90 protein-coding genes and 3 pseudogenes (2 of these 93 running past the window's edge) are annotated in these 115,343 nt (G+C 62.4%); 37 read left to right on the top strand and 56 right to left on the bottom strand.

The features are described 5' to 3' along the window. From M2336_RS06280 to M2336_RS06235, 10 genes and pseudogenes are all read left to right on the top strand, one after another. Window positions 1-298 carry the end of an ABC transporter substrate-binding protein gene (locus tag M2336_RS06280; protein ID WP_264592700.1) on the top strand. Its footprint begins 803 nt before the window's first position, so 298 of the gene's 1,101 nt are visible here — the last part of the coding sequence; its start codon lies off the left edge, out of view; its stop codon occupies window positions 296-298. Between the two features lie 12 nt (window positions 299-310). After that, window positions 311-1,054, top strand: coding sequence for a class II aldolase/adducin family protein (locus tag M2336_RS06275; protein WP_264592699.1), 744 nt, complete (start codon window positions 311-313; stop codon window positions 1,052-1,054). Window positions 1,055-1,119: 65 nt separating this feature from the next. Then, window positions 1,120-2,481, top strand: coding sequence for an LLM class flavin-dependent oxidoreductase (locus M2336_RS06270; RefSeq protein WP_264592698.1), 1,362 nt, complete (start codon window positions 1,120-1,122; stop codon window positions 2,479-2,481). A 14-nt stretch (window positions 2,482-2,495) separates the two neighbouring features. Further along, complete coding sequence (locus tag M2336_RS06265; protein ID WP_264592697.1) at window positions 2,496-3,554, top strand: ABC transporter substrate-binding protein; 1,059 nt, start codon at window positions 2,496-2,498, stop codon at window positions 3,552-3,554. An 8-nt stretch (window positions 3,555-3,562) separates the two neighbouring features. After that, entirely contained in the window at window positions 3,563-5,356 is a 1,794-nt protein-coding gene (locus tag M2336_RS06260) for an ABC transporter ATP-binding protein (RefSeq protein ID WP_264592696.1), read from the top strand. A gap of 4 nt (window positions 5,357-5,360) precedes the next feature. Then, window positions 5,361-7,247, top strand: a complete 1,887-nt coding sequence (locus M2336_RS06255; protein WP_264592695.1) for an ABC transporter ATP-binding protein — start codon at window positions 5,361-5,363, stop codon at window positions 7,245-7,247. Beyond that, entirely contained in the window at window positions 7,248-8,606 is a 1,359-nt protein-coding gene (locus M2336_RS06250) for an FAD/NAD(P)-binding protein (protein WP_264592694.1), read from the top strand. 414 nt (window positions 8,607-9,020) lie between these two features. After that, entirely contained in the window at window positions 9,021-9,590 is a 570-nt protein-coding gene (locus tag M2336_RS06245; protein ID WP_264592693.1) for a hypothetical protein, read from the top strand. 196 nt (window positions 9,591-9,786) lie between these two features. Further along, complete coding sequence (locus M2336_RS06240; RefSeq protein ID WP_264592692.1) at window positions 9,787-10,431, top strand: hypothetical protein; 645 nt, start codon at window positions 9,787-9,789, stop codon at window positions 10,429-10,431. Further along, window positions 10,427-11,263 (top strand): annotated as a pseudogene (locus tag M2336_RS06235) (glucose/galactose MFS transporter); the annotation flags it as partial. The gene M2336_RS06240 and the pseudogene M2336_RS06235, both read left to right, overlap by 5 nt. Before the next feature lie 990 nt (window positions 11,264-12,253). Here M2336_RS06235 and M2336_RS06230 read toward each other — a convergent pair. From M2336_RS06230 to M2336_RS06220, 3 genes are all read right to left on the bottom strand, one after another. Next, on the bottom strand, window positions 12,254-13,378 hold the full coding sequence (locus M2336_RS06230) for a GGDEF domain-containing protein (RefSeq protein WP_264592691.1): 1,125 nt from the start codon (window positions 13,376-13,378) through the stop codon (window positions 12,254-12,256). Window positions 13,379-13,560: 182 nt separating this feature from the next. Further along, a complete protein-coding gene (locus M2336_RS06225; protein WP_264592690.1) occupies window positions 13,561-13,761 on the bottom strand; it encodes a DUF5818 domain-containing protein in 201 nt (66 codons plus the stop codon). A 1,297-nt stretch (window positions 13,762-15,058) separates the two neighbouring features. After that, window positions 15,059-18,007: a PAS domain-containing protein gene (locus M2336_RS06220; protein WP_264592689.1), complete on the bottom strand. Its 2,949-nt coding sequence runs from the start codon at window positions 18,005-18,007 to the stop codon at window positions 15,059-15,061. Window positions 18,008-18,287: 280 nt separating this feature from the next. On the opposite strand from M2336_RS06220, the gene M2336_RS06215 reads away from it, so the two are divergent. Together M2336_RS06215 and M2336_RS06210 are read left to right on the top strand one after the other, a co-directional pair. Then, window positions 18,288-18,719 (top strand): DUF488 family protein, encoded by a 432-nt coding sequence (locus tag M2336_RS06215; protein WP_264592688.1) that lies wholly within the window; start codon window positions 18,288-18,290, stop codon window positions 18,717-18,719. A gap of 353 nt (window positions 18,720-19,072) precedes the next feature. Next, window positions 19,073-20,026 carry a sensor histidine kinase gene (locus tag M2336_RS06210; RefSeq protein WP_264592687.1) on the top strand — a complete coding sequence of 318 codons (954 nt, stop codon included), beginning with the start codon at window positions 19,073-19,075 and terminating at the stop codon, window positions 20,024-20,026. 57 nt (window positions 20,027-20,083) lie between these two features. On the opposite strand, the gene M2336_RS06205 is transcribed toward M2336_RS06210, so the two are convergent. From M2336_RS06205 to M2336_RS06175, 7 genes are all read right to left on the bottom strand, one after another. Further along, entirely contained in the window at window positions 20,084-20,242 is a 159-nt protein-coding gene (locus M2336_RS06205; protein ID WP_264592686.1) for a response regulator transcription factor, read from the bottom strand. Between the two features lie 5 nt (window positions 20,243-20,247). Further along, a complete protein-coding gene (locus M2336_RS06200) occupies window positions 20,248-20,601 on the bottom strand; it encodes a hypothetical protein (RefSeq protein ID WP_264592685.1) in 354 nt (117 codons plus the stop codon). Window positions 20,602-21,171: 570 nt separating this feature from the next. After that, window positions 21,172-21,405, bottom strand: coding sequence for a DUF1772 domain-containing protein (locus tag M2336_RS06195; RefSeq protein WP_264592684.1), 234 nt, complete (start codon window positions 21,403-21,405; stop codon window positions 21,172-21,174). 298 nt (window positions 21,406-21,703) lie between these two features. Next, complete coding sequence (locus M2336_RS06190) at window positions 21,704-22,264, bottom strand: enolase C-terminal domain-like protein (protein WP_264592683.1); 561 nt, start codon at window positions 22,262-22,264, stop codon at window positions 21,704-21,706. Next, entirely contained in the window at window positions 22,261-22,767 is a 507-nt protein-coding gene (locus M2336_RS06185; RefSeq protein ID WP_264592682.1) for a hypothetical protein, read from the bottom strand. The genes M2336_RS06190 and M2336_RS06185 overlap by 4 nt, the downstream gene beginning before the upstream one ends. 212 nt (window positions 22,768-22,979) lie before the next feature. Continuing rightward, on the bottom strand, window positions 22,980-23,597 hold the full coding sequence (fixJ, locus tag M2336_RS06180) for a response regulator FixJ (protein WP_264592681.1): 618 nt from the start codon (window positions 23,595-23,597) through the stop codon (window positions 22,980-22,982). Then, a complete protein-coding gene (locus M2336_RS06175; RefSeq protein ID WP_264592680.1) occupies window positions 23,587-25,038 on the bottom strand; it encodes a two-component system sensor histidine kinase NtrB in 1,452 nt (483 codons plus the stop codon). The genes fixJ and M2336_RS06175 overlap by 11 nt, the downstream gene beginning before the upstream one ends. Window positions 25,039-25,216: 178 nt before the next feature. On the opposite strand from M2336_RS06175, the gene M2336_RS06170 reads away from it, so the two are divergent. Genes M2336_RS06170 through M2336_RS06155 form a run of 4 tightly spaced genes read left to right on the top strand, consistent with a single transcriptional unit; the run spans window position 25,217 to window position 26,966 of the window. Then, the gene (locus M2336_RS06170) at window positions 25,217-25,909 is read left to right on the top strand and encodes an alternative oxidase (protein ID WP_264592679.1); all 693 of its coding nucleotides are present in this window, start codon (window positions 25,217-25,219) and stop codon (window positions 25,907-25,909) included. A 28-nt stretch (window positions 25,910-25,937) separates the two neighbouring features. After that, window positions 25,938-26,294, top strand: coding sequence for a histidine kinase (locus tag M2336_RS06165; RefSeq protein ID WP_264592678.1), 357 nt, complete (start codon window positions 25,938-25,940; stop codon window positions 26,292-26,294). Between the two features lies 1 nt (window position 26,295). Then, window positions 26,296-26,679, top strand: coding sequence for a group III truncated hemoglobin (locus M2336_RS06160; protein WP_264592677.1), 384 nt, complete (start codon window positions 26,296-26,298; stop codon window positions 26,677-26,679). Further along, complete coding sequence (locus M2336_RS06155; protein ID WP_264592676.1) at window positions 26,676-26,966, top strand: DUF1971 domain-containing protein; 291 nt, start codon at window positions 26,676-26,678, stop codon at window positions 26,964-26,966. Before M2336_RS06160 ends, M2336_RS06155 begins: the two co-directional genes overlap by 4 nt. Window positions 26,967-27,075: 109 nt before the next feature. On the opposite strand, the gene M2336_RS06150 is transcribed toward M2336_RS06155, so the two are convergent. Next, entirely contained in the window at window positions 27,076-29,961 is a 2,886-nt protein-coding gene (locus M2336_RS06150) for a TonB-dependent receptor domain-containing protein (protein ID WP_264592675.1), read from the bottom strand. 184 nt (window positions 29,962-30,145) lie between these two features. Here M2336_RS06150 and M2336_RS06145 point away from each other — a divergent pair, with 184 nt between their 5' ends. Both M2336_RS06145 and M2336_RS06140 read left to right on the top strand, forming a co-directional pair. Next, complete coding sequence (locus tag M2336_RS06145) at window positions 30,146-30,673, top strand: MarR family winged helix-turn-helix transcriptional regulator (RefSeq protein ID WP_264592674.1); 528 nt, start codon at window positions 30,146-30,148, stop codon at window positions 30,671-30,673. A gap of 275 nt (window positions 30,674-30,948) precedes the next feature. Beyond that, a complete protein-coding gene (locus tag M2336_RS06140; RefSeq protein ID WP_264592673.1) occupies window positions 30,949-31,518 on the top strand; it encodes a MarR family winged helix-turn-helix transcriptional regulator in 570 nt (189 codons plus the stop codon). Between the two features lie 55 nt (window positions 31,519-31,573). Here the strand turns inward: M2336_RS06140 and M2336_RS06135 are convergent, their stop codons facing one another. Genes M2336_RS06135 through M2336_RS06120 form a run of 4 tightly spaced genes read right to left on the bottom strand, consistent with a single transcriptional unit; the run spans window position 31,574 to window position 37,951 of the window. Then, window positions 31,574-32,785, bottom strand: a complete 1,212-nt coding sequence (locus tag M2336_RS06135) for a serine hydrolase domain-containing protein (protein WP_264592672.1) — start codon at window positions 32,783-32,785, stop codon at window positions 31,574-31,576. Between the two features lie 46 nt (window positions 32,786-32,831). Beyond that, complete coding sequence (locus tag M2336_RS06130; protein ID WP_264592671.1) at window positions 32,832-34,517, bottom strand: carboxylesterase/lipase family protein; 1,686 nt, start codon at window positions 34,515-34,517, stop codon at window positions 32,832-32,834. Window positions 34,518-34,569: 52 nt separating this feature from the next. Next, window positions 34,570-35,070, bottom strand: coding sequence for a nuclear transport factor 2 family protein (locus tag M2336_RS06125; protein WP_264592670.1), 501 nt, complete (start codon window positions 35,068-35,070; stop codon window positions 34,570-34,572). Between the two features lie 40 nt (window positions 35,071-35,110). Then, entirely contained in the window at window positions 35,111-37,951 is a 2,841-nt protein-coding gene (locus M2336_RS06120; RefSeq protein WP_264592669.1) for a TonB-dependent receptor domain-containing protein, read from the bottom strand. Between the two features lie 190 nt (window positions 37,952-38,141). Between M2336_RS06120 and M2336_RS06115 the strand changes: the two genes are divergently transcribed. After that, window positions 38,142-39,404, top strand: a complete 1,263-nt coding sequence (locus M2336_RS06115) for a serine hydrolase domain-containing protein (protein WP_264592668.1) — start codon at window positions 38,142-38,144, stop codon at window positions 39,402-39,404. Window positions 39,405-39,731: 327 nt separating this feature from the next. Here the strand turns inward: M2336_RS06115 and M2336_RS06110 are convergent, their stop codons facing one another. Continuing rightward, window positions 39,732-39,947 carry a hypothetical protein gene (locus tag M2336_RS06110; RefSeq protein WP_264592667.1) on the bottom strand — a complete coding sequence of 72 codons (216 nt, stop codon included), beginning with the start codon at window positions 39,945-39,947 and terminating at the stop codon, window positions 39,732-39,734. Between the two features lie 548 nt (window positions 39,948-40,495). Here M2336_RS06110 and M2336_RS06105 point away from each other — a divergent pair. From M2336_RS06105 to M2336_RS06080, 6 genes are all read left to right on the top strand, one after another. Continuing rightward, window positions 40,496-41,062, top strand: coding sequence for a hypothetical protein (locus M2336_RS06105; RefSeq protein WP_264592666.1), 567 nt, complete (start codon window positions 40,496-40,498; stop codon window positions 41,060-41,062). Further along, a complete protein-coding gene (locus tag M2336_RS06100) occupies window positions 41,059-41,703 on the top strand; it encodes a hypothetical protein (RefSeq protein WP_264592665.1) in 645 nt (214 codons plus the stop codon). Before M2336_RS06105 ends, M2336_RS06100 begins: the two co-directional genes overlap by 4 nt. A 186-nt stretch (window positions 41,704-41,889) precedes the next feature. After that, window positions 41,890-42,336, top strand: coding sequence for a hypothetical protein (locus tag M2336_RS06095; RefSeq protein WP_264592664.1), 447 nt, complete (start codon window positions 41,890-41,892; stop codon window positions 42,334-42,336). A gap of 40 nt (window positions 42,337-42,376) precedes the next feature. Beyond that, window positions 42,377-43,756 (top strand): site-specific DNA-methyltransferase, encoded by a 1,380-nt coding sequence (locus M2336_RS06090; RefSeq protein WP_264592663.1) that lies wholly within the window; start codon window positions 42,377-42,379, stop codon window positions 43,754-43,756. Beyond that, window positions 43,749-44,072: a DUF5681 domain-containing protein gene (locus M2336_RS06085; protein WP_264592662.1), complete on the top strand. Its 324-nt coding sequence runs from the start codon at window positions 43,749-43,751 to the stop codon at window positions 44,070-44,072. Before M2336_RS06090 ends, M2336_RS06085 begins: the two co-directional genes overlap by 8 nt. Continuing rightward, window positions 44,069-44,329 (top strand): hypothetical protein, encoded by a 261-nt coding sequence (locus M2336_RS06080; protein ID WP_264592661.1) that lies wholly within the window; start codon window positions 44,069-44,071, stop codon window positions 44,327-44,329. The genes M2336_RS06085 and M2336_RS06080 overlap by 4 nt, the downstream gene beginning before the upstream one ends. 549 nt (window positions 44,330-44,878) lie before the next feature. Here M2336_RS06080 and M2336_RS06075 read toward each other — a convergent pair. Continuing rightward, the gene (locus tag M2336_RS06075; RefSeq protein ID WP_264574359.1) at window positions 44,879-46,297 is read right to left on the bottom strand and encodes a recombinase family protein; all 1,419 of its coding nucleotides are present in this window, start codon (window positions 46,295-46,297) and stop codon (window positions 44,879-44,881) included. A gap of 342 nt (window positions 46,298-46,639) precedes the next feature. On the opposite strand from M2336_RS06075, the pseudogene M2336_RS18005 reads away from it, so the two are divergent. Next, window positions 46,640-46,915: pseudogene (locus M2336_RS18005) on the top strand (integrase); the annotation flags it as partial. Between the two features lie 28 nt (window positions 46,916-46,943). On the opposite strand, the gene M2336_RS06070 reads toward M2336_RS18005, so the two are convergent. The 20 genes and pseudogenes from M2336_RS06070 to M2336_RS05975 form a co-directional block, all read right to left on the bottom strand. Further along, window positions 46,944-48,251: a transporter gene (locus tag M2336_RS06070; protein WP_264592660.1), complete on the bottom strand. Its 1,308-nt coding sequence runs from the start codon at window positions 48,249-48,251 to the stop codon at window positions 46,944-46,946. A 49-nt stretch (window positions 48,252-48,300) separates the two neighbouring features. Then, window positions 48,301-49,041, bottom strand: coding sequence for a hypothetical protein (locus M2336_RS06065; RefSeq protein WP_264574357.1), 741 nt, complete (start codon window positions 49,039-49,041; stop codon window positions 48,301-48,303). A 2-nt stretch (window positions 49,042-49,043) separates the two neighbouring features. Next, the gene (locus tag M2336_RS06060; protein WP_264592659.1) at window positions 49,044-49,730 is read right to left on the bottom strand and encodes a C39 family peptidase; all 687 of its coding nucleotides are present in this window, start codon (window positions 49,728-49,730) and stop codon (window positions 49,044-49,046) included. Between the two features lie 8 nt (window positions 49,731-49,738). Beyond that, window positions 49,739-50,086: a hypothetical protein gene (locus tag M2336_RS06055; protein WP_264592658.1), complete on the bottom strand. Its 348-nt coding sequence runs from the start codon at window positions 50,084-50,086 to the stop codon at window positions 49,739-49,741. 67 nt (window positions 50,087-50,153) lie between these two features. Then, window positions 50,154-51,425, bottom strand: a complete 1,272-nt coding sequence (locus tag M2336_RS06050) for a hypothetical protein (RefSeq protein WP_264574354.1) — start codon at window positions 51,423-51,425, stop codon at window positions 50,154-50,156. A gap of 240 nt (window positions 51,426-51,665) precedes the next feature. Further along, a complete protein-coding gene (locus M2336_RS06045) occupies window positions 51,666-52,784 on the bottom strand; it encodes a helix-turn-helix transcriptional regulator (RefSeq protein ID WP_264574353.1) in 1,119 nt (372 codons plus the stop codon). 312 nt (window positions 52,785-53,096) lie between these two features. Beyond that, a pseudogene (locus M2336_RS06040) lies at window positions 53,097-53,360 on the bottom strand (DksA/TraR family C4-type zinc finger protein). A 603-nt stretch (window positions 53,361-53,963) separates the two neighbouring features. Beyond that, on the bottom strand, window positions 53,964-55,124 hold the full coding sequence (locus M2336_RS06035; protein ID WP_264574352.1) for an alpha/beta hydrolase family protein: 1,161 nt from the start codon (window positions 55,122-55,124) through the stop codon (window positions 53,964-53,966). 3 nt (window positions 55,125-55,127) lie between these two features. Next, window positions 55,128-56,030, bottom strand: a complete 903-nt coding sequence (locus M2336_RS06030) for a VOC family protein (RefSeq protein WP_264574351.1) — start codon at window positions 56,028-56,030, stop codon at window positions 55,128-55,130. 12 nt (window positions 56,031-56,042) lie between these two features. Continuing rightward, window positions 56,043-57,158 carry an FAD-dependent oxidoreductase gene (locus tag M2336_RS06025; RefSeq protein WP_264592657.1) on the bottom strand — a complete coding sequence of 372 codons (1,116 nt, stop codon included), beginning with the start codon at window positions 57,156-57,158 and terminating at the stop codon, window positions 56,043-56,045. A 198-nt stretch (window positions 57,159-57,356) separates the two neighbouring features. Then, window positions 57,357-58,262, bottom strand: a complete 906-nt coding sequence (locus tag M2336_RS06020; RefSeq protein ID WP_264574349.1) for a LysR family transcriptional regulator — start codon at window positions 58,260-58,262, stop codon at window positions 57,357-57,359. A 123-nt stretch (window positions 58,263-58,385) separates the two neighbouring features. Then, window positions 58,386-59,369, bottom strand: a complete 984-nt coding sequence (locus M2336_RS06015; RefSeq protein ID WP_264574348.1) for a creatininase family protein — start codon at window positions 59,367-59,369, stop codon at window positions 58,386-58,388. Between the two features lie 27 nt (window positions 59,370-59,396). After that, a complete protein-coding gene (locus M2336_RS06010; protein WP_264574347.1) occupies window positions 59,397-60,959 on the bottom strand; it encodes a carboxylesterase/lipase family protein in 1,563 nt (520 codons plus the stop codon). Window positions 60,960-60,993: 34 nt separating this feature from the next. Further along, window positions 60,994-63,918, bottom strand: coding sequence for a TonB-dependent receptor plug domain-containing protein (locus M2336_RS06005; RefSeq protein ID WP_264574346.1), 2,925 nt, complete (start codon window positions 63,916-63,918; stop codon window positions 60,994-60,996). A 260-nt stretch (window positions 63,919-64,178) separates the two neighbouring features. After that, window positions 64,179-65,189, bottom strand: a complete 1,011-nt coding sequence (locus M2336_RS06000; protein ID WP_264574345.1) for a hypothetical protein — start codon at window positions 65,187-65,189, stop codon at window positions 64,179-64,181. Window positions 65,190-65,191: 2 nt separating this feature from the next. Then, window positions 65,192-65,590 carry a hypothetical protein gene (locus M2336_RS05995; protein WP_264592656.1) on the bottom strand — a complete coding sequence of 133 codons (399 nt, stop codon included), beginning with the start codon at window positions 65,588-65,590 and terminating at the stop codon, window positions 65,192-65,194. 30 nt (window positions 65,591-65,620) lie between these two features. Further along, complete coding sequence (locus M2336_RS05990) at window positions 65,621-66,481, bottom strand: sugar phosphate isomerase/epimerase family protein (RefSeq protein WP_264574343.1); 861 nt, start codon at window positions 66,479-66,481, stop codon at window positions 65,621-65,623. 43 nt (window positions 66,482-66,524) lie between these two features. Further along, window positions 66,525-69,230 (bottom strand): glycoside hydrolase family 2 TIM barrel-domain containing protein, encoded by a 2,706-nt coding sequence (locus tag M2336_RS05985; protein WP_264592655.1) that lies wholly within the window; start codon window positions 69,228-69,230, stop codon window positions 66,525-66,527. Window positions 69,231-69,285: 55 nt separating this feature from the next. Next, a complete protein-coding gene (locus tag M2336_RS05980; RefSeq protein ID WP_264592654.1) occupies window positions 69,286-70,935 on the bottom strand; it encodes a carboxylesterase/lipase family protein in 1,650 nt (549 codons plus the stop codon). Between the two features lie 50 nt (window positions 70,936-70,985). Then, the gene (locus M2336_RS05975; protein WP_264574340.1) at window positions 70,986-73,247 is read right to left on the bottom strand and encodes a TonB-dependent receptor; all 2,262 of its coding nucleotides are present in this window, start codon (window positions 73,245-73,247) and stop codon (window positions 70,986-70,988) included. A 265-nt stretch (window positions 73,248-73,512) separates the two neighbouring features. On the opposite strand from M2336_RS05975, the gene M2336_RS05970 reads away from it, so the two are divergent. Next, window positions 73,513-74,271, top strand: a complete 759-nt coding sequence (locus M2336_RS05970) for a FadR/GntR family transcriptional regulator (RefSeq protein ID WP_181558593.1) — start codon at window positions 73,513-73,515, stop codon at window positions 74,269-74,271. Window positions 74,272-74,302: 31 nt separating this feature from the next. On the opposite strand, the gene M2336_RS05965 is transcribed toward M2336_RS05970, so the two are convergent. From M2336_RS05965 to manD, 3 genes are all read right to left on the bottom strand, one after another. Further along, window positions 74,303-76,570: a glycoside hydrolase family 3 protein gene (locus M2336_RS05965; RefSeq protein ID WP_264574339.1), complete on the bottom strand. Its 2,268-nt coding sequence runs from the start codon at window positions 76,568-76,570 to the stop codon at window positions 74,303-74,305. Window positions 76,571-76,733: 163 nt separating this feature from the next. Next, the gene (locus tag M2336_RS05960; RefSeq protein WP_264574338.1) at window positions 76,734-77,666 is read right to left on the bottom strand and encodes a sugar kinase; all 933 of its coding nucleotides are present in this window, start codon (window positions 77,664-77,666) and stop codon (window positions 76,734-76,736) included. Further along, window positions 77,666-78,874, bottom strand: coding sequence for a D-mannonate dehydratase ManD (gene manD, locus M2336_RS05955; protein WP_181558590.1), 1,209 nt, complete (start codon window positions 78,872-78,874; stop codon window positions 77,666-77,668). The genes M2336_RS05960 and manD overlap by 1 nt, the downstream gene beginning before the upstream one ends. Before the next feature lie 110 nt (window positions 78,875-78,984). Between manD and uxaC the strand changes: the two genes are divergently transcribed. From uxaC to M2336_RS05935, 4 genes are read left to right on the top strand one after another with little or no spacing between them, the layout of a single operon-like run. After that, window positions 78,985-80,394, top strand: coding sequence for a glucuronate isomerase (gene uxaC, locus M2336_RS05950; protein WP_264574337.1), 1,410 nt, complete (start codon window positions 78,985-78,987; stop codon window positions 80,392-80,394). Beyond that, entirely contained in the window at window positions 80,391-81,797 is a 1,407-nt protein-coding gene (locus tag M2336_RS05945) for a mannitol dehydrogenase family protein (RefSeq protein ID WP_264574336.1), read from the top strand. Before uxaC ends, M2336_RS05945 begins: the two co-directional genes overlap by 4 nt. A gap of 55 nt (window positions 81,798-81,852) precedes the next feature. Continuing rightward, complete coding sequence (locus tag M2336_RS05940; RefSeq protein ID WP_264574335.1) at window positions 81,853-83,112, top strand: MFS transporter; 1,260 nt, start codon at window positions 81,853-81,855, stop codon at window positions 83,110-83,112. Window positions 83,113-83,129: 17 nt separating this feature from the next. Then, complete coding sequence (locus tag M2336_RS05935) at window positions 83,130-85,001, top strand: sulfatase-like hydrolase/transferase (protein ID WP_264574334.1); 1,872 nt, start codon at window positions 83,130-83,132, stop codon at window positions 84,999-85,001. Window positions 85,002-85,253: 252 nt separating this feature from the next. Here M2336_RS05935 and M2336_RS05930 read toward each other — a convergent pair whose 3' ends face one another. The 6 genes from M2336_RS05930 to M2336_RS05905 all read right to left on the bottom strand — a co-directional run bounded on the left by M2336_RS05930 (window position 85,254) and on the right by M2336_RS05905 (window position 94,778). Next, entirely contained in the window at window positions 85,254-86,822 is a 1,569-nt protein-coding gene (locus M2336_RS05930) for a DUF1593 domain-containing protein (RefSeq protein ID WP_264592653.1), read from the bottom strand. A gap of 253 nt (window positions 86,823-87,075) precedes the next feature. Further along, a complete protein-coding gene (locus M2336_RS05925) occupies window positions 87,076-87,612 on the bottom strand; it encodes an ester cyclase (RefSeq protein WP_264574332.1) in 537 nt (178 codons plus the stop codon). Window positions 87,613-87,878: 266 nt separating this feature from the next. After that, a complete protein-coding gene (locus M2336_RS05920; protein ID WP_264574331.1) occupies window positions 87,879-89,426 on the bottom strand; it encodes a carboxylesterase/lipase family protein in 1,548 nt (515 codons plus the stop codon). A 218-nt stretch (window positions 89,427-89,644) separates the two neighbouring features. Continuing rightward, window positions 89,645-92,158, bottom strand: coding sequence for a TonB-dependent receptor (locus tag M2336_RS05915; protein WP_264574330.1), 2,514 nt, complete (start codon window positions 92,156-92,158; stop codon window positions 89,645-89,647). A gap of 116 nt (window positions 92,159-92,274) precedes the next feature. Further along, the gene (locus M2336_RS05910; RefSeq protein ID WP_264574329.1) at window positions 92,275-93,738 is read right to left on the bottom strand and encodes a carotenoid oxygenase family protein; all 1,464 of its coding nucleotides are present in this window, start codon (window positions 93,736-93,738) and stop codon (window positions 92,275-92,277) included. Between the two features lie 326 nt (window positions 93,739-94,064). Beyond that, a complete protein-coding gene (locus tag M2336_RS05905) occupies window positions 94,065-94,778 on the bottom strand; it encodes a FadR/GntR family transcriptional regulator (protein ID WP_264574328.1) in 714 nt (237 codons plus the stop codon). Between the two features lie 465 nt (window positions 94,779-95,243). On the opposite strand from M2336_RS05905, the gene M2336_RS05900 reads away from it, so the two are divergent. Beyond that, entirely contained in the window at window positions 95,244-95,858 is a 615-nt protein-coding gene (locus tag M2336_RS05900; protein ID WP_264574327.1) for a DUF3237 family protein, read from the top strand. 206 nt (window positions 95,859-96,064) lie between these two features. On the opposite strand, the gene M2336_RS05895 is transcribed toward M2336_RS05900, so the two are convergent. The 9 genes from M2336_RS05895 to M2336_RS05855 all read right to left on the bottom strand — a co-directional run bounded on the left by M2336_RS05895 (window position 96,065) and on the right by M2336_RS05855 (window position 108,644). Then, complete coding sequence (locus tag M2336_RS05895) at window positions 96,065-96,880, bottom strand: dienelactone hydrolase family protein (RefSeq protein ID WP_264574326.1); 816 nt, start codon at window positions 96,878-96,880, stop codon at window positions 96,065-96,067. A 496-nt stretch (window positions 96,881-97,376) separates the two neighbouring features. Beyond that, window positions 97,377-98,168 (bottom strand): uroporphyrinogen-III C-methyltransferase, encoded by a 792-nt coding sequence (gene cobA, locus M2336_RS05890; RefSeq protein ID WP_264574325.1) that lies wholly within the window; start codon window positions 98,166-98,168, stop codon window positions 97,377-97,379. Beyond that, complete coding sequence (locus tag M2336_RS05885; protein WP_264574966.1) at window positions 98,161-100,758, bottom strand: nitrate reductase; 2,598 nt, start codon at window positions 100,756-100,758, stop codon at window positions 98,161-98,163. The genes cobA and M2336_RS05885 overlap by 8 nt, the downstream gene beginning before the upstream one ends. A 127-nt stretch (window positions 100,759-100,885) precedes the next feature. After that, complete coding sequence (gene nirD, locus M2336_RS05880) at window positions 100,886-101,224, bottom strand: nitrite reductase small subunit NirD (protein WP_264574324.1); 339 nt, start codon at window positions 101,222-101,224, stop codon at window positions 100,886-100,888. Continuing rightward, the gene (nirB, locus tag M2336_RS05875) at window positions 101,221-103,770 is read right to left on the bottom strand and encodes a nitrite reductase large subunit NirB (RefSeq protein WP_264574323.1); all 2,550 of its coding nucleotides are present in this window, start codon (window positions 103,768-103,770) and stop codon (window positions 101,221-101,223) included. The genes nirD and nirB overlap by 4 nt, the downstream gene beginning before the upstream one ends. 206 nt (window positions 103,771-103,976) lie before the next feature. Beyond that, a complete protein-coding gene (locus M2336_RS05870) occupies window positions 103,977-105,167 on the bottom strand; it encodes an alginate export family protein (RefSeq protein WP_264592652.1) in 1,191 nt (396 codons plus the stop codon). A gap of 56 nt (window positions 105,168-105,223) precedes the next feature. Further along, window positions 105,224-106,474: a nitrate/nitrite transporter gene (locus tag M2336_RS05865; RefSeq protein WP_264574321.1), complete on the bottom strand. Its 1,251-nt coding sequence runs from the start codon at window positions 106,472-106,474 to the stop codon at window positions 105,224-105,226. A gap of 383 nt (window positions 106,475-106,857) precedes the next feature. Then, the gene (locus tag M2336_RS05860) at window positions 106,858-108,066 is read right to left on the bottom strand and encodes a CmpA/NrtA family ABC transporter substrate-binding protein (RefSeq protein ID WP_264574320.1); all 1,209 of its coding nucleotides are present in this window, start codon (window positions 108,064-108,066) and stop codon (window positions 106,858-106,860) included. Then, on the bottom strand, window positions 108,063-108,644 hold the full coding sequence (locus M2336_RS05855; protein WP_264574319.1) for an ANTAR domain-containing response regulator: 582 nt from the start codon (window positions 108,642-108,644) through the stop codon (window positions 108,063-108,065). The genes M2336_RS05860 and M2336_RS05855 overlap by 4 nt, the downstream gene beginning before the upstream one ends. Window positions 108,645-108,867: 223 nt before the next feature. Between M2336_RS05855 and M2336_RS05850 the strand changes: the two genes are divergently transcribed. The 5 genes from M2336_RS05850 to M2336_RS05830 all read left to right on the top strand — a co-directional run bounded on the left by M2336_RS05850 (window position 108,868) and on the right by M2336_RS05830 (window position 115,037). After that, entirely contained in the window at window positions 108,868-109,758 is an 891-nt protein-coding gene (locus M2336_RS05850) for a TauD/TfdA dioxygenase family protein (protein WP_264574318.1), read from the top strand. Between the two features lie 203 nt (window positions 109,759-109,961). Further along, complete coding sequence (locus M2336_RS05845) at window positions 109,962-112,283, top strand: TonB-dependent receptor (protein WP_264574317.1); 2,322 nt, start codon at window positions 109,962-109,964, stop codon at window positions 112,281-112,283. Between the two features lie 117 nt (window positions 112,284-112,400). After that, on the top strand, window positions 112,401-113,273 hold the full coding sequence (gene sseA / locus M2336_RS05840; RefSeq protein WP_264574965.1) for a 3-mercaptopyruvate sulfurtransferase: 873 nt from the start codon (window positions 112,401-112,403) through the stop codon (window positions 113,271-113,273). 66 nt (window positions 113,274-113,339) lie between these two features. Next, complete coding sequence (locus M2336_RS05835; RefSeq protein ID WP_264574316.1) at window positions 113,340-114,089, top strand: glutathione S-transferase family protein; 750 nt, start codon at window positions 113,340-113,342, stop codon at window positions 114,087-114,089. A gap of 63 nt (window positions 114,090-114,152) precedes the next feature. Further along, on the top strand, window positions 114,153-115,037 hold the full coding sequence (locus M2336_RS05830; RefSeq protein ID WP_264592651.1) for an MBL fold metallo-hydrolase: 885 nt from the start codon (window positions 114,153-114,155) through the stop codon (window positions 115,035-115,037). An 18-nt stretch (window positions 115,038-115,055) separates the two neighbouring features. Here M2336_RS05830 and M2336_RS05825 read toward each other — a convergent pair whose 3' ends face one another. Beyond that, a protein-coding gene (locus M2336_RS05825; protein ID WP_264574314.1) for a pyrroloquinoline quinone-dependent dehydrogenase crosses the window boundary here: on the bottom strand, window positions 115,056-115,343 show its 3' portion. It continues 1,476 nt past the right edge of the window; only the last 288 of its 1,764 coding nucleotides appear in the window; the start codon falls outside the window, past its right edge — the gene reads right to left on this strand; it ends in the stop codon at window positions 115,056-115,058.

Genomic DNA, 115,343 nt, shown 5'->3' with positions numbered 1-115,343 from the left:
CCTCGCGGTCACGCTGCGCGCGGCCGACTGGGTGAAAGACCAACCCAACAGGCTGGGCGAGATCCTGGAATATGAGACGGAGGGCAGCGCTCAGGCCGTGGATCAGGCCTACGCCCGCCTGCACGAGGGCCTGCACCCCACGCTGGACGAAGAGCGGCTAGCCCTCTTCGACCTTCAGAAGAAATTTCTCTTCACCCATGGCTTTCTCGATGCGGATTTCGCGCTGGCCGACTGGATCGACCCGCGTCCGCTGGAGGCAGCCCGCGCCCTCAACGCCAAAACCCCGGCATTTGCCTGAAAGGAACGCATCATGACTGAACGATCCGCCCTGTCCCCCGAAGCGACCGACTTCATTGCCAAGACCGAGCAAGACGCACGCCGCGCCTTCCGTCTGCTGCGTGAAACCCGCACTATCTCACCGAGCGGCACGCTGTTCTTCGGCGTCCGCATTCCGGGCGAAGAGAAAATCATCACGCTGAACTATCAGGGCCTGTGGGAGGACGATCCCGACCAGCCACTGACGGCGGTGATCGGCTTCGACGGCACCGTCTATCAGGGCAAGCCGGGCGGCACCGCGCGCTATCTCAAGCTGTTCCGCACCCATGAGGGCGTGCAGGCAATCAGCCATGTTCATACCCCGCATCTGGGCGCCTACTCGCAGGCGCATGCGGCCCTGCCGCTGCTGTACGTGCCCAACCGCCGCTTCCGCTTCACGGCCGAACTGCCTGTCTACATCAACCGTCGACAGCCCGAGGTCGATTTCATCATCGATTCGATCGCGCAGGATCGCGAAGTGCCGGGCATTGTCGAAGCCAATGGCGGCGCGACCATCTGGAGCTGGAAGGGACTGCGCGACCTCGTCAACAATATCGTGCTGCTGGAGGAGGGCGCGCAGTTCCAGATCCTCGGGCAAGCGCTCGGCGGCTCCAGGCCGTTCGGTCCGGGCGTGCTGGAGCAGCAGTGGAAGATGGGCAAGCTGGTCCCGCCCGATGCTCGCGTCGACGACGACGGCACGATTCATTTGCCCGAGCCCTCAGCAGAAGCCGCTGAATAATCACAGCCCGGTGCTTCTCACGAGGCACCGGGCTGTTCGCCACCGCATGATCGGAGCAAACCCCCATGAGTGACCACAAGCGCCAGCTCGCACTCGCCGTGTTTTTGACGCGTCACGGCCATCATCCCGGCGCATGGCGCCAGCCCAGCACGGCCAGCACCGGCAAGCCTGATTTTCGGTACTGGGCCGACCTCGTGCGCACGGCCGAGCGCGGCAAGCTGGACGCCGCCTTTTTCGCGGACTTCGTCGGCCAGAGCGGCGACAGCACCCGAGGGATCGCCCGCCGTCACGCCTTTCTCGATTTCGAGCCGCTGACCGCCACCGCCGCGCTCGCCAGCATCACCAGCTACATTGGTCTGGTGGCGACGGTGAACACCAATTTCGAGCAACCTTACGCGCTCGCCCGTCGGTTTGCCTCGCTCGATCATATCAGCGGGGGTCGGATTGGCTGGAACATCGTGTCCTCGCTCGCCGATGGCGCAGCGAAGAGCTTCGGCATCGACCAGCCCGCCAGCCATGCCGAACGCTATGCTCGCGCCCATGATTTCGTCGAAACAACCAAGGCGCTTTGGAATAGCTGGGAAGACGACGCCTTCGACAGCGCGGACAAGGAAAGCGGCATTTATCTGAACGCGGACGCAGTGCATCCAGTTCACTATCGCGGCCGTTATTATCGCATCGACTCCGTGCTCGACATGCCCCGCCCGATCCAGGGCTATCCTGTCTTTGCGCAGGCTGGGAATTCAGAAGTCGGGCGCGATTTCGCCGCGCGCCACGCCGAGATGATCTACGCCGCCGCTCAGTTCATCGAGGATGCGCAGGCCTTCTACAAGGACGTGAAGGACCGTGTCGCAGGCCATGGCCGCGATCCCGATACGCTCAAGGTTATGCCCGGCCTCTCCTTCACCATCGGCTCCAGCCTACAGGAAGCACAGGACAAGTTCGGGGCGCTTGAGGAAAAAGTCGACTTTGGCGGCGACCTCAATCTCATGGGCCATGACGTGAGCGCCTATCCGCTCGATGGGCCGCTCCCCGACCTGCCTGAGCCCGAGAACGGGAAGGGTCGCTGGCGGCAGCTCACCGCGCTGGCCCGCCGGGAGAACCTGACGATCCGCCAGCTCTTCCTGCGCTTCAACGCGGTCCGCGGCCATCGTGTGGTTCTGGGCACGCCGGTCGACATCGCCGATCAGATCCAGGACTGGTTCGAGCGTGACGCGGCCGATGGCTTCAACCTCATCCCCCCGCTCCTGCCGAGTTCGCTCGAAGACTTCGTCGATCTGGTGGTCCCAGAGCTTCAACGGCGCGGTCTGTTCCGCAGGGAATATGAAGGGACGACCCTGCGCGAGCATCTTCATCTGCCTCGCCCCAAAAATCCGAACGCCCGGGTTTCGCGTGCCGACGCGCCCATCCTTGAACCAGCAAGCTGAAGGAGCTTACCGCCATGAGTCAGAAACTCGACACGCTCTGGTACACCCGCTGCCCAGTGCCGACCGGCCTTGGCATCGCCATCCAGCAGGGGTGGCTCGAAGAGGCATTTGGGGCTCAAGGAACGAGCCTGTCCTCGCTGCTCGAATCCAACGACTTCTCCAAGCGAGAGTCGCATTTCTCGCATACTGTCCAGAACAGCGTACGGCATGGCGGCAACATCCCAGCAATCAGCGCCAAGGCGCGAGGCCGGGACACCCGGGTGCTCGGTCTCTCATGGGCGGACGAAACCCAACTCATCCTAGCCAGTCCGGAATCCAGCATTACGTCGGTTCGCGACCTCAAGGGCAGGCGCTTTGCCCTGCCCAACTGGAAGACGGTCGAGATTGATTTCACCCGCGCCCAGGCCGTTCGCGGGCTGGAAAACGCGCTGCGGCTTGAAGGGCTGGAAGTCGCTGACGTCGAGATCGTCGATCAGGACATCGAGACACATTATAGCGACGGCCAGGCACAGACCGTGGGCGGCACGCTTGCCTGGAACGGGCGCAGCACCAGCCGGGCGCGCGCGAACAATCTTGAACTGATTGCCCTGCTGCGCGGTGAGGTGGACGCGATATTCCTGAAGGGCGCCCATGGCGCACAGGTCGCACACCAGTTTGGCCTGACGACCGTGATCGACACCGGCATTCACCCCGATCCGCTGGTTCGCGCCAATAACGGTACGCCGCGCACGCTGGCGGTGGACGGGCACCTTGTCGACAATCATTTCGATGCTGCCGTCACCATCGTCGAGCAGGTGCTGCGGGCCGAACATTGGGCGCAATCCCACGCCTCGGACGTGCGCCGATATCTCGCGCGCGAGACGAACAGCAGCGAATATTGGGTCAGCACCGCCTATGGCTCGGATGCCCAGACGAAACTGAAGACCGACCTTGCCGAGCAGTCGATCGTCGCAATCCAGGATTTCACCGACTTCCTCCATCGCTGGAATTTCATCCCGCAGAGCTTTGACGTACGGCAGTGGATTGATCCCCGGCCGCTGGAAGCGGCGCGGTCGCTCGCCCTCGCCAGTTGAACGAGGCGATGAGGGGGAAGGATTATCTGCGGCGCAGTCCGCTGCTGCGCTGCCTCGCCATTTACCGTGAGATGCCGGCCAAGTTCCTGTTGACCGCCGTGCTGCTGGCGGTGGTCAACATTGCTCTTGTCGGACAGCAAGTGATGATGGGCCATGCGGTGCAGGATGCGCAGCACGGCCTGCTGGTTGTCGCGAAGCCAGACGGCGCGCTCGACTACAGCCGAGTCTGGTTCTGGATCGGCCTGCTCCTGTCCCTTTCTCTGGCGCGGGCAATGGTGCAATATGGCGCGGGCCTGCTTTCCCTTTCGATAGGACAGCGCCTGCTCACCATTTTGCGCGGTCGCCTTTTCACGCAGATCCAGCGGCTGGATCTTGCCTATCACTGGCGGCACGGCGTCGGCGAAATGGTGACTCGCATGACCCGCGACGCCGACAAGGTGCGCGATGCGCTTATCAATTTCTGGCGACAGATTTTCGAGACAGGCCTTATCGTCGTCATCTCCCTCGGGCTGCTTGCGCTTTATTCTCCCTGGCTGGCGATCGTACCGCTTGCGTTGCTGGTCACAGGCATCGGCCTGCTCTGGCGGGAAGCCGACGCGCTGGTCGCGCTCGATCGTCGGATTGGTTCCGCCTATGATGCCGTGACGCAGGATCTGTCCGAAGGCGTCAATGGCGTCCGCGTCATCAAGGCGTTTTCGCTCGACGGCGCCCGCGCAGCGCGTTTCCGCCATCATGTCGATCTGTTTCGTACCGAAGCCCGCGCCGCTATCCGCCATGCTGCCCGCCGCGTTCCCCTGCCCCAGACGATCATCGCGCTGTCTCACGCTTGGGTGCTGGGCTTCGGCGCATGGCTGGTCGCGCAGGGCGCGCTTGGACTGGGCGCGCTGGTTGCCGCGATGCTGGTGGTGAATACGCTGGTATTGCGGATCGAGGGGATCGGCAGGCTTCTCCAGGTCGTGACTGATGCCCGCGCCTCGGCAGGCCGCATCTGGGAGGTGCTCGACGCCGAGCCGGGCATCCGCACGATAAACGCGCCACTGCCGCTCCCGCCGGGGCCGCTGGGCGTGCGCCTGCGGGGCGTTTCCGCCTCGCCGCTGGGCGACGGGGCCACGGTACTGCGCGATCTCACCCTGGAGGTCCGACCGGGCGAGATCGTCGCGCTGGTGGGCGCGACCGGATCGGGCAAGAGCATCCTCACCGCGTTGTTGCCGCGTCTGGTCGACACGGACGAAGGACGCATAGAATTCGGGTCGGACGAGGCTGGCTGGGTGGATATTCGCGATGCCAATCCCAGTGAGCTTCGCCGCCGCGTGCACGTGCTGCCTCAGGAGAGCTTCCTCTTCTCGGATAGCCTTGCCGCCAATCTAAAGCTCTGTGCGCCGGACGCGAATGAGGCCCGGTTGCACGAGGCACTGGACAAGGCCGCAGCCGGCGAACTGCTCGCGCGGCTGAGCGACGGACTGGAGACCCGCGTTGGCGACCGGGGGGCCACCCTTTCGGGCGGACAGCGTCAGCGTGTCTGCCTCGCGCGGGCCTTGCTTGCAGATGCCGACATCTTGGTGCTCGACGATGCAACGAGCGCGCTCGACGCGCAGACCGAGCGGCGCGCGATCGACGGAATCCGCAACCTGCAATCGGGGCGGGCACGCCCGGTCACGATGCTGATCGTGGCGAGCCGTCTCTCGACCGCGCTCATTGCAGACCGGGTTGCGCTGCTCTCTGATGGCCGGATCGCGGCGGAAGGCACACATGACGAACTCGCGCAGAGCAATCCCGCCTATCGCGCGCTGATGGGGTTGTAAGGGCATGAACGCATTGCGCGGCGACAGCGCCCTCTCCGACATCGAGCTTGAAGAGCAATTCTCGCAGCGCAAGCTAGGGCAGAGCGTGACCAGCCGCCTGCTGCCACTGGTGACGCCGGTGCGGGGGCTCATCGCGGCCGTCATCGGCATCGAAATCGTGCAGGTGTTGGCGATCTTCGCCCGTCCGCTGCTGATCGGCCTGGTGATCGATCAAGGCCTGCGCCAATCGGGCATCGATGCACCGCTCATTGCCTGGGCGTGCCTCGGTCTCGCGGCCACATGGGGCGTGCGCTTCATCCTCGGCGGCTTCTCCCAGTATTTTGCGGGCCTGGCCGCGATCCGGGTGCTTAACGATCTGAGGACGCGGGTCTTTGCGCATGTCCAGACACTCAGTGTCGGCTATTTCGATCGCACCAAAGCCGGGCGGATCATCGCGCGCGCAGACCGTGACGTCGACACGCTGGAACCGCTGCTGATCCAGGGGCCACCCGAATTCCTGTCCGCCATATTACGACTTGTCCTTTCCGCAGTTCTGCTGTGGCTGGTTGCGCCCGTGCTGCTGGCCGGCCTGGCGGCGGTGGTGCCGATCCTCATTCTCGCCACACTCCTTTTCAAACGGGTTTCGCAGCGGAGCTGGGCCCGCGTGGCGGAAAACCGCAGCCGTTTCACTGCGCACCTGGTTGAAACGGTCGCGGCCGTGCGGCTCATCAAGCAGTCGGGGCGCGAGCGGGATAATCTGGGCAAATATCAGGGGCTGCTGGAAGAGTTCAACAGCTCCCTCATCTTCGGCACCGTGCGCTCTGGCTGGTTCGCCCCTTTCACCGGTCTGCTCACTACCGCAGGTCTGGCGCTCACTTTGGCGATAGGTGGACGCGGCATTGCGCTTAGCACGCTCACATTGGGGGAGCTAACCCAGAGCCTGTTCTACGTCTTTCTCTTCCTCGCCCCCTTGCAGGAATTCAGCGATCTCTTCGAGCGCTTCGCCAACGGCACGGCCTGTGCGCAGCGCATCTTCCTGTTGCTCGATACAGTGCCGGACATCGCCGATGAGGCCGAGGCGGAACCGCTCGACGCAGTTGATGGCGCCATCGCGTTCCAGAATGTGTCATTCGGATACCTTCCCGGCCGACCTGTGATCCGCTTGCTGGATCTGCGCATCATGCCAGGTGAAGTCATCGCTATTGTGGGCCCGACCGGGCACGGCAAGAGCACGCTCGTGCAGTTGCTGACCCGCTTCTACGATGTCGACGATGGCGCTGTACTGCTTGACGGGCGGGACATTCGCACGATCCCGGAGCAAAGCCTGCGGCGCCATATTGGTGTCGTTCTGCAGGATAATGTACTTTTTGGCGGCACCGTGCTGGACAATCTGCGGCTGGCAAAGCCCGACGCGACCGATGACGAGCTTGTCGCGGCATCGCAGCGTATTGGTGCCGACGAGGTACTGCGTGCGCTGCCCCATGGCTACGAGACGCAGGTCGGCCCTCTTGGCAGTCAGCTCAGTCAGGGACAGCGCCAGCTCGTCTGCTTGGTGCGCGCCTATCTTGCCGATCCGTCCGTGCTTGTGCTCGATGAGGCCACCTCGGCTGTGGATGTCGCCACGGAGCGGCGTATCCAGCAGGCCCTGCGCATTCTGTGCGTCGGCCGCACGGCAATCATCATTGCGCATCGACTGGAAACGATCCGCTCGGCTCATCGCATCGTGGTGATTGAAAACGGGCAAGTCGCGGAGATCGGCACTCATGATACCCTGCTGGCCGCGGGCAGACGCTATGCAGCCCTTAATCGCAACTATGAAATGTCGGTCGGCGGTATGCCGCACGCAGATGTCAATCACGACCGAGCGGGCGATGCTGATATCGTGATGACAGGACAGCGGGTTCACATCTGAATGCTGATCGCCAACCATATCGTCATTGTCGGCGGCGGCTTCAGCGGGACGCTTCTGGCTGTCAATCTTGTCCGCCATGGCATGGCTCAGGTTTCATTGATCGAGCGCGATCCGACCCGCATGGGGCGCGGGCTTGCCTACGGCGCGGCGCAACAGGACCATGTCCTCAACGTGCGCGCCGCGAACATGAGCGCATTCCCGGACGAACCCAATCATTTTTCGACATGGTTGGAAGCGCGCGGCCTTGGCGGGCGTCAATGCTTCGCAACGAGACAGACCTACGGCGCTTATATGAGAGACCTGCTTCAGGACGCTAAGCAGCGCTTCGGAGACCGGCTCCGCCTCATTATGGGCAATGCGGTCGATCTGGCGCTTAGAGAACCGGACGGCGCAGCACTGCTGACCCTGGCCGACGGCACCCTGATCGAAGCTGACACTGCGGTGCTGACACCGGGCAATCTGCCGCCACACGATCTTCCGCCTTTAGCCAGCTTCCGCGCACCGACCTACGTCCGCGACCCTTGGTCCTGCGACATAGCGGAGGGTCTGGCCAGCCAAGACACGGTGCTGCTGATCGGCAGCGGTCTGACAGCGATCGATTGTGCGCTCACATTGCGCGCGCGTGGTTTTGGAGGCCGCGTCATCGCCTTGTCCCGGCGGGGACTGATGCCCCACGGTCATGCGGAAACAGGGCACCATCCTCCACTGAAGACTCGTCCGCAAGCAACGGGCTCAGCCCTCATCGGCCTGATACGCAAGCGCGCGCGGCATGTCGGCTGGCGCCACGCTGTTGACGAACTGCGGCCGTTTACACAGGATATCTGGCGCTCCGCCGACGACAAGGTGCGACGTCGGTTTCTTCGCCATTTGCGGCCATTTTGGGATATTCATCGGCATCGCCTCGCACCGGAGGTCATGGCGCGCATCCACGAGATGCAGGCAAATGGATCGCTCCTCACGCTTGCGGGCAAGATCAGCGATGCCCAAGCACATGACGCGGGGATCGCCGTTCAATGGCGTCCACGCGGGCAGCAGGATGTGGAGAGGTTGATTGTCCGCCGCGCCATCAATTGCACCGGACCGCTCGGCGATCTCACTCGCACGTGCAATCCCCTGCTCCGCCAACTCCACGACGATGGGCTGATCCGGCCGGACGCACTTGCCATCGGTATCGACGTCGACCGGGAGGGGCGTACGATCAACGCCCAGGACCAGCCGAACAAACGACTTTTCGTGGCCGGTCCCATGACGCGCGGCGCACATTGGGAGATCGTCGCAGTGCCGGATATTCGTCGGCAAACCTGGTCTCTGGCACGATATCTAACCGCGAGCCACTGGGTTTCGGGCGAGGGTTTGTAGCCGAACGACATGGTCGGGAACGACTGAGCGTCTAATCGGCAATGATCGTACGGCAAACTGACATCTAGAGCGGTGCTGCGCAGTTCTCGGAATTTCGCCGGATCGAACGCCTCCGCAGGGCGCCGAAATCAATTCGAGCACATTCCACTTGATCCCTTTCGCCACGCGAGCAATGTGGCATTGCTCCTCGTGAAAGCCGGGGAGCGGGGCGTGGAAACCCCAACGTACGAACTCGGTCGATATCATCGGCCGGGTGGCATGCGCGCATGTCCAGCCGGCAACGGTAAAGGCGCATGCGCCTGTACGTACGTCAGGTTTCCAACATCCGGCTTTGGCCGTCGCCCCGAGTGGACATAGGCGCGACGAAGAAGCCGAGAGCCAAGTCGTCGCTCCTGAGCAGGAGTGCGGGGCAAAGTGGATGCATTTGAAGAGCTGGTTGCTGAGGTGCTGCGCGCCGAAGGCTATTGGGTGCACCAGGGTTACAAGATCTATCTGACCAGGGAGGAGAAGCAGGCACTGGGCGACCCCTCGATGCCGCGCCCGGAGATTGATCTGGTTGCTTACAAGGCCGGCACAGGCGAGTTGCTTTCGCTGGAGTGCAAGAGCTACTTCGACAGCGGTGGCGTTCATGCGCGCGATCTGCTGCCGGGCGGGAAGAACGCGCAGCGCTACAAGATGTTCGTGAACGCTGACCTGCGCAGGATGGTCCTCAAGAAGCTGGTCGAGCAACTCGTCGACAATGGTAGCGTTGCGGGCATACCCACCCCACGGCTGGGCATGATCTACGGCTTTGCAACGCGTGCCAACACGCAGGTTCTCGAGACCCATTTTGCGCAAAGTGGCTGGGACCTTTATGGACCCGACTGGTTGCGCGCTCATCTTCAGAAGATGGCGCTGCGCTCCTATGACAATCAGGTGGCCAGTGTCGTAGCCAAGCTGCTCCTTCCGCGAACAACGGGCTCGCGTCTGGAAGTGGCCGCATGACGGGGCTGCTCCTTGGCCTTGCGGCACCTGGCATCCCATGTAGCGTCAGGGCCCAGCAGAAGAGCGCGCCAGTCACTGGCGAGTGGAAGGATGCCACCAACAGTGCACCGCTGACCGGTGTCCGCACCATGGCAGCCTCCTTGATATCCACGTTGGAGGCCAAGACATTCTCATCCGCTTGCGTGGAGGTGATGGCATGACGCGCGCTGGCCTCCTCGTGCTGAGCCTGGCTCTGCTCGCAATGCCTGCCCTCGCCAAGGACAAGGTTCCAAAAACATGGCAGGCGACGCGCACGACGGATCCGATCACAGGCGCAACAAGCTGTGTGGTCTCCGCCCTCGATTATGTCGGTAAGCTTCGCTACTCGCGCACCGGCTATCTTTATCCCGTGATCGAGATGAACAGCAGGCATGGCCTGCTGGTCGGCGTGAGCAGTGGCGGACGCTTTCGCTTGCCCACCGGAACGATCGTCTGGCGCGTGGATGACCAACCGTTTCGTGAGCTGAAGGCTGAAGATAATCCGCAAGGCGCATCTGTCTCCCCCTCCCCAGCAGCCAATGATGCCACCAAGGCCATGGCAGATGCCATGGCGCTGTCGAACAAGCTGATCATGTCCGCAACCGCGACCAGCACGCTCGCCAGCGGCGAGGTCGCAAAAGCAATGCTGAGCGAACTGCGCGCCGGTCAGGGTCTTGTTTTTCGTGCGGCGGCGATCTCAAGCCCCTATGGCCTGCCCGATCCGAACATGATGCGGGTTGGCCAGTTTCAAAAGGATGGCCTCAAGCCCATCCCTGTCGATGCCTCACTCGCCACTGCGTTGGCAGAGTGCGGCATCGAATAGCCGCCTCACTTTTGCGCAGGCGTTCAATTCGCTTGGCGCGGCTGTCTTTCCCTATCTCGGCGCGATCTTGATCCTCGGTAGCCTTGCCGAGGTGAGCGCAAGCCAGCTTCAGGGAGAGGCGCTGGTCGCGTATTAGCGCGCGGAGAGCCAGGCGATCGTGCATGGTTATGTCGGACTCGCTATGGCCGTCGCCATCGTGGCCCTGGCGGTGTGGCTGTTTCGCAATCGCCTCAAGGGCGAAACGCACTCGCCCATCAGCTTCCCGTTCGGGTTCGACCTGCTGCGTCGTCCGCGCTTTGGCTTTGGTGCCCTTTCGATCTTCCTTTACGTCGGCGCCGAAGTTTCGATCGGCTCGCTCATCGTGAGCTATCTCATGCAGCCCCATGTGATGGGTCTTGCAGAGCAGTCCGCGGGCAAGCTGATCAGCCTTTACTGGCTCGGCGCCATGGTGGGTCGCTTCCTTGGCTCCATCGCGCTTCGTATGGTCAGCCCCGGCAAGTTGCTCGCCGCGGTTGCGTGCGGCGCAATCCTCCTGATTACGCTCTCGATCTCCAGTACGGGCTCGTTGGCGGGATACAGCCTGCTCGCGGTCGGACTCATGAACGCAATCATGTTCCCGACGATCTTCAGCCTGGCCAGCGAGAAACTCGGGGTTCGCGCCGCCGATGGATCCGGCGTGATCAACGTCGCGATCTTTGGTGGCGCCGTCGTCCCGCTGACGACCGGCGCGCTGGCCGACCTGAGCGGCAGCCTCCAGGTTGCGCTGCTCCTGCCGGCAATGTGCTATGCTGTCATCGCTGGCTTCGGGGTCTTTGCAAGAAGGGCAGCATAGCTGACCTCGGACCGGCAGGTTACCCCCTGGACGAGGCGCTGACTTCGACAGATGCGTGATCTGACCTTCCCCGGCTCCCAAGCATTCTAGGGAGCAGGTGGACTGCATGAATGACCAGCAGCGTTTGAGAGCGCCATTATTGCGGCACGACCGATTTGGAGGCGGCCCCGACCAGAGCCAGTGGTTCAGCGCCCCCTAGTGAACGTCAGCTTGCGACGGAAGCTGCCGTTCGCACCGATTGAAACGGGCGGTCGGCAAGCGCCTTAAAATCATATCTTCCGCGACTTAGGCGCTACTGCCAGAACCTGCCGAGCGTGAGAGTGCGCGTTTGATAGGTGCAGCCGAATAGATGCCGCAACGACTAAGCTTAACCACGTCGCATGCAGGGTCATCACGCCGGCATCGCCGTTCACCAGCATCCATGCAGATAACAGGACGTTTAGACGTCGATTGTCCTGCGCCTCATCAACGGCGTCGGACCGCTCGGCGACCTCGCTCGCACGCGGAATCCCTTGCTCCGGGCGGCCAGAATATCTGGCCGCCTGCGCGAGATTGAATGAGATCGGGTGGGTCAGAAACGGAAGCCGAGCGATGCTCCGAAGTTGCGATCGGCGTTCTTGGGCCGAAACGCGTAAACATCGACCAGATTGAGATTGCTGCCGATCAATGCCGATGATGCGGTGGTAGTGTAAAAGTTTTTGATCGAATAGGTTTTTCACGAACAGCGTGAGCGTGTATTTCGAGTCCGGCTCTGGATGCCGATGCTTGCATCAACAAGGGCGTAGGCCCTTTGCACCTGCAGTGGATCCTGCTCGATCGCAAACTGCTGCGAGCTCTGGTAATTAAAGTCCACTTGCACGAACGCTTCCAGCGACGAGGAAACCGCACCTTCCCAACGCGGGCTGAGGTTTACGCGCTAACGCGGCGAGGCTGGGAGAGCGCCGTCACGAATGTCTCGCACAGCAGCCTGGTGCCGATGGAGTGATGTGATCATCCTGCTCGGCGGAAGTTAAGGACGACCCCGTCCCGGTATGCGGCAACGCCTACTCCCGAAGTTTTAGCTTCGAGTAATGCGGTATCGGCGCAAGCCATCAGGTGATCCAGGACAAAACCCTGATAGGAGGTCAACGTGTAGCCAACACTTGCCCCCACCCGCAGCGATCGACCGTCTAACATATATGGCTCCCCGAGTGTGAGCCTGATGCGTTGCGCTAGCGCTTCCGCCTCAGACGGGTCCGTCAAATTGGACTGAATCACGACGAATTCGTCGCCACCAGTTCGCGCAACGTGATCGCCTTTCCGCAACAACCCCGATAGTCGCTCGGATACAGCCTTCAGCAATGCGTCACCGGTTGGATGCCCGTAACGATCGTTGATCGGCTTGAAGCAATCGAGATCGAGGCAATGCACCGCAGTCAACGACCGCTGGACTTCGACCTCACTGAACCATTCCCGCAGGGCTAGACGGTTGCCCAGACCGGTCAGCGCGTCACTGCGCGATAGTCGCTCGTACAGGAGGCGCATGCTGATCCCTTCAGCCGCGTAGCAATAGCGGGCGACCATGCTGTGAACGCCGCCGCCGAGGAAAATCGCCAGCAGGGCGGCGACAGCCCAGTTCCCTGGGTTTCCCACCAGGAGCGCCGTGACGATCGTGGGTATGACGGCGACCAGAACTGCGGTCAGGCTGATCCTGAGGCGGTAAGATACCCCCGCTGCCACGCCCGCGCAGTAACCCACAAGCAGCCCGACGATCAGCGTTTGGGCCTCGGGCGTGGCCACCACGAATGCTCTGGCGCTAAAGGCCCCCAGGATCGCCGCGAACAGCATATAGGGGACTGCAAATATTCGCTCCAGTTCCTTTGCCCTGCCAAAGCTAAGGTCTTTGCCTTGAGATTGCCGACGATAGGCCAACAGCACGCAATATCGCCAGATCACCGTAGCGCCGCCCGCTAAGAAGAGCACTTCGATCAACCAATCGTGCGTTTGAGCGGACACCACCCCCCCGATCGCTACGAACGAAAGGGCCATTACCAAGGTGGTGAAACGCGTCGAGAACAAGCTTCTGACGAGCTCGAGATACGTCCTCTCAGGTAGCGGTTTCGGAATCCTGTCCATATTGGGTTGGATGGCAGGGAGTGGTTAATTCTTTTCGAAAACTGCGACGAGTGCGTGGGCGGCGCCCCTGTAACGCAGGTCTGAATCGCGGACCCAAGCGTCCGCTGAAACCGCGTCATATGTCGAGCGGCAACAGATCAGCGCGGCGCAATCTCCCCTAGAGATTTGAACATTTTTGCACGTCAGATCGGCTCGATGCTGATTACCGATAGCAGGTCGAATCCTTCGCGCGTTCCTGACACCCGTACACGCCGGCCAAGATAATAAGAGAATGAGCGCTCGGGAGCGAGGCACCACTCGCCCCCGTCATCCACTCGGAGTATGACTTTCACGCCATCTTGCAGGACGAGGCCGGCCAGAGCGTACTTTGAATTTCGAGACATTTGCGATCCCCAAGGTCACGGACCTTCAATTAGCTCCAGCAGCGTGTCGAAATGGCTACTTCAAACTACCTTGTTTGTATGGTTGCCGAGCTGCCGTTAGCTAGGAACATGCTGCGTTGCCTTCCGGATGTTTTGGTAGGGATCAAATCGTCAGCGTTGTCGGCGCACGCGCAGTGGGCGCCATAACAGCAGCCCGCAGACTAGGGCGGGAGGTCGAAACTCGAAGGTTTAAGGTCGCACAAGTCACCGCCTTGGATACGGCGAGATTGCGGTCGATATCGAGCGCATCAGTTCGATCGATTGTCCGAACGCGGACGTTCTTGCAACCTTCACACCTCTTAGCGCGTCACCTTTCTTTGCGCCTATGAATCGGGGCGTTGAAATAGCTGACGCGAGCAAGGAAGCGAACCCGCCCCCAGCTACCGTGCTGCCGCCGGGGATTGAAGGACTCACTAGGCGCGTCGGTAACGGCTCTGGCAAGCGTCCCACTCGCTCGCCCGAGCCGTTACCGGCCTGTGTTCAAACGCTATCCGCAGCACCATCTAGCGAGGTGCGAATATGCCGGCATCAGGCTGCGCCCTATACTAATTATGTGCGGGGCCGCCGCAACGCCCAGATGAGAGATGCAAAGCTAGAAACCAGCGCAGCAAGTCCAGTTATTAATGATGCATCAAATGTCATCGTCGCGACTCCTTTCTGCGCCGTTGTTCCTGAAATGTTCCAAATAGGACAGCGCTTTTCGCCCACCTCGCTCCGCGTGCCGAAACTAGAGATCGTCGGCGCGGGATCGAAGAGGCGCTTGTCGAAGCCAAACTCCAAGCGGAAGCCATCGCGCGGACCTCGGGCGTCAGGCGGGGCAGCGGATCCTCAGTGTTTCCAATCTCAGCTTCAACGGCCCTGGCCCGTACGACGAAATCGTTGCTACAGCGCAGCGTATGAGCGCGCCACCACCACCTCCACCCCCGCCGATTGCTGTCGGATTGAAGCCCCGAGCGATAGAAACGCAGGTGAATGTGCAGGTGGTCCACGCGATCCAGCCCTAACCATCCGATTCCTCACTGGGCCAGATGAATCGCAGAGGGCGCAATACGCACCTTCACCGGAAACCTTGTCGATCACAACCGCTTCTGCGCTCCCGCCAAATGCAGGTCGTTGAGATCGGTCAACGAGAACGTCCGCTCTGGGCGAATGCAGTCATTGCGCCGTCATGCTTCAACTCCGCTATACTTATTCAGCGCCCAAAATCGGAATGTCCGGACGCCCCAATGCCACAGGACTGGCAACGCCCGGAACGATGCTATTGCGAGCTAGCATTCAGCCCACCAGCGTTAGGAAACCCGTCTTGTAACGCCGCAAACAGCAAGCGCTCCAGTTCACCGATCTGGAAGGGCTTCCTCAAGACAAGCGCATTTCGGTCGGCGACCTCCGCAAGGGCGGCACTTTCAGCAAATCCGGTTACGAAGATGATCGGCAAATTTGGACGCAAGGATTGTACCCGCTTGGCGACTTCGGCCCCATTCATCCCCGGCATGGCAAAGTCTAAGACAATGAGGTCCGGTTCTGATCGCTGCAGTTCTGCCAAACCTGCCTGCCCATCTTCAGCCTGCATGACGGCGAAGCCGAGCCCGCTAAGGCACTCGACAAGAAAGTGCCGCACATCGGGATCGTCATCGATAACAAGGATTCGCGCGGAGAACTCTGTCGCGTCCGCTGATCCGCCCGATGCGCTCTCTGGCGTTTCAAGGTCGTTCGTCCGCCGGAAGAACAGTTTCACCGTGGTGCCTTTGCCCGGTTGGCTGTCAATACGAACCGTTCCCCCGCCCTGGCGCATTGCGCCATAGACCTGGCTTAGTCCTAACCCCGTGCCCTTGCCCAAGCCCTTCGTCGTAAAGAAGGGGTCGAAGACACGTGGAACAACCTCGGACGGTATGCCGGCTCCTATGTCGCGAACTGCCAGTTCGATATATTCACCGTCATCAAGTTCTTGGTCGTGCTCCATCCGGATCGGACGCGTGCTGATGATCATCTCGCCGCCCTCAGGCATCGCGTCTCGCGCAATAAGGGCGAGGTTCAATACTGCCATTTCGATCTGGATCTCGTCGCCTAACACCCGCATCCCGTCGGTGTTGAGGTCAAGACGGACCGTGATGTGCGCACCTATGGTCCGATCGAGCATATCACGAAAGCCTGTGATCAGATTGGACAGGGCGACGGGCTTTGGCTGGATTTTCTGTGCCCTGCTAAACGCTAGGAGCTGGCCGGTCAGCCTAGCGCCGCGCTCAGCCGCTTTGAGTCCGGCCTCGGCCCAGCGCTGCACCTTCTCTTGATGGTCCGACCTGCGACGAATGAGATCGAGGCTCCCCGAAACGCCCTGAAGCAGGTTGTTAAAATCGTGCGCGATTCCGCCCGTAAGCTGGCCAACAGCCTCCATCTTTTGGGCCTGCGCAAGCGCCGTCTCCGCTTCTAGCAGACGTTGCTGTTCGTGGAGGCGCTCGGTCACGTCCGAGACAAACTGGTACGCCCCCACCACGCGCCCTTCAGGGTCACGAAGGCTCCGGAAGCGCATCTCATAATAGCGACGCTCATGCACCAGATCCCCGAAAGCGTCAGTCTCGACGAATTCCTCCCCGCGGAGGGCGCGCGACCAGATCTCCTGCACTGCCGCCTGCTGCTCAGAGTGTCCTTCTAGCATCGCTAGCATATTGTCGCCGGCCTTCGGTGTCTGACCTCCAAAGATGCGGGCGAACTCAGCCGCAGCGGCTTGATTGATAGCGAGCCAGTTAAAGTCGCGGTCTACAACCTGGACGAAAATATCCGTGCCATCCACCACCTCGGCGAGAAGCTTACGCTCTGCTAGTGCCTCAGCAACGCGCAGTTCCAGTGTCTCATTGAGCTCGCGCAGCTGAGCTTCCACACGTTTCCGCGGCGTGATGCCGATCGCAGTCCCAATCACCCTGAGGCATCTGTCGGTTGTGAACAAGCCGCGTCCTTTGGCCGCGACCCAGCGCTCGACTCCGTCTTCTTTGCCGATCGTCCGGTACTCGACGTCATAAACTGCCCGACGCTTCGGATCGGCAGCCGCTGCATACGCTGCCACGGTCACCTCGAAATCGTCGGGGTGAAGACCGGCATAATAGTCTGCCATAGAGACCGAGACATCTGCCGAGATGCCGAACATGGCCTTGACGCGCGGCGGCCAATACATGGTGCCGGCGACTTCATCGACATCCCAAAGTCCGATCTCGGCAGCGTCAGTTGCCAGTCTGAGCTGCTCCTCGCTGGCGCGAAGGTTGGCCTCGGCCCCGACCCGCTCCACGTGCGCCCAAGAGCGATCCGTCACTTCGCGAATGACTGTTAGCTCATAATCGCTCCAGCGATGCGGGACCTTGTCGTGAATCGCCATCAGCGCCCGCAACCGGCCATTTTTAACGAGAGGCATGCAGATCGTGGCGGCGATGCCGATATCTCGGAAGGTCTTTGCTTCTTCCGGCGCGATCTCGGCGAGATTGTCGTTGATGATCAGCGGCCGACCAGCCGAAAGCTCCTGAATGGCTAAGCGACCGAAATCGGCCAGGCGGTAGTGACCGACAATCGAGGGTGAGCCAGGTGCGTGCCAATTCCCCCTGATCGTGAAACCGTTTTCATCCACGTCCATGTCGGCATAGGCGCAGTTAGAAAGGTTTAGGTGCGCAGCTACCATCCGGGTGGTCACCGAGAGTACCTCATCGGCGTCTTGCAATCTCGCTACGGCCTGTCCGAGCGCGTCGAGGAAGCGATAGAGTTCCTCACTCTGAGCAAGCCGACGCTCGGCACGTACGCGCTCGGTAATGTCGAACACCATAGCTAGCGACCCGATCGGTCGGCCATGACAGTCGCGGATCGGCAGATATTCGAGATTCATCCAGACTTGCTCCGGTGCGCCATGCCGCCAGAGTTCCAGCTCCTGCGCGTGGAACCTGAGTGCTTCTCCCGATAAGCCCGCGGCGATCACGCGCGCGTTGAAATCGCGGGCTTCAGGCCAAGTCTCAAGAAGCCCCGCGCCCAAGGCGCCGGGATGCCGCGGACCACACACCCCTGCATAGCCGTCATTGTAAATGAGGACGCCCTCAGCGCCCCACAGCACGACCATGGGTATGGGAGAGGACAAGATAGTCTGAACGTTCGAAAGCAGCTCGATTGGCCAATCATCGATTGGCCCGAGCGGCGTCGCGCTCCAATCCTTGTTTCGTATAAGCTCGCCCGCCACGCCTCCGCCTACTAAACGTGATCCGCCTGATAGATGCGCATCGCTACCCATAAAGTCCGTCGCCGATCACTATCTAGTTAAGCTTCAGGCCTATCACATGCTTGGGGATTGAGAAAACTCCAAGGGCGGGCTCGCCTGCATCAGCTTGCCGCGTCGGCGCTCTACAAACGGCGGGCTTCAACGAGCAGCTTCGGGCCGTCCAATGTCACCTTTTGGGGCGGGAGGCGACCACCCCAAGTCTTACCATAGCTATAACCGCCGCGCTTCCTATCTACAGGGAATGAGGATATTTTCGATTGGATATGAAGGTGCGACCCAGGCGGAATTTGTATCCGCTTTGCTTCGTGCCGGCGTGAAATGCGTCGCTGACGTTCGCGCAGTCCCGCTTTCCCGCCGACCGGGCTTTTCGAAGAATATTTTGGCGGCCGGGTTACGAGAGGCGGATATTGCCTATGTCGGATTGAAGGCTCTTGGCACGCCCCCTGCAGGCCGCGAAGCTGCGAGAAAAGGCGATCATGCTCGCTTGGCCGAGGTTTATGCTGGTCAGCTCGAGCTGCCCGAAGCAATCGCGCAAGGAGCGCAGTTATGCGACCTCGTGAACGAGATGCCTACCGCCTTGCTTTGTTTTGAGCGCAACCCAGAAAGTTGTCACCGTTCTCTACTGATTGGGGCTCTCATGCCTGACGCAGAGGTCACGCATTTATTCGCATGAGCGTCAGATATGTTCGCAAATCCAGCTAGGGCCCTCCCCACTAACGAATGACCGGCTTCGACGCTCGAGCGAAGCGTGCTGAACAACGCTATGTTGGCGGAATATGACCGTGGCAGCTTAAACGCTACCATGGGTCCGCGGCATGCCCGATGACGCGGAGATACCCCGCTGCCAAAGACCTGATGCGCATCGCCAAGAAATGTCGATAGCTCCTTGCCTAACCGGTATGGCGTATTGACAATCTGTGCTGGTTGCGCGGGACAGATAAAAACGCGTTTGAATGATAAGGCGAAATTCGTTGTTGTTAACCACATTTTCGCATGGCAGTCTCGACGACAGGGGAGTGATCGCCCGTGGTACGATTATCATCGATCAAGAAAGCTATCCTGACCGAGCGCTCCGTCGGAGCCAAACTGATCTGGACGATCTTTTCCGTTGTCGCACCGACGGCGCTCAGATTGGCAATTGATCGTGGTGAAGCGGGTGTCCCGTTTGTTACCTATTTTCCCGCGGTCGTCCTGGCATCCCTCTTTCTTGGATGGAAGTGGGCTACGGCGACGGCTTTTTTTTCGGCCGTCGTGGCAAATCGAATGTTCCGGCCTGGCTTCACGATACTTGATTTTGAAGCTGCCGATTTCATCATGGCTGGGCTGTTTGTCTTTTCCTGCGTCATCCTCATCAACATCGGCGAGGCCATCCGGCGCTTGCTCCTCGACCTCGAGCTGTCCCACCAGCGCGAAACCATGCTCAATGCCGAACTGAGGCATCGGGCAAAGAACATGCTGGCGATCGTACAATCAATGGCGGTTCTTACGCATCGCAGATCTGATCCTTCCAGCTTTCTGGAGGATTTCTCTGCTCGTATCCAGGCGATGGCACGCGTTACCGACATGGCTAATGCGGACAAGGCATCGAAACGCGAAATCGGAACGCTGGTCGATGTTGCTGTCGCCCCATTCAAGGATGGCGCGAATTTCACCATAGCGGGTCCTGATTGGAGATTGCCGCAAGTCAGTTGCATCCCGCTGGGACTTGCACTCCACGAGCTGTGCACAAACGCGGTCAAATATGGAGCGCTCTCTGCGAATACCGGTCGCGTGGAAATCCAATGGCACACGGAGGAGGATCAGAAAAATCTCGTCATTTCCTGGAAGGAACGGGGCGGTCCATGCGTGCAGGAACCAGCGCGCCGCGGTATGGGCTCAGCATTGCTTCACGCCCAATATGGCATCGCGAAGGTGGAGCATCTGTTTGCTCCTGAGGGCGTGGAATGCAAAATCACCATTCATAGTGAGGGTCAAACCTGACGGCGCAGATCAACGCAACAGCTAAGGATCGCAGCACTGTCTGGAGGAAGATCGATGCTAGGCCTGAATGAGCCCCATACCTACACCTTTTACCGCGGCGGTCGTCCGGTCGGCCACGCCGAGCTTATTAAAGACACGCCGCAAGTAAGTGTCGACAGTGCCCGGCGCGACAGAAAGAATTTTGGCAATGACATTGTTGCTTTTGCCTTTTGCCACCCAGCTTAAACCTCCACCTCACGAGGTGAGAGGTTGTGAGACGCGACTGCACTTTCCGGCTGTAAATTAAGTCCTCTGATATGGGCGCATTGGGCTGCCCACTGTAACTCAGTCCAGTTCGACCGCTCAAAAGTAACAGCGCTGGCAAGGCCGACCGCCACGATGCCAACATAGCTATTTGGACCAAAAACTGGCAGAGCCAAGGTATCAGAATGGTTCAGCCCCCTGAGCGCAGCGACGAGTTTCTTTTCCTCCTCCTTGAGCTGGATAAAATCCCCAACTCGGCTACGCAGGCCGGGGCGCCCTGTCTCCAAAACATAGCGAAAATTGGGATCATCTTTGCCGTATCCCAACTCCATAAAGCATCGGTTATGGCTGGGGGGTATCCATGTGGGAGGAGTATCGCAACCTCCCCGCGCCGACCTCGACTGAATACGATGTAAACAATTCCGCCAAAGCCTGCTGCACTGTAGAATTTCACCATTGTTGACCAAAGCTGCTCGAGATCCTCGACCCGACCAACTTGCTCTGTAAAGGCAGAAAGATCGTACGACCCCCGCATAGTCGTTCTCCAGTTAACAGCCTTGCAGGAGTGGCTTACCAGATCTCGGGCTATTTGGCCCGCCCAACATTGGAACCGCAGGCAGCCACGACAACCGTTCTTTAGCGGCTGCTTCCCACACCATTGCGGTCATCCGCATCCCGACAGCCCGCCTGAACGCGGTCGATGGGTCAGGCTGAGCCAACGTCGGCTTGTAGGGGGCACATCAAGATCGGCGAGTGACCGCTTTTGGGGCGGATCCCATCGCGGAACCTCCATCAACCCGAACGCCCCCTATTGCTAGGGTGAGACGTTCCCGAGACAGATGTGTACTTCTTCACCTGGTCGACGCCGCCGAGAACAAAGGCGTTTGGGAGGTTAGCGTGCGTCAGGCTGCGCCTGCCAACGCCCATGCAAACAGTAATGTCGTCGCCGCGCCCAGTGCGCTTCTTACGTCGTGTAGTTTTCCCCACTTCACCAGCATCGCTCGGCTATCGGCGCACGCCTCGATACCGGGCATTGCCATCAGCGGTTTGTTGATTGGCATGATGACAGTCAGCGTGAACGGCCAGTTAGCTAGCAACAAGGTGCTAACCGGGACCATCGCCAATCCGAGGCGCACGGGATGCTCGACAAGGCTTACGTAGAGTGCGGCGCAACGTTTCTTCAGAATATATAGATGGCCCGAATTAGCGGACCATACAAGGTCGTTTCGGATCGAATTGCCAGCCTTGGATCAGCGATTGCATTCCCGCAGCATCGTCACGGCCGCCTAGAGCGTGTTCAATGTAGAGGCGATGGGCTCAGTCCAGTGCGTCCTCATCTAGATTGACGCCGAGCCCCGGGCCCTTGGGTATGTCAATGAACACATCCGAAATGCGTGGGGGATTGGTTGTCAGAAACGCACCGTCTTGCCAGATCTAGTGCGTGTCGATCTCCGTCACGCGGCCCGGGACCGCCCCGGCGACGTGCGTGAACATGGCCAGCGAGATGTTGGTGTGGTTGTTCGAGTGCGAACCCCAGGTGAGGCCCCAATTCTCACAGAGCTGCCCAACGCGAACCGAGCCTTGCATCGTCCAGAAATGGGGATCCGCCAGAGGAATGTCGACCGATTGCAAGGCGAGGGCATGCGTCAATTGGCGCCAGTCCGTGGCGATCATGTTGGTTGCGGTCGGCAGGCCGGTGGCGCGAGGGAACTCAGCCATCAACTCGCGGCCGGAGAATCCCGCCTCTGCGCCGCACGGGTCCTCGACATAAGCCAGAATATCGCCGCGGCCCTCGCACAACCGGATAGCCTCATCGAGAAGCCAGGCGCCATTGGGATCGAGCGTGATCCGCGCCTCGGGGAAGCGTGCCTTCAACGCCTCGGTCGCCTGTATTTCTTCGTCGCCAGCGAAGACGCCCCCTTTGAGCTTGAAGTTCCGGAAACCGTAACGGCGCGCGGCCGCTTCGGCTTGGGCGACGATGGCGTCGAGCGTCAACGCTGTCTCATTGCGTCGTCGAAACCAAGGTCGAGGCTATCGCCCTCATCACGATAGGACCGGTCTGCCAGCGCCTTATCGGCGACATAGAAAAGGTAGCCCAAAACCTCGACGCGATCGCGCTGTTGCCCGCTGCCCAGGAGGGCGGCAACCGGCAGTTCCAGAAATTGCCCGAGGAGATCGAGCATCGCACTTTCGATCGCCGTCACAACATGGACGGTGATCCGCAAATCGAAGGTCTGGAGACCGCGGCCCGCGGTGTCTCGCCCGGAGAAGCGTTGTTCGACCTGCATGAGGATCGCGTTGTGATTGCCCACCTGAGCGCCCTCGACAACATGTCGCGCTTCTTCAAGCGTGGCGCGGATTGCCTCACCGCCGGGCACTTCCCCCAAGCCCGTCCGACCGTCCTCATCCCGAAGAACGACGATGTTACGGGTGAAGAACGGTGCATGTGCGCCGCTCAGATTGAGCAACATGCTATCGTCAACAGGCACGACTTGCATGGACACGATCCGAGGCGCGCGAGATACATTAGCCAGCAAACTCCTTACGCAGCGATCGCCTGCTGTGAGACCATGAGGGCGGCTCAGCCGCAGCGCCTGCATCGTTCACGATCCGGAGCGGGCGGAGCGGCTCCCCGGTAACGCGATTGCTGCTGCTCTGACGCGAAGTGTCCAATATCGGATACTCCGGTACACCATTGTCACCGAAGCTGTCACTGAACGGTAATCCGCGTGATCGTCACCATCCGTACGAGGTCGGACAAAGTTTTGGCCTGCATCTTCATCATAACGTTAGCTCTGTAGACCTCTACGGTGCGCGCGCTGATCTCCAGATCATAGGCGATCGCCTTGTTGGCGTGACCCGCGACCAGACCGTCCATCACCTCGTGCTCACGGGGGCTCAGCGTAGCAATGCGATCGAGCACCGTCAGCCGCTCGGCCTGCGCACCCTCGTCGCCGATCTGACGTGCCAAGGCCTGCCGAATGGCGCCAAGGATCGCCTCATCATCGAACGGCTTCTCGATAAAGTCGGTTACCCCGGCTTTCATGGCCTGGATCGCCAAGGGGACATCGGCGTGTCCTGTCACCACGATCGCCGGCACCGAATTGCCTCTGCGGCGCAACTCCTCGACCAGTTCCACGCCGCCCAAACCTGGCATCCGCACATCGGTTACCACGCAGGCTCCGGCAAGAGGCGGTGACGATTTGAGGAAGGCGTCGGCCGAAGAGAAGGAACGGACCCGGATGCCGGCGACATCAAGGAGGAATTCCAGCGAATGTCTCGCGCTCTCGTCATCGTCAATCACGTAAACGATCGGATCACTCGCCATCGTATAGCCCGTCCTTTTCCACGCGCGGCAGGGTAAAGCTGAACATCGCCCCGCCTTCTTCGGTGGGTTGCGCCCAAATGCGCCCACCATGCGCCTCAATGATGGTGCGCGAGATGGACAGGCCGACGCCCATACCAGTGCGCTTGGTCGTGATGAAGGGCTGAAACAGTCGGTCGGCAACATCCGGCGCAATGCCTGCGCCCGTGTCCGACACCGAGACGCGCGCCAGATCGTCTTCGAGCGGCTCGATTGCGACAATGAGCTCTCGTCGGAAGATCGCCGGGTTGGCCATCGCATCGACCGCATTACGAACGAGATTGAACACGACCTGCTGGACCTGCACCTTATCTGCGAGCACGAGTTCGACTTCAGAGCTAAATTCATATTGAACCCGAATGTCATGTTCTTTGGCTCCGACGAGAGCCAGCGCACTGGCTTCCTCCACCAGCTTGGGCAGGTTTTCCAGCGCCCGCTCGGTTTCCCCGCGAGCCACAAAATCCCTCAGCCGGCGGATAATATCGCCCGCGCGAAGCGCCTCAGTCGCAGCGCGCTGCACGGCATCTACAACCCGCGGGTTTGCGGCCTGCTCCCGCTCAAGGAGCATCTTGCTGCCCTTAAGATAGTTCGCGATGGCAGAAAGTGGTTGATTCAGCTCATGCGCCAGCGCCGAAGCCATTTCTCCGAGTGCAGTCAGTCGGGACACATGGACGAGCTCATTCTGCAACTCCTGCAAGCGAGCTTCGGCATGTTGACGTTCGGTCAAATCCCGGACGAAGCCGGTGAACTGCCGCTGCCCGTCGGCGCGGACCTCGCCCACAGCGAGCTCGATGGGGAACGTTGAGCCGTCGCGGCGCTGACCCACGACGATCCGACCTTTTCCTATAATGCGTTTTTCGCCCGTCTGATAATAGCGATCGAGGTAGCCGTCATGCGCGCTGCGATATGGCTCGGGCATGAGCATCCGAACGTTTTGGCCAATGATTTCCTCCGCGCTCCAGCCGAATGTCCGCTCGGCCGCTGGACTGAAGTCACGGATCGATCCGCGCGCATCGATCACCACCATAGCGTCGGGTACGGTGTCCAGGATGGAGCGCAGATGCGCTTCGCGGCTTGCCAATCCAGCTGCAGCCGTCTCAGTATCAATTCGGGCCCGCTGGAACCATTCGCCGCCAACGGCGATGGCAAGGCCGATCACCACAAATGCGACTGCTGCAATCAAGCTGCCGTTCTCGATCGGTGCTGTGACCCGGTCGCACCACAGCCCGCCGGCTGCGCCCGCCAACGCCGCCAGTGCGCCAGCGCGGATGCCCGAGAGCGCGCTGGCTACCACGACTCCGGGTACAAAGAAGATGAAGGTTGCGCGCGCTCCGAGTTCTTCGGCAAAGCATAGCCTTACGGCGGCGCCCACAGCGATAGCCAGCAAGGCTAGGCTGAGCGCCATAGGAAGTGATAGCCGCGGCAGAAAGTGGCTGGCGAAGCTCGCCCGTCGACTGACCTCCGGGAAAGCCCTTAGGGGCGGAACAGTAGGGAGATCATCCAAATTCCAGCGCTCCGTTTACTCGCCTAGTTACGGCCTATCGGCGGCGCGCAGTCAATCGCGCCGCAACCGGAGAAGTTTCATGAACCCACCCTTCATCGATCTCGGCGTCCATCACAAGGCCCACGGCCTGTCGGATAAGGTCGCTCTCGGCTTCACCAAAGTTCTGCGCTGGTGCGCCGACACCTTCTTCGCGCAGCGGTACGGTCATCGGGCCGTCGTGCTGGAAACCGTAGCGGCCGTGCCCGGCATGGTCGGCGCAACGATCAACCACCTCGCCTGCCTGCGCCGCATGTGCGACGATAAGGGTTGGATCAAGACGCTCATGGATGAGGCCGAGAATGAGCGCATGCACCTTATGACGTTCATTGAGGTTTCCAAGCCGACCTGGTTCGAAAGGGCGGTCATCATCGGAGTGCAGTGGGTGTTTTACCTGTTTTTCTTTGGTCTCTATCTAGTGAGCGCCAAGACGGCGCACCGTGTGGTCGGCTATTTCGAGGAAGAGGCGGTGATCAGCTACACCCATTACCTCGCCGAGATCGACGAAGGCCGCAGTCCAAACATTCCAGCGCCGGCGATCGCCAAGCACTATTGGGGCCTTGCCGACGATGCCACCCTGCGGGACGTGATCCTGGTAGTCCGGGCTGACGAAGCGCACCATCGCGACGTCAACCACAGCTTTGCCAATGAACTCGGCGAGCTGCCAGTTTCGGCAACCGTCGCGGAGTGCCCGCCCCATGCCGAGCTGGTTCCGAACTGGAAGAAGGCCGCCTGAAGTCGCAACAGGGCAAGGAGGAGAGGCAATGCAAAAGGACCTTGTCATGCTTTTCGAAAATGACCAGCCGGTCCTCGCCTCCTTGCAGTTCGCGCTTGCGCTTGAAGGTTACATCATAGCCGATGGTGCGGCGCAGGGGGCAATCTATGGGAACGCGCGCTGTCTCGTCATAGACCAAGGCTACCGCGGGCACGGCTTGGCATTTCTCCAGGAACTGCGCGCGAGCGGAATAGCTGCGCCGGCAATCCTCCTTGCGACGAATCCCACGCGGAAGTTGCATGAACACGCCACCTCAAAAGGGGTGGTCGTTATCGAAAAGCCGCTTTTGGGAGACGAGCTTGCCGAAACCCTCCGCACCCTCTGTCAAACCAGCGACGCCGCCTGAAATGAGCGACGTTGAGATCACCGAACAGGACATCGCCCGCCTCGTGCCGGCATTTTACGAGCGTGTCCGGCAGGACCCAATGCTGGGACCGATTTTCGAAACCGCCATTGATGACTGGCCTCATCACTTGGCCAAGCTGCAGGATTTCTGGTCTTCGGTGATGCTGACCACCGGGCGCTATAAGGGCCAGCCAATGGCAGTCCATGTCCGCTATGCAGACAAGCTCACGAAGGAAGCGTTCATCGGCTGGCTCAACCTTTGGAAGCAAACCACGGACGACATTCTCACCCCCGCCGCTGCGGCCAGGTTTCAGGACAAGGCCGACCGGATCGCCGAAAGCCTTCAGCTTGGCATCGACTTCCACCACGCCAGGAGAGCCGAATGACTGCGGAACTACCATTCAATGTGGCCTCATACCAACGAACCCCGACCTTCAGCGAAGAAACGATTCCGGACGGCCTTCGCAAAGATCATTCGACGAAGGACGGCACCTGGGGGCTCGTTCATGTTGAGGAAGGTGAGCTCCTCTTCGTAGTGACCGACCCGCGTCGGCCCTCCATCCGGCGTGTACTAACTGCCGCAAAGGGACCCGGATTAGTCGAGCCAACCTTACTGCACCACATCGAACTCCTCGGGCCGGTCCGGTTTTACGTCGAATTTTTCAAGGCGTAGTGATACCGACGTTCGAACTCTCACCATTTTAAAGATGCCAAAGCTATCAATTTGATCGCCTCACTGGAGCGAGATTGGCGGAGGTGAAGATCGCCTCCGCAAGGGTGCATCAACCGCCGAAGTGGAACCGCGCGCCGACCTTGAATGCGCGGCCGACAGGATCGAACAGGATCTGGTTGGTGCCGCCGGACGGTCCTGGCAACGAGGGCGGATCACGATCCAACACGTTGTTCACCGTGGCGAAGAGCTGGAACGTCCTGCCAATGCCAGCGTCGACATTCACGCGCGCCGTGAGGTCGAGATAGAAGCGCGCCGGCACCCGATTGTTGTCCACGCTGTTGGGCAAGGTGATCGAGTAACCATCCTGATCGGGGCCGATGAAGTTCGTCCAGTAAATGCCCGACGGGATGTAGCGGCCATGTCCGGTAAGCTGGACCTTGCCGGCCGTCAGCGTCACGACGCCATCCAGCACATAATCCGGCACGCCAGGGATCGTGCCGGTGCGCACGCCGGTCTGCCCCGCGCGATCCACCGCGCCGAGCGAGTCGACGGTGGTGAGTTCCTGCGTCACATTGGCTATGAGCTGCGCGTTGAGATCGCCCCAGCCACCGAGCGGCTGGCGATATTGCAGCTCGATGTCGAAGCCGCTGGTTTTCAACGCATTCGAATTGAGGATCACGTCCCGCACCTGCAGGATTTGATTGTTCGCATCCCGCGTGATCTGATTGCAGAAGGTGGTGGCACCCTGCGCACAACGGTTGACCAACGTCTGCGCGCCAAGCGCCCCGATCGCCCCGGCGACCTTGATATTATAGTAGTCCACCGACAACTTCATGCGCTGCAAAGCGCCGCCGCGCGGTGTGATGACCACGCCGCCCGTCCAGCTGTCCGCCGTCTCAACGGAGAGGTCGGGATTGGATCCGGTGAGCACGAACGGATTGGTTTGCAGGCCATTGTTCAATGGATCGGACAAGCCAATGGAGCGCAGCGTCTGCGGCCCGAACAGTTCGAAGATGTTGGGCGCGCGAATGTCTCGCGAGCGTGTGCCGCGCAGGCGCAGGCCATCGATCGGCTCATAGACGAGGCCGGCCTTCCAGGTCGTCACCGCGCCCGTCGTACTGTAGTCCGTCCGCCGGATCGCGCCATTGAGGTCTAGCGCGGCGCCGAGCGCGCTGTCCCGAAGAACAGGCACCGCGATTTCGCCGAACACTTCCTTGACCGTGACGGCACCGCTCAACGCGGACCCGTTCAATGCATAAAAGCCGTTCGCTGCTGAAACCGGATCAGCCGTGCCATCGACCTTGTCGCGGCGATATTCGCCGCCCACCGCGACACTTACCGGGCCCGCCGGCAAATCAAACAGCTCACCACGCACGTCGAGCCCAACGACGTGTTGGTCGTTCACGGTGCGCTGGAAGCCATCGTCGGTGATATAAGCGGCGGCCGCAGCGCTATACCGCCCCTCGCCAAAGGGGTTGAAAGCGACGCATGCGGGATCGTCGTTGGTTGTGCTTGCGTCCGCATTCACACGGCAAATGGCGTTTCCGCCGGACTGAACCGCATCGACCGCCCGGCCCAGCTTGGCAAGATTGACGAGGTTCGTCGCGCTCTGGGTGAAGTTGGTGCGGCCATATTGATAGAAGCCATTCAGCGTCCATCGGTCGCTCAGCCGCGCTTCGAGACCCAGCACCCCACGATAGGTTTCGGTTGTGGATGTCGCCACGCCCGGTCCCAGATCGAAGGAGGCCTTGCCGAGAATGAAGGAAGCGACGCCGTTGGCATCCATCGCTGTCTGGACAGACTGCGGGATGAAGGGGTTGTCCCGCTTGATGCGTCCCAGGAGCGTCCCGTTGAAATCCCGGAAAATTGCGCCCTCGACCGTGCCCTTGACCCGCCCGTAGGAAACGTCGGCGCTCAGCGTCACATCGTCGCTCAGGTCAGCGGTCAGAGCACCGTAAGTGGACACACGCTCCAGCGGCACCTTCAGGCGCAAACTCGACACAAAGCCGTTCCGGCCCTGCCCCTCGCCACCGAGCATGAACAGCGGCCCAACGAGCGTGCCATATTGGAAGCGTCCGGGCGTGCCATCCGCCAGGAACTTGGTGCCGCGCAGTGGATCGCTCGCGGTTGTGCCGATCACCGCACCGGCAGCGTTGTAGGACCGGTTGATGAGCCCGCCGGGCGACATGGTGGACGTATTGACACCAGGCACGATCAGATTGGCAGGCTGGCCACCCGCGCCCGGGGTATTGCCGAGGATCAAGGTCTGACTGTTGCACCAGCTGCGCGTGGTGCAGTCACCCAAACCCTCAAGCTTTTCATATTCGACGGCCGCAATGACGTGAATGCGGTCGCCCAGGCTCATGCCGCCGGACAGGCTGGCGAACAGATTGCCATCGTCGCCACGCTGCGACACGCCGGCAGAAAATTCTCCGTCGAGCCCGGTTTTCCGGCGATCAAGGATGAAGTTCACCACGCCGGCAACCGCATCAGACCCGTAGGCCGCCGATGCGCCGCCCGTGACCACGTCCACGGTCTTCAGCAGGGACGACGGAATCAGGTTGGTGTCGACCGATCCTTGAACCGTGCTGGGCACGAAGCGCTTGCCGTCCACCAGGACGAGGGTACGCTGGGGTTCAAGACCACGCAGGTCGAGCAGCCGGGCACCGATATATCCGCCGAGATTGGCCTGCGCCGCCGGCCCGCTCGAGGCGCGAAAACTCGGCAACTGATTGAGCGCCTCGCCGACATTGTTGATGCCGAGGGCTTCGAGGCGCTCGGAGCCGATGCTGGTCACGGGCGTGGGAGCGTTGAAACCACCGCCAAGGCGCGTACCGGTGACCACGATGGCCTGCTCAGGCGCGCTTTCAGCTGAGCCTTCAGCGTCGTCCTGAGCGGCGACCTGCGCACTGGCCGGTTGAGCGGCCGTCATTGCGATCAAGCTCATGATCGCCAGCACGCTCGCGCCTGCGCGCACATGGATGATCGTTCGCATCTTCCAGATCTCCTGTCCCTCGAGCTTCTCGGTCGGCTCTCGACGCCTTTGTGTATCAGGGTACATAAAAAGTCAAAACGATTGAGCCGGATCGTGAGGCGATCCACGGGCACCTTTTACAGAAGGTGGCCGACCGCTAATTGGAGGTTGCCCTTTCCGGGGCATAGAGAGGCAAGGAAACGGAATGGCGCCTGAAAAATTCGATCGTTCCGATCCATCGGACGGCCAGCCCTCGCATCATGGAGGCTATTCTTCCGGAGATGTACGTGATGAGATGGAGTTCGAACTGACCCGCTTATTGTCGCTGGCAGCACGCCGCTGGGGGACATATGTCGAAAGCCGGATGATGCCGACAACAGGGCAGTCGCGCTCGCGGTGGCAAACCTTGTTCGTGCTCAGCGTCGCCCCGCCCCCGGTCACGACATCTGACCTTTCGGCACGCCTCGCCATTCAGTGGCCGCCGCTAATCAGGACGCTGAACTCCCTTGAGGAGGACGGCCTCATCCGGCGCATCGATAACCCCAACGACAAGAGATCCCGCTACATCGAGATCACGCCGGCCGGACTCGATGTTATCGCGCAGGTGCAGCCCGCGCTCTCCCGGTTTCGAGGCAAAGCCTTCGCCGGCCTCACCTTGGAAGAAATGGATGTCGCCAGCCACATTCTGGAGAAGATTATTCAGGGCGTATCGGACGCGCAAAGCGAGCCCTGATACCAAGCGGACTGGAGCGACGCCTCCTGCGCCAGAACGTCGGCCAGCGCGGCATTAATAGGGATGACAGCCTTGGCTAGTGCGTAACACGGGTTCGGCAGTCCCCGAGAAACAAGCTGATTACTTCGACCTGATTCAGTAGGCGGTATATCGAGGGCCCCGTGACCCTTTGCGTGGCACCGACGAGGCCGCCGCCAGATTGGCGGCTGTCGAGATTCCGTCCCATTTGCACGTGTTCATTCCCACGTAGGAAGAGCCATGCTAGGCGCTAGTCTATGAAAAACTGCCCGCCCAACGGAACTGTTTCAGAGCAACGCATAAGGCAGGAACCCGCGATATACCCGGACTCCCGCGAAGTCGAACGGATGATGGCCATATTGGAGCAGCAGTGGAGCACAGCGGGGGCGTGGAACATCCCTTACCTCGTGCTGCTGGTCGCCAAGCTGGTGGATCGCATCACGGCTCATCATGTCAAGCAAGTGGCAAGCCTGTCCTTGGCCGAGTGGCGAGCCATGGCCCAGATCGTGGAGCTTCAGCCCTGCAATGCCACCCAAATTGCGCAACGTTCTCTGGTTGACCCGGCCGAGGTTAGTCGCGCCCTTCGGTCGCTTGAAAAACGTGGCTTCATCCAGCGCTACCGCAATCCGAAGAACCTCAAGAGCCGCGTCGTCATGCTGACCGCCGAAGGTGAACGCGTACGGTCCGCCATTCGCGGTGAACGCGACGAATTCTATGAGCAGTGGATGGAGAATCTTTCGTCTGCGGACCTGACGACCATGGATGCGGGGCTCCGCTCGATCGCCAAGAAAATCGTCGCGATCGCGCCCCATGTCGTGGAGGGCTAGCCGCGCGTTCGGGTCGGGCTATCGCCAGACTGGGCGACAACCCGGCCCGCCTACCTCATTTCGGGTTCCACCGTGCAGCGGCTTTCAGAAACTCCATCGTCTCGGCCATGACTGGAACTGCATCCGGCCCCACCGGGCCGTGGCTGAGTTTTACGACCACCGTCTTATGTTCCGGATCGACATAGATGAACTGGCCCTCTCCACCGATGGCTGAAAAGGCCTGCGTGCCCGGTTGGGTCCACCAGAAGTAACCATAGCCCAGGCCCTCACCCGTATCGACAGTAATGCTCTGGCGGAGCGTTCGCACATAGTCGGCAGGAATCAGTTGCTTTCCGTTGAGCGCGCCTTCGTTCAACATGAGCTGTCCGATCCGCCCGTAGTCCCTCAACCGCGCGTTGAACCCGCCCGCTGTGAATTCGCGACCCACGCCAGCAGGTCCATCGATGACATAGAAGCCATCAGCCTCCATGCCGCCGGGCTTCCACAGGCGCTCGCTGAGATAGCGACTAACCGGCATCCCGGCCGCGCGCTCGACCACCAGCCCGACAAGCGCTGCATCCATGCTGTTGTAAACGAAATGGGTCCCCGGCTTGTGGGCAGGCTTGGTCAGCGCCGCTGCATCCGTGTAACGCGCCTTTTCCTGAACCCACGACGCCACATGGGCATCGTAAGCCAGGTTGCCGGGCGTCATGAAGTTATCGACCCAATCCACGCCCGACCGCATCTCCAGAAGATCGCGCACGGTCGTTCCTTCATATCCGGATCCCTTCAATTCCGGGATGTAGGTGATGATCGGTGTGGTCAGCGATGCGATTTTTCCCTCACGCAGCGCGAGGCCGACCATGATCGCGTTGAAGGATTTCGCAACCGAGTAGGAATTGAAGAGGGTCCCTTCGCTGGAGTGATTGTAATATCCTTCGTAGACGATCTCACCGTTCTTCATGATCAGCAATGCGTCGGTCTGCGTCCGCTCGACGATATCTGATGCATTCCGGCGCTGTTTGTTGAACTCGTAGGTGAAGTCGAGCGGGCGCTGCCGCTGACGCAACGCGAGGACGTCCGGGCTGGCGGCGACCGGCGCGGTGTTGAACATCTCGGCCAGCGTGCGGTTCGCGAGCATCCGGAGCGGCGGATCGAACATTTGCATACGATATGTCTTCACCTCTTCGGAGGGTTGGGCGAATGCAGCTGTGCCGCCCAGAGCAGTGCCGAAACCGCTCGCCACCAGTATCGCAGCCATGACCCTGCGCCCCACATTCACGTTCATTCGCGCTCTCCTTTGCGGCTTATCAACAGATTCGAGGTGGCACTCGTCACAATGCCTGTCCGATACGAAGCTGGTCCAGCAGCCGGCGTGCTTCACCGTCCGGATCATCCGCGATGCGGCATTCGCGATCGAAGAGCATCGTGGCTCTGCGCGTCCGCTCATAGGCCGGCCATTCGAGGGCCGGGGTGCTCGGCGCACCGCTTCGTGCGAAGGCGACCCAAGCCGAACTCAATCGCTCGGACAATGCCTCTGCATCCTCGCCGCCCCCGTTGACGCCGGATCCTTCCTGCACATTGCGGAAGACCAAGGGCACTTCGAGACCATGCGGGGCCTTCATCTGCCCGTTGAAACCCGGCGTCTGCCAATCGACCCGGTACATGAAGACAGGCGCGGCCCGTGCCGCGTTCCGTCGTTGCGCTATTCTGATCGAGTTGATCCGCGTCGGGATGTCGGCCGTCATGATCGCATAGAGGTCCCAGGGGGTCATCGCAGGATAGATGTCGCGGTATCCTGCTATGACAGCCGTCGGATCCTTGCCAACATAACCGGCCAGTCGCGTCGGAAGGTCCTCGAAGCGCATATGATGCGCCTGCGGATTGCCACTCAGGGTGACCGCCGCCATTTCCTGCCGTGCGCTGCCAATCATCAGCGGCACGTGCGCGGAGAGCGCCAGGACCGAGAGCTCCAGCGGTTGCCCCGCGATGACCTGACCATCCACGACCGGCGAGAAGCGGGACGGAAAGCCCCAAAGCTGGCTAGGCGGTTGCGAGATCACAGCGCGATACGCCGAAAGCAGCCTGTCGACGGGCAGCGCCTGCAGCGCGGCCGTGTCGCCGGGCGCGACAGCGAGCGCGGCACAAAGCCGGTGCGTCACATCCTCGCCTTGCTCTGCGGTAAGCAGGGCTGGCGTTTGCCCGCTCTGGACGATGGCCTTGTGGAAGAGGCCACGTGCCTGCGGCATTGCCATGAGGGCCGACACTTTCTGGCCCCCCCCCGAATAGCCGAAGATCGTCACGTTCTTCGGATCGCCGCCAAAGCGACTAATGTTGCTTTGTATCCACTGGAGAACCAGGAGGATGTCGAGCATCCCGGCATTGCCGGAGCCTTCGAAGCCAGCGGCATCGACAGGCGTAAACCCCAGGACGTTCAGCCGATGGTTGCAACTGACGACCACCACGTCACCGAAGCGCGAGAGCCTTTCACCATCGTGGACGGCGGTCGATGCGGAGCCTGACCAGAAGCCGCCGCCATGCAGCCACAGCATGACCGGTCGACCGGCGTCGTCGTTTACAGACGGTGTCCAGACATTGAGAACCAGACAGTCCTCGCTCTCGTAGGTCTGCAGACCCACATCACCTTCAGCCAGCGCATAGGGGTTGTCGGCGAAGCTGCGATCGGTGGTCGAATCGCCTTGCGGGGCGGTGGCGCCCCAACCCAATGCATTGAGCACGCCATGCCATGCCCGCGGAGTTTCCGGGGGGCGAAAACGGTTTCGGCCCGCCGTCGAGGCACCGTAGGGAACCCCGCGAAAGCTGTGGATCCCCTCTGACAGAAAGCCGCGGATAGCGCCATGAGCAGTCTCCACGACCGGCCCGAAGGAACGCTGCGCGCCTTTTCCCCACGCTGTTCCGGCCAAGAGCAGCGTCCCTGCCACTGAGGAGGCACTTCCCTTCAAGAAGGTCCGGCGCCCTACCGAGCCTGCTGCCGACTGCTGATGTTCAATGCCAGGCATGGCCTCTCCTCGTGCCGTGTTAAGAGTTGTTTTTCGACCCTGCTGAACCTCCTCAGCGCGCAGCGGAGCCAGCCGGAACTTTCTGCGCGCCCGACCGGCTCCCCCTGATGGTGGAGATAAGCCCGTTTTCCAGCGTGTAATAAACCGTCCCTTCGGTCATGATCATGTCGCCTCTTTTGAGATTACCGGACGGCATTGCCACGCCATCCCTGAGGGCGACGAGCCGCGTGCTGAGCTCGGCCGCCATCAGCCCCTGCCGATTGTCCACCACCACCACATGGGGCGTCACCTCCTCGCTGACCTGCAAGCGAATGTTCTTGTAGAAGTCGACGATCGCCTGGCGCCCCTTCAACACCCCGAACATCGGCGCGTGATGGAAGACAACATCATTGGCATAGAATTGAGCAAAGCGCTCATCCCCCGCATTGAAGAGCCGGAGATACTCCTCGAATCTCTGCCGGGTCATCTCGTGAGCCGCGGCCTCCTGCGCCAATGTGGCCCCAGGGCTCATGACAGCCATCAGGCCGATCGCCAAAAGTGCTATCAGTTTCATAACCTGCCTCCCATGTCTCCGCGCACAGCGCCGATCCTGCTCAGTAATTCAAGCGAACGCCGGCAAGGAACGTCCGGCCGATCTGGTCAAACAAAATGCCGTTCGTCGCGGAAGAGGCACCAGGCGCAATCGGCGGATCCCGGTCGAAAAGGTTGTTCACCACAGCGTAGACCTCAAAGGACCCGCGCTCGAAAACAGGAATGGTCTGGGAAATAGACAGATTGGTATACAGGCGTGACGAGACGCTGTTATCGTTATTGCTATTGTTCCGGGCAGGCGGTCCACTGATGGCTTCCTGATAACCGGCTTCATCCGGGCCCACCTGCAGGACATCGTAACGCCCTTTCCCGATGTAGCGGTTCTGCACCGTGATGCTCGTGCCGCCAGCACTCTTCCAGGTGAGATAAGATGTCGCCTGGAAATGCGGGACGCCCGGCCCCGCCCCGAAGTTGGAATTACCAGTCTGCCCAGCAAGATCGACACTGGTTCCGGTTGCATTGTAGAACGTCACCAGCCGGTCGACATAGGTCGCAAGGCCACGGAAGCTCAGCGACCCACTGCCGATCTGACGGCGATAGTTGAGCTCGAAATCCACACCTCGCGTCGAGAGGCCATTGAGGTTCGCCTGCGTGTCCGTGATCAGCGTGATGGCACCCGCACCGTTTCGCGTCACGCGCCCGCAATCGGACGCGGAACCTGCCTGGCAAAGCTGCAGGATATTCGTCGCGCCAGTTGAGGTGATTACATCGGTCACCTTGATGTCGTAATAATCCACTGACAAAGTCAGCGTGTCAGCGCTGTTCCGAAGCGGCGTGATGACCACGCCGACGGTGGTCGTGTTAGCGGTTTCGGGTTGCAGGCTCTGATTGCCGCCGGTCAGCAGGGGGACGAGCACCTGCGCGTTGGTCTGGGGATCCACAACGGAGACCTGCCCACTTACAAGCGGTGAGAAAAGTTCCGAGATGTTGGGAGCTCGGATATCCTGAGAGCGAGTGACTCGAAAGCGCAAGAAGTCAGACGGCTCCCAGACGCCGCCGACTTTCCATGTTGTGACAGCGCCCGACGTGGAATAATCGGTACGCCTGACAGCCCCATTGAGCGCAAATGACTTCGCGAACGGGACATCGGCCAGCAGCGGCGCATTGACCTCCAAATACCCCTCGGTCACGTCGAACGCGCCAGAGATATTGGCAGCATTAAAGGTGTAGAAGCCATTGGCCTGCGAGATCGGATCGGCGACCGTCACGAGTGAATCCCGGCGATACTCTGCACCGGCGGCCACGGCGAGGGGGCCACCGGGAAGAGGCGCGAGTTCGCCACTGATGTTGGCGCTGACGACGTCCTGCTTGATCTTGGTATCCAGCGCCGCAGTGCCGGTAACGAAGGTCGCAGCACCGGGCGTGAAATTACCTATACCGAGTGGGTTGAATGGCTGACACCCATTGCTTTGATCCCGGCAGACAATGGCGCCGCCAGGCCCTTCGATCGCGTCGATGGCTTGGCGTAGACGAGCGGGTATCAGATTATTCGACAGACGCTGTGCATAGTCTGTCCGACCTTGCTGATAATAAGCCTCATAGTGCCACTGCGCTCCCAATTCGCCGGTCACGCCGGCCACTGCCCGCAAAGTGGATGTTTTGGAGCGGCCGAGCGCATTCCCGAGATCATTCATGGCCTTGCCGACCGAGATCGTGCCGGTTGGGCCAATGGCATTGCGGATCACCTCCGGCACGAAGGGGTTTTCGCCTGTCAGCACAAGACCGCCCCCGGTGAAGCGGCTGAAGCGACCCTGCGCGCCGACATTCTTCCCTAGAACGGACCCGTACGAGACGTTCACGAAGGGCTTGAAGGCCGGGCTAACCTCAAAATCGGTATATCCGTAGAGACTGTAGCGCTCGTAAGCCGGCACCATGACCGGGCCGCGAAAGAAGGCATTTTCACCCTTGCCCGTGCCCCCCGACTGGAAGAAGCCGCGATACTGGCCCGGGACGAACGGAACCAACGACCCGCCATCGGCACTGAACTGCTGGTCTGCAAAGGGACCGCCATCGATAAGCCCTGGCCCGGTAAGAAATCCCGTTCGACAGTTGTCCACAATCAAATTGGCGGGCTGGGAAGGATCTACGAAATTCCCCAACTGACAGGTTTCACGACGCGACCATTCGCGCGAATAGTAGTCACCCTGCCCCTTGTTCTTCTCGTATTCTCCCGCAAGGACGATGTGTCCCCGGCCGCTAGCAAAGCCTGTGCCGCCTGCCAGAGAGGCCTGCACCGTTTCGTTATCTCCCTGTTGTGCAACACCTGATTGCGTTTGGGCGCGCAGTCCCTCGAGGCGGGTGTCCGTTACAAGGTTGATCACGCCTGCCACGGCATCCGAGCCATAGGCGGCAGAAGCGCCACCCGTCACGATGTCGGAACGATTGACAATGGCGCTCGGGATCAGCGCCATATCCACTGTGCCATTTGCCGTGCTGGGCGCAAAGCGACGCCCATCCACCAGGATCAAGGTTCGCTCTGCTCCTAGGCCGCGGAGATTTGCAATCCGCGAACCGATATTTTGGGGGCTTAGGGCGACCGTCTGCCCAGGAGCTGCACTGTTGAGTAGCGATGGCAATTGCAACAGTGCGTCACCGACGTTCGCGATACCGAGCGACCTCGTCGTCGAGGAATCAAGTATAGTCGTCGGGGATGGCAAGCTTGCACCGGAGACTGCTTGAATGCGCGAACCGGTGACGATGATGTCCTGCATCGGCGGCGCGCCGTCTTCAACGGTTTGGGCATGTAAGAGCGGAAGGGGCGCCGCCGTCAGCGCAAGCCATGTTGCAGCATAGGTCGCTGCGAATACCCTGCGCCGACGCGCCGGATAGCCACCATCCTTCATGACATCCTCCCTGTTTCCGATGCGCCATTTTGGCTGCACCACCGAGACCGCTAATGAGCCCCTCACTCGACCCATCACCTCTTGGCGATCTCAAGACCTATCCATGTCTTTTGAGTTGTCAATATCTTTATTGATTTTTCAAGTTTACCGAGCCATGCTGCTCACAACATAAAAGCATAGGGAGGAAGCTATGATGAAGAATCGCCTGCGTAAGGTGGCTCAGGTTGCGTCGTTCGGGCTGCTCGCCGCAGGGTCAGCCTTGAGCGGACAGGCGGCTTACGCCCAGGATAATCCCGTTCCCACTTCCTGCGAACCGGATTCGCGAGCCACGCCAGCGATCCGCGAACTGCGCCGCACCTTCATCGACGCCAAGATCAACGCGCTGACGTTCCACAGCATCGATTCCATCTTCAACACGGTGCCGGTCAAGGCGGGCGGACAGGCCGTCCCGCTTAGAAGCAGTCAGCACCCGCTTGATTTCGCGTATAAATACAAGGGAGAGCTGGTCCCCGCGCAAGACGCTCTGGAAAGGACGTTCACGAATGCGCTCGTCATTCTCAAGGACGGTAAGATCGTCCACGAGACTTATCGCAATTTCACAGGGTTGCAGACACGGTTCCTCTCCATGTCGACAGCGAAATCCATCACGTCGATCCTGGTGGGCGCGGCGCTAGCCGATGGACACATCAAATCCGTCGATGAGCAAATCGTCGCTTATGTGCCGGAACTCAAAAACACCGCCTTCGATGGCGCCACGATTCGTGACCTCCTCCTCATGCGGTCGGGCGCGGACCGGGAGGATAATTATCAGCCGGATAGCGCGAGTGATGCAGCCCGCCTGCGTGAAGAGATCATGGTACTCAACTGTCGCCGCAGCGTCGACGAGGCGCTCCTCGCAAAGCGCGCCGATAAACCTGGCAAAACCTTCCGTTATTCAACTTTGAACACGAACATTCTTGGTTGGGTTCTGGAGAAGGCGACCGGCAAGCCGATCAACGAATATATGAGCGAGCGCCTCTGGAGGCCCCTGGGCGCTGAGGCCGACGGATTCTTCCTAACCGATGGGCCGCCCTCCCGCGGGCGAGCCACGAATGGGATGGGCTTCAATGCCGTAGCTCGTGACTATGCTCGGCTGGGGCAGATGATGCTGGACGAAGGACGGGTTGGCAGCCGCCAGATCATTCCAGCCGACTGGGTCCGGGCGTCAACTATTCCGACCTATCCTGAACCTGTGGCTCAGGGACAGGATCAGGGCTATCAGTACCAATGGTGGACCCTCGTAAACTCAAACGCCTATATGGCGATCGGCCTGCAAGGGCAGTTCATATACGTTGATCCGGACACGCGCACAGTTGTTGTAAAACTTAGTTATTTCCCGATTTCCGACAATGAGGCTTATCGGGAAAGCGAAGCCTTTTTTCGAGCGATATCGGGTTGGAACCCCGAAAAGTGAGTCAGCGTCGTGACATTAAGGCCGCTTAGTTCGGTGGTGCAATGCCGACACGTCTCGTTAGGTTTGGGATGCCTAGGCCTCCCCGAGGCTCTGAATTGCAAGGCAAGTTCATCCGTGTCTGCCATGCGGCAACGCCTGGGGGGAAACATAAGGCCAAAGCGCCGCCATCACGTGGGTGCGCGCTGCGTGTGGGGTGGGGTCGCGCCGTTGATGGGCTACGGCCGTTTAGACAGGATAGCTGACGCTCCACGACCAGAGTTCGTAAAGACGGCTTCTTCACCATCTGCGGCTATTTTGGGACATTCATCGGCATCGCCACCTCCGAGGTCATGGCGCGCATCCACGATTTGCCGGCAAATGGATCACCGCACTCTTGCGGCCAAGATCAGCGGCATGCAGACCCATCACGCCGGCATCGTCGTTTAATAGCGTCCATGCAGATAACAGGACGTTGCGACGTCGATTGTCCTGCGTCCCATCAACGGCTTCGGACCGCTCGGCGACCTCGCTCGCACGCGGAATCCCCTGCTGCGCGCGCTCCACGAGGATGGGCTAGTCAGGCCGGACGCACTTGCCATCGGTATCGACGTCGACCGGGAGGGGCGTTGCGATCAACACCCAGGGTCTGGGGCGCGCTAACTGACCGCGAGCTGTTGGGAGTCGGGCGCAGGTTTGTAGACGAACGACGTGGTTGGGAACGGCTGAGCGTTCTCCTCGGCAATGATCTTGCAGAAAGCTGGCATCCAAAGCTTTGCCCCGCGGTCCTCGGGATTTCGCCGGATCGAACGCCTCCGCAGGACGCTGAAATCGATTTGCACACATTCCACTTGATCCCTTTTGCCACGCGAGCGATGTGGCGTTGCTCCTCGTGAAAGCCGGGGAGCGGGGCGTGGAAACCCCTCACACAGCAGCTCGGTCGAGATTATCGGCCGGGTGGCATGCGCGCATGTCCAGCCGGCAACGGTAAAGGCGCATGCGCCTGACTGTGTGCAGGTTTCCAACATCCGGCTTTGGCCGTCGCCCCGAGTGGACATAGGCGCGACGAGGAAGCCCAGGCCAGAACGTCGCTGCTTCATGGGAGTAAGAGCGACGTGACCTGCCAATCTGCTATCGAACCGCCCCATCACAACGGACAGCTATCGCTGGACTCAACGCTGATCGAGAAAGCGCTGGAGTATCAGCTGGTCGGCGAACTTATCGCCAAGCTGCTGGCGCGCGGGCAGCGCTGTGAAGTCCTGCACGGCATCTGCGATCGCGATGGCTATGATGTCGTGATCGAGGCAGCCGGGATCGTGCGGCATATCCAGCTTAAGTCGCGGGTGCAGGGTGGCAAGAATGGCAAGTTCGACATCGCGACCAGACTGGCTGACAAACCATCCGGTTGCGCGATCCTGATCAGTTGGGACCGCCGCACGATCCGGCCGACAGGCTTTCGGTTCTTGGGATGCGCGCCGGGCCAACCACTTGATGAGCTTGGCGACAAGGTCACGACACACAGCCGCTATAATGGGCAGCTTACTAAAGGCCGACGCCCCGCCTATCGCAGCGTTCCCATCGGCCAATTCGACAAGACGGCGACGCTCGACGTGCTGGTAGACCAACTGTTTGGTCCGGCACCTGTGCCAGCGTCTCTCGATGGCGTGGAGGTGATGGCATGACGCGCGCTGGCGTCCTCGCGCTGAGCTTCGCCCTGCTCGCAACGCCGACACTCGCCAAGGACAAGGTTCCAAAAACATGGCAGGCGACGCGCGCGACGGATCCAATCACGGGCGCAACAAGCTGTGTCGTCTCCGCCCTCGATTATGTCGGCAAGCTTCGCTACTCGCGCACTGGCTATCTTTATCCCGTGATCGAGATGAACAGCAGGCATGGCCTGCTGGTCGGCGTGAGCAGTGGCGGACGCTTTCGCTTGCCCACCGGAACGATCGTCTGGCGCGTGGATGACCAACCGTTTCGTGAGCTGAAGCCTGAGGATAATCCGCAAGGCGCATCTGTCTCCCCCTCCCCAGCAGCCAATGATGCCACCAAGGCCATGGCAGATGCCATGGCGCTGTCGAACAAGCTGATCATGTCCGCAACCGCGACCAGCACGCTCGCCAGCGGCGAGGTCGCAAAAGCAATGCTGAGCGAACTGCGCGCCGGTCAGGGTCTTATCTTTCGCGCAGCGGCAATCTCAAGCCCCTATGGTCTGCCCGATCCGAACATGATGCGGGTTGGCCAGTTTCAAAAGGATGGCCTCAAGCCCATCCCTGTCGATGCCTCACTCGCCATCGCGTTGGCAGAGTGCGGCATCGAATAAGGAGGCTGAGATTGTCGCTACTGACGCAGGATGCTCGCAGCACGAGGTTTGTTGAAAAAATGATGACGCAATTTCAGCGCATTGGCTATAGGGAGTTCCTATAGCTACTAACTCAATATCGCACATGTGTTGACATCCTGATTTGGTTGACTGATATCACCATCAGTTAATCAGGATTCGTGCGATATGACCAATGAAGAAATGGACTCCCTCACACAGGGCCTCGACAGCAAGGCGGCGAAGGTCCGCGCGCTGTACGGTGCTGGGGTGAGTGCAGGCGACATCGGCCGTTACATCGGCATTCGCTATCAGCATGTCTATAACGTGCTCCTGCGTGCTGGCCTGATAGCCAAAGCCTCCTCACCGCCAACCCAAGCGCCCCTCCTCGACCAAGATAGCGAAATCATCGTGGCCAGCATCGGCAAAGGCGGCGGGATCGAACTACCAGACTCCGTCATGGACCGTTATGGCCTGAAGGCCGGCGAAGCCGTTTACTGCCAGGCCTTGCCCGAGGGATTGATGATCCTCAGTCAGGACGCCGCGCTTGCCCACGTCACCCGCGTGGCTCGCGAGAAAATGCCTGAACAAGCTGCCCTCATCGAAGCCCTGCTGAAGGGGCGAAGTCCCACCTAACTTGCATCGTTTCATGAACATCTAGCAAGGAACATCACTCATGAATGCGAACAACCCCATCAGGGGGGACGGTCTGATCCGTTCCCTCAAGGTCGAACTGCGCCCGGTTGCGGCAGTGCGCCCTGCGCCACGTAATGCCCGCACCCATAGCGAGAAACAGATCTCGCAGATCGCCTCGTCCATTCGCCAGTTCGGCTTCACCAATCCGATCATCGTCGATGATGAGGGTGTCATCGTTGCCGGACATGGCCGCTATGCTGCAGCAAAGTTGCTTGCGCTCCCCGATGTGCCGGTGGTTCCAATCTCTGACCTCAGTGCGGCAGAGCTGCGTGCTTACGCCTTGGCCGACAACCGCATCGCCCAGAACGCGGGATGGGACGAGGACGTTCTGCGGATCGAGTTCGACGAACTCAACGCACTGGAGCTGAGCTTCGATCTTGAGATCACCGGCTTTTCAACCACCGAGATCGACCAGCTCATGGTCATGACGCCGCAGGATGCAAAGCTGGAGAAGATGCCGCAGATCGACAAGCGGCAGACTTGTGGCGTGGAGCGCGGTGATCTCTGGGTCCTTGGCAACCATCGCCTGCTGTGTGGTGACACGCGCAGCCCTGAGAGCTTTGCTCTCTTGATGGGCGATGAGCGGGCGCGGCTGGTGTTCTCCGATCCGCCCTTCAACGTGAAGATCGATGGCCATGTCGGGGGCCTTGGCCAGAAGAAGCATGCCGAGTTCGCCATGGCATCGGGAGAGATGAGCGAGAGTGAGTTTACCGGCTTTCTCCAGACCGCGTTTCGCAACGCGGCTGACGTGAGCATCGATGGCGCCATCCATTATCAGTGCATGGACTGGCGGCATGTCGAGGAGATGATGAACGCAGGTCGGGCAGTCTATTCCGAACTCAAAAACATCTGTGTCTGGAGCAAGGGCAGTGCCGGCATGGGCAGCTTCTATCGCTCCCAGCACGAGCTAGTGTTCGTCTGGAAGGTCGGTACTGCGCCTCATCTCAACACGGTCGAACTGGGCAAGAATGGCAGGTATCGTACCAACATCTGGAACTATCGCGGGGCCATCAAAACCGGTGCCGATGCTGAACTCGCGATGCATCCGACAGTCAAGCCGGTGCCGATGATCATGGATGCGATCAAGGACACCTCCAAGGTGGGCGAGGTCGTGCTCGATCCCTTCGGTGGCTCAGGCTCCACACTTCTGGCGGCAGAGAAGACGAAGCGTCGTGCGCGGCTAATCGAATATGAGCCGGGCTATTGCGAGGTGACCATCCGTCGTTGGCAGGCACTGACGCGCAAGGCGGCCGTGCTGCTGGCAACCGGCGAGAGTTTTGCTGAGGTGGCAGCGCGGCGGATCGCAGACATGGAAGCGCTCGCCGATGCAGCACTGGCGACAGGAGGGGACCATGGCTGAGCGAGACAACAAGGGCCGTTTTCCGAAAGGTACCTCTGGCAATCGTAGGGGCCGCCCCAGGACCACTCATCGTCGCATCGAAACGATCGAGGATTTTGACGAGATGATCATCGACGTCATGAATATGCCGACGACAATTCGCACGGCAAAAGGAGAAGAGACAGTGCCCCTGATCCGAGCCACCATGCTCCGCCTGGCCACGGGGCAGGCGGAGAACAGGCTTGCGGCATCCCACGCATTATCCCTGACGCGTAGCGCACTCTTCCAATCCGTCCATCGTGCGCGGCGGCAACCTCGTGATGACGGCGAGGCATGATGGATCAAGTGAGAACTGGCGACGCAGCTTCCTCTCTGACCGATAGCTGGCGCGCCATCCTCGATCTGGCCAACAGCAGGGTCAGAATCACCTGTCCCGACGGCAAGCGCAGAACTGTCTCCCGGATCGAGGCGCGGCTGATCGAGCTGACATCGCTCAACTGCAAGCGGCGGATCATGTGTCAGGATTTTATCGCTTTGGTTCGCCAGGCTCTGGAAATGACGCAGACCATACAAGAAGGACCGGAGTCATCGTAAATGCGCCGTACGCGCCGCTACTGCGCGTGGTTACAAGGCCGGGCCGACAAAAGCGGGATCAGGTGGAAACTGCCTGATCCTATTCATGTATTTACACAATTTGGCCCGTTTACGCGCCTGTTTTACCTGTTATTCGGCCGGACGAAATTCCGGACCTCGAGAACCCGAAAGCTCCATAATTCAGACGTTTATATAGTCGTGGAAGCAAGGTTTGGGGCGGTATGGCCTCCTATTTTATTTCGCAACGCTCAGGATACAGAGACTGGTTCGCTCACGGCTGCGCCCCGCACCAGATAGTCCGTGTTTCTCCGAGATTCGTCAGCCATGGTGTGGCCGCGGCATAACTCGCGCGAAACTGCGCCGTTTTGGCGCCGACGCTTCGCGAACTGGGGTCTACAGACCAAGCACGCGGGCACCGTCGGCCATTTCTATCCCATTATGTCAGTGGCCATTTTCCAAACCTCATGACAGGTCGGCGCTGCGCGGCGTCGAACAAGAAAACGGCCGGAGGACATCCGGCCGACGCTTTCCCTAGATGGGTGACTGAATTTACCTGCAGCCAAGCAAAGCCCGCTGCTCACTCCAGTTGATCGGCAGATCGATGTTGAGCAGTCCTTTGGTCGTAATCGAAACCGGTTGAACACCTTCGATGCACTGCGCCACGATATCTGGCGCAAGCATTGCGATGCGCAGCAGCTGCGCAGAACGCTTGCGGCACTTGCCCTGCGCGTCAGCAAGTGATGCCAGACTATGCTCGGGGGCGCCAAGCAGCGCTAGATGCAGCGCTCGGGCTTCTGCGATCAGCGCGACCAGCGGCTTATTGATCGTATCAGCTGACCGATCCCGCGAGTCGCCAATGATCATGCGAACATCCTTGCCTTGCCGGATGCGGATCGCGCGGCTGGTCAGCTGCACCGGACGGTCATGGGCCAGCTGATCCAGACCCAGGAGGGACTGCAGCTTGTCACGGTGGAGTGTGAGAGTGATGCTCTCCTCTGCCATGTCGATCCGACCGAGGAGCATCGTCAGCATCGCCGGACGCTTTGATGCCTTGTGCAGATCGGCTGCAACCTGGGATGCTCTGGTCAGCGCACCTATGGCACGTTGGGCGCCGACGAACTCGACGAGAGCCCGATGATCCGTGAGCCAGCCCTTCGGGCGATCCGTGCCGATGCGCTCGATCTCCGGCGCGCTGACCCGCCATCGTTTTTCGCTGCTGCCGATGAGCGTATTGGGATGGGTTACATAATAACGATAGCGCTTGCCCGCCTTGGCCGTGTGGCTGGGCGACATCTTTCGGCCTTCCCCATCGTGGATCAGGCCGGTGAGCAAGCTGCGCCTGGGAGACCGCTTGGCCGGGGGGTTGTTGCGTCCTTCTTCCAGCTGACGCTGTACCGCATCCCAAAGTGCCTCATTGATGATCGCGTCGTGCTGGCCGTCATAGACCGCCCCCTTGTGCACGACCTTGCCGCGATAGATAGCGTTGCCCAACAGGTGTGAGAGCGCGCCGCGGCTGAACGCAATGCCGCCCCGACCATGAAGCTGCCTGGTGCGATAGCCATCGCGCAACAGTTCTTCGACCAGGGCCTGCAGGGAGCCCAGCGCGATATAGCGGTTCATGATGTGGCGGACCTGGCTCGCTTCGGCCTGGTTGATCACCAGCGCCCTGCCCTTCACATCATAGCCAAGCGGGGGGTTACCGCCCATCCACATGCCCTTCTTCTTCGACGCGGCGATCTTGTCGCGAATTCGCTCGCCGGTGACCTCGCGCTCGAACTGGGCAAAGGAGAGCAGCACATTGAGTGTGAGCCGCCCCATGCTGCTGGTGGTGTTGAACGCCTGCGTGACCGAGACGAAGCTGGCGCCCCGGGCATCGAGGATCTCGACGATGCGGGCAAAGTCCGAGAGGGCTCTGGTCAAGCGGTCAACCTTGTAGACCACGACCACGTCGATCTTCCCGGCTTCCACATCTGCCAGCAGCCCGACATCATCATTCCAAATGATCCGGAGCTGCCCCTCACAGCCTAGCGTGTCACCTCGATCTTACTGTTGGCCGAGGCGGTGGGCTCCCCTGTTTCAGCAAATAAATGGCTGGTCTTAGGAAGCGCGGTCTGGTGTCTTAACTGCCGGTATAAGGGCGAATCTTGCTTGGCCTCTGAGACTCACACTAACGGCAGGTTTTGCCGCGAGCGGCCATTCATCCTGGCTGATGGGAACGACCGACACTGGTCGCCAGGTGCCCTGCTGAATTCATCCCCTCAACAGGTCGAGCATTCTCCAGATGGCCATTCCGGCCATTGGAGAATGATCATGGAGATGCCTGAAACAGAACCCAACACCAAGCATCGGACCTAGAATGCCCGAAGGACAGTCGGCGTGAAAGCGTGCCCTGAAGCCGAAACAAATTTGGGAGATTCACTTCTATCTCGATCAGCGACGCCGGTTATGAGATCGAACGTTGTTCGATCTAGCGATCGAACAGCAAACTGCGGGGCCGTGACCAGGTGCAAATGAAGATTTGGCGACCTAGTCAGCAGCGGGCAGATCCGAACGCGGGCCATTGTAAGGCAGCAGAAACAGGCCCGGCGCGCTGGAACAACTACGTTCCGCGGCGTCACCTGCCCCTCGACAACACGAACGGGATGCGCAGCACCGTGCGCAGATCGGTGGCGTCTTCGGTCGCCCCCACCTCGACCGACCAGTTCAGCGTCGTGCGGTCCGTCGCGCGGTAGCTTACGCCGAACAGCAGGCGGCCGATCTGGAGATCGCGCGCCGTCTGCACCTGCGGGTCGCCCCAGTCCATCGTGGGCATCAGCAGGCGCTGCGTGGTGCGCGTGCCGAAGGACCAGCTGTGCGCATAACCCAGGTTGAACGAGGTGCGTTGGTTCAATGATACGCCGATCCCCATGCTGACGGATATCGCGTCTCCCGGCTTCACATAGGTGATACGCACCGGCGGGATGACCGTATCGACCCCGTGACCGAAATTGCGGGTGTAGCCAATGGAGCCGAACAGGACGGCTGGGTCACTGGGCAGAATTGCGGTCAGGCTCGGCGTCACACCCCAGAAGCCGGACCCCGTGGCCGCACGGGTCGCGCGGCCCAGCGTATCCCGAGAGATGTCGAACGGGTCGGTGCCGGTGGGCACCACAACCTGCAAATTGCCGATCAGGAACGGCCAGCCGCCACGCGCAGAGCTCAGCTGATAGCGCGCCGACAGCTCAAGGTCGCCAATCCCCCGGCCGCTGGTACTGCTATCGATGGTCGCCGCATCGGGATCGCCCGTCGTGCCCTGAATCGGGGCCAGCACCGACTTGTCATTGCGATAGACGAACGGAAGACGGGCGCCGATCTCGACATTGCCGAGGAGCCCATAACGCAGGCCGGCGGATGCCGTGAGCACGTCCTGCCGGCTCTCGTTGATGTCGAACACGCCAACGAGCACGGACTCCACCACTTCGATGCCGCGGAAAAGCGCACGGTTGCGGTCGGCCCGCGCATAATCGAGCTGAAGCTCGGCGGTGAGCTGACCGCGCCGGGTCACGACGCTGCCTTGCTCTCCCAGCACCGCGACCTCGGGGGGGCGATCGATATCCGGTGGCGCTTCCCCCACGGGGCCAGCCGGGGCCTGGGGCGCACCATTGGGCGCGCGCGGCGGCGGGACAGCGTTGCTGGCGGACTGAACAGTTTGCGGCGGATTTGCTGCCGATGGCGCCGCCGTTGCGCCACTTGGTTGCGCATCCATGGCAAGGCGCTGCTCCAGCGCACGAATGCGCGCCTCCTGCGCTTCCAACTGCTGTTGCTGCCGGGCGATGAGGCTGAGCGCCTGCTTCAGTTCGGGGCTGGCATTGCTCGACTGTGGCAGCGCGGTGCCCGTTGGCTGGGCCCATGCCGGTGATGCAGCCAGTGCGCCGCCAAGCATTGCCACTCCCCCCAGGAGCCGACCTATTCTGGTCATTTGTGTCCTTCCTTCAACGAATAAGATCCCGCGTCGCGTCAAGCGCCATGCTGTCGATCCTCGGCATGGCCGAGCCGACGGTCGCGGGCGTGGCGTTCATCAGATCGAGGTTGATCGTCGTGCTGGTCTCGATCGCACGGTTGTTACCGCTGTTGAGGAGCACACTGCCCAAGGCCTGCCCAAACACGTGGCTGACCTCCAGATCCTGCTGCGACAAGGTCACCTTGAAACCGCTGCCTAGCCGGTCGAGCCCGACCGTGCCGTTCTGGGTCTGCGCGCGATCGCCCGGGCCTAGCGGGAGTGGTGTCGATCCATCGGGGCTGAGGCCGATCTCCGCCTGCTCGCCCGTACTCACGGTGACGGCGCCGACGCTCGGACGATAGCTCCGCTCGACGAGCGAGACACCGCTCTCGCGGTCGAAACTGACCCAGACATCACCCGGGTTGCCCGCGTGTTGCGAGGGGCCGCTGGTGCCTGGCGCATCGGGCTGCCTTGTCGACTGTGGCGCGTAGATGGCAAGGCGCGGCGCGCCCTGATCGACGGTGAAGACACTGCGCAGGAGCAATTGCCCGTTGACGCTCGTATCGGTCTGTACGGCCATGGCGACTTCCACACCGTTGGGGAGGAGGAATTTGCCGCGGCTTTCGGCAAGAACATCCTCCGGAACCGGCTCATGTCCCTCGACCGGCGGTTGCGCGAAGACGGGGTTGCAGAGGACAACTGCTGCAACGGCCGAGATGAGATGGCGGTTCATGGCTAGAAGTCCCTCATGAAGGGCGCAGTCAAAGCCAGTGCTTGCTGGCTGAGCGGCTGAACGAATGCGGCGCCGACCGGTGCGCGGGAGAAGGCCGCCCACTGCCGGTCCCCATTGAAGGCGCTGCGGCCCACTGCAGTATCCTCGCCGATTACGAAATAGATGCCGTTCCATGCGCGCTGGAACGCAGGTCGCGACATGGTGCGCAGACCGAGCGCGGGGTCTCCGATCAGCAACTCCTCCGCGCTGATGCCTTTGACCACGACGAAATGGCGATAGCCGTTCGCCTCGATCAACGCGATGCCGGGCACGCCTGCCGCAGCGACTTGGTCGAGCGAGACCTTGTATCCGTCCGCGCTGAGGCCGGCATTGGCAAGGTAGCGCTTCATGTCGAGCAACGAAAAGCCGAGCCGGGTAATCTGCGCACGGTCTCCCACGCGCCACATGCCGTTGAACACGTCGGCTTCCGCCCTGCTCCGGCGATAATGATAAGTCAGCAACGTGGCGAGGGCAGCCGAACCGCAACTGAAATCATATTGCTGCCGAACAACCGTTAAAAATCGCCGGTCCTCGAACGATGTGACAGGCGGCGCGACATCGCCAAGACCCGCCGCTCCGAGCTGGAACGTCGGCCCTCCGCTCACCTGCGCACTGCAGCCGGAGAGCAGCATGAGTGCGGCAAGGAGCATGCGCGCCATTATTGTGCGGGCAGCAGGGCGATGTTGACGTTCATCGAAGCATTGATCGCGACGTTGTTGCCGGAATTGGCATTGATGATCGACAGGCCGGAAAGGTTCTGGAATGCGTTCCCATCGATGGCCACCGCCCCGGTCACGGAATTGCCGCTCACGCTGCTGTCCGATACGGCGGCAACATGCTCGGACTGGGCGATCTGGTTGAGATCCGCGCGGCCTGTCACCTGCTCGAGCGTGGCGACGTCGACGGGCGGCGCCGCGCCCTCAAATGGCGGTTGCGCAAGGGCAGCCGAGGCAAAACTGCACGGCAAGGTCACAAGCCATGCCCGGCGGAATAGAAATCGGTTCATGCATCCTCTCCCTTTATGATGTGAAAAGACTGGCCGGCGGTGGAGATCGCCGGCCAGTTGGAGAGGCTTAGCGAAGCGTGATGTCGCCCGCGGAGACCGCCACGCTCACCGACGCGTTCTGCGATGCGCCAACGCCGGTGTTCTGGTTGACCGCCTGCATGCCAGCAAAGTTCTGGAATGCGCTGCCACCCGTGCGGATGCTGTTATCAGCCACCGGGGACTCGCCGCCACGACCGTCGAAGCTGACGCTCACGCCCGTGACATAGCTTGAGAGGTTGGCGCTGGCGACCAGGGCGCTGTCACCGAAGACGGAATCCGACTTGGCGGAACCGGCTGCGGTATCACCGCCGCTGAAGGCCCAGCTGTGATCGGAATTGTCCGAATTGTCTTCCCAGCTGTTGTTGCTGGCCACGGTGTTGGTCGAGCTGTCATCCTGAGAGGACATGTCGCGGCTGTCGGTTGCCGTGCCGCCATTGTTGGCCGCAACCTGCGCGCCCGAAGCGGAGCTGTTGTCCGACATGTCGTGCGTGGACGAGTCATTGCCGCTGTCGGCCGTGTTCACCGAATTATTGGACATGTCGTTGCCGCTATCGGCGACGCTGTTGTCCGTGGACGTGTTCGTGGTGGTGTTCGACGTCCAGGCGCTGTTGCCGCTGTCGCTCGTGCTGGTGTTACCGCTGTCGGCGGTGTTCACCGAGTTGTTCGACATATCATTGCCGCTGTCGGAGACAGTGAGGCTGTTGTCGGACATGTCATTGCCACTGTCGGCAATATCGACGCTATTGTCGGTGTTGGTCGTGGCGTTGGACGTCCAGGCCGAGTTGCCGCTGTCGCTCGTCGTGGTTGTGGTGTTACCACTGTCAGCGGTGTTCACCGAGTTATTCGACATGTCGTTGCCGCTGTCCGCCACATCGACGCTGTTGTCGGTGTTGGTGGTGGCATTGGAGGTCCAAGCCGAATTGCCGCTGTCGCTGGTGGTGGTTGTGGTGGCGCTATTGCCGCTGTCCGCCACGCTGTTGTCCGTGTTCGTGGTGGTGTTGGCCGTCCAGGCAGAATTGCCGCTGTCGGACGTCATCGTGTTGCCGCTGTCGGCGGTGTTGACCGAGTTGTTCGACATATCGTTACCACTGTCGGCAACGCTGTTATCCGTGTTGGTGGCCACGTTCGTGGACGTGTTTGCGGTCCAGGCGCTGTTGCCGCTGTCGCTGGTGGTGGTGGTGGTGGATTCGGCCATCCAGCTGTTGTTGCCGCTATCGCTGACGGTGTTGCCGTCCTGCGCCAGCGCGGGCGATGCCGCGATAAGCGCGGCGGCCGAGGCCGTGATAAGTAGAGTTTTCATCGATTGTCGTCCTTTCAGGGTTCCCACGCCGCCCTCGGGGCTTTCCCCGATCGACGCATCGACTCCGCCTCCGCGGAGACCCACCCTGAATAGGTTAACGACGAATTAACCTTCACCCCCACCGAACTATCTCTTCCCCCCTCATAGCGCTGTATGAGTAACCCTCATTTGGGGGTGAGTGTGATAATTGTGAAGACGAACGAAAGTCTCAGAATAATAAGAGGGAATCGGGCTTCTGAATCAGAGGGCGGAAAAATGACCCAATGATGTTCGAGCAATGCTCGATAACATCACCCTGATAAGATCAGATTGCCGATGGGTGGCCGTTTTTCCGAAGATTTGTTTCAAATAACTTCGCGCGGTGGCCTCCGCGATTTTCATCCGGGCGGCAGCATCATTCAGTGCGAGGCCGCAAACCAGATGGTGGACCAGCTGACCCTCGGTCTTGGTGAGCCGATAGGCGTCGCAACAGCGCTGGAGCGCCAGGGTTACGTCCGTGTCCGAATCATAAATGCACAGGACGAAAGAAGGATCCGCGGAAATTTCCGGGCGCGTGAATGTCGGCGATAAAAGGGCCATGAGAGGCCGGCGATAATTCTTCCGGCTCAGGCTGATCAGCACCGCTTCGCCATCGTGCGACGCATGGTCCATGGCCGCGTGCAGCTTGGTGGTCTCGCCGCGATTGACGGCAACAAGCGAATAGCGCGACTTGTGCACCACATCCCGCTTCTGGAACATCAGCGTGGCGACGGCATTCTCGCCGATCACCGCGCCGTGGCCGTCAAGAATGATAATCGCCACGTCGCTCAGGTCGAGCGCCGACTTATAGGCGATCAAGGCCCGCTGCTGGCTTCGCGCATGCAGCCAGAGGCGAAAATAGCCCGCAAGCACGGGCTGCAGCTTCTTGGCCATCTGCTCGGCGGCCAGCCGCTGGACCATGTTGGCATGACGGTAAAGCGCCGTGAGGATCAGGCGCAGCCCACCATGTTGTGCCACGGCCAAGGTCATCGCACGCTTTGCTTCCTCGACCTGCGTCAGTTCGTGCCAAGCAACACGCGCACCTTGACCGGTATAATGAAGCGCGTCGGTATCTTGACATGCGATCGCAACCGCCAAGTGCGGATCGGAGAGCAAGGCGCGGTTGGGGCTCACTCGCGCAAGCAGCTCTGGGCTGTTATCGTCGCGATGAAGGGAAAGAACCGCCTCGTCCGCAAAGACGCGACCGGCGAACTTGCTCAGTATCCAGTCCAGATCGTCTGCAACCCGGTCAGATTGTCCGTCCTGATCGATCGGGCGCCCACCGTCCGGCTCTGCAAATATGTGGTCTGCGGCCACCTCGGTCTTCGATATCGTGACCATTCCTCCCCCTCAGCCCACCATTGTATGGCATGCGCGTTAACCACAATGCGTGGGGGGCTGATTTGGCTCCGCTATCGCGGGATTGAGACTGCCCCGATTTGGTACATATCTGAAATTTGACGATTTCATGCCGGCAATGCCCATCAATAACCGACCATCCGGTAATGGCGACGCTACAATCCCGGCGAAACGACATTTAGGTTATTAATGAACGGCCGCTTCTGAACTCCAGCATTTGTACGCTAAATGTTTGCTAAGTTGGCGACTGCGGCTAGCAGTGCCCCGATGGCGTGAGATTTTGACCGCTCACCATCAGCGCAGTTGGCTATCCTTACTGCCGCGCCGGTTGATGCAGGAAAAAGCCCGGTGCTTGTCGCGGCCAGACTGGCAGGCCACGCATGTCCGGGCACCGGGCAGAGCTTCGCGGCGTGCCTGCGGGATTAGCTATCCACATTCCTCACAATCGGCGCGACCAGAACCTGCCGGCATACGAGCACGCTCTGGTGCCAGCGCATCTTTCACGCTGTCTTCGATTTGGTCCTCAACAGCGCCCTCGAGTGCCCAGCCATTGGCCATGCGTACTCGTTCCTGCGCAATTGGAGGTTGAGGGACCGTTATTGGAATGCAGCGGCCTCATTTCATCCTCGCAGCGTCTTCGAACAGACCTCCCCTGGTGCTCAGCTGTCTCACAATGCCATTATAGGCAGCGTGCAATCCCTGATTGCGCGCAATCTCATGGTCGGATCCTCCCACTTCAGAACGCGACCAGCCATCCGTCCGGGCAGCGCTCGCGCAGCACCCACAGCGCGAGCGCGACCCCCACGGGTCTCCACCTTGCCCTTCGCGGCCGTTGCGTCACGCAAAACATTCAGCGCGCGCTCGATAGTCCTCATATTGTGGGGTGCATCCTCAATGGAAACCATGGATAAAATGCGTACGATGTCTTCCTGACTCTCGGCCGTGCCGAAAGGAGGCGAGCCTGCGCCGGTCCGCTCTCGAACCTTAAACGATTTGCACCGACAATAGACCGACCCGCCGTACCTCGCAGAACTTAGTCCCCTTATCGCGCTCCCAACCTGCTGGATGCGGAAACAAGACATTCTAATAAGAGGTATGCCGACTTGCGAAAACGACGGGCGGCGGGAAGCGACGTCAGCACCCGACGAATTTCTTTTTCGATCAATCGGTATGGCCACCCAGCGTCTCGGCGAACCAGTCAGCAATATAATCGCGCCCGTAAGACATATTGTCGGCGCCGACATGCTCCACCCCGCCTTCGCGCTCGGTGAAGATCTTGAGTTCGCGCCGGGGGCTGTTGACCAGTTGCGCGTAGCAGTCATGGGCATATTCCACGCTGATTTGGCGGTCATGTGCGCCGTGGGTGACCAGGAAGGGCACGCGCACGCCATCCATGCGGCCATTGAGGTTCATGTCCTCGGATTTAGCGAGGAAATCCTCCATGTCTTTCGCGCCGAATGCCCAGAACACATGCGCCCAGTAGTGCGGTACGGGGTTCTCGCCTTCGCGGCGGATGCGCTTGTCCTGCACTTCCCGCCAATTGTGGTTGGCGCCCCAGCAGGCACCGCTGGCGAAGCGCGGCTCGAAGGCGACGGCGCGCGGCGCGAAGTGGCCGCCGAGCGAGATGCCCGTCATGCCGATGCGCTTGGGGTCGGCATCCGGCTGGGTCTCCAGCCAGTCGACGGCTTTCGATGCCCAGTTTTCGCTATGCGGATCGACCGGCAGATTGTGCAACCGCAGCGCCTCGCCGGTGCCGGGCTGATCGACGCAGAGCGTCGAGACACCGCGTCGGGCCAGCGCCTCGGGCAGGCGTGACCAGTAGAGCAGTTCCTTGCAGCTATCGAGGCCATTGCAGTAGACGACCACCGGCCGCGGCCCCTCGCCGGGCGCCCGCGTGTAGAGCGCCGACATCATGCTGCCATCGCCGAGCGGGATCTCCACCCGTTCGCGGTTGATCTTGCCGAGATCGGTCGACTGGGCGAAGATCGACAGCGCCCGGGCGTAGGTTTCCTCGCGGCCCGGGGAACCATGGCCCTGCATCCGCTCCGCCACGAAGAGGTAGAGCGCAGCTCGCTCCAGCTTCTCGGATGCCGAGATGGCCCGGCCCTTTGCGATGTCCTCATCGGCAAGGCTGACCAGCGTATCCGCCACCCGCACCCATTGCGCCATGAACTGCGGTGTGCCGGCGTCAGCGCCGCTGGCGGCGGCATCCTTGATCGGCTGGCACATATCGACGATCTCGCCGATGCGCCCGCCGCTCTCCAGCGCGATGGCGACCGAGAGGTTCCAGATGTAGTTAGGGAAATATTCGAACAACGCCACGGATCAGGCCTCCACTGCCACGAACAAGCCGGGATTGGCCTCCGGATGGGGCATGGTCTGCGGACCGCCGACGCCGATTCCCCACTGATCCATCACGCGCGGCGCGGGCACATGGACCTTGGGCTCATGCGTTTCGAAGTCCACGTCTTCCAGTTCAGCCGTATATTCAACCGCGAAGCCCGAGGGCGTGACAAAGTAGGAGAAGGTATTGTCGCCGGCCGTATGGCGCCCCGGCCCCCAGCGAATATCGGTCTTGTTCTGCTTGAGGCGGCTGATACCCGCCATCATGCCGTCGACATCGGTCATGTCATAAGCAACGTGATTGAGGCACGGCGGCCCGGGCAGCAGCGCGATGCGGTGATGCGCGCTGTTGCAGCGCAGGAAGCACATGAAATCGCCCAGCCAGTCGGAAACCTTGAAGCCCAGCACATCGCAGAAGAAGCGCACGGCGGCCTGATGATCCGGCGAATGCAGCACGATGTGGCTGATCTTGACCGGCAGGCCTTCCCAGCGCGTGATCTCGCGCGCCTCGCCACGTGCGACATCCGACGAGACCTCTATCAGCAGGCCATCGGGCGTGAAGAAGCGAAAGCCATAGCCGCCGCCGGGCGTGGTCAAATCCTGCGGCTCGCTCACCAGCTTGGCCGCCGAGGCCCGCACCCTCTCGCACAGCGCATCGACATCGGCGCGGCTATCGGCAGCCAGGGCGATCACATCGACACGGTTCTCGTCGCTGGGCCGCAGGCGGACGACATGATGCTCGTCATGCCCCTGCGTCTTGAACCACGCCATGCCATCGTCGCTGGGCACGCGCTCAAGGCCCCATTGGCCCTCATAGAAGCTGGACTCGGTGGCAAAATCGGTGACGGCATAGCCGACATAGCGAATTTCGGTGACGCGGCTCATCTTCAGTTCCTTTCAAATCGGCTCGGCCGTGCGCGCGAACATTTCGGCGGTGGCCTTGGCGTTGTCGACGGGCGGGCCTTTTCCGATCTGGCCCATGCAAATGGCTAGGCTGGCGCGCACGATGTAGGCGCAGCGCTCGAAGCGGCGATCATGATAAGCCGCGAACGCTTCTTCGACGGAGGCGTGACGGGCCAGTTCCTCGGCGAGCACGATACTGTCTTCGATCGCCATGCCGGCGCCCTGCCCCAAATGCGGCGTGGTGGCGTGGACGGCATCGCCGATCAGCACCACCCGCCCCTTGCTCCACGGGCCTTCGACCAGCATGCCTTCCAGCGGACGATAGACGACCTCCTCGTCATCGACGATCTGCTCGGCCAGCGCCTGCAAGGCCGGGGCGCAGCCGGCGAGCTTGGCGCGCATCGCTGCAGCCAGGCCCTCGCGCGGATACCAGGGATTGCCCGGCTCCGGTGTGGTGACATACAGATACATGAGGTCCGGGCTGATCGGCACGAGACCGGCGCCAATCGGCCCGTTATAGACCTGCAGCGCATCGAGATCGGCCGGGCGCGGGAGATTATAGCGCCACACGGCCTGCCCTGTGAACTGCGGTTTTTCCGCGTCCGGCAGGATCATCTCACGCGTCTTGGAAAAGACGCCATCCGCGCCGATCACCAGATCGAAACGACCTGCGCTGCCATCCGAGAACGCCACCTCGACGGCGTCATCCCCGTCGCTGATCGCTTGCGCCGTCACGCCCAGGCGGATCTCGGCGCCGGCGCCTTGTGCCGCATCGCCCAGCACCTTCTGGAGCTGCCTGCGGCCGACACCGAGATTGGCGGGATAATCCGGCAGCAGGCGCGGCGATGGCACCCGCGCCACCTGGACGCCATTGGGCGCGAACACCTCGACGGCATCGAAACCGACGCCGGCCGCGGCATAGTCGTCCAATATGCCCAGCATGTGCGCCGCGCGCAGGACATTGCCCTGCTGGATGATGCCGACCCCATAGACGCTCCAGCTGGGATCACGCTCGATCACCGTTACGGAGAACCCCTGCTTGCGCAGCGCGATGGCCGAGGTCAGGCCACCAATGCCGCCGCCGATGACGAGAATGTTCAGGCTCTGCATGGTCTATGTCCGATGATTCTGTTGATGAGAGGGGCGAGGGGCGAAGCGCGGATGCAGGCACAGCATGTGCGGCAGCTTTCGACCTCCCTCTCCGCGCGCATGGCAGCCCTGAAGCGGGCCTTGGGCCTGTTCTATCGTCGCGTAGAAAATCTGAAAAATGAATTGTTCAGATACAGTTCCATCAAGATTATGGATAGGTCATTCGGTGTGGAGGATATGGTGCATTTGCCGCACCAGCCAGAGGATCCCGGCGTCATTCGCACGGGCGGCATGGTACTGGACCATTTCCCGAAGCGGCGGCAGGCCAAGGGGGTCCGGGCGCACGACGATGGGCAATTGATCGATAAAGGCATCCGCGAGCCGCTTCTGCAGGAAGGACACGCGCATCGTCCCCACGATCAGGCTGGGTACGCTCGAAAAGCTGTTCGTCGTGAGTTCCGTGCGCTGCTTGTCCTGCTGCGGAAAAACCTGCTGCTCGGCAAAAGTGCTCTCGCGCGACTGGCCGAAGCGAACGGCGACATGGCCCAGCGAGAAGAGCGTCTCGCGATCCAGCGGCCCCGCCAGCGCCGGATTGCCCGCCCAGCCGATGACGACATGCTCATCTTCCAGCAGCATCTCGCTGGGGTGCGCGGGGGATAGATATTGCTCGGGGCAGATGACCAGATCGACCTCGCCCTTCTCGAGAAAGCTCGTCGCATCAGGCCCTGTCGGATAGACATCGATGCGGATGCCCGGCGCGATCGTCCCGAGGCTGCGCATCAGCGGGCCGATCAGCACAGTCATCATATAATCCGACACGCTGATGCGGAACCGACGGTTGGAGATCGCCGGATCGAACGTGCTGGATGTCGACAGGATCTGGTCCGCTTGCTCGATCAACTGGGAGACCAGCGGCTGGAGGCTCTCGGCATAAGCGGTCGGGACCATGCGCCGGCCGACCTGGACCAGCAAGTCATCCGCAAAATGTTCGCGCAGACGGGTCAATGCCGCGCTCATGGCCGGCTGGCTGATATTGACCCGCGCCGCGGCACGCGAGACGCTGCGTTCATCGAGCAATACGCTGAGCGCGTAGAGCAGGTTGAGATCAAGGCCCTTGAACCGCATGGCCGGACCCATCTCATGTCGGCAGCGCGCTGGCCAGCGCAATCCCTGCCACTTTGTTGAACAGCGCGCATTTGATTGTGGCGATCGCCCCGCCGTTCCCGGGCGGGGCGGTGCCGTCCGCCTTTAGCGACCTCTGCCGGGCAAAAGATCGCCATATTTCTTCTCGAGCTTCTTGGTGAACTCGTCGCGCTTGCGCAATTCGGTGAGCAGGCCGTTCACGTCGAAGGAGGCGACCTGGGAGCGAATAAGGTCGGCCCCCTCTCGCCCCCACTGCGCCCGCTCCTGTTCGGTCACCGGCTTGACGAAGCCCCCGTGCAGCACCGCATCGGGATAGAAACTGCCGGCAGGCGTGCCGCTGAACGGAGGGACATAGCGCGACACGGCACTGGGATCGCGCTCGATCTCATGCTCAGGTTGGCTGAGGCCGACCGGCATATCGTTGAGACGGCCGACCAGCTGATAGGCGCCATAGCTCACCAGATTGCGGCCATTGGGCGGACCGTCACCGAAGCCGGGGCGCGGCTGACCCGGCTCCGACTTGCGGACCATGTCCGTCCCCATCCACAGCACCGGAACATGCTCTTCATCGAAAATTTCGCGGACCAGCGGCAGCATGGTCTGCTGGGACGGGCCGTGCGAGGTAAGGAAAATGATGCGGCGGAACCCCTGACGAATGAGCGAGCGGGTCAACGCTTTGAGGTAGGGCAGACTGTCGGATGTCGAGACATACACCGTGCCCCGGCTGGTCGTCGTCCCGCCGGGATAGAAATAAGCGAGGTAGGGCATCACGAGCCCGTCCGCTTTCTCGGCCAGTTCCTGCGCATAAGCGAGGGGGATGACATATTCGACATCCGTCGGATTGCCGCCATTCTGCTCAACCGGGCCAACTGGCACGAAAATGACATCGTTGCGCTTGAGATAGTCTTCCACTTCCCACCCGGTCAGCGTCGTCATCAAACGCGAGCGCATCTTGGGTGCCGGCTTTGCTGCTGTCTGCTGCGCGCCGGCCTGGCTCTGGGCCAGCGCAGGCGCGGCTCCCGAGAAAAGCAGCGCGGCCAGACCGGCCAGGGACAGCGCTCTTACGGCAGGCTCAAATGGTCTCTTCATAACATCCTTGCTCCTCGTTGATATCGATCAGGGGAAAAGCCGGCAGATCTCGCCGCGCAGATCCGTCCCGAGTTCCACCGCGCCGGGGTGATCCGAGGAGAACCGCGCATAGGCGCGGCGATCCTTCTGGTAGGCCGGCCAAACGGGCAGCTTTGCGCCATTTGGATTTCCGGTCTTGGCGAAATTGGTCCAATATTCGACCATCAGATCAGAGAGACGGCGGTCGGCCGCCTTGTAATCGGCAGCCGAAAACCCCGTGGTCAGCAGATTGCCGAACACATAGGGCACCTCGAACGAATGCGCAGCGCCCCGCGCCTCACGGCCGGGCACGAACTGCTCGAACTGATAGTGCCAGACCGGCCCTCCCGCTCTTGCCGATGCTGCTGCGATCTGCACGGCGCCGCAGCGAAAGCTGCTGTCGGTCGAGAATTGCTCCGCCACCGTTCCCATCAGGCGATCGGGCGCCGGCGGCATCGCGGCGGACAAGCCATAAGCCGCGCGGGCCGCAGCCGCATTCGCACCGAACGCGCTGGCCATCGCAGCATCGAGCTTGTCCGGCGGCAGAACCGCCAGCCCTTCCCGCGCGTTGCTGCCGATCAGCAGCGGGATGGGCTTGCGCCGCTGGTCAGAGATGGCGTCCGTGGCGGCGCGGGTGATGATGTAGCCATCCTGCACTGGCGAGAAGCGCGCGCCGGATTGGCCAGCCGCCTGCGCCATCTCGATGACCGCCGCCGTATCCAGGCCACGCAAGGCCGATAGCGGGAGGCCGTTGGCGAAGCTCTCGCCCTCCCGCTCCGCATCGGCCATATTGAGGGGCGCAATGCTGCTACGCGCCGCGCCGCTCTGGATGATGGCGTGCGCGAACAGCCCGTCCGTCACATCGGAGGTCACCAGATCAAGAACGCTGGCGCCGCCGGCCGACTGACCAAACAGAGTGACATTGGCCGGATCACCGCCGAATTGCGCGATGTTCGCCGCAACCCATCGCAGCGCGGCGATCTGGTCTTCCAATCCGAAATTGCCGGAGGATTTATGGAGCGATTCTGCTGTCAGCTGTGGATGCGCGAAGAAGCCGAACGCGCCGAGCCGATAGTTGAGCGTGACCACGATGACCCCGTGCCGGGAGAGGGCAACGCCATCATAGGTCGGACTGCTGCCCATGCCGTTCTGAAAACCGCCGCCATGGACCCAGACCATGACCGGCAGCTTTGGCTCCGCCGACGCACGTGGCACCCAGATATTGAGGGTCAGGCAATCTTCGCTGCTGATGCTGGATACCGCGGTTTGCCCGCGCAGCGGCGCCTGAGCACAGGGTGGACCATAATGGTCGGCCTGCTTCACGCCGGCCCAGGCGCGCGGCGGGGCCGGTGATCGCCACCGCAGCTCTCCGACCGGCGGCGCCGCATAGGGCACGCCCAGATAGGCTGCCCCGGTTTCGGTGGCGACGCCCTGAATTTGCCCCTGTGCCGTCGCGACATGCAGTGCCGCCAGCCCGGGCACCTGAGCGTGAAGGAGGGAGGCAGATGAGAGCTCCAGACCCAGAATTGTCAGGCTCGTGCCGAGCCGTTTCATCCCTGCCAATGCGCGCATCTGCCCCTCCCACTGCAGTCAGTTTTCAGAACCTCTAGAGATCGAAGCGGACCCCGACCCTGAAGCTCTGGCCCAGCAGATCGTACCAGGCGTTGTTATTGACGGCGGGGAGCGGCGGCTCCTGGTTCAACAGGTTGTTGACCGTGCCATAGATCTGCACCTTCCGGTCTTGCGAACCCACATTGTAGGCCACGCTCAGGTTTACATAGCCGCGCGCTGGGACGATGTTGTTGTTGATGCTGTTGATCAGCGTCGGGCTGTAGCCCGGCTCGTCCGGCCCGATGAAGGCGTTGTTGAACTTGCTCCGGCTGATCCAGCGGAAGTTGACGCTCGTTTCCAACCGCGTGCCGCGATAGGCGAGAGAAGTGTTCACCACCCACTTCGGCACGCCAGCTGTCCCGCCGAAGATCGCACCGGTCTGCCCCGCACGGTTCACACCATTGGGGTAGGCCAGCGAAACGTCGAAGGTCGAGCGATATTCCAGCGTGCGGGTGGCTTGTGCGCTGAGCGTGATGCGTCCTTGCGCACCGGCGAATATCTCATCGACCGGCTGCATGTAGGACAACGCCATGTCGATGCCGCGGGTCTTGAATTCGGCAAAGTTGGCGTTCTGCGCCAACACCGAGAGCACAGCGCCGTTCGCAGGATCGTTATTGGCGAAGGTGATCAGCGAGCAATAGGGGCTGCTCAGATCCGCCGTGCCCGTGCCCAGACAGTTGGTCAGCGACGTGCCCGCTCCGGTTGCGCCGATGGCGTCCTGGATCTTGATCTGGAAATAATCCGCCGAGATGTTCAGCCGCGACAGGAATTGCGGGTTGAACACAGCGCCTACACTAAACGTCTTGGCGATTTCCGGGGTCAGGCCGGCATTGCCGCCCGTGACGACGTCATACGCATAAGAGGGCTGCCCGGCGAACCCGGCGCGGGGATCGGCATAGATCGGGCGGGGCACAGTCGCCACGGCCGCTGTGAACAGTTCCGTCAGGCTGGGTGCGCGAATATCCCGCGAGAGCGTGCCCCGGAACAGAATGTCGGGGATCGGTTTCCAGACCAGACCCGCTTTCCACGTCGTCACCTCGCCGGAGACGCTATAGTCCGTCAGGCGGATGGCACCGTTGAATTCAAGCGAGCCCGTGACCCAGTCCGCACTCAACAGCGGAACGATCGTCTCGAGATAGGCCTCCTTGACCGACTGGCTTGCCTTCGGAAAATCGCGGGGTGCGCGTGCCATGAAGGCACCGGCCTGGCTCAGATCGTCTGCGTCGGTGACGAAGGTTTCACGCCGGTAAGAGGCGCCGACGCCTGCCGAAACTGGTCCCGCCCACAGAGAAAACAGATCCCCGTTAAGGTTGGCATTCGCCTCGAACAAGGTTGTTTCCGCCACTGCGTGGGTCGTGCCGAACGCGTAATTGTAGGCTGCCGGCGAATAGCTGGCACGCCCGAGAATGTTGATCGGCTGACAGCCGGCCGCGCGCGCCGCGGCATTTGCGCAGACGATCTGCCCGTTCAACGTGACGGCATTGACCGCGTTCAGGAAATTCGCGGTGATGGGCGTATTGGCCTGGTCCAGCGAGCTTCTGTTACGGCCATATTGAACGGCCGCATCCCACCGCCAGGAACCACCCAGTTCGCCGCGCAAGCCGCTGGACAGGCTGTAGGTCTTGCTGGCGTTGCGCAGGATCGGCGGACCGAAATCATTGCCGAGATAGCCGACCGTCAGCGACCCGTTGGCGGGGATGAGCGCGAGCTGGGCTGGCGTCAGCGCCTGCTGCAGATAGGGATTGTTGCGGCTGATCGAAAGGAAACCGGTCGTCCCGCCCGTCGCCGCTCTAATCTGGGCGCTGATATTCTGCGCCTCGGTGTTGGAGTAGAGTCCGCGCGCCCATAACGTCAGGCTGTCGGAGAGATCATATTCGGCATGTGCCGCGAGATTGTAGCGCTGCGTGTTGGCGCGGAGCACCTGATAGGGCGACACATTGGTTCCGCCGACCATGTTGGTGCCGATCTGGCCCTGATAGAGCCCGGCTTTGAAGGGCGCAGTCGTCACGGTTCCGTTCGGCCCGACGACGAACTGCAGATTACGCAGCGCCGCTGGATTGCCGGCAGCGGTCGGGCTGATCAGGCCGCCCGTCGTCAGCATGCCGAAAATCACATCGTCGGTAATCAGGTTGGCCGGCAGTCCGGCGGCCCGATTGTTCGGCAGCGTGACGCTGCTGACGTTGCGCCTTCCCCAGGGCCGCTTGTCATTGAAAAGATCGGTGCCGTCATTGCTGCCATATTCGCCGCCAATGACGAAACGCCCGCGACCGCCCGCGAACTGCGTTCCGAATGCAAGCGAGGCGAACATGTCATCGGCGTCGCCATATTTGGTCTGCCCCCATTGCACCGAACCCTTGATGCCATCCAGCCGGGTATTGAGCTGCAGGTTGAGCACGCCAGCAACGGCATCCGAGCCATAAGCCGCAGACGCGCCGCCCGTCACCACGTCGATGCGCTGGATCAGGGCCGAGGGAATGAGATTGAGATCGGTCGCGCCGGCCACCGCCGAGCCGGGCACATTGACGGCTGGCAAGCGCATCCGGTCCAGGAGGACAAGCGTGCGCACCGCGCCCAGGCCACGCAAATCGGCATTGTTCGCGCCGGAATTGCCGATGCCGCCGCTTTCCGGAGCCTGACTGCGCCGGAAGGACGGAACCTCGTTGATGACGTCGGCGACGTTAACCGCCGCCCTGTCCTGCAACAGCTCTGCGCCGATGACGACGGTCGGACTGGGCGCAATAAATCCTGCACGATCGATGCGCGAAGCGCTGACGATGATCTGCTCGACGCCACCTTCTTGCGACGATGCCGAAGACTGCGGCGCAGCCGTAGATGATGTTTGAGACTGAGCTATTGCCCCCATGGGCGTGGCGATGATTATCGCGCTGCCACCGGCAAGCATCCATGCTTTCAGGCGCACATTCCCTCTCCCTGTTTGCCCTTATTGGTTTTACCAGTTTGCACGACAATATAGCAATTGCAATGACAATTTGGTCAGCATGCCCGACAGAGAAATGATGACTGCACAGGCAAGAACTGTAGGACCAAAACCTTTACAAATATCTGATTCTACTCCGATTTTATTGCAGGACCGGTGGAACGGCACGGCCAACGGGATACCGACCGACATTTGCCTGACCAATAAATGGGGTTCAAATGAACGCCGACTCGCCCACCCCATCATTTCAATTCGTCGATCATCTCGAGTGCGGATCTCACGATGGCGTCTTCGGCGCAGCCCGGCTGCAGGCGAGACCCAATGACCTGAAAGGTCAAATGCGAGCGCGCAGTGTCGGAATAAATATAGCCGGAATTGGCCGATCCGTTGGCCAGCGAGGTCATCATCAATTGCAAGCCAGGGGTGGAACGCTTGAGACGCGTGCCGATCTCGCTGTAGACCTCGCCATTGATCGCGCTGATATAGACCAGGCCGATCTTCAGCATGCCCGCGCGGATCGTCACCGGTTCCCCGTCGGCATAAGGCGGAGCGGCGCCTTCCCGGACGGGATTGTCCCGGTCCAGCCGGTCTCGCCCCGGACATTGCAACTGCCTGACCACGCCCGCAATCACCCCCTGCCGGCTGCGCGCCAACGTGCCGAAATGCATGAGATCAATGGCGCTCTCCCCGAGAAGCGCTCCCCCTGCCGCGACGATCTGGCTGACGTCCTCGACCGCAGCAAGATAGTCCGCCCGCCTTTGTGCTGGCACAGGGCTGCCCAACGCGGCCATACGGTCGGCCATCGACACTCCGGCGCTCGGCTGGCCCTCTGCCAGTCGCGCGAGAACGCGCATGTCCGACGCGCCGGGCACGCCCCTGCGCACGCGACTCAATCTATTCTGCGCCCGCGTGAATCTGGGGTTCTGGTCACCGGAAGCGCCTTGAGCGAAAATTGCCACCGTTGCGTCGCCATAGCGCCGCTCGATATAGCGCGAGGCTTCGCCCGGCACGTCCGCGCTCACGACGCCCGACATGTAGAAATTGATCGGGTGCATGGCGTAGTTGAGATAGACGCCGATCGGCAGGCCATCCTCCCCCAGCGCTTCGAGAATCGCCAGTGTCTTGTCGGATGGTCCGTCAGGATTGGGCCCCTGTGCCCAGCGGTTGTCCCGCAACAGGTCGCGATTGATGTTGAGGTCCACCTGCGTCGTGCCAAAGCCGATTGTGGCAGGCCGCAACGCGGCCTTGGCCATTGTCACCGCCTTGACGATGGCCAAGGCGCGTCCGGCCCCGCACCCGCGCGCAAGCGCGACGAGCCGGATGCGCTGTGCGTATGAGTGGCCGACACGACGAAATTCTCTTGCGGGCACCCCGTGATCTCTGCCGCTTGGGCGATCGCCTGCCCCACGACCGCGTCGGATATGCCGATCAGATCGGCGCCGACAAGGACTGCGCAGCTCTTGTCATTGGCGATGACAAGGGCGCGGACGTAGAGGGGATCACGAATGATGTCGCCGGGGCTGAGCCTGGACGCATCCGGTGTAATCTCAACTTTCGCCGCCCCCGCCTTCCATGCGCTATCCTGAGCGGCCGCCGCCCCCCATGCGACAAAGGCAGTGGCGCCAAGCAAAGCCGCGCGAACCAGAATTTTCATCACAGACCCCTCCCCTGAATGTGTCGGCTATCAGCGGTCCGAGACCGAGCCTCGCCGCACGCGCTGCACGAACACCGCGCCCCGGCCGGCGGCTGCAATCTCGTCCTCCGGCGCATCGACTTCGACATAGCCGATCGCGTTGGTCATCCTATCGAGCAGCGGTATCAGCCGCGCATAGTTCAATATGCCATCGCCCGGCGGAACCAGCCGGTCATGCTTCGATGGCCCGCGCGATGGATCGACATCCTTGAAATGCATGGCGAGGACGCGCGGCCCCAGCGCGCGGACGAGCCTCAGAGGCTCGGCGCCGCCCAAGGCGGCCCATGCCAGATCGATCTCGAAATCCACCTCGCCGGGCGCAAACCGCTCCGCGATCAACGCGAGCGGGGTCTTTCCCTCGAGCGGAACATGGTCCCAGCCGTGATTGTGGAAAACCAGACGCAGGCCTTCTTCATGTGCCGCGCGCGCAAGATCGTTTAGTCGCGGCAGCCACGCCTCGAACGCCGCGCGCGTCGTCTTGCCGGGGACCGCGCCCTCGAAGAACACCGGCGCGGCCGATTGCGCGACAATCGTTGCGCCGATCTTGCGCGCTGTGGCCATCTGCATTGCCGGCGCCACGCCGTAACCCAGCCGCACGACGCCGACCGACAGACCGGCATCCCGCACCATCGCGGCGGCCTCGACCGGATCAGGCGCCGGCGGCTGGCGGGGGGAGAGCGCGGCGAGCGGGAAACCGAAATGGCTGTACCCCATCGCTTTGGCGGCCTTGAGGGTCCCCGCATAGTCGCGCTGGAGCGCCTGCGCGACGGTGATGCTCGCCAGTCCGAGCGGCCTCGCTTCTGCCGCGGGCCGAACCAGCGAAGGCGTGCATCCTGCTGCGAACGCAGACACCGCGCCCGCCACTACAGCGCGACGGGCAACGCCAGAATCCGGCTCAGTTACCAACCGGTTCGACCTCAATGGCGGAAACCACCGCCTCGCCAACGGAAGCCTTGAACTGCAGCGTCAGCATCTGGCCCGTCACATCGACGTCGAACGTCTCACGCACGGCCGCGCGGACGGCGCCAGCCCGGGCGCGAATGTCATAGGCTTGCAGGACCGGCCTGCCATTGGCGGTGACGCTGAACCGCCGCTCGCCGACGCCCTTGTCTGGCTCCACAAAGCTCAGCGTGACGCGGTAACGGCCATCGGCGGCGGGGATTCGGTATTGGAACGCCTTCCCCTGCCGAAAACTCGCGACCACATCGCGCCGATCCGTTCCGCTAATCTCGGCGAGGACGGCCTGGCGGCCGCGTCCGCCGGGCTGATCGGTCGTGCCTGCCGTACCGCCGACGAAGAATTCATCCGAGCCGAACTTCACGTCCGCGCGCGCGGCGACGAGCGCGCCGCTGTCGATGCGGAAGCTGCGGGCCTGCGCCGGCGCGACGGTCCAGTCGATCCGATCCATGACCGGGCCGGACGGGAACACGCCACGGGCTTCGATGACATTGCCGCCCTGCTTCAGGCGCACGGCCGGCCATACGCATACACTGTCGGGGCAATCCTTCAGACCGCCCAGCGTGCGGCCATTCACCGTGAGCAGGGTCTCCGGGGCATTGCTGTAAACGCGAATGTCGGTGACGGGATAGGCGCGGTCCACATAGCGACGGCCGTTGATGTGGACGGTCGGCTTGTCGGACCAGTTCGCGCGATAGAAGTAGAAAATGTCCTTTCTGATTTTGCGATCATAGGTGACGATGCCCTTGGTATTGATGTCCTGCGCATCGCCCTCGCGCCGCACCGTCGAGCCGAAATCGAAGCCGTTCCACAGCCAGATGCCCCAAAGATCGCGCCGATCCTTGAGCACCTTCCAGCTCTGCTCATGATACCAGGAGAAGAAGGCTTCCGGCTGGGTCCGCCCAGCAGATTCAATCGGGCCGCCCAGCGGATTGTCCGATGCCATGTTGGCCGCGCCGCCAGCCCCGATCTCGCTGATCGAAATCGGCTGATCGGGTCGCTTGGCGCGCAGTTCATCGAGATGCGCGCCAAGCTGATCCGGCTCGCCATAATACCAGCCATAATAACGGTTGGCGCCGACGGCATCGACCGACTCCGCAACGGGCGGCACGTCCGGCATGCCCCGGCCTTCACAGCATTGCGCCAGCACGACCGGCCGTAGCGGATCGACCGATTTGGCCAGCGCGTTCAGCTCGTCAAGCAGCGGGCGCGGATTGGCCAGCACCTCCGGTGGGCGGCCTAGAAAGTCCGGCCGGCCCGGGCCGAAATCCACTTCATTGGCGATGCCCCACACCGCGACCGAGGCGTGATTGTAATTCTGCTTGATGAGATCCTGCAATTGCATCCGCGCATTCTCGCGAATGCCCGCCGGCGCTTCGGTCTGGTCGCGCGCATTGGTCCAAGCCGTCACCAGCGCGATCTCGTCCCACAGGATGAGGCCATAGCGGTCTGCGAGGTCGTGGATCGGCTGGCCGTGCTGATAATGGGCGAGGCGCAGGGAATTGGCGCCCATATCGCGCATGATGTCCACCGTCTCTGCCACGTCCTTGGGCGTCATGGCCCAGTCGGCGGCTTCATTATCCTGATGCAGCCCCACGCCGACGAGCGGCATACGCTTGCCGTTGAGGAAAAAGCCCTCCTTCGGGTCGAGCCTCAGCGTGCGGATGCCGAAGGGCTGGTCCAGTGCATCGAGCAATTCGCCGGTGGCAGACCGCATCTCGAAGCGCAGCGTGTGGAGATAGGGATCGGCCGTGCCGTTCCACAGATGCGGATTGGCGACGACCAGCGCACCGCGCATCTCCCTGACCGCGCCAGCGGCCAGCTGCGCCGTCTCGCGCCATGTCGCGACCGCCTTGCCGCGATGATCGAGCAATTGCGCGTCGATCGTCACCGGCTGCGCGGAGGCGCTGTCGTTTCTGAGCCGCGCGAGCAGATCGATAGTCGCCCGGCCGCTCTCAACGCTGCGGGTCGCGGCGTAGATGCCCGGCCCGCCATGATCGAGCATGTCGATATGGACCGGATTGGTCATGACGAGACTGACCGGCCGATACAGCCCGCCCCGCACAAAGAAGTCGCCGGTCATCGGCAGCACGTCCTCAGTGCTGTTCCCCAGACGCGGCTGGGTGTTGTCGACTTTCACGTAGAGCGAATTGGGCTCGCCGAAGCGGATCACGCTGCTGGCATCCAGGCGGAAGCGACCAAACGGATTGCGATGCTCGCCCAAGCGCACGCCATTCAGCCACACCTCGGCGGTCCGGCTGGCTGCATCGAATTCCAGAAAGGCACGCTTGCCCGCATTCGCCGCTGCGGGCGTGAAGGTCAGCTGATACCAGCCGACGCCCTGGGTCTTGTTGACTGTCTCCGCCGAGTTCACATGCGTTTTCGGGTCGGAGAGATAATAGCCGACGCGATTCCAGCTGTGCGGCACCGAGACCGGCTTCCAGTTCTCCGACTTAGGGTCATGCGCGGCGGGACCGGCTTGGCCGACCAGATTGAACTGCCAGCCGTCGGCCAGCGCCATTCTGGTGCGCACGTGCTCGCTGGCCTGATTGCTGGACGACACCGCGTCACGGGCAAGCGATGGGGAGGCCTGGCTCGTTGCAGCGAGCGCCAGAACCAGTGCCATCGATGTCATCATCCGCATATCTATCTCGCCTTCTTCATGTCCTAGTGCGCGTCTTCAGGCAGGCGTTCGCCGGTCAGTCGCGCGCCGCGCCACCTGCGGGACGCTGGGCGGGCGCGGCACGGAAGAACGCCAGCCTGCGCTCGTCCGGCCAGGCAGAGATATGTGCATCAGCCCCGAGTTCGAGCAGGCGCGGACGGGCCGGGTCGAACGTCACCCATTTGAGTTGCTGCGTGTCCGGCTTCCCCGAGCGGGCAAAGGCGACGAGCGAATCCGTCATCGCGCTGCTGAACGCGCGGTCTGCCTGGGACCAGTCCCGCATGGGGCGGAAGCGATCGAAGCTGTCGATCGTGGAGAGCCAGAACGGCACTTCCGAGGTGTGGTAAGCGCCGGCCGTCGCGGGATCGAGGTCGGGGATGTGCACCCCGGCCGGGTAGGAATGCGGGCGGGCGAACATATAGCTGTAAACCGGCGCTTTGCCTTTCGCGACCTGCGCCCGCGCCCAGGCATCCATCGCCGCCGCCATCGTCCCGTCCCGGTCCGCAACCCGCGCCTGCGCTTTCGCTTCAGCATCGGTCGCCGCGGGGTAAAGCTTCAGGAAGGCGTCCGCACGACCGCCGAAGACGGCCGCAGCCCGCGCCTTGTAGTCAGCCAGCGTCTGCACAGGGCCGAGGCCACCGAGCGATTCATCGCGCGTGAAGCCGAGCATGAGCGGGACATCGCTCTGGGCAGACCGGTTGAAGGCCTCGTCAATCGGGTAAGGCAACACATAGCCATCTTCGATCGGGCCGACCGGCGGAGTTCCGGGCACGCGCGGCACGACCAGCCGGTCGGCGGGCATGGCGCGAAGATCAGCGAGGTTGCTGCCCTTCCAGATGGCCTGCAGCCGCACGCCATCTTGCTCGGCCTGCGCCAGGGGACGCATGGCACCCGGCGCCGCCGAGCCGATGAGCGCACCGCTCATGCCCACGGCGCGCTGGAAAAGACCCTTGGCAAGCGGGCTGGCCTGCAAAGCGAGAACCGACATCGACCCGGCCGACTGGCCAGCAATGGTCACATTGGAAGGATCGCCGCCAAATTGCGCGATGTTCTCCTGCACCCAGCGCAACGCGGCGATCTGGTCCAGGAATCCATAATTGCCCGATGCTTTATGCCCCGATTCAGAGGTCAGATCGGGATGCGCGAAAAAGCCCAGCGGGCCGACGCGATAATTGAGATTGACGAAGACAACGTCCCGCGTGGCGACAGTCTCGCCACCGTACAGCGCCATGCTGCCCGCGCCGATGAAGAAGCCGCCCCCATGCAAGAAGATGATCACGGGCGCCTTGTTGAGTCCCGGCTTGGCCCAGATGTTGAGATAAAGGCAGTCTTCGCTGGTGACTTCCGCGCCGGAATATTGGTTGGTCAGGATGCCGCGCTGCTGCTGCATGCATTGCGGGCCGAACCGGTCGGCATGATAGATGCCCTTCCAGGCCGCCACCGGCTGGGGCGCCCGCCAGCGCAAATCCCGTACCGGCGGTGCGGCATAAGGCACGCCCAGAAACGCGCGAACGCCGGAGGGCAGCATCCGTCCCTCAATCGCCCCCGCCTGCGTCGTCACCCGCGGCTCGGATGTGCCAACGGCCTCCCCAGCCAATGCCGGAGGGGCCGCCGATAACGCGCCGAGGAAAAAGAGGCCAGGACCACGCCATTGCTGAATGAACCCTCTCAAACGGGCAATCGTCATGGTACTGTCCTCTCTTTCAGTTCTGCTTTGTTCCGTTGATCGGAACGGTTTTAGTTGCTCGCTCCAAAACCGACCCGGAGGCGGACGCCGACATAGCGCTGATAGTTGCGCGGAACCTGCTGGATCAGCGTCGGGGCCGAGTATCCATTGCCCGTATAATCGGTGATGGACGTCAGATACGCCTTGTTGAACAAGTTGTTGACGAAGAACGACAGATCCCAGTTCACAGCGCCCGTGCTGCGCAGGCCAATGCTGGCATTGGCGATGCCATAGGCATCGAACTTGGTGAGCGGGTTGCGATCCAGCGAGAAGTTGACATCATCCTGCCAGGCATAGTTCGCGCTCATATAGGCGTTGATCTCGGTGCCCTGAATGGGCGCCTCGTATACGCCACCGACGTTGAACTTGAAGTCCGGCGAATTGGCGAGACCAACGCCAGCCAGATCCTGCACGAACGTGGTCGTGCCCGGAATGGCGACGCAGCCCTGCGCGACCGTCTGACCAGGATAGCAGCTCGCGCCCGGGAATTCGCGGATCTTCGCGTCGACGTAAGCGGCCGAACCATAGAGGTTGAGGTTCGGAGTCGCCCGGATGGAGCCCTCGAACTCGATACCCTTGGTGCGCAGCTTGCCGACATTCTTGAGAATGAATTGCGGCGCACCGGCGATGAATTCCGCGCTCTGCGCCTGGAAGTCGTCATAGTCGGTCCAGAAGCCGGTGATCGCGAACGATCCACGGTTGCCCCAGAAGCGACCCTTCATACCGACTTCGTAAGATACGGAATGCTCGGGCTTGACGAGATTGTCGATCCGCGACTGGTTGAAGCCCGACGAGATGTCGTAGGCCTGCCCCTTATAGCCCTTGGCGATGGCGGCATAGACCATCACTTCGTCGCTCACGAACTGCTGCAGCGAGGCCTTGCCGGTGACCGCCGTATCGCTACGCTGATCTTCGTAGACGACAGGCGTTGCCGGCCGATTATCGCGATAGAACACGCCGACGGTCTCGCGATTCACGCGGCCGCCGAGCGTGAGCTTGGTCGTGGGCGTGAAATTATAGCCGAGCTGACCGAAGGCGGCATAGCTTTCCGTCGACGCGGTCGAATCCCAATCCTGACGGAGGAACGACAAGAAAGACGGCGCCGAACGGATGAAGCGGCGATCGGTATTGCCATCAGCATAGAACAGGCCGACCATATACTCGAACGGGCTGGCGCCCCGCGAGGTCAGGCGCAGCTCCTGGCTGAACATCGTCGCATCATAGGGGCCGCCCTGATAGAGGGTCGGCGCGGCAGAGAAGTCGAGATCCTGGCCGGATTCCAGCTTCCAGCGCTGATAGGCGGAAACCGATGTCAGCGTCGCAAAGCCCAGGTCAAGATCGGCTTTGGCCGACAGCAGATACTGGAAGCTGTCAGCGCGCGGATCGCCATCGAAGCGGACATTGTCGTTGCCGACGCCCGGCCGGATGCCGCGCAGGTCAATCGCCGCGCCATTCTGGGTCGCACCAGGGGTCACATAATAATAGGTCGGCGCGTTGCCGTTCGACTTGGTGTTGCTGTAATTGCCGGACAGCGTGAGATCGAGGTTGCCGGCACCGTAAGTGAACTTGCCGCCAAAACCGTAGCTTTCCGCGCCATTGAGGCGATGACCGTTGGTCAGGTTGTTGATGTAGCCTTCACGGTCGGAATAGAAGCCGTTCAGCCGGAAGCCGGCATTCTGGCCGATGGGACCGGAGAGCATGGCGGATACCCGCGTCTCGTCGTCATTGGTCAGGACACCTTCGACATAACCGCTCAGGTCACGCGTCGGATTCTTGGTCGTGATGTTGACCACGCCGGCAGACGCGTTCTTGCCGAACAGGGAATCCTGCGGCCCACGCAGAACCTCGACCTGCGCGATGTCATTCAACCCGCCACCGAACGCCTGGCCCTGCTGAAGCAGTGCCACACCGTCCACGACGATCGAGACGGCGGGCTCAGTGCTGGTCGAAAAGGAGAAGGTGCCGATGCCGCGGATCGAGACGGACGACGACGCCGAATTGCCCTGCTCGTTCACCGTCAGCGACGGCGACACGCGGGTAATGTCGGAGAATTGGGTGACCTGCGCCGTGTTCAGCACCGCCGAGTTGATCACGCTGACCGCCGCCGGAACTTCAAGAATGTCCTGCTCCCGCTTTTGCGCGGTCACGATGATCGCTTCCGGCTCAGCCCCGGCACCGGCTTCGGGCGCGCTCTGGGCGAAGCCAGGCGTTGCGACCGCACAGGCCGCCGCCAATGCAGCAGACGCAACGGAAAAACGTAGGAAAAAACGCATTTAGGGAGATCCTCTTACCAAAACTCGGAACCGAACCGGACCTGGCCAAGTCACTGCGGATAATTGGTCATGCCACATTGTAGGCAGAATATAAATGGCTGTGGCGGGAAAAATCAGCGTGCTGACCGAAAACGGCTAATTTCAGCCGCCACTTTCATATTCGACTGTTGCAAAGAAACCGCGCAAAGGTGTCTGGCCAATCCGCTCAATCCGCGATAGCATCGCCGCTTTCCTCTGGCAGAGGGTCGACATAGAACAGGTGGTCATGGCATCCGAACCGATCAGCGGCAGAGACCGACTTTATCAGGCAATCGCGCACCAGTTGCTGGAGGTGTTCGGGAGCGGGCGCTACAAGCCTGGCGACCGGCTACCCACGGAGCGGGAACTCGCGATCCAGTATAATGTCAGCCGCCCGACGATCCGCGAGGCGATCATCGCGCTGGAGGTTCAGGGCATCGTCGAAGTCCGCGTCGGCTCCGGCGCCTATCTCAAAGGCCTGCCCAGCGCGGGCGATCCTGCGGCATTCAATGTCAGCGCCTTCGAACTGACCGAAGCGCGCTTGCTGCTGGAAGGCGAAGCGGCCGCGCTTGCGGCGGCGCAGATCACCGACGAGGAGCTCGCTACGCTGGCGCAGCTGATCGACGAGATTGCGACAGAGAATGAGCGCAACGCCGGCACGGAAGACGCCGACCACCAGTTCCACCTGACCATCGCGCGGGCGACGCGCAATTCGGCGATCGTGAACCTCATCGACAATCTCTGGTCGTTGCGCGCCAAATCCCCTGAGACCGCCCTGCTCTATGCCAAGGCGCGATCGGCCAATGTCAAACCGGTCATCGACGAGCATCAGGTCATTCTCGATGCGCTGCGGACGCGCGACCCCGCCAAGGCCCGCGCCGCCATGCGCGCGCATCTGACCGCGGTTCTGGACAGCCTGCTCTTTGCTACCGAGGAAAAGGCGATCGAGGAAGCGCGCAAGGCATCGGCATCGAAGCGCGCCCGCTATGAAAGGGCGATTGCCTGAGCAACGCGCCGGGCTCCCCCGGCATGCCCACTCAGTAGGTCAGGCCAAAGCCGAACGGATAGAGCGTGCCGCCCGGCGTCTCGGCATAGCCGGGCGCATCGGAATGCTGCCGGTCGACAGCATCGAGCGAGGCAGGCAAGGCGAAAGGCAGGCGCCCGGCCGGGGCCTGCTTGCCGGTCAGCACGTCGATCTGGGCCGCATCGCTCGCCCCGAAGCTCGCGACGATCGCCCCGGCATTCCGCAGCCCGCTGCCTTCATCGAGCACATAAGGCTGGCGGAAATAGATATTGAGGATCACGCGGCGCGGATCGCCGATTTCGCGCATGACCGCCTGAATGTCCGCCAGCGACGGATAGACCGACCAGCTCTGCGCCTTCGCCATGGCGGAAAAGGACAGCATCCCTGCTTCCCAGGGAAACGCGCCGCCGAAAATCAGATTGTCGTCCACGCAGGTGACGTCCTTGCTGACACCGGGCGCCGTGCAGGGGTCCTGCTCACCCCAGCTTGCCTGCCGCTTGCCCGTCACGCGGTTGGCGATGCTGGTCGCCGGATCGACCGCGCGCCCGCCGGCTTCGGTTGACTTGCTGGAATAGCGCCGCGCCCCGTCCGTGCTCACGCGGACATTGATGACGGCATAGTCCGTGCCCGCCGGGACGACGGGACGGACCTGCCCCTTTTTCGCGTCATAATTGCCGTCAGTCGCTGCGAAACCCCGCGCGGCGAAGTCAGCACCGGCAAAGCCCATGGTGTAGATGCGACTGCCCGGGCGGAGCGGCAACACAGCCGAGCCGTCCACCTTCTGATTGTGCAGCAGCACGAGCGACCGCCGCTGAACATCCAGCCCCAGCGCGCGATGCTCAGCCGTGCCGATCATCTGCGGCGCAGCTTCGGCGTCGACATAGGGATTTTCGAACAGGCCCAGCGCGAATTGTTCCGTCAGCAGCCGCTCGACCGCCGGATCAATATCGCGCGCCTCGCTCAATGCGCCGTCCCTTACGAGATCGATGATCGTGCTCTTGCTGCGGAATTCGGAGAGAATATCCGTGCCAGCACGAACGGCGAGCGCGGTGCGATCCGCGATGGTGTATCCCTTGCCAGTCGCCGGATTGATGCGACTGTCTTCCAGACCCCATCCGCGCTCTTCGATGATGCCACTGTCCGAGTTCACATAGCCGCGAAAGCCCAGCTCATCCCGCAGAATACCCGTGACGATCTGCCGCGAGAACGCCATGCCCAGACTTTCGACCGGCCGCCCGCCATGATGCGCATCAACCGGCACGCCATAATAAGGCATGATCGAACCCACGCCCGCGTCGATGGCTCGCTGGAAGGGGCGCAGATGATAATCGAACCCATACCGTCCGCTCGGATCGGTGTAGAACTGGTCCTTGCCGAATGTGTAATGCGCATCCAGCCCGAGCTGCTGCGGCCCACCGCCGGGGAAGTGCTTGAGCGTCATGCTGACTGCGGTGGCCGGAGAGAGCGCAAGGCCGCCCTGCCCTTTCTCGCCCTGCAGACCCTGAACGAGCGCCGTCACGATATCGCTGACCAGATCGGCATCTTCGCTGAACGTTTCGTGGAAGCGTGACCAGCGCGGCTCCGTGCCCAGATCCGCCATATAACCATACATGCCGCGCAGGCCGATGGCCCGCCACTCCTGGCCCATGACGCGCGTAAATCCGGTGATGACGGACATATCGCCCCGCAGGCCAGCGGGTGGCGCACCGTCCGTTGCGCTGAGCAGCCCTGCAGCGCCAAGCGCAGCGGCAGCGAGCCCCGCCTCTTTCGGAAATTCGGTAAAGGCACCGGCGCCCTGGCCGATGCCGAAGGTCGGGCTGACCTCGACATGGTTGCGGGCATTGTCCTTGAAAAGCGCGGGGATGCCAAGCCGGCTCGCCTCGCGCGCTTCCTGCACCGCATTGGTGAAGCGCGCCATCTGCAGCGGCGTCTGCCTGTAACCGCCCCTCAGACGGAAGCCGGTCAATTTGACCGAACAATCTGCCGGCTCCGTGGAGACCGTGGCGCGCAGGATGAAGCGGCTCATCTCCTCCTTTTCGATGAGCGCCTTGCCATCCTCAGTGATCGAGCCGTCACAATCGGGATTTTGCGTCGCGATCAGCATCGTCCCCGCCTTCTCGGCCAGCGTCATGCGCGTCACGAGATCGCGTGCACGTTCAAGCGCCGTCAAACGCCAGTCTTCATAGGGTTCGAGCGTGCCGGAGGCATTGAGGTCTTTGAACCGCAGTCCGGCCACAGTGATGACCGGCTTGCTGCGCGCCGCGACATCCGGCTGTGTCATCGTCGGTGAAGCAGATGGAGTAGACGCGGCGGCGGACCGGTCCGTTGTCGCACAGCCGCTAAACACGGCGCAGAGCGCCATTGCGGATACCGAGAACGAAATCTTGCCAGTCATGCGCACGGCCTTCTCCAATCATGCTGTTCTTATTGGCGGGGTCACCCGGTCAAACGGCCATCCCTGTGTCGTCGCCCGATGGCCGACTGTAGATCCCGGCTTCGGCCGGCGGAATAGCCCCGCGCCGCTGCACAACCCAAGCGGCCAGAGCATTGCCGGCCTCCGCCGACGCCTCCGGACTTCGCCCCACCAGCCGATGAGCCAGATAGCCGCCATTGAATGCATCGCCCGCGCCGGAGGTATCCAAAGGGCGCGCCACGATCTTGCGGGTCGGAACGAGGCAATCGCCCGCCATCGCGCCGGTCGCCCCCATTTTTACAGCGACCTCATCGACGCCGCGCTCGCGCCAATAGGTTATTGCTTCCTCGCAAGAAGTCGTCCCGAGCAGAGCCTGCTCATCATCGAGCGTCGGCAGACCAATGGACGCTGTCCGCAGCGCCGCATCATGCCAATGCCGGGCCGCCGCCACCGTCTCCCAAAGCGCCGGACGGTAGTTGCTGTCAAACGCGATGCGGCCACCGGCTGCGCGGCGGCTCCGCAAAATATCGAGCAACGTAGCGCGGTCTTCCTCCGGGAGGATGGCCAGCGTCACCAGCGAAAAATAAACTATCAGCTCGGCGTTACGGACTGCAGCGGCGAGGGTATCGGGCGCGATCAGTGAAACCAGGCGTCGTGCGGCGCTGTCGCTGCGCCGATAGGTGAAGGAGCGCTCGCCCCGTTCGTCGGTCGCGATGAAATAGATGCCGCACTCATGCGCCGGACTGCGCGCCACGCATGAAAGGTCCAGCCCCTCGCCCTGCCACTGTGCCGCGAGAAAATCGCTGAACCCATCGCGCCCGATGGCCGTCGCAAGGCCGGTCGCGATACCGAAGCGCGCCAGATGAACGGCCGTGTTGACCACATCGCCGCCATGGGCCTGCCGCCAGCACGCATCCTCCCGCCGGAACTCGACCATGCCCTCGCCGATCGCGAGAACGCGCATCACCAGTTCCACATGCTGCCGTCGGACAGCCGCGCGACCGGCAGATAGGCCGGCTTGTAGGGATATTTGGCGGCCAGAGTTTCATCGATGTCGACGCCATGACCCGGCGTCTCGCCGCAGTAGAGAAAACCGCGCTCGAAATGGTAATCATGGGGGAAGACGGCGTCCGTCTCCTCGGTGTGGCGCATATATTCCTGAATGCCGAAATTCGGCACCCAGGTATCGAAATGCAGGGCCGTGCCCATCGTCACCGGCGAGAGATCGGTCGCGCCGTGGCAGCCCGTGCGGACCTGATAGAGCGAGGCCAGATCGGCGATGCGCCGCAGATGCGAAACGCCGCCCGCGCCTACAATGGTCGTGCGGATATAGTCGATCAGCTGGTTCTGGATGAGATCCTTGGCATCCCAGATGGTGTTGAAGATCTCGCCGACGGCCAGCGGGGTGACCGTGTGCTGGCGGACCAGCTTGAAGGCTTCCTGATTCTCCGCGGGCGTGACGTCTTCCAGCCAGAAAAGCTGATAGGGCTCGAGCATCTTGCCGAGATTGGCGGCTTCCTGCGGCGTGTAGCGATGGTGGCCATCATGCAGCAGATGATGGTCGAACCCGTAGGTCAGGCGCAGCTTGTCGAACAGCTTGGGCACATGGTTGAGCGCCTTGCGCGTATCCCAGCCGGTGACGGAAGGCAGCGCGGCATCGGCAGGCTCGTAGTAGAGCTTGCCACGCCCGACGCCATAGGCGTCCTTCACATTGGGAATACCCGTCTGCGCGCGGATCGCCTGATAGCCCATGTCGATATATTCGCCCACGGCATCGACGGTTTCTTCGATATCCGAGCCATTGGCATGGCCGTAGACCATCACGCCATCGCGGCTGCGGCCACCCAGAAGCTGGTACAGGGGCATATTGGCCATCTTGGCCTTGATGTCCCAGAGCGCGACATCCACCGCCGCGATGGCCCGCATGGTCACCGGTCCGCGCCGCCAATAGGCCCCGCGATAGAGATATTGCCAGATATCCTCGATCCGCCGCGGGTCCATGCCGATGAGGCAGGGCGCCACATGGTCCTGCAGATAGGACACGACCGAAAGCTCCCGCCCGTTGAGCGTGGCATCGCCGATTCCATAAACGCCCTGATCGGTCTCGATCTTGAGCGTCACGAAATTGCGTCCGGGACAGGTGACGATGACCCGAGCGGCAGTTATCTTCATTGCAGGCAAAGCTCCCGATGAGTGTCCAAGCATTTTCGCCTGACAATCAATACTAGATTGGTCAGGCATTGTATGGCAAGGGGTCATTTCCGGTCGCCAGGGAGAAGGTCATGAGTCCACTGAAACTGCATCCTGATCGGCTGTTTCCTGCGGACTCCATCACGCGCGCAATCGCTCGCGACCTTTATGCACAGGTTGCGCAACTGCCGATCGTGAGCCCCCATGGCCATACTGACCCGCGCTGGTTTGCGGACAATCAGGCATTCAGCAATGCCGCAGACCTGCTGCTGGTCCCCGACCATTATCTCCTGCGGATGCTCTACAGCCAGGGCATTCCCATGGAGAAGCTGGGCGTGCGGCGGCGCGGCGAAGCGGCGGAGACGGCGCCGCGAGAAGCATGGCGCATCTTTGCGGCCCATTATCACCTGTTCCGTGGCACCCCTTCGCGGCTCTGGTTGGATTGGGTGTTCGCCGAAGTGTTCGGTCTCGCCCAGCGGCTGGATGCGGACAGCGCCGACGCATATTACGATGCCATCGCAGAGCAGCTGGCGCAGGAGGCGTTCCGCCCTCGCGCGCTGTTCGAGCGCTTCAATATCGAAGTGATCGCCACCACCGAGTCCCCCCTCGACAGTCTCGACCATCACCGCACGATTGCCGCCAGCGGCTGGTCCGGCCGGGTGATTACCGCCTATCGCCCGGACCCAGTGATCGATCCCGAATTCGAGGGTTTTCGCGACAATCTGGTGCGCTTTGGCGAGTTGGCCGGCGAAGATTGCTTCACCTATGAGGGCTATCTCGCCGCGCACCGCAACCGCCGGGCGTTTTTCGCCCGGATGGGCGCAACCTCAACCGATCACGGCCACCCAACCGCTGCGACGGCGGACCTTGACGACGCGCAGGCCCGCGCTCTTTTCGCGCGCGTCATTGCCCCGGACGTGAGCGCCGCGGATGCCGAACTGTTCCGCGCGCACATGCTGACGGTCATGGCCGGCATGAGCATCGAGGATGGATTGGTCATGCAAATCCACCCTGGCTGTTTCCGCAATCACAATCCCTGGCTGTTTGAGCATTTCGGGCGGGATAAGGGCGCGGACATCCCGGTGCGCACCGAATATGTCCATGCGCTGCGGCCACTGCTCGCCAAATATGGCCGCGATCCGCGCCTGTCCCTCATCGTTTTCACGCTGGATGAAACGACCTACAGCCGGGAATTGGCCCCGCTTGCCGGCCACTATCCGGCACTCAAGCTCGGCCCGGCCTGGTGGTTCCACGATAGCCCGGAAGGCATGTGGCGCTTCCGGGAGAATGTCACGGAGACAGCGGGCTTCTACAACACAGTCGGCTTCAACGACGACACGCGTGCCTTCATGTCCATTCCCGCGCGCCACGATGTCGCCCGCCGGGTCGATTGCGCCTTTCTCGCGCGGCTGGTCGCCGAGCATCGGCTGGAGGACTGGGAAGCTGCCGAACTCGCGCAGGATCTCGCCTATAATTTCGCCAAGGCAGCGTACAAACTATGAGGCTCTCCGAGCAGACCCTCGCGTCGCTCGATGCGCGCGCTATTCAGGTGCCTTACGATCGCGCCGCCGGCAGCAAGCAGATCGTCCATCTTGGCCTGGGCGCCTTCACGCGAGCGCATCAGGCCGTGTTTACCGAAGATGCCATTGCGACGTCGGGCGAGGTCTGGCGCATCATCGGCGTATCGATGCGCAGCGCCACGGTGCGCGATCAGCTTGCGCCGCAGGATTGCCTGTTCACCGTGACCACGAAGGGCGAAGGCGCGCCTGCGACGCGGCTGGTGCGCTGCCTGAGCGATATCATCGTCGCCCCGGAAGACCCGGCCCGTGTGGTGTCCGCCATCGCCGATCCCAAGACCCATATCGTGACGCTGACCGTGACCGAGAAAGGCTATCACCTTTCCGGCAGGCAGGACGACGCGCTCGACCCGCTGCTGCAGGACGACCCCGCAAGCCCGGCGCCGCGCACCATCTACGGCTATCTCGCACAAGGTCTGAAGCAGCGCCGGGACCAGGGCCTGCCCGGCCTCACGATCCTGAGCTGCGACAATCTGGCGGACAATGGCACCCGCTTGCGCGCCATGCTCCTCAAGGTGCTGACCGGCACCGACCCGCAATTGGCGCGATGGTGCGCGGATAACTGCACCTTCCCCTGCTCCATGGTCGATCGGATCGTCCCGGCGACGCAGCCCGATGATATCGACCGGCTGGAAAGCATGATCGGTCTGCGGGACGAGGCTGCAGTGTTCACCGAACCCTTCCGCCAATGGGTGATCGAGGATCGGTTCGCCGGCCCCCGCCCCCCATGGGAAGCTGCTGGTGCCGAGATCGTGGCGGATGTGCGCCCCTATGAGACGGCCAAGTTGCGGATGCTCAATGGCGCCCACTCCGCGCTCGCCTATCTCGGCCTTGCCAAGGGGCATGAGCTGGTCAGCCAGGCCATGGCCGACCCAGACATCGGCGCGCTGATCCGCAGCCTGATGCGGGACGAAGCCGCCGACAGTTTCCAGCCGGCCGCCGGGCAAGACCTGCAGGCTTATGCGGCCTCGCTGGAAACCCGCTTCGCCAACCCCGCCCTTCCCCACCGGCTCGCCCAGATCGCCATGGATGGATCGCAGAAGATCCCCCAGCGCTGGCTGGCGACGCTTGCCGACCGGCAGGCGCAGGAGAAAGCCTCGCCTGCGATCCTGAGAGCCCTCGCCGCGTGGATCGCGCATGTGCGGGGCGACAATCCGCATGTCAGCGATCCCCGTGCGGAGGCGCTGGCGCTGGCCTGGAAGCAGGCCGGCCGGGACGGGATCGCCGCCGCGCTTTTCGCAGAGAGCGGATTGATCGCCTCCTCGTGGAAACCCACGAGCGATGAACTGGCCGCACTGTCCAGTCATCTGGAAACGATGGCAGACTGACTTTGCCAATCAAACAGGGCTTCGGGAGAGAATGACGGTGAATGACAAGCGGCGCATGCCCCTCATGGGCCTGAGATGGTGGATCATCAGCCTCGTCACGATCGGCACGATTCTCAATTATCTCGCGCGCTCGTCCCTCTCCGTCGCGGCGCCGACGCTTATGGAAGTGTTCGGCATGAGCACCCAGCAATATAGCTGGGTCGTCTTCTCCTTCCAGGCCACCTACACGGTGATGCAGACGTTCAGCGGCGCCATCCTGGACTGGCTCGGCACCCGCCTGGGCTTCGCCATCTTCGTGGTCGGCTGGGGCTTTGCCAATATGTGCCACGCCTTTGCCACCGGCTGGTTCAGCCTCGCCTTCTGGCGCGGGCTGCTGGGCAGCTTTGAAGCCGCCGCCATTCCCGGCGGCCTCAAGGTCGTCTCAGAGTGGTTTCCGCCGCGCGAGCGCACCGTGGCGACCGGCGTGTTCAACATGGGCGCCTCCATCGGCAACATGATCGCACCCGCGCTCGTCGCGTTCTGCATCCTGTATTTCGGCTGGCAGTCGGCCTTCCTCATCACCGGCGGCCTGAGCCTGCTCTTCGCCCTGCTGTGGTATTTCGTTTATCGCAGCCCCGAACAGAGCAAGCGACTGACGCAAGCGGAACTCGCCCATATCCAGACCGCCGGTGACGATGCCGGGGTCATCGCGCGCCCGGCGCACTGGCGCGAGGTGATCCGCACCAAGGGCTTCTGGTCCATCGCCATCCCTCGCTTCTTCGCGGAGCCGGCGTGGCAGACCTTCAATTTCTTCATCCCGCTCTATCTGGTCACGGTGTGGGACTTTAATCTGAAAGATCTCGCTCTGTGGGCCTGGCTGCCATTTCTGGCAGCGGACGCGGGCTCCATGCTGGGCGGGCTCACCGCGCCTGCGCTTATCCGCTGGTTTGGCGTTGACCTGCTCACCTCGCGCAAGCTGACCGTCACGCTGGGCGCAACGCTGATGATCGGCCCGGCCTGCATCGGCCTCGCCACCTCACCGGCCATGGCCATCGCGCTGTTCTGCGTCGGCGGTTTCGCACATCAGATGCTTTCCGGCGCCCTGCTGACCCTCTCGGCCGATCTGTTCGACAAGCGGGCAGTCGGCACGGCGACCGGCATGGCTGGATCGATCGGATGGATCGGCGGCGCCATCTTCACGCTGATCGTCGGCGGGCTCGCGGAGATTGTGGGGTACAATCCCCTGTTCGTCATGCTCGCCGCCTTCGACCTGATCGGCGCGCTGGTGCTGTGGGGATTGCTTCGGTCCGGGAAGGCAAAGGCCGCCCTCAATTAAGATAAGGATACGCGAAGATGGCGATCAGTCGCAGGGATATGCTCGGGAGCCTGGCTGCGGCCAGCGTCGCGACCGGCTGCACGGCAACTGCGCAGACAAGCCGGCCCGACCCGAGAGGCAGGCCCAATATTTTGTGGCTGGTGAGCGAAGACAATAATCCCTTCATTGGCGCCTATGGCGACCCGATTGCCCATACGCCACATATCGACACGCTGGCGCGCCGGGGGCTGCTCTACCGGAAGATCTACGCGAACGCTCCGGTCTGCGCCCCGGCGCGCTTCTGCCTTCTGACCGGCATCTATCCGGAATCGAATGCGCCGGCGAACCACATGCGCGCCGACGCAAGCCTGCCTGATTTCCTCAAGACCTATCCGCAACTCCTGCGCACGGCGGGCTATTACTGCACGAACAATGAGAAAACCGATTACAATGCCGCCGTCAATCCATCGTCGATCTGGGATGAATCGAGCGCCAAGGCGCATTACCGCAACCGGCCTGCGAACACGCCTTTCATGGCTGTTTTCAACTTTGAAACCACGCATGAATCGCGGCTGTTCGGCATCACCGAAGGCAAGGTGAAGCCCGAACAGGTCCGCGTCCCGCCCTATCTCCCCGACAGCCCCGCCGTGCGGCAGGATTTCGCCAGCTATTATAACCTCATGGAGCGGATGGACGCACAGGTCGGCGAAAAGCTGGCCGAGTTGGAAGATGCCGGACTGGCCGACGATACCATCATCTTCTACTTTTCGGACAATGGCGGCTGCATGCCCCGCTCCAAACGGCATTGCCATGAGGAAGGGCTGCGTTGCGCGCTGGTGGTCCATGTGCCCGACAAATGGGCGGACTATGCGCCGGCCGCGATGGGCGGCGAGATCGCGGCGCCGGTCAGCTTCATCGATTTCGCGCCCACGCTGCTGTCCATCGCGGGCATTCCCCAGCCTGCGACCATGCCGGGCACGGCCTTCCTTGGCCGGAAGATCGCGCGTCCGAAAGCCTATGCCTTTGGCATGCGCAATCGCATGGATGAGCGTTACGACTTCGTCCGCACCGTCGCGGACGGGCATTACCGCTATATTCGCAACTACATGCCGCACCGCCCCATGGGGCAGGTCAACGCCTTCCCGATGATGTTGCGCAGCTATCAGGACTGGTATCGCCGCTATGCCGCCGGCGAGCTTAACGCCGTGCAGTCGCGCTTCTTCGAGCCTCGGCCCTATGAGGAACTGTACGACCTTGAAGCTGATCCTGATCAGCTTCAAAACCTTGCCGCCGATCCGAAGCAGAGCCGCCGCCTGAGCGCTTTGCGGACAGCGCTCGACCAGCACATGCTGGATATAAACGATAACGGCTTCATACCCGAAGGCTCGCCGCTAGAGGGCTACGAAGCCAGTCGCCAGCCCCATGCCTATCCGCTGGCGGACATTATGGCTCTGGCCGCGCAGGCGGCGACCGGAGGCCCATCAGCACTGCCGGATCTTACTCGGGCCCTGACACACGATAACGAAGTGATGCGCTACTGGGCAGCAACGGGTCTGCTGATCCGCAAAGCACAGGCCGCGCCGGCGCGAGAGACGTTACTCAGCGCAAGCAAGCGCGAAACGTCGGCGCAGGTCCGCGTGGTCATGGCGGAAGCCCTCACGCATCTGAGTGAAGGGGAGCAGGCCAAGCAGATTTTTGCCGAGTTGCTCGCCGCAAATCCTCCGGAAATGGTCGCACTTCAGACTCTTAATGCTCTTACTTATATCGAGCCGGTCTATCGGCCCATGGACATGCTGGCGAGATGGAAGACCGATCCCGGCTATGTCGGGCGCGCGACACGGTATCTCACACGCGTGAGTGAGGGCACTTACGATCCTTCAGTTTCGCTTCTGCCCCCACGAGGCGTGTGAAGGCTCATAGGCAAGTTTGACGAGACAGTCTAACGTTCCCCGAGATTCCAGTTCTGGCTGGTTGTTTAGCGTAAGCTGCACTGGTCCACGCAGCCATCCGCTTCGCTCGATGATCGGGAACGTCTACTTTCGTGATCGCTTGTCTGTGACAGTCCTACTTGCTCTCCAGCACGCCATTTGCCACAGGCCCTTCCAGAAAACATCAATGGCCGATCGAATGCAGGCCCGATCGACCATTGCGGCACAGCCCCGTCATGGTTCCAAAGTCACCACGGCCCGCCGGTAGCTGGTCAGGGGCGGCGATCCCGAATCCGTGACCTCCAAAATAATGTGATAGGCGGTGTCCTTGGGCACAGGGACGTTCGTGTTCGTCATCCGGTACATCGGCAGGGTGAAACTCACCTCCGTGCTGTCCGCGCCGGTAATCTCAAGGGGCGGCACCATGACGCCGGGCGCCTGGCTTGGCTCTGCATATTGCCACCAGCGATAGGTCAGCTTGTCGCCATCCCGATCATGCGTGCCGGCGGCGGAGAGGCGCACGGTTGCGCCGACCTTCGCCGACAAGGTGACGGGCGCCTTTCCGGCGACCCCGTTCAACACCAGCTCGGGATAGTGATTGGCGCGGCGCACGTCGGGCGAAAGAGTCCAGGCCATCCGTCCGGCAAAATCGTTCTGAAAAGCCCCGCGCCAACGAAACACCGTCGCCTGATTGCTGACCCAGACCTTGCCATTTGCGTCCACAAACCTGTCAGATGCGTCGGCCCGGTGGCCGGCACCTTCGTAGATCGGCAGATAGCGCCCTCCCCAGCCACCCCATTCGGGACGCTCGGGATTATTCAGGCCATTAGGAATCAAGCCCAAAAAGGACGGTGTGTCTCCTTCCATGATGAACTCATGCGGGGGATATAATGCGCCCAGCGGCCCGCGCCTAATATTGGCTTCCAGCCACTCATTGGTGACCATGTCCGCATTCGGCCACTTGTCGTCACGGTGGAAAAGGTCACCAGCAATGCCGATCCATGCGGCGAGGCCATATTGGCCCCAGCCATGGACGCTGGCGATCCAGAACAGGTCCGGGAAGGTCCGTCGCGCCCAAGCGCCGGTATCGTCCTGATCCGAAATGGAATAGATCCGAAGCTTGGAAACGAAGGCCTTCACCTGTTCGGGCGTGCGCGTTTCGCGAACGGTCCACAGGGCTTGTGCAAGATCCGCGCTGCCGCCCCATACGGGGATGTAAACCGGTCGGTCATCGGGGCGATCGACTACTTCGATGATCCGGCGCGAGGCTTCGGTATCCTTGCCCTCGCCCACCGCAGCCATGCCATAAACCGGCGTGCCGCTGACGATTGCGGCCATCAGCGTGCTGGCATCCGGATAGCCGCGGGCATGTTTCCGGAGATTGGGAAGCACCTTCCCATAAGCTTCCACCCGCTCGCGCATAAGCTGTGGCTGAACCCTGGTACGCTGCCAGGTGGAGGTCGTCGCAACAAGGCCTTCGATGTCGAACTCGTTTGCATAAAGCAACAAGCGCACAAGAGACTCAGAATCGTCGGGTTCATTTCCGATGTCGGACAAGATCAGGACACGCAACTTCGTTGTATGCAAAGGTTCGGCAGAGGTCGCCGGAACCGAAACTGCCAGCGCCGCAGCGGCGGCCAGCACCATGCTAAATCGAGTGACCATCAGTTCTTCTACCTCAAATATCGATGCCCCGTCCGCTATGATCGCGCCGTTGGCGGACGGGCGACCCGGCGGATCAGAAGCGCGTACGAATGGCGGGCCGAACCAGCCTTCCGAGCGTATTCCCGTTACCATAGCCATTGCCAGTGGTCAGGTAGGGAGAACCCTGATCGGACACATTATCCACGTTCGAAGTGAGTTGCGTCTGCTTAGCGAAGGAGAGGCCCTTCAATCCCAAGTGAAGTAAAGATCGACGATGTCCTAGGATTCCGCACGGGATGCAGCGCATTGTATGGAATCGGAAATGACGGGGGGCAATAGGCGCAGTTGAGACACTTGAATTGCAGCCGAACGCTCGCGCGCTTCTCACAATTCAAGAGATTTCCTTTAACGATCAGAGCTTCTTCTGATTTGGGTCAACCTTAGGTTCGCCCTTCAGCATAGGATCCCAATGCTCCGCGATCTTGCCGTTTTCGATCCGGAACATGTCGAACCAGGTCGTGTAATAGGTCTGCCCGTTCGCATCCTTTTCGGGGCGCACAAATGCAATGACGACCTTGTCCCGCTCCGCCGTGATGTCGACCATGGGGAGGCTCAATTTTGCCTCCACAGGCCGCTGCGGGCGCGAGGACCGGACATAATCCATCACGCCGGCCAAACCCTGGGCGGCATTGGGATTATGCTGGATGTAATCCTTCGCGATGAACTCGTGCGCGCGATCAACCTGACCAGCCACGAGCACGATCCGATACATGTCGTACACCAGCCGCTTGTTCCGCGCGAGCTTGGGGTCCTTGCTGGCGAGCAAGGCAGCGTGATCCGTAGGAACGGACGGCGCTGCCGCCGGCGCTTCTTGGGATGAGGGCGGGGTCACAGCCGGCGTCGAGTCCGGGGCCATGGCAAGAGCGGTAGCGAGCAGGATCGATATCATGGGAGAAGCCTAGCATGACAGAGGCGGAAAAAGGTAGGACTTTTAAGTGCCGCCAATCCCCTCTCGGTTAGAGATCGGACGGCGAGGCAACACTTTGTTGTGAAACGACAATAATCTGCGCCAGCGGCGAACGATTTTACCATCTTTGGGCGAAAGCGGCTTTGCGCGGGGAGCACCGACCTTAAAAACCAGAGTATTGATCAAGTGTCTCGCACTCGCTCCCGACGGCCCCGTCACGGCGACACCTTGAGAATTCCCGCGACTGCTCAGTCACGCAAGGCAGCCGCGACGGTTGCCAGTTCGGCGTGGTCGCTGCCGGTGTCGAGCCGGGTCTGATCGTCGTAGATCATGGTCGCAGGTCGGTCCCGATTTGCAGCCGCCCAGCGCGGCAAACCCGGTCCGTTGGGGTCACCGGTCCCGGCAAATCGGGTCCAGGCGCCGGCCATGAGATTGGACAGCTTCAGCGCGACCGCGTCCCCTCCGGTCATCGTGGCGCAGCGTTCGGCATTGGCGAACGCGTAGGGAATATCCGCACAATGGAATGCGCGTGGCCGGCCATCCAGCACCGGCGCAGGGCGTGCAAACTGGTACAGCCATGCGCCTGCTCCGCCGATGGCGGCCTTGCGACGGGCGAACTCCATCGCGCTGAGGCGCAGCGGCGCGGTCGCGATGCGGGACCATAGGTCACAGGGCAAAGCGTGCGGCGTGCGACCTTTGAAGGCCTCGATAATGCCGTCCGCACGATCGCCGAACAGGCCGGTGACCCGTTCCCGCAATTGCGCTGCCGATAAAGCCTCGAACGCCGGGTCGTTGATGCCGGTTGCGAATTCGTTGAGCGTGGTGCCGACGATCAGCGGCACATGCGCGGAATTCGCCAGTGCGCCATCGGAGAGCACGCCGCCGGGAAGAGTGGCCCCGCCGATAACCGGCCCAAATGAGAAGCGCGGCAAATTTCGCGGATCGATGGGGCTTCCCGCAAGCTTGGGATTGAGCCGCCGCGCTGCCGCATTCGATGCCGCAAGCAATTGCGGATAGGGCACATCCTGCACGGCGCGCGCCGACGTCCTCGCAATGCCCAGTTCAGCGAGCGTTGCGGCGGCCAGGCTCGCAGCCTCGTCTACCGTCACGCCGGTGGGGACATAGCCGCTCTGGACGATCGCCCGGTGAAACAGACCGCGCGCCTGAGGCATGGCCATCAGCGCTGCAACCTTGCGTCCGCCGCCCGACTGGCCAAACAGCGTGACGCGCGCCGGATCGCCGCCGAACGCTGCGATATTGTCGCGCACCCATTGCAGCGCGGCGACGATGTCGAGCAGGCCGACATTGCCGGAGTCCGCGAAGGCGGAATCGAACGCCGACAGATCGAGAAACCCGAGCGCGTTGAGCCGATGGTTCAACGTGACCACCACCACGTCGTGCAGGTCGGCCAGATTATGGCCGTCGAAGGCGGGCAGGTCATGGCCCGATCCGGCGATGAACGCGCCGCCGTGCAGCCAGACCATCACGGGTCGGGGGCGACCGGCATCGCCGCGCGTCCAGATATCGAGCCGCAAGCAGTCTTCGCGCTCGTAGCTGTCATTCCATTGAAAAATGAACGCTTCTTCGTCATTGGCCCGCCCCGATCCGCGATCTTGCGGACAGACCGGCCCGAAGCTCAGTGCGCTGCGTACGCCCGACCACGGACGGGGCGGACGTGGCGGCAGGAAGCGATTTGGCCCGGCCGTGTCATCTGCATAGGGAACGCCCTTGAAGGTCAGGACGTCGCCTTGCCGATAGCCGGCCAACGTCCCCGATTGCGTTTCCACGCGTGCCATATCCCGGCCTGCGGATACGGCCCGCCCGCCAGTGCGCGGGGAAGCGGCAGCGGCGGCTGCCATGCGAGGGGTCTGGGTGCTGGCAGCGACGATTGCGGCGCCGCCCGTTAATATCGCTCTCCGACCGACTTTCACCCTGCCGCCTCCACCCTATTTCATCTTGTGGTTCTCGAGGCGGGGCAGAGATCGCATCGCAACCACCGCCCCGCCGCCGATCATCAGAACGAACGCTTCACAGTCAGGCGCCACTGCCGAGGCGCGGCCGGGAAGCCGTTCACCGTGCCATTGGTCGCACGGTTATCCAGATAAGCGTAGTAATAAAGCTTGTTCGTCAGGTTCATGACGTTCGCAATCACCTGCCAATCGCCGCCCGGAGCATCCCAGGTCAGGCCTGCATTGAGCAGCGTATAGGCCGGCACCTTGTTGAACGTGGTGTTGGGGATCGACGTCTGGAAGCTGGACTGGAACGTCATGTCCAGCCGTGGCGTCAGAGTGCCGAAATTGGCCGTATCGATGCGATACTGGGCGCTCGCGCTGCCCTTCCAGTCGGAGATCAGCGGGAACTTGGAGTCCAGCGTGGTGCCGGCGCTGATCGCCGTCGCCTGCAGCGACTTGAAGCCGATGTTGATGTAGCCGACCGCCGCTTGCAGCGTGAGATTGCTGGTCGGGCGAGCGGTCAGTTCCAGTTCACCGCCCTTGGTCACCGCCTTGCCGACGTTCAGCAGTGCGCTGCACGGCTGTGCATAGCTTGCCAGAGGCACATCCGGATAAGCCGGGTTGGCCGGGCACGCGCTGACCGGGAGCTGGAGATCGGTGTAGTTGCCATAGAAGAAGCTGCCGTTGACGCGCAGCTTGCGGTCGAACAGGTCGCTCTTGAAGCCAACCTCATAGGAGGTCAGCTTTTCCGGCGCGAACGGGATGACCTGATAGATATTGTAAGGCCGCGGGTTGATGCCGCCGCCCTTGAAGCCGGTCGCGACCGACGCATAGGTCATGATCGTGGGGGTCCACTGATACTGCGCTGCGATGCGATAATCGACATTGTCGCCCTTGAAGGTGCCCGAGGCGCCATTCACCGGGCAGACTGCCACATTGACGATCGTCCCGCCCGCTTCGGGGCAGGGCAGATAGGGCGGGCCATCGGGATGGCCGCCGAGCTGCGTGCCCGGCACGCCGAGGCGGCCGAACTTGAAGGTCTTTTCCTGCTTCGAGTAGCGCAGCCCGCCGATCAGCTGCAGCTTGTCGGTCACGCTCCAGTCGACGTTGCCGAACACGGCATAGGTCTTCGCGGGCACGCGATCCCGCCCGATGAAGTCGAAGGGCGGGATGTCGATGCGCGAATCCAGCGCAGTAAACTCATCCATGAAGAAGCCGCCGAGCGTCAGATTAACCGCATCCTGCATGAGGCTGGCATTGACGCGCAGCTCCTGCGTCACCTCGCGATAGGTCAGCGCATTGAAGCTCTGCGCCAGCGGGACAGGCGTCGCATCATTATCCTGCGAGAACTCCATCTTCTGCTTGCGATAGGCTGTGATCGACTTGAACGAGACATTGTCAGCAAGCTTGTAGTCGATCGTCAGGGAGACGCCGCCGCCCTTGGTCGCCGAGCTTGAATCCAGGCAATAGGCGCCCGAGCGGCTGCTCGGGGTCGGGTCGCAATAGGTCGCGTAGTTGGTATAGGGGCTCGTGCTGAAGCTGTCGCCAGCGAACGCCCCGAACGGGGAATAGCTGATGAATTGCGACGCGCCGGTCGCGGTGCCGATGCTGACGCCATTGATGCTGTTCTTGGGCGTCAGGCTGTCATTGCGGGCATAAAGCAGCGTCTGCGGCGTGCCTTCCGACTTGTCGCTGACATAGTCGGCGGCAAGGTTGACCTCGAGCGCATCAGTGGGCACCCAGCGCAGCTGGACGCGCCCGGCTGCCACGGCCTTCCCGCCTTCAGTGCCGAGCTTGCAGTTCGCATCGCGCGCGAAGGACGGAACCTGCGTACCCGGATGCGTGCAGGCATAATCGTACCGCGTGACATAGCCATCCTTGTGGTCGGTCACGCCGGTGATCCGCATGAACAGGCGATCGGGCACCAGCGTCATGTCCGCTGCCGCATTCACGCGCACGTTATTGTAGCTTCCGTAAGAGAGCGAGATGAACCCGCCGCCATTGCCGGTCGGCTTCTTGGAATACAGCTTCACCGAGCCGCCGATCGAGTTCTGCCCGGCCAACGTGCCCTGCGGACCGCGCAGGACCTCGATGCGATCAAGGTCGACCAGATCGAAGTTCGCGCCAGCGATGGTGCCGTAATAGACGTCGTCGATATAGGTGCCGACGCCGGGCGACACGGCGGGATTGAAGTCCACCTGGCCCACGCCGCGAATGAAGGACTGAACCGACGGACCGGCGCCAGCGGGAGCCGGCTGGAGCACGACGTTAGGGGCCTGGGCTGCGATATCGCTGACGGTGGTCAGCCCCTGCGCGGCGATCGTCTCAGCCGACAAGGCCGTGATCGCGAGCGGCGTTTTCTGGGCGCTCTGGCCACGGAACTGCGCGGTCACGACGATTTCGCTGATGCCGTCCTCGGCCTGCGCGGTCGGTTCCGCCTGATTGACGGGTGCCGTCGACGGAGCCGCCTCCTGCGCGAAGGCGGGTGCCGCACAAGCGATTGCCATCGCGCCGACCGCGACGGAGTTGCGCAACCAGGTCGCGCCGTTGATTTGCCAGATGCTCATGGTCTTCATTCTTTCCCTCCTAAAAGCACCGCTCTCGACGAGCGGGCCGAACCATTGAATTTCAATCGATTGCAAAACTGAATGAAAAAGAAGGCGCGCTGGCGCCCGGAATTACTGCTTTGGTTTCAGGTCTTTGCCAGCGCCAGTTGGGTGGCTGGCACCCATGTGCCATGCACCTGAGCGCGCAAGGGCAGCGGCACATGCACCTTGGCAACCGGCCCCGCCCCGACCGCGCCAGCATCGATGACCCAAAGCTGCGAGGCGAAGGCCTGATCGCCGACCTGGCGATCGACCACAGCAAGCAGCCACCCGTCATGCCCCGGCGCGGCCGAGGGCACGTGAACGGGCTCGCTGATTGCGTGACCGGGCGGCAGTGCGAGTGCGTCGAGTCCGCCATGCGCCACATCGATGCGGATAAGCATGTTGAAGGTCATGCCGACCGGGCCGCCGGGCAGCGGAGGCGGCCCATTCGGATCGACCGTCAGATACCAGCCGAAGCTGTACGGCAGGCCGGTATCGGCATCGCGAATGCGCGGCATGTCGCCCGGGGGGCCGAGCGGCCGCACCTCGTAGGAAGAGCCATCCTTGGTGAGGTCGAACGTCCAGCGTTCGAAGGCACCGCGGATCTCCTGCTGACCGCGCTGGATTCCGCCCGCTTCGCGCATGAACGGAAATGCGTTCGTGTCGGATACGAAGATATCGAGATGGACCCGATCGCCTTCATCAAACGCGTTCATGATATGAAAAGCAGACGCGCCAGCCGCGCCTTCGAACCAGCGCATCGCAGCGACATCGCCATCGCGCGGCATGATTCCAACGCGGCAGGTCAGGTCCTGCTCATGGGCCCATTTCGGCCCGCCGGCGCGCAGCCGCTCAAGATCGGTGGTGGTCGGAAAAATCGGGAAAATCGCGCGGCTCTTCGTGATCGCAAAGTCATGGATCATGCCGCCATAGGGCTGGTCGAACCACTGCTCGCGAACGAGGTTGCCGTCGCGATCCGCAATCCCATAGGCGATCGCCCGCGAACATTGGCCATCGGCCTCATAGCCGAAGAAAAACAATTCGCCGGTCTCGGGATCGATCCGCGAATGGGCCGTCATCGTCTCCGATTTGAGGGCGCCGCCGAAATCCCAGGCACCGAGCGTGTCCAGGGTAGTCGGATCCACGCGATAGGCGCGGCCATCCTCCTTCGTCATGAACAGCCGACCTGCATGCCAAAGCGGCGTCGTGTTCGCGACCGTGCGATCAACGCCCGCAACGCTGGGGTCATCGGTAAAGGGATTGCGATACTGGCCGAACAGCGCGCGCCGGGCTTCGCGCTCGGCCGCATAACGCGCGGTTTCGACATAGCGAATGTCATAATCCACAGCGCCATGGTCGAACTTGAAACGCGCGATCATCCCGTCTCCCGACAGGATATGATCGTCATCGAACATCGGCGGGTGGGCCGGATCCGGCACGGCGCGAAAGAAGGCGCCTTCGATCTCGGACGGGATCTCGCCTTCCACCAGCAGGTTGCGGACAGACGCTTCGGTGCGAACAGGCGTATTAAGGCCCGTGAAATGAATGGTCTGAGGAAAAGCGGTCATGACAGGACTCCGGCAGAGCTAATCCGCCGCAGTTGGTCCGCATCTAGCGAATCGCCGATTATCTGACCGCCCGCCATCCCAAGCCCCTCACATCTATCTCTTTTCAGCATCTTAAGATGCTTCAGCCCTATAAATATTCACCGTCCGGCCGATCGTCTGGCCATGACGCGCCGGCGCCGATACCAACATCGCGCGGACGGGGCCACAAAAAAACAGACAATTTGAGGAAAACCACACAGAATGCTCATGGCATATACTGCGCAATAGCGAGTGCTACGGGGCAGGGCGCTTTATGATTGGCAGAGCCCGGTAGCCCGCGTCGCAGGTCAGGTGCTGCGGATCAGGCCTTCCATGGCAGCGGATGCTTCCTCGGCTGCGCCCGCGGCGACGGCATCAAACAGCGCCCAATGTTCGCGCACGGTTTCGCGCGGCGTGCTGCTGCCGCCCTGAAATTCCGTGTACCACAGCACAAAAGTGCCAAGGCTGTTGCCCAGATTGACCAGCGGGGGATTGGCCGTCGCCTGCAACAGCACCTCATAGAACAGGCGGTTCGCCGCCTGTCCCTTTTCGCTGGTCAGGCCAAAACGTTCCATATCCTGCAAAGCCTCGCGCATTCTCGCGATCTGCTGGAGCGTGCGCCGCTGCGCCGCAAGGCTCGCAATTGCGGGCTCAATGATCAGCCGCATCTCGACCAATCCCTCGAGCACGGATGTGGAGGCGCCGCCCTCGAACATCCACTCCATCACATCCGGGTCAAGCAACGCCCAGCGCGTGATGGGCATGACAACGGTGCCGGTGCGCTGGCGGGACTCCACCAGGCCCTTGGCGGCAAGCACACGGATCGCCTCACGGTAGGCACTGCGGGAAACGCTCAGCTCATCGCTGGCATTGAGCTCGGTCGCGAGGATATCGCCGGGATGATGCTTGCCCGTTACGATCGCCACGCCGAGATCGTGCGCGATCCGACGGTGCAGGCTCGTTTTCTGCCGCTTCAGCTGCACCGGCCGGCGGCTCGCCTTGTTCGTTGCGGATTTTGTCATTGCCCACCCATGGTTGCGCCGAGTTTTGCAGCGTCAGCTAGCCGGATTGCGGCCTGAAAGCCAGCATGGCGCATACAAGCTGTCAGATTATGCAGCGAATTTATGCCTTTGCCGCTCGTGCAGAAAGCGCTGGCGCGACGAACTCTCAGCCGATTTGCGATGGCGCGGCGGGGCGGGAACCGGGCGTCCCCGCGTTCGTGACGCTCTAAGAAGATCGGAATACGGGGCGCTCAATAGCCGTTTTCCGATGTGCGCGGCTGTCCATGCAGGAAAGGGGTACGAAATTGGAGCCATCATGCCATCAGCAAGACCGCCAATCTTGCCAATGATCTGTTTTTTTGCGACCAAGCTCCGCCTCACCGGTCCTCGACTGGTGTTTATGGTCTGACAATTCTGCGGTACCCATGTTTCTGCATCCCCATCGTCAGCCTGCGAGAGCCTTCGGGCGATAGAGAGGAAGTCTATATGAGTAATGAGTCATTTTCGCGCCGCAGCTTGTTGTCTGCCGGCATCGGCGCTGCTGGTGTCGCCACTGCACTCCCGGCCATGGCCGCTGCCCAAACGAGCGCAGCGGCCGCGCGGCAGCAGCAGATCTCCGACATGACCGGAAAGGCGCTGACGCCGCCGAGCTTCGAATTCGCATTCGAAATCAAGATCGAGCTGGGCAAGCGCCTGCGTTACGGCCCGACCTTCTGGGGCATGGATCGGGGCTATGTTGGTGTTCTCGGCGGCACCGTGAAAGGCCCCAAGCTGAACGGCAAGATCATCCCGCACAGCGGTGGCGATTGGCCGACGGTGAAACCGGACGACACGGTGCGGTTCGACGCCCGCTACCTGATCGAGGCCGATGACGGCACCATTATCGAGCTGCACAACACCGGCGTTCGCTATGGCAGCAAAGAGGTGCTGGAACGGATGCGCAAATATGAGCCGGTCGATCCTTCCGAATATTATATGGGCCTCACCCCGCGCTTCGATGCGCCGGTTGGCCCGCACGACTGGCTGAGCCGCACGATTTTCGTCGGCAAGGCAGACCGCCGCGAGTCTCAATCCATCTTCACTTACTGGGCGATGGTGTAACAAGTCCGGCTGCCCCGGGGGCTGTGTGCTCGGCTGATGCCCTCGCGCCCCCCGGGGACGGCCATTCTTAGCCATCACGCCAGATGGTCGGGATGCTCGGGATCGATCTCCTTCCAGGTGGAACCGGGATAAAAAAATAGCGGCTCCTCGTCATATACGAGAAGCCGCTATAGCAGCCATCAGCGCTGACTGATGATCAGTCCCGCCTAGGGAATATCATGTCGCGCCAGCGTCCACTTACTGTCGCTGCAAAGCGTACAATCCGCGCCCCGGAACACCTGGGCCGCCTTCTTGTCGCCCTTTAATTGCCATTGCAGCCAAGCGCCGGTCACCCGGCTATATTCGTCTTCATCCTGCGGGGCCCAATATTGCGCGGTATGTCCCACGCCCGTGCGATAGGCCCACACCGCCGGTACCGAGCGCAACCGGCTGAAATCATCCTTGCTGTTCGCATGGGCGCCATCGGACGGATCGCCGCTGAAATAGGCGATGGGCACGTTGACTCGCGCCAGATCGGCTTTGGTCACGCGCGCACCCGGCAGACCGCCCGGCCCGGTGGACCAAACCCCGCTGTTGAGGATGACCGCTGTCGTCACCCGAGGATCGGCCACTGTCACTGCCAGCGCCTGCAGCCCGCCACAGGAATGGCCCATCACCGCAACATGGCGCGTGTCGACCCGCTTGAAATAGGCACTACCGCGACGCTGGCTCTCCGCCGCAGCCCAATCGATCGCCCTGCTCAGTTCCACGGATTCGGAAGGGCCAGGCGCGTTGAAATCGATCGGGCCCGTCGGCATGTAGGGCTCGGCATCATGATCCGTCTCGTATCGCGCATCGCCGATCTGCCCGACCGCAATCACCAAAAAGCCCCGCGATGCGATATCCGTCAGGAACCTGCGGTAGCGATTGCCCACCGCCGCGCAGCCGCCATTCCCCCAGGCGACGATCGGCATACGGCCTTTGACGCCCTCAGGGCGATAAACGACATGGTTGGGCAAGCTCGGCACCGTCTCCATCGTCACCGTGAACGGCCCGGTACGCGGCAAAAGTCTGACCGATTCAACAGGTGCCGTCGGAGTCGGAGTTGGAGCCGCCAAAAGTGAAGCCGGCCAGCTAAGGCCGGCTAAGACTATTGCGATGATGGCATGCTCCCCAATGCAGGTACCGATCGATTTCAGAGCCGTCTCAAGCGACAGTCTTCTAAACATCTGATGCAGTCCTTATGGAGGATTTGGCCGCCTGCCAGCTATTTAATCCACTGGCATGCGGGAGTTCGTTGGAACTCATTTTCTGCAATTGCAAGGTGAAAGCAAGGCGGGCGTCGTGATTGCATCGCTACCAAAATTCAGCAGCGCATAAACTTTGAAGATACTGCGCCCTCAGACACCTGAGAAATCAAGCGTCTGGACATTGGTTACGCTACACAATCGTTTAAGTTCAGATCAGGAAAAATCGCCTGACACAGCGTCCTGTTGCGAAAGGACGCTGCCATTTCGACCCTGTTATCTGAGCGATAGATCAATCCTGCGTGGTAGCCTGTCCTATCTGCGCCAACGCCGCGGCGCGCTTGCGCTCGCTCCCCGGGCACAGCAGCGCATCGCCGATCAGCAGCAGGGTGGGATCGTCGCGCCCGATGGTGCGCACGAGAAAGGCCAGCGCATCGAGCCGGCCGCGCAGCAGGCGCTCATCCGGGCGGGAGACATTGACGGCGACCATGACCGGTGTCTCCGGGGGCAGTCCGGCGGCAATCAGGTTGCGGGCAATTTCCGGCGCGGCGTCGCGGCCCATATAGATGGCGAGCGTCGCTTCGCCCGCCGCGAGGCGTGACCAATCGACATCGAGCGGCTCCTTGCCGCGCGCATGGGCGGTGAGGAAGGTAAGTTGCCGCGCCGACCCGCGCAGCGTAAGCGAGACGAGGCCGCTGGCGGCCGCGGCGCTGGCAGCCGTGATGCCGGGGCAGATGTAGACAGGGATGCCATGCGCGGCACAGGCCGTCAGCTCCTCTGTCGAGCGGCCGAAGATCGAGGGATCCCCGCCCTTCAGGCGCAACACCCGCCGTCCGGCCAGTGCCGCCGCGACGATCAGCTGGTCGATCGTCGCCTGATCCTTGCTGTGGCGGCCTGAGCGCTTGCCGACGCTGACATGCTCGGCTTGCGGGGCAAGATCGAGAATGTCTCGCCCGGCCAGCGCATCGTAGAACACCACATCGGCCTGTTCGAGCAGGCGCAGCGCCTTGCGGGTGAGCAGATCGGGATCGCCCGGCCCGGCACCGACGAGCCAGATAGTGCCGGGTGCAAATGCTTCAGCCATGAACGGCCTCCTTCGTTTCGGCAGCGATGAGCTGCGCAATGGCGGGGCGGCAGGAGCCGCAATTGGTGCCGGCGCCGAGCGCCGCGCCGATAGCGGCGACATCGACGCGATCCCGCGCGCGAATGGCCGCGACGATGGCGTGGAGACCCACGCCGAAGCAGGCGCAGATGATCGGGCCGGGATCGACCTGAGCGCCCGGCGCGCGCCCGGCGAGCACCTGCGGCCCCTGCGGCTGGGCAAGCTGGCCGATGAGCCAGTCGCGCGCCGGCAGGTCGCCGTCGCGGGTGACGAACAGCACGGCGGCGAGGCGCCCGTCCTGCAGGATCGCGATGCGCCGCGTGCCGCGTGCGGGATCGCTCGCCTCGATGCGCTGACCGCGGGGCAGGGTCGCATCCAGCACGGCGGGATCGCCCTCCCCGGCCAGCTCATAGAGCGCGCCATTGGGCACGGCGATGCGCGTCGCCCAGAGGCAATCCGGTGCCTTGGGGGCGCTCAGTGCCGAGCCGTGGAGGATGAGGAAGCCGCGCCAGTCGACCGCGACCGGCTCGATGCGAGCGGGCGTCATCTTGAAGCCGGGCTGACCACTGTGCGGATCGACCAGCGGACGCGCAAGCAAGCCGGTGCGCCCGCCGGTGGACTGGCAATCGGTCCAGTGGATCGGCGTGAACACCTCGCCCCGGCGCTGGCCAGGCATATGTGCGACGCGGAACAGGCTCTCTCCCTGCGGCGTGATGACGCGGGCCAGCGCGCGATCCTCCAGCCCCAACCGCGCGGCATCGGCGGGATGCACCTCAACTTGCGGCTCCTCGCGATGGCGGGCGAGTTTGGGGCTGAGGCCCGTGCGCGTCATCGTGTGCCACTGGTCCCTATAGCGCCCGGTGTTGAGCGTCATCGGCCAGTCGCGCAACTGCGCCTCGGCCTCGCGCTGGACGACCGGCACCAGCCGCGCCTTGCCGTCCGGCGTGGAGAAGCGCCCATCGGCAAAGGGCGTGCCGCCCCACTGGAAAGGCTCGAGCGCGTCGTAATCCGCATTACCCAGCGCCACCTTGTCCCGCAGATTGAGCAGGCGGGCGCCCTCATTGCAATAGGTGGTCAAGCGGGCATGCTCGCGCCAGATTTCCGCCGGATGCGCATAGCCAAAGGCCGTGCGCCAGCCCATGCGGCGGCCGACTTCCTTGATGATCCACCAGTCCGGCTTCGCCTCGCCGGGCAGCGCCAGCACCGCGCGCTGGCGGCTGACGCGCCGCTCGCTGTTGGTGACGGTGCCATCCTTCTCCCCCCACGCAGCGGCGGGCAGGCGCACATGGGCGAAGCGGGTGGTATCGGTATCGGCCATCACGTCCGAGACGACGACGAACGGGCAAGTCTCCAGCGCCTCGCGCACGCGGGCGGCATCCGGCAGCGAGACGGCGGGATTGGTCGCCATCACCCACAGTGCCTTGATGCGCCCTTCCGCAATGGCGCGGAACATGTCCACTGCCTTGAGGCCCGGCTTGGTCGCCATGCGCTCGGCGGCCCAGAAGCGCCCCACCTCCGCCACGTCCTCCTCGCCAAAACTGCGATGCGCGGCCAGCGTCGTCGCCAGCCCGCCGACCTCGCGGCCGCCCATGGCGTTGGGCTGACCGGTGATCGAGAAGGGCGCCGCGCCCGGCTTGCCGATGCGGCCGGTGCCGAGATGGACATTGAGGATCGCGTTGACCTGATCGGTGCCGCGGATCGACTGGTTGATGCCCTGGCTGAACAGGGTGACGGTGCGCGGCGTGGCCGCAAAATGGTCGTAGAAGCGCTGGAGATCGGCAGGGGGAAGGTCGCAGGTCTTTGCGATGCTCCACAGATCATGGTCGCGCTCAAGCGCTTCCCAGAAAGCCTCCGGCGCGGCGACGTGATCGGCGAGAAACGCCGCATCCACCAGCCCTTCGCGCCGGCAATGCGCGAGCAGGCCGTTCATCAACGCCACATCCGTGCCGGGCTTGAGCGCAAGATGCAGGTCGGCATCCTCGCACGTCTCGGTGCGGCGCGGATCGATGACGATGATTTTCGTGCCGCGCTCGGCCCTCGCAGCCATGATCCGCTGATAGACGATGGGGTGGCACCATGCGGTATTCGAGCCGACGAGCACGATCAGGTCGGCCGCATCGAGATCGTCATAGCTGGCGGGCACGATATCCTCGCCGAACGCGCGCTGATGACCGGCGACCGCGCTGGACATGCACAGGCGCGAATTGGTGTCGATGTTCGCCGAGCCGATGAACCCCTTCATCAGCTTGTTGGCGACGTAATAATCCTCGGTGAGCAACTGGCCGGAGACATAAAAGGCGACGCTGTCCGGCCCATGGCGGGCAATGGTCTCGCGGAAGCGGCGGGCCACGAGATCGAGCGCCTTGTCCCAGCCGGCCCGCTTGGCGCCGATCATCGGGTGGAGCAGACGGCCCTCCAGCCCGACCGTCTCGCCCAGATGCGTGCCCTTGGAGCACAGCCGCCCGCGATTGGCCGGGTGATCGGGATCGCCTTTGATCGCCATGCTGCGCGGGCCGATGGGCGTCGCGAGAATGCCGCAGCCAACGCCGCAATACGCGCAGGTGGTGCGGATGTTAGCCCTCTCCCCTTCAGGGGAGAGGGTTGGGAGAGGGGAACTGGGATTGGCGGGGGTCAACGACGCAATCCCCCTCTCCCCGGCCCTCTCCCCTGAAGGGGAGAGGGAGAAGCAATCGCCCCCATCACGCCGCCGCCTGCAGCGTGCCGGTACGGCAGATCAGCACCCGACCGCCATCGACCTTCACCGGAATCGTCGGCGTGCAGCCCTTGTCCTCGCCCTGCGCCTCGCCGGTCGCCAGCGCGATGTTCCAGTTGTGCAGCGGGCAGGCGACGCTGTGGCCATGGACGATGCCCTGGCTGAGCGGGCCGCCCTTGTGCGGGCAGCGGTTGCGCAGGGCAAAGACCTTGTCGTCCCCGGTGCGGAACACGGCGATCTCCCCCGCGCCATCCACGGTGACGGTGCGGCTGCCGCGCACGGGAATCTCGTTCACCCAGCCGATGTCGAGCCAATCGCCGATCATGCCATTTCCTCCGCTTTGACGGGTTTGAACTGCGCCATATGCGCGTGCTGCTCGCGCTCGCCGCCCTCAGCGCGGGCCGCCCAGGGATCGTCCTGACTGAAGCTCTGCGAATAGAGGAAACGCGCGCACAGGGCCTCGCGCCCCACTTCGTCCTCGACGATGCGCTGCTTCACATAATCGATGCCGACCCGCTCGACCCAAGGCGCGGTGCGCTCCAGATAGCGGGCTTCCTCGCGGTAGAGCTGGATGTAGGCCGCGCAATAATCGAGCACCTGCTGCTCGGTGGAGACGCGGCAGAGGAGGTCCGTGGCGCGCACATGGATTCCGCCATTGCCTGCGACATGCAGCTCATAGCCCGAGTCCACGCAGACCACGCCAAAGTCCTTGATGGTCGCTTCCGCGCAATTGCGGGGGCAACCGGAGACGGCGATCTTGAACTTGTGGGGCATCCACGAGCCCCAGCTCATCTTCTCCAGCCGCACGCCAAGCCCGGTGGAATCCTGCGTGCCGAAGCGGCACCACTCGCTGCCCACGCAAGTCTTCACCGTGCGCAGCGCCTTGCCATAGGCATGGCCCGAGACCATGCCGGCGGCATTGAGATCGGCCCAGACGGCGGGCAGATCCTCCTTCTTGATGCCGAAGATGTCGAGCCGCTGGCCGCCGGTGACCTTGACCATCGGCGCCTCATATTTCTCGACCACATCGGCGATGGCGCGCAGCTCGCGCGGATTGGTGAGGCCGCCCCACATGCGCGGCACGACGGAATAGGTGCCGTCCTTCTGGATGTTGGCATGGAGGCGCTCGTTGACGAAGCGGCTCTGCTGGTCGTCCACATAGTCACCCGGTAGGGCGCAGAGCAGATAATAATTGAGCGCGGGACGGCAGGAGGCGCAGCCATCCGGCGTGCCCCAGTGCAGCTTCTGCATCACCTCGGGGATCGACCGCATGCCCTGCGCGACGATCTCCCGCCGCACATCGTTATGCGTGAAGCTGGTGCATTTGCACATCGTCTTGGGACCGGACTGGACATCATCGCCCAGCGTGATCGCCAGCAATGTCTCGACGAGGCCCGTGCAGGAGCCGCAGCTGGCCGAGGCCTTGCAGGTCGCGCGCACCGCATCGAGGCTGTGGGCGCCCTTGGCGATGCAGGAGACGACCTGGCCCTTGGACACGCCGTTGCAGCCGCAAATCTCGGCATCGTCCGAGAGCGCCGCAACGGCCGCCTTAGGGTCCGCCTGCCCACCCCCGGAGGCGAAGGCCTGGCCGAAGATCAGCAGATCGCGCAGGTCCGCGATGCTCTCCCCCTTCTTGAGAAGGTCGAAATACCAGCTGCCATCCGCCGTATCGCCATAGAGTACCGCGCCGACGATACGGTCATCCTGCAGCACGAGGCGCTTGTAGACACCCCGGCTGGCATCGCGCAGCACGATGTCCTCGCAGCCCGCGCCCGCGCCGGAGAAGTCGCCCGCGGAGAAGACGTCGATGCCCGAGACCTTGAGCTTGGTGGAGGTGACCGAACCGCGATAGGGGTTCGCCTTGCCGATGAGACCGTCCGCAAGGCTGCGGCACATGTCCCACAAGGGCGCAACGAGGCCATAGACCTGCCCGTCATGCTCCACGCACTCGCCGACCGCGAGAATCGCGGGGTCCGAGGTGACCATGTGATCGTCCACCTTGATGCCGCGCCCGACCTCCAAACCGGCCTCGCGCGCCAGCGCCACCGAGGGGCGGATGCCGACGGCCATGACGACGAGGCTCGCGGGGATCTCGCGGCCATCTTTCAGGCGCACGCCCTCGACCTTGCCCTGCCCAAAGACTTCAGCGGTATCGGCACCGGTGAGGATGGTCTGCCCGCGCGCCTCCAACGCCGTCTTGAGCAGCCAGCCCGCGGCTTCATCGAGCTGGCGCTCCATGAGCGTGCCGGGCAGGTGCAGAACCGTCACCTTCATGCCGCGCAAGGAAAGCCCGTGCGCGGCCTCCAGCCCGAGCAGACCGCCACCGATCACGATGGCCTCGCCGCCACCCCCGTTATTTTTGGCATCGGCTGCGGCGACCATCGTGTCGACATCCTTCATGTCGCGGAAGCTGATGACGCCGGGCAAGTCATACCCGGGTACGGGGATGATGAACGGGTCCGATCCGGTGGCGATGAGCAGGCGGTCATAAGCGACGATCCGGCCCGAACGGCTGGTGACGGTGCGCGCGGCACGATCGATAGCGGTGACCGGATCGCTCACGATCAGATCGATGCCGTTCTCCCGATACCAGTCGGCCGTATTGATGACGATCTCGTCAAAGCTCTTTTCCCCGGCCAGCACAGGGGAGAGCATGATGCGGTTATAGTTCACATGCGGCTCGGCGCCGAAGATGGTGACGCGGTAGCGCCCGGCATCGCGCGCCAGCAGTTCCTCGACGGCGCGGCAACCGGCCATGCCATTGCCGATCACCACCAGATGTTCGCGCGGCGCAGCGCTGCCGCCCGATGCCCCTTCCGATGGTCCCGCCTCCGGTGCTGCCCCTCCGCCCCGATAATCCTGGAAGTCCATGTGCCTTGCTCCAAAACGAAAAAAAGCCGCCATCCGGGCTCCGGTGTTTGAACCGAAGCCTGGATGGCGGCTTTGCCATCACATCGCGCCTTGACGGCCCATCCGCGGGCCAGTCTCAGCTATGAAATCCGTCGGGCGTCCTTGCCCTTCGCACTGCAACATGACGCGATTCGCGAAACCGCGCAAGCGATTCCGGCGCGTCATCGTCACAGCGCCCAATCCAGTTGCAGCCACAGCTTGCTGGTGTCGGTCCCGAAGCTGTCCGCCGCATAGCGTGCAAAACGCGCAGATACCGTGGCCTTATCACGCTTCACACTGGCGAGGAAATTGATCTCGTCGCCATAATGACGCGCCAGCCGGTCACTCTCGAATCGGTGATAGATGGCCTGCACCGTCACGCCCCGCCGGCCGTAGCTCGCGCCCGCGTAGAGATCGCGCAGGCCATCGGGCGGGGTGGTGAGGAACTTGTCCGCCCAGCCCTGAAACTTGAAATTGGTGCCGAGCGGCGTCTGGACGCTGGTGAACGCGGCGCCGCCGGACGCGCCGAGCACTTCATAGCCGGCATTGAGCTTGAGGGCGGCCACATCCAGCGTCACGTCCGCCAACCAATAGTCCGCCGCATAATCATTGGGATTGCGGCGATAATCGCTCTGCCGCGCGTAGCTGAGCGCATAGCCGAGCTTCGTGGAGGCCGAGAGCTTGCGCGTCCCCGCGAGCCGGACGCCATAGGTCTGGCTCGACAGCCGATAGCCCTGCACCGCCGCCTCGTCCTGATCGATCAGATAGGCAAAGCCGGTAACGGTGCCGAACGGCGTCTTCGCCGAGACGTTGGTCAGCACGCTATCGCCGTCGATGCTGCGCGGCCGGGCACCGGCGCCATCCACGCCCCAGATGGTGCGCACCTGCCAGACATAGGCGACATCCGCGCGAACGCCCGGAAGTCCGGTCCATTCTCCGCGCGCGGCATCGAAGCTCTGGCCGTTCTGCCGGAAGCCGACCGCGCCGACGAAGCGCTCGTCATCCAGCATGATGCGCTGCCGCCCGGCGGTGAGCGCAAAGGACGGCGTGCGATAGGCAATCTGCGCGCGGGACAGAGCCACATTTTGCGGGTCGGCGATAAGCGGCCGGTTGGCCGCGCCGTTCAACCCGTCAAAGGCATCCCCTGCGAGACGGAGCGTGCCCTGCCCTTCCACCAGCGCGGAGAGTGGCCCGAGGCTGGCTTGCGCGCCGGCGCGGAGCCGGGCCGTTGCCGCATCGGCTTGCGACTGGGCCAGCCCGTCCTGATCGACGCTCTCATAGCGCAGACGCAGTTCGGCGAGCGGCTTGACCGTCAGATCCTGGGCGCAAGCCGGCCCGGCGGCGACCAGCAGGGCCGCCGTCATAGACAAAGATTTCATGATTTTCCCCCTGATGAGACGGGCGGAGCCAGCGGCCCCGCCCCATCGTCACGCCATCAGATGCGCGCGCCGGTCGTCCAGGTCGCGCGCCACTTGCTCTTGACCGCCAGCATCCCCGCGAGCGCCAGAACCGCGAGGCCGGCGAAGATCAGGAAGCCCGAAGAGAAGCTGCCGGTGAGTTGCTTGGCAAACCCGAGCGAGGAGGCCAAGTAGAAGCCGCCCACGCCGCCCGCCATGCCGACCAGCCCGGTCATGATGCCGATTTCCGCCTGGAAGCGCTGCGGCACGAGCTGGAACACCGCGCCATTGCCCGTGCCCAGGGCCAGCATGGCGAGCACGAAGAGGCCGAGCGCGGCGGGGAGCGTGGTCGCCATGCTCACCCCGGCAAGGGCCAGCGCGGCGACGAGGAACACCAGCACAAGCGTGTTGATGCCGCCGACCCGATCCGCCAGCGCCCCGCCCATTGGCCGCACCAGTGATCCGGCGAACACGCAGGCCGCCGTGCAATAGCCGGCCATGATCGGGCTGAGCAGGAACTGATCGGTAAAGTAGATGCTGAGCGAGGCGGAAAGTCCCGAGAAACCGCCAAACGTGACGGCATAAAAGCCCATCAGCCACCAGGCGTCCGCCGTCTGGAGCGGTTTGAAATATTCGAGGACCTTCTTGGGCGCGGGCTGATTCGGCGCGTCCTTGGCCATCACCATGTAGATCACGAAGACGATCGCGAGCGGAATGCAGGCGAGGCCCAGCACCGCGTTCCAGCCGAAGAGCTTGGCCAGCGTCGGCGCGAACAGCGCGGCGAGGACCGTGCCGGAATTGCCCATACCGGCAAGACCCATCGCCTTGCCCTGATGCTCGGGCGGATACCAGCGGCTGGCCAGCGGCAGCGCGATGGCGAAGCTGGCGCCCGCGAAACCGAGGATCACGCCCAGCGCCAGCGTGCCGCCGAAGCTGTCCACGCCCATCATCCACGCCGTCATCAGTCCGACGATGACGATGACCTGGCTGATCGCGCCGGAGAGCTTGGGGCCGATCCGGTCGACCAGCAACCCGTTCACGACGCGCAAGATGGCGCCCATCAGCGTGGGGGTTGCGACCATCAGCCCCTTCTGCGCAGCCGACAGTCCCAGCGTGGCGGAGATATCCGGCGCGAGTGGGCCGAGCATCACCCAGACCATGAAAGCGAGATCGAAATAGAGAAACGAGGCGATCAACGTTGGCTTGTGGCCCACGCGCCAGAAATTGCTTTTCTCGGATGATGCCTGCGTGGCGCTCATGCCAGTCACGTCACTGATTATCGTTGCCATGTCACGTCCCCTTAGTGACGAAGCCCCCTGATGGGCGGTGAAACGAAAAAAGCCGCTCGGCAGACGATGCGCACAAAAATGCACATGTCTGGCCAGCGGCATTGCTGCAAAATTTGGGAGGACGCGGCCCGCTCCCTCAATGGAGCGCCTGTCCAAGCGGTCACGCCTCGTCGCGTAACGGAGATACTATCTCGCGATTCGGCTCATGTTGCAAGGCACAATTTTGGGCAGAGTCGGAGGCGGCAATCTCATGCCCGATGAGCCAAGCTCAAACCCTCTCCCCTTGAGGGAGAGGGATGCGCAGACTTGGCAGCGTTCTGCCTGGTCGAAGCTGGGAGAGGGGTAGCGATCCGAAGGATCGCGGGGATCGATGATCCGCCCCCTCATCCCCGCTCGAACCCCGCCAGATAAGCCTCGATCTGATCCGGATCGAACTTGCGACCATCGAAGAAGCGATCTGGCCCCAGCGTGATCGCGCCGCGCGGGGCGCCGATGGGGAGTGGGCTGGTGAGGGCGCCTTCCACCTTGCTGCTGGCGCCCGGCATCGGCGCGTCGCTGTCGGCCAGCGCGCGGCGGTAGATGTCCGGCCGGAAGACGGACGCGGCCTTGGCGCGGCTCGCCTCGCCGGGCTTCACCATGCGCCAGCGCACGAACTGGGAGTAAATCCACAGCGCCTGGCTCTGCCAGGGAAAGGGCGTGGCCTCGCGGGCGAAGAGCAGGAAGTCGGGCAGATCGACCGGCGGCTCGCCCTGCCGCGCGACGATGCGCCCGGCCAGCCCACGCTCCACCAGTGGGATTGGCTGATCGAGATAGGCCGGCCCGGCGAGCAGGAAGGCCAGTTCCGCGCGATTGGCGGGATCGTCGCACCAGAGCGCTGCCTTGGCCATGGCCCGCAGCAGCGCATCGACTGCATCCGGATTGGCTTCCATCCAGTCGGTGCGGAAGGTGAGCACCTTTTCGACGCCGCGCTGCCAGAGCCGTTCGCTCGCCGCCACGGCTTCGGCAAGCCCGGCCTCTATGGCCGCACTGCCCCAGGGCTCGCCGGCCGTGAAGCCATCGATCTCGCCGGCGCGCATCGCCTCGACCATCAGTGAGGGCGGCAGCACGCGCATCACCACGTCGCGGTAGGGATCGATCCCGGCGCTGGCGAGGAAGTAGCGCAGCACAAGAGCATGGCTGGAAAAGCGATGGACGACGCCGATGATCGGCTTGCGATGATGCAGACCGATGGCGGTGGCGAAATCATGTGCGGTGGCCAGCGGATCGTTGAGGCGCGCGGACGTGTCCGGCTCCAGCGCGGCGGAAAAGCCCGGCGCCATGACGATGAGGTTGCCATTGACGTTGAGCTTATAGGGCGCGGAAAGCGCGCAAGGCTGCTGGCTCAAGCCCAGCGTCACCGCCACCGCGAGCGGGGCCAGCATGTGCGCAGCCTGCACCTGGCCGTAGACGAGCCGGTCGCGCAGCGTAGCCCAGCTGGTATCGCGCAGCAGATCGAGCGCGACGCCCTCGGCTTGCGCAAAACCCTTCTCGCGCGCGGCAACGAGAACGGCGGTATCGGTCAGTCCTAGAAAGGCAATGCGGATCGGCGTCACGGCGTGCCTCCCAGCAGATCATGCGCGGTAATCAGGGCCGCGGCGATATCGACCATCTTCTTCCCCTGGTTCATCGCGCTGGAGCGCAGCAGAGCATAAGCCTCCGGCTCGCCGAGGCCGCGCTGCGCCATGAGGATGGCCTTGGCGCGATCGATCGTCTTGCGGTCGGCCAGTTGCGTGCGCGCATCGTCCAGCTCGGCCTGCATCCGGGCGAAGGCATTGAAGCGACGGATCGCCAGATCGAGGATCGGCTTGATCCGCTCCTTGCGCAGCCCGTCGACCACATAGGCAGAGATGCCGGCATCGATCGCCGCCTCGATCATGCTGTCATCCGACTGGTCGACGAACATCGCGATGGGCTTGGCCAGCGCACGGCTGACGGTGAGCATTTCTTCCAGTGTATCGCGGCTGGGGTTGCCGAGGTCCATCAGCACCACGTCCGGCGCCATGCGCTCGAGCCGCGCGACGAAGGCGCCGCGTGGGGGGACGACATGGATGTCGTCATAGCCGGCATCACGCAGCCCTTCCTCGAGGACCGTCGCGCGCGCGCCGCTATCATCGACGATGACGATTCTCATGAGATCTCTTTTCGCACCCGCAGCGCAAGTGCGCCAAGCGCAGGGCTCTAGTCAAACATAAAGCCGGTGGTGCGGCATGCAATGGCGAGCGGAGAATGGGCCGGGCTCAAGCTCCACTTCGTGATGACGTTATGCACGCAGTCGATAGGCCCCATGCGCCACCACACCGTTGCCCACGTCAGGCCACGCCATAAGTCTCGATAAAAATATCGGGAGACGATGCATGGAGATCAATCCGCTTCATCCGCTGTTTGCAGCGGAACTTATCGGCGCTGACCTTTCCACCGAGCCGGATCAGACGCTGATCGACCTCGTCGAAGAGGCGATGGCGCAATATGCGGTGCTCGTCATCCGCGGGCAGTCGCACATCGGTGATGCGGATCACATTCGCTTCAGCCGGGCGTTCGGCCCGCTGGAACTCCCCCATGGCACGCGCTCTGATGGCGCCGCTCCCCGCAAGCGGATCAGCCCGCTGCTCTACGATGCCTCCAATCTTCGGCTGGACGGAGAGATCATGGCGCCGGACGACAAGGCGGTCGCCAACAACAAGGGCAATGAGCTGTTCCACATGGACAGTTCCTTCCACGCCATGCCAACCAAATGGTCACTCCTGCTCGGCCACAGCGTCACCAGTGAGGGCGGTGAGACGGAGCTGGTCGACACCCGGGCCGTGTACGACGCGCTGCCCGAGGATCTGCGGAACCGGATCGACGGGCGCGTTGCCGAGCATAATGTCTGGATCTCGCGCCAGCGCATCGGCTTCGAGGGCACGATGGCGCTCAAGGAGATGTATCCGGCGGTCACCCACGACATTGTCGGCCTGTCCGCGTCCGGCCGAAAGTGCCTCGTGATCGGCTCCCACGCGGACCATATCATCGGCATGGATGAAGCCGAGGGTCGCGCCTTGCTGGACGCCCTCGTCGCCTTCGCATCCCAGCCGCAATTTATCTACAGCCACCGGTGGCAGCAGGGAGACCTGCTCATCTGGGACAATCGGTGCACCCTGCATCGCGCCCGCCCGTTCGATTACTTCGGTGTGAAGCGCGACCTGCGTCGCTCGACCATCTGCGAATATGGCGACGAAATGTCCGCTATCGAGGCGCGGCGGACCTGATCAGCGCCGCCGTACGGGGGATCGATATGCACAAGCTGAATAACGGTTATCGCCGCGCCCTCATGGCCGCTGTTCATGAGCGATGATATCCGCCCATCGTTGGCTTGACACGCCGCCGGCTCGTCCGCCGCGGCCCACGCGCCAGCCAAGCTACCGCCCAAAGAGCGGCGCTTAGAGTAGCAGCGATTTCAAGGGAGAGTGATATGGGGCTCAAGACGATTTTTGGTTGTTCTGCATCGGCAGCCGTGCTGGCGAGCCTGTGCGTCGCGGCGCCTGCCGTCGCGCAGGATGCGGCCGAGACGGCCAGAACCGACGGTGACATCGTGGTGACGGCGCGCTTTCGCGAGGAACGCCTGCAGACCGTGCCGATCGCCATCACCGCCGTCACCGGCGACGAACTGGTGGCGCGCGATGCGCGGGACGTAACCGCGCTGTCCAACACCACGCCGAACATCTATCTGCGGGAAGGCAGCGCCGCCTTTGGCAAGTCGCTCCAGTCGACCATCCGTGGCATCGGCGAGTCCGATTATCAGTTCACCATCGAGCCTGCGATCGGCGTCTATGTTGACGACGTGTATCACGGCACGGTGTTCGGCGGCGTGCTTGGCCTGCTCGATCTGGAACGCGCGGAAGTTCTGCGCGGTCCGCAGGGCACGCTGTTCGGCAAGAACTCGCTCGGCGGCGCGCTTCGGCTCGTTTCCAAGCAGGCGACCGGCAGCAACACCGGCTATGTCGAGGCGACCGCAGGCAGCTACGACCGCATGGACGTGCGCGGCGCCTTCGATGCATCGCTGATCAAGGATCGCGTCTTCCTGCGTGTTTCGGGCGCGTCGCTGAGCCGCGAGGGCTATATGTCCGTGCTGGACTTCGCCTGCGCCAACCCCGGCAGCACCGGCGCGGGCACGGCGCCGCTGTCCTACCTGCTGCGCCAGAGAACGACGGAATCCGGATGTGAGGTCGGCAAGCTCGGCAACATCAACACCAAGGCGGCGCGGGCCTCTCTGCGCGCGCTGGTGAGCGATGACCTCGAAGTGACCGTGACGGGCGATTATTCCCGCGATCATACGGCCCAGAGCGCCTACAAGCTGCTCACCATCAGCCCGACACTGACGTCATACAATGCCACCATCGGCGTGCCGCTGTACGGGATTCCCTACGACAGCCGCTTCATCACCAACTCGCCCTACACGACCTATGCCGCCTATCAGCCCGGCCGCAACGGTCTGGCCCTGCCCAATGAGAGCAATCTCGATCAGTGGGGCATCACCGGGAAGATCCACTGGAAGCTGGGCGAGAATATCAGCCTCACCTCGATCACGGCATGGCGGAAATATGACGGCTTCTTCGGGCGCGATGGCGATGGCTCGCCGATGGACCTGGGCGGCAGCGCGGAGACTCTGGGCCACCACCAGTTCAGCCAGGAAGTCCGCCTGTCCGGCCTGATGATGGATGACCGGCTGGATTGGACCCTGGGCGGCTATTATTATACGGCGACCGGCAATTATGACAGCTGGGTCTACTTCGCCACGCTCAACCTGACCCAGTTCACCAAGGATATCTCGAAGAGCAAGAACTACTCGGCCTTCGCGCATGTCGCCTTTGCGCTCACCGATCAGCTCAAGCTGAACGGTGGCCTGCGCTACAGCAACGAGAAGAAGGACTATGTGTTCGACCGTCTCTATTACGAGACCGGCACGCGGCCCTTCGCTTACACCACGGCCGATGTCGCCTATGACCGCGTCGACTATCGCGTCGGTCTGGACTTCAAGGCCAGCGAAGACGTGTTCCTTTACGGCTCGGTTTCCAGCGGCTTCCGCTCGGGTGGCTTCAATCCTCGTCCGCTCAGCGCGGCGCAGGTGACTGCGGTGTTGCCGGAAACGGTGACGTCCTACGAGTTGGGCGCGAAGCTCAACCTGCTGGATCGCGCCGTACAGGCCAATTTTGCGGTCTTCCAGACGGACTTCACCAACCGTCAGGTCACCGCCATCGTGCCGGATCTCAACGGCGTTCCCAACTCGCTGCGCACCAATGCCGGCACCGCCCGCATTCGCGGCGTGGAAGCCGAGGTGACGGTGCGTCCCACGCAGGGCCTGACCCTGAACGGCATGTTGGGGTATAATGACTTCGCGTATACCGATCTGGGCGCGGCGGCGGCTGTTCCCAACGGCCCGTGCGCAACCTGCGAACCGGTCGGCGCCCCGGCGTTCAACTATGCCGTCGCGGCGCAGTATGACTTCGACCTGGGTTCCGCCGGCGAGGTGAGCGTGAGGGCCGACTGGAACTGGCGCAGCCGCATCTGGTACGATCTGGCCAACACACTCAGCCAGTCCCAGCCGGGCTATGGCCTGCTCGGGGCGCGGGTGAGCTGGCAGCCGGATGCGAGCGGGCTGACGCTCTCGGCGTCGATCAGCAACCTGACCGATACCTTCTATTATACCGGCATTGGCCCGACCTCGACGGCCGGCATCCAGGCCACCCCGTCCAGACCGCGCGAGTGGGCCGTCACCGCCCGCTACGAGTTCTGAGCAGACAATGAAAGTTCAGGTCCGGGGCCGTCACAGGCCCCGGATTTTGCCTGACCGGCACAACAGCATGGCGACGCATCGCGAAACACGGGTCGCCCGGCATCGATGAGGACCGCTATGGACAATCTCGTTTCCACTCAATGGCTCGCCGAGCAGCTTGGCGCTCCCGATCTCTGCATCGTCGATGCGACGCGGCACCATTTCGAGCCGGAGCGGCAGTCCGCCGCCGAATATGAAGCAGGGCACATTCCGGGCGCGGTGTTTCTCGATCTGCTTCATCTGGTCGATGCCGCCTCCCCCATCGATAATACGATGCCGCAGGCGGAGCAGTTTTCGGCCCGGATGCGCGAGCTGGGCGTTTCTGCCGATCAACGCATCGTTATTTACGATGACAGCGTGGTGAAGACGGCGGCGCGGGCCTGGTTCATGTTCCGCATGTACGGCCTGCCGAATGTTGCCATGCTCGATGGCGGCCTGGCGAAATGGAAGGCCGAGGGGCGGCCGCTCGCCACCGGTATCGAGACGCGAACGCCCAGCACGTTTACAGCGTCCTTCGACGAGACGCGCCTGCGCGACAAGGCGGACGTTCTGCGCAACATCGAGGACAAGACCGCGCAGCATATCGACGGCCGCGGCGCGGCCCACTTCAGCGGCGCGGATGAAGACCCCAATCCCGCCGTTGCATCCGGCCATGTGCCCGGCTCGATCAACGTGCCCTTCTGGGATCTGTTCGAGGCGGACGGGACATTCAAGAGCGACGAAACGCTCAGGGGCGTGTTCGCGAACACCGGCGTAGACCTCTCCAAGCCGATCATCACCAGTTGCGGGGGCGGTGTCGTCGCCTGCGCGCTTGCCCTCGCGCTGGAGCGGATCGGCAAGGAGGATGTCGCGCTTTACGATGGAAGCTGGACGGAATGGGGCGCCGATCCGGCCCTGCCCAAGGCCAAAGGCCCCGCCCAGCCCACCTCCGCCAAGCCTGCCTCCGCCTGAGCGAACGGCATCAGACCTCCCTCGAACAAACCCCGCCACGCCCCCCGGCCGGCGAAAGAGAGTGCCATGACCCAGACCAACCCCATCCGCATCTACGACCTCAATCTCGTCACCGGCGCGACGATCAGCCCCTTCTGCTGGCAGGCCAAATATGCCGTGGCCCATAAGGGGCTGGAGGCCGAGATGAGCGAGGGGGGCTTTACCTCGCTCTCGCGCCGCACTGGTGGCCGCACCGATTTCCATCCCGGCATCAGCGATGGCGACACATGGGTGTTCGAGAGCCTGCGCAGCGGCGATTTCGTCGTCGCGGATTATCTCGACCGCGCCTATCCCGACCGACCGATGCTGTTCCGCAATGCGGACCATCATGACTATGTGAAGTTCCTGGATACCTGGCTGTGGGCCACCGCGATCAAGCCTTGGTTCCAATGCTACATCCTCGACTATCACGATCTCTCCCTGCCGGAAGATCGCCCCTATGTGCGCGAAAGCCGCGAGCGGGATTTTCTGGGCGGACGCACGCTGGAGGACGCGCAGGCCGGACGGGAAGAGCGCCTGCCGCTGGTCGTGCCGCAGCTCGAGCCGCTGCGCGAAGTGCTGCGCGAGCGCAGATGGCTCGGCGGCGAGGCGCCGGACTTTGCCGATTATTCCGCGCTCTCCATCTTCCTGTGGGCCGCCTCCGTCGCGAAGACGCCGCCCCTCCCCGAGGATGATTTCCTGCGCGACTGGTATGAGCGCGGCTGCGATCTGTTCGGCGGCATCGGTCGCCATCCCGGCCTGCATTCCATCTTCGGCCTGAAGATGCCGACCGCCTGAACAAGCCCCGGTCCGTGTACGGCCGGTTCGCCGGCTGTCCGCGCCCATTCGAGACCAACAAGCATGACGATGTGCCAAGCGCGCGGCGGTCCCCGGATCGCCGCCTTTTTCCATGAGCCGAGCTTTACCGTCAGCTATGTCGTGCATGATCCGGCCTCCCGGCAGGCGGCGATCATCGACAGCGTGCTGGATTTCGATCCGGCCTCCGGGCGCACCGCGTTCACCTCGGCCGATACCATCACAGCCCATGTGGTCGAAGCCGGACTGACGGTGGCGTGGCATCTGGAAACCCATATCCATGCCGATCATCTCTCCGCAGCGCCCTATCTGCAGGCGAGGCTCGGCGGCCAGTTGGCGGTCAGCCGCGCGATCATCACCGTGCAGGCGCTGTTCGGGCGGCTGTTCAATGCCGGCAGCGATTTCGCGCGGGATGGCTCGCAGTTCGACCGGCTGCTCGAGGATGGTGACAGCCTGCCCTTGGGCAATCTCGACTGCCAGGTTCTCCATGTGCCCGGGCACACCCCCGCTGATCTCGCCTTTCTCATCGGCGACGCCGCCTTTGTCGGCGACACGCTGTTCATGCCGGATTACGGCACGGCCCGCGCGGACTTTCCCGGCGGCGATGCGCGCACCCTGTTTCGCTCGATCCGCCGCCTTCTCGCCGTGCCAGACGAGACGCGCCTGTTCCTCTGCCATGATTACAAGGCGCCGGGCCGCGACACTTTCTGTTGGGAGACCACCGTGGCCGCCCAGCGCGCGGACAACATCCATGTGCGGGACGGCATCGATGAGGAGAGTTTCGTCGCGATGCGCGAGGCGCGCGACAGGTCGCTTGCCATGCCTCAGCTCCTGATGCCCTCCATTCAAGTGAACATGCAGGGCGGCCGCCTGCCCGAGCCCGAAGGCAATGGCGTGCGCTACCTCAAGATTCCCATCGACGCCTTTTGAGGACGTTGTTCAGGCAGGTCATTTCTTCGCCGGCAGCTTGAACACGAAGATCGAGTTGCCCGCGCCGGAGGGCAGCGGTGTCTCCGGGAACGCCGCCGCGATGGAGCTTGCCGAAACACTATAGCCGGTGGGGACGACGAGATATTGCTCGCCGTCCAGCTCATAGGTCATCGGCGAGCCGCCGACCGGCGCATTGAGCCGCTGCTGCCAGAGGACCACGCCGGTCTTCTGGTCCCAGGCCTTGACGAAGCGGCCCGCATCGCCGCCGATCACCAGCCCGCCCCCGGTCGCCAGCAGCGAGGATGT

It is taken from the genome of Sphingobium sp. B1D7B (assembly GCF_025961965.1).
Classification (GTDB): Bacteria; Pseudomonadota; Alphaproteobacteria; order Sphingomonadales; family Sphingomonadaceae; genus Sphingobium.
Note: the sequence above shows the minus strand (reverse complement) of the source record. Positions and strands in the feature narration are given on the sequence as shown.

Excerpts from the sequence above, each read along its gene's own strand:
- M2336_RS06275 (WP_264592699.1), top strand. The coding sequence starts at position 311 with ATGACTGAACGATCCGCCCTGTCCCCCGAAGCGACCGACTTCATTGCC.
- M2336_RS06270 (WP_264592698.1), top strand. The coding sequence starts at position 1,120 with ATGAGTGACCACAAGCGCCAGCTCGCACTCGCCGTGTTTTTGACGCGT.
- M2336_RS06265 (WP_264592697.1), top strand. The coding sequence starts at position 2,496 with ATGAGTCAGAAACTCGACACGCTCTGGTACACCCGCTGCCCAGTGCCG.
- M2336_RS06260 (WP_264592696.1), top strand. The coding sequence starts at position 3,563 with ATGAGGGGGAAGGATTATCTGCGGCGCAGTCCGCTGCTGCGCTGCCTC.
- M2336_RS06255 (WP_264592695.1), top strand. The coding sequence starts at position 5,361 with ATGAACGCATTGCGCGGCGACAGCGCCCTCTCCGACATCGAGCTTGAA.
- M2336_RS06250 (WP_264592694.1), top strand. The coding sequence starts at position 7,248 with ATGCTGATCGCCAACCATATCGTCATTGTCGGCGGCGGCTTCAGCGGG.
- M2336_RS06240 (WP_264592692.1), top strand. The coding sequence starts at position 9,787 with ATGACGCGCGCTGGCCTCCTCGTGCTGAGCCTGGCTCTGCTCGCAATG.
- M2336_RS06230 (WP_264592691.1), bottom strand. The coding sequence starts at position 13,378 with ATGGACAGGATTCCGAAACCGCTACCTGAGAGGACGTATCTCGAGCTC.
- M2336_RS06225 (WP_264592690.1), bottom strand. The coding sequence starts at position 13,761 with ATGTCTCGAAATTCAAAGTACGCTCTGGCCGGCCTCGTCCTGCAAGAT.
- M2336_RS06215 (WP_264592688.1), top strand. The coding sequence starts at position 18,288 with ATGAGGATATTTTCGATTGGATATGAAGGTGCGACCCAGGCGGAATTT.
- M2336_RS06200 (WP_264592685.1), bottom strand. The coding sequence starts at position 20,601 with ATGGAGTTGGGATACGGCAAAGATGATCCCAATTTTCGCTATGTTTTG.
- M2336_RS06185 (WP_264592682.1), bottom strand. The coding sequence starts at position 22,767 with ATGCAAGTCGTGCCTGTTGACGATAGCATGTTGCTCAATCTGAGCGGC.
- fixJ (WP_264592681.1), bottom strand. The coding sequence starts at position 23,597 with ATGGCGAGTGATCCGATCGTTTACGTGATTGACGATGACGAGAGCGCG.
- M2336_RS06175 (WP_264592680.1), bottom strand. The coding sequence starts at position 25,038 with ATGGCGCTCAGCCTAGCCTTGCTGGCTATCGCTGTGGGCGCCGCCGTA.
- M2336_RS06170 (WP_264592679.1), top strand. The coding sequence starts at position 25,217 with ATGAACCCACCCTTCATCGATCTCGGCGTCCATCACAAGGCCCACGGC.
- M2336_RS06165 (WP_264592678.1), top strand. The coding sequence starts at position 25,938 with ATGCAAAAGGACCTTGTCATGCTTTTCGAAAATGACCAGCCGGTCCTC.
- M2336_RS06160 (WP_264592677.1), top strand. The coding sequence starts at position 26,296 with ATGAGCGACGTTGAGATCACCGAACAGGACATCGCCCGCCTCGTGCCG.
- M2336_RS06155 (WP_264592676.1), top strand. The coding sequence starts at position 26,676 with ATGACTGCGGAACTACCATTCAATGTGGCCTCATACCAACGAACCCCG.
- M2336_RS06150 (WP_264592675.1), bottom strand. The coding sequence starts at position 29,961 with ATGCGAACGATCATCCATGTGCGCGCAGGCGCGAGCGTGCTGGCGATC.
- M2336_RS06145 (WP_264592674.1), top strand. The coding sequence starts at position 30,146 with ATGGCGCCTGAAAAATTCGATCGTTCCGATCCATCGGACGGCCAGCCC.
- M2336_RS06140 (WP_264592673.1), top strand. The coding sequence starts at position 30,949 with ATGAAAAACTGCCCGCCCAACGGAACTGTTTCAGAGCAACGCATAAGG.
- M2336_RS06135 (WP_264592672.1), bottom strand. The coding sequence starts at position 32,785 with ATGAACGTGAATGTGGGGCGCAGGGTCATGGCTGCGATACTGGTGGCG.
- M2336_RS06130 (WP_264592671.1), bottom strand. The coding sequence starts at position 34,517 with ATGCCTGGCATTGAACATCAGCAGTCGGCAGCAGGCTCGGTAGGGCGC.
- M2336_RS06125 (WP_264592670.1), bottom strand. The coding sequence starts at position 35,070 with ATGAAACTGATAGCACTTTTGGCGATCGGCCTGATGGCTGTCATGAGC.
- M2336_RS06120 (WP_264592669.1), bottom strand. The coding sequence starts at position 37,951 with ATGAAGGATGGTGGCTATCCGGCGCGTCGGCGCAGGGTATTCGCAGCG.
- M2336_RS06115 (WP_264592668.1), top strand. The coding sequence starts at position 38,142 with ATGATGAAGAATCGCCTGCGTAAGGTGGCTCAGGTTGCGTCGTTCGGG.
- M2336_RS06100 (WP_264592665.1), top strand. The coding sequence starts at position 41,059 with ATGACGCGCGCTGGCGTCCTCGCGCTGAGCTTCGCCCTGCTCGCAACG.
- M2336_RS06095 (WP_264592664.1), top strand. The coding sequence starts at position 41,890 with ATGACCAATGAAGAAATGGACTCCCTCACACAGGGCCTCGACAGCAAG.
- M2336_RS06090 (WP_264592663.1), top strand. The coding sequence starts at position 42,377 with ATGAATGCGAACAACCCCATCAGGGGGGACGGTCTGATCCGTTCCCTC.
- M2336_RS06085 (WP_264592662.1), top strand. The coding sequence starts at position 43,749 with ATGGCTGAGCGAGACAACAAGGGCCGTTTTCCGAAAGGTACCTCTGGC.
- M2336_RS06080 (WP_264592661.1), top strand. The coding sequence starts at position 44,069 with ATGATGGATCAAGTGAGAACTGGCGACGCAGCTTCCTCTCTGACCGAT.
- M2336_RS06070 (WP_264592660.1), bottom strand. The coding sequence starts at position 48,251 with ATGCTTGGCGGCGCACTGGCTGCATCACCGGCATGGGCCCAGCCAACG.
- M2336_RS06065 (WP_264574357.1), bottom strand. The coding sequence starts at position 49,041 with ATGAACCGCCATCTCATCTCGGCCGTTGCAGCAGTTGTCCTCTGCAAC.
- M2336_RS06060 (WP_264592659.1), bottom strand. The coding sequence starts at position 49,730 with ATGCTCCTTGCCGCACTCATGCTGCTCTCCGGCTGCAGTGCGCAGGTG.
- M2336_RS06055 (WP_264592658.1), bottom strand. The coding sequence starts at position 50,086 with ATGAACCGATTTCTATTCCGCCGGGCATGGCTTGTGACCTTGCCGTGC.
- M2336_RS06050 (WP_264574354.1), bottom strand. The coding sequence starts at position 51,425 with ATGAAAACTCTACTTATCACGGCCTCGGCCGCCGCGCTTATCGCGGCA.
- M2336_RS06045 (WP_264574353.1), bottom strand. The coding sequence starts at position 52,784 with ATGGTCACGATATCGAAGACCGAGGTGGCCGCAGACCACATATTTGCA.
- M2336_RS06030 (WP_264574351.1), bottom strand. The coding sequence starts at position 56,030 with ATGAGCCGCGTCACCGAAATTCGCTATGTCGGCTATGCCGTCACCGAT.
- M2336_RS06025 (WP_264592657.1), bottom strand. The coding sequence starts at position 57,158 with ATGCAGAGCCTGAACATTCTCGTCATCGGCGGCGGCATTGGTGGCCTG.
- M2336_RS06020 (WP_264574349.1), bottom strand. The coding sequence starts at position 58,262 with ATGCGGTTCAAGGGCCTTGATCTCAACCTGCTCTACGCGCTCAGCGTA.
- M2336_RS06015 (WP_264574348.1), bottom strand. The coding sequence starts at position 59,369 with ATGAAGAGACCATTTGAGCCTGCCGTAAGAGCGCTGTCCCTGGCCGGT.
- M2336_RS06010 (WP_264574347.1), bottom strand. The coding sequence starts at position 60,959 with ATGCGCGCATTGGCAGGGATGAAACGGCTCGGCACGAGCCTGACAATT.
- M2336_RS06000 (WP_264574345.1), bottom strand. The coding sequence starts at position 65,189 with ATGGCCAAGGCCGCGTTGCGGCCTGCCACAATCGGCTTTGGCACGACG.
- M2336_RS05995 (WP_264592656.1), bottom strand. The coding sequence starts at position 65,590 with ATGAAAATTCTGGTTCGCGCGGCTTTGCTTGGCGCCACTGCCTTTGTC.
- M2336_RS05985 (WP_264592655.1), bottom strand. The coding sequence starts at position 69,230 with ATGCGGATGATGACATCGATGGCACTGGTTCTGGCGCTCGCTGCAACG.
- M2336_RS05980 (WP_264592654.1), bottom strand. The coding sequence starts at position 70,935 with ATGACGATTGCCCGTTTGAGAGGGTTCATTCAGCAATGGCGTGGTCCT.
- M2336_RS05975 (WP_264574340.1), bottom strand. The coding sequence starts at position 73,247 with ATGCGTTTTTTCCTACGTTTTTCCGTTGCGTCTGCTGCATTGGCGGCG.
- M2336_RS05970 (WP_181558593.1), top strand. The coding sequence starts at position 73,513 with ATGGCATCCGAACCGATCAGCGGCAGAGACCGACTTTATCAGGCAATC.
- M2336_RS05965 (WP_264574339.1), bottom strand. The coding sequence starts at position 76,570 with ATGACACAGCCGGATGTCGCGGCGCGCAGCAAGCCGGTCATCACTGTG.
- M2336_RS05960 (WP_264574338.1), bottom strand. The coding sequence starts at position 77,666 with ATGCGCGTTCTCGCGATCGGCGAGGGCATGGTCGAGTTCCGGCGGGAG.
- manD (WP_181558590.1), bottom strand. The coding sequence starts at position 78,874 with ATGAAGATAACTGCCGCTCGGGTCATCGTCACCTGTCCCGGACGCAAT.
- uxaC (WP_264574337.1), top strand. The coding sequence starts at position 78,985 with ATGAGTCCACTGAAACTGCATCCTGATCGGCTGTTTCCTGCGGACTCC.
- M2336_RS05945 (WP_264574336.1), top strand. The coding sequence starts at position 80,391 with ATGAGGCTCTCCGAGCAGACCCTCGCGTCGCTCGATGCGCGCGCTATT.
- M2336_RS05940 (WP_264574335.1), top strand. The coding sequence starts at position 81,853 with ATGCCCCTCATGGGCCTGAGATGGTGGATCATCAGCCTCGTCACGATC.
- M2336_RS05935 (WP_264574334.1), top strand. The coding sequence starts at position 83,130 with ATGGCGATCAGTCGCAGGGATATGCTCGGGAGCCTGGCTGCGGCCAGC.
- M2336_RS05930 (WP_264592653.1), bottom strand. The coding sequence starts at position 86,822 with ATGGCTATGGTAACGGGAATACGCTCGGAAGGCTGGTTCGGCCCGCCA.
- M2336_RS05925 (WP_264574332.1), bottom strand. The coding sequence starts at position 87,612 with ATGATATCGATCCTGCTCGCTACCGCTCTTGCCATGGCCCCGGACTCG.
- M2336_RS05920 (WP_264574331.1), bottom strand. The coding sequence starts at position 89,426 with ATGGCACGCGTGGAAACGCAATCGGGGACGTTGGCCGGCTATCGGCAA.
- M2336_RS05915 (WP_264574330.1), bottom strand. The coding sequence starts at position 92,158 with ATGAAGACCATGAGCATCTGGCAAATCAACGGCGCGACCTGGTTGCGC.
- M2336_RS05910 (WP_264574329.1), bottom strand. The coding sequence starts at position 93,738 with ATGACCGCTTTTCCTCAGACCATTCATTTCACGGGCCTTAATACGCCT.
- M2336_RS05905 (WP_264574328.1), bottom strand. The coding sequence starts at position 94,778 with ATGACAAAATCCGCAACGAACAAGGCGAGCCGCCGGCCGGTGCAGCTG.
- M2336_RS05900 (WP_264574327.1), top strand. The coding sequence starts at position 95,244 with ATGAGTAATGAGTCATTTTCGCGCCGCAGCTTGTTGTCTGCCGGCATC.
- cobA (WP_264574325.1), bottom strand. The coding sequence starts at position 98,168 with ATGGCTGAAGCATTTGCACCCGGCACTATCTGGCTCGTCGGTGCCGGG.
- nirD (WP_264574324.1), bottom strand. The coding sequence starts at position 101,224 with ATGATCGGCGATTGGCTCGACATCGGCTGGGTGAACGAGATTCCCGTG.
- nirB (WP_264574323.1), bottom strand. The coding sequence starts at position 103,770 with ATGGACTTCCAGGATTATCGGGGCGGAGGGGCAGCACCGGAGGCGGGA.
- M2336_RS05870 (WP_264592652.1), bottom strand. The coding sequence starts at position 105,167 with ATGAAATCTTTGTCTATGACGGCGGCCCTGCTGGTCGCCGCCGGGCCG.
- M2336_RS05865 (WP_264574321.1), bottom strand. The coding sequence starts at position 106,474 with ATGGCAACGATAATCAGTGACGTGACTGGCATGAGCGCCACGCAGGCA.
- M2336_RS05855 (WP_264574319.1), bottom strand. The coding sequence starts at position 108,644 with ATGAGAATCGTCATCGTCGATGATAGCGGCGCGCGCGCGACGGTCCTC.
- M2336_RS05850 (WP_264574318.1), top strand. The coding sequence starts at position 108,868 with ATGGAGATCAATCCGCTTCATCCGCTGTTTGCAGCGGAACTTATCGGC.
- M2336_RS05845 (WP_264574317.1), top strand. The coding sequence starts at position 109,962 with ATGGGGCTCAAGACGATTTTTGGTTGTTCTGCATCGGCAGCCGTGCTG.
- sseA (WP_264574965.1), top strand. The coding sequence starts at position 112,401 with ATGGACAATCTCGTTTCCACTCAATGGCTCGCCGAGCAGCTTGGCGCT.
- M2336_RS05835 (WP_264574316.1), top strand. The coding sequence starts at position 113,340 with ATGACCCAGACCAACCCCATCCGCATCTACGACCTCAATCTCGTCACC.
- M2336_RS05830 (WP_264592651.1), top strand. The coding sequence starts at position 114,153 with ATGACGATGTGCCAAGCGCGCGGCGGTCCCCGGATCGCCGCCTTTTTC.